Origin of the sequence: Emticicia aquatica, from assembly GCF_923079645.1 — a bacterium.
GTDB lineage: Bacteria > Bacteroidota > Bacteroidia > Cytophagales > Spirosomataceae > Emticicia > Emticicia aquatica.
The window spans coordinates 1-115343 of the sequence record NZ_CAKLPY010000003.1 but is presented as its reverse complement, the minus strand read 5'-3'; the positions used below and the strand labels follow the sequence as shown (position 1 = coordinate 115343).

At 35.0% G+C, this 115343-nt stretch carries 103 protein-coding genes and 1 rRNA gene; 48 read left to right on the top strand and 56 right to left on the bottom strand.

The features are described from left to right. Nucleotides 1-25 precede the first annotated feature (25 nt). Nucleotides 26-2083, bottom strand: coding sequence for a kojibiose hydrolase (locus MJQ71_RS17205; protein WP_238808014.1), 2058 nt, complete (start codon nt 2081-2083; stop codon nt 26-28). Nucleotides 2084-2213: 130 nt separating this feature from the next. On the opposite strand from MJQ71_RS17205, the gene MJQ71_RS17200 reads away from it, so the two are divergent. Continuing rightward, nucleotides 2214-3065, top strand: a complete 852-nt coding sequence (locus MJQ71_RS17200; protein ID WP_238808013.1) for a c-type cytochrome — start codon at nt 2214-2216, stop codon at nt 3063-3065. Here the strand turns inward: MJQ71_RS17200 and MJQ71_RS17195 are convergent, their stop codons facing one another. From MJQ71_RS17195 to MJQ71_RS17175, 5 genes are all read right to left on the bottom strand, one after another. Further along, entirely contained in the window at nt 3066-4613 is a 1548-nt protein-coding gene (locus tag MJQ71_RS17195) for a hypothetical protein (protein WP_238808012.1), read from the bottom strand. It abuts the gene before it with no gap. Between the two features lie 112 nt (nt 4614-4725). Then, the gene (locus MJQ71_RS17190) at nt 4726-5286 is read right to left on the bottom strand and encodes an RNA polymerase sigma factor (protein WP_238808011.1); all 561 of its coding nucleotides are present in this window, start codon (nt 5284-5286) and stop codon (nt 4726-4728) included. Nucleotides 5287-5455: 169 nt separating this feature from the next. Next, complete coding sequence (locus MJQ71_RS17185; RefSeq protein WP_238808010.1) at nt 5456-6181, bottom strand: hypothetical protein; 726 nt, start codon at nt 6179-6181, stop codon at nt 5456-5458. 150 nt (nt 6182-6331) lie between these two features. Further along, entirely contained in the window at nt 6332-7999 is a 1668-nt protein-coding gene (locus MJQ71_RS17180) for a glutamine--tRNA ligase/YqeY domain fusion protein (RefSeq protein WP_238808009.1), read from the bottom strand. A 303-nt stretch (nt 8000-8302) separates the two neighbouring features. Next, nucleotides 8303-9226 (bottom strand): LysR family transcriptional regulator, encoded by a 924-nt coding sequence (locus MJQ71_RS17175; RefSeq protein ID WP_238808008.1) that lies wholly within the window; start codon nt 9224-9226, stop codon nt 8303-8305. Between the two features lie 93 nt (nt 9227-9319). Here MJQ71_RS17175 and MJQ71_RS17170 point away from each other — a divergent pair, with 93 nt between their 5' ends. The 5 genes from MJQ71_RS17170 to MJQ71_RS17150 all read left to right on the top strand — a co-directional run bounded on the left by MJQ71_RS17170 (nt 9320) and on the right by MJQ71_RS17150 (nt 14472). Continuing rightward, nucleotides 9320-10075, top strand: a complete 756-nt coding sequence (locus MJQ71_RS17170) for a carbonic anhydrase family protein (protein ID WP_238808006.1) — start codon at nt 9320-9322, stop codon at nt 10073-10075. Between the two features lie 35 nt (nt 10076-10110). Then, nucleotides 10111-11076: a sodium-dependent bicarbonate transport family permease gene (locus tag MJQ71_RS17165; protein WP_238808004.1), complete on the top strand. Its 966-nt coding sequence runs from the start codon at nt 10111-10113 to the stop codon at nt 11074-11076. A gap of 255 nt (nt 11077-11331) precedes the next feature. Continuing rightward, nucleotides 11332-12186 (top strand): N-acetylglucosamine kinase, encoded by an 855-nt coding sequence (locus tag MJQ71_RS17160; RefSeq protein ID WP_238808003.1) that lies wholly within the window; start codon nt 11332-11334, stop codon nt 12184-12186. Nucleotides 12187-12330: 144 nt separating this feature from the next. Beyond that, nucleotides 12331-13008 (top strand): glycosyltransferase family 2 protein, encoded by a 678-nt coding sequence (locus tag MJQ71_RS17155; RefSeq protein ID WP_238808002.1) that lies wholly within the window; start codon nt 12331-12333, stop codon nt 13006-13008. A gap of 12 nt (nt 13009-13020) precedes the next feature. Beyond that, a complete protein-coding gene (locus MJQ71_RS17150) occupies nt 13021-14472 on the top strand; it encodes a cellulose synthase family protein (protein ID WP_238808001.1) in 1452 nt (483 codons plus the stop codon). 54 nt (nt 14473-14526) lie between these two features. Here the strand turns inward: MJQ71_RS17150 and cysS are convergent, their stop codons facing one another. After that, nucleotides 14527-16014 (bottom strand): cysteine--tRNA ligase, encoded by a 1488-nt coding sequence (gene cysS / locus MJQ71_RS17145; RefSeq protein ID WP_238808000.1) that lies wholly within the window; start codon nt 16012-16014, stop codon nt 14527-14529. A 339-nt stretch (nt 16015-16353) separates the two neighbouring features. Here cysS and eat point away from each other — a divergent pair, with 339 nt between their 5' ends. After that, nucleotides 16354-17670, top strand: a complete 1317-nt coding sequence (eat, locus tag MJQ71_RS17140) for an ethanolamine permease (RefSeq protein WP_238807999.1) — start codon at nt 16354-16356, stop codon at nt 17668-17670. Nucleotides 17671-17696: 26 nt separating this feature from the next. Continuing rightward, nucleotides 17697-18542, top strand: a complete 846-nt coding sequence (locus tag MJQ71_RS17135) for a UbiA family prenyltransferase (protein ID WP_238807998.1) — start codon at nt 17697-17699, stop codon at nt 18540-18542. A gap of 92 nt (nt 18543-18634) precedes the next feature. Here MJQ71_RS17135 and MJQ71_RS17130 read toward each other — a convergent pair whose 3' ends face one another. After that, nucleotides 18635-19147, bottom strand: coding sequence for an RNA polymerase sigma factor (locus MJQ71_RS17130; protein WP_238807997.1), 513 nt, complete (start codon nt 19145-19147; stop codon nt 18635-18637). A gap of 338 nt (nt 19148-19485) precedes the next feature. On the opposite strand from MJQ71_RS17130, the gene MJQ71_RS17125 reads away from it, so the two are divergent. After that, a complete protein-coding gene (locus MJQ71_RS17125; protein WP_238807996.1) occupies nt 19486-20406 on the top strand; it encodes a sugar phosphate isomerase/epimerase family protein in 921 nt (306 codons plus the stop codon). A gap of 77 nt (nt 20407-20483) precedes the next feature. Here MJQ71_RS17125 and MJQ71_RS17120 read toward each other — a convergent pair whose 3' ends face one another. The 5 genes from MJQ71_RS17120 to ald all read right to left on the bottom strand — a co-directional run bounded on the left by MJQ71_RS17120 (nt 20484) and on the right by ald (nt 26587). After that, a complete protein-coding gene (locus MJQ71_RS17120; RefSeq protein ID WP_238807995.1) occupies nt 20484-22814 on the bottom strand; it encodes a penicillin-binding protein 1A in 2331 nt (776 codons plus the stop codon). Between the two features lie 50 nt (nt 22815-22864). Next, a complete protein-coding gene (locus tag MJQ71_RS17115; RefSeq protein WP_238807994.1) occupies nt 22865-23827 on the bottom strand; it encodes a glycosyltransferase family 2 protein in 963 nt (320 codons plus the stop codon). A gap of 140 nt (nt 23828-23967) precedes the next feature. Next, complete coding sequence (locus MJQ71_RS17110; protein WP_238807993.1) at nt 23968-24678, bottom strand: tRNA1(Val) (adenine(37)-N6)-methyltransferase; 711 nt, start codon at nt 24676-24678, stop codon at nt 23968-23970. A gap of 1 nt (nt 24679) precedes the next feature. Further along, the gene (locus MJQ71_RS17105; RefSeq protein ID WP_238807992.1) at nt 24680-25309 is read right to left on the bottom strand and encodes a ribonuclease H1 domain-containing protein; all 630 of its coding nucleotides are present in this window, start codon (nt 25307-25309) and stop codon (nt 24680-24682) included. Nucleotides 25310-25474: 165 nt separating this feature from the next. Beyond that, nucleotides 25475-26587 (bottom strand): alanine dehydrogenase, encoded by a 1113-nt coding sequence (gene ald, locus MJQ71_RS17100; protein WP_238807991.1) that lies wholly within the window; start codon nt 26585-26587, stop codon nt 25475-25477. A 255-nt stretch (nt 26588-26842) separates the two neighbouring features. Here ald and MJQ71_RS17095 point away from each other — a divergent pair, with 255 nt between their 5' ends. Then, nucleotides 26843-27301, top strand: a complete 459-nt coding sequence (locus MJQ71_RS17095; RefSeq protein WP_238807990.1) for an Lrp/AsnC family transcriptional regulator — start codon at nt 26843-26845, stop codon at nt 27299-27301. A 31-nt stretch (nt 27302-27332) separates the two neighbouring features. On the opposite strand, the gene MJQ71_RS17090 is transcribed toward MJQ71_RS17095, so the two are convergent. Beyond that, nucleotides 27333-28016, bottom strand: coding sequence for a response regulator transcription factor (locus MJQ71_RS17090; protein ID WP_238807988.1), 684 nt, complete (start codon nt 28014-28016; stop codon nt 27333-27335). Between the two features lie 26 nt (nt 28017-28042). Next, entirely contained in the window at nt 28043-29299 is a 1257-nt protein-coding gene (locus MJQ71_RS17085) for a sensor histidine kinase (RefSeq protein ID WP_238807986.1), read from the bottom strand. A gap of 209 nt (nt 29300-29508) precedes the next feature. Here MJQ71_RS17085 and MJQ71_RS17080 point away from each other — a divergent pair, with 209 nt between their 5' ends. Next, the gene (locus tag MJQ71_RS17080; RefSeq protein ID WP_238807984.1) at nt 29509-31128 is read left to right on the top strand and encodes a sodium:solute symporter family transporter; all 1620 of its coding nucleotides are present in this window, start codon (nt 29509-29511) and stop codon (nt 31126-31128) included. 139 nt (nt 31129-31267) lie between these two features. Further along, on the top strand, nt 31268-32149 hold the full coding sequence (locus tag MJQ71_RS17075) for a Ppx/GppA phosphatase family protein (protein ID WP_238807982.1): 882 nt from the start codon (nt 31268-31270) through the stop codon (nt 32147-32149). A gap of 67 nt (nt 32150-32216) precedes the next feature. Here MJQ71_RS17075 and MJQ71_RS17070 read toward each other — a convergent pair whose 3' ends face one another. The 5 genes from MJQ71_RS17070 to MJQ71_RS17050 all read right to left on the bottom strand — a co-directional run bounded on the left by MJQ71_RS17070 (nt 32217) and on the right by MJQ71_RS17050 (nt 38637). Then, nucleotides 32217-33179 carry an AAA family ATPase gene (locus MJQ71_RS17070; RefSeq protein WP_238808261.1) on the bottom strand — a complete coding sequence of 321 codons (963 nt, stop codon included), beginning with the start codon at nt 33177-33179 and terminating at the stop codon, nt 32217-32219. A 56-nt stretch (nt 33180-33235) separates the two neighbouring features. Next, entirely contained in the window at nt 33236-34582 is a 1347-nt protein-coding gene (locus MJQ71_RS17065) for a peptidylprolyl isomerase (RefSeq protein ID WP_238807979.1), read from the bottom strand. A gap of 52 nt (nt 34583-34634) precedes the next feature. Next, on the bottom strand, nt 34635-37034 hold the full coding sequence (locus MJQ71_RS17060; protein WP_238807977.1) for a peptidylprolyl isomerase: 2400 nt from the start codon (nt 37032-37034) through the stop codon (nt 34635-34637). Nucleotides 37035-37199: 165 nt separating this feature from the next. Next, nucleotides 37200-37556, bottom strand: coding sequence for an avidin-fold protein (locus MJQ71_RS17055; protein ID WP_238807976.1), 357 nt, complete (start codon nt 37554-37556; stop codon nt 37200-37202). Between the two features lie 40 nt (nt 37557-37596). Then, nucleotides 37597-38637, bottom strand: coding sequence for an agmatine deiminase family protein (locus tag MJQ71_RS17050; protein ID WP_238807975.1), 1041 nt, complete (start codon nt 38635-38637; stop codon nt 37597-37599). A 258-nt stretch (nt 38638-38895) separates the two neighbouring features. Here MJQ71_RS17050 and MJQ71_RS17045 point away from each other — a divergent pair, with 258 nt between their 5' ends. Together MJQ71_RS17045 and MJQ71_RS17040 are read left to right on the top strand one after the other, a co-directional pair. Then, nucleotides 38896-39474 (top strand): RNA polymerase sigma factor, encoded by a 579-nt coding sequence (locus MJQ71_RS17045; RefSeq protein WP_238807974.1) that lies wholly within the window; start codon nt 38896-38898, stop codon nt 39472-39474. Between the two features lie 65 nt (nt 39475-39539). Continuing rightward, nucleotides 39540-40358 carry an anti-sigma factor gene (locus MJQ71_RS17040; RefSeq protein WP_238807973.1) on the top strand — a complete coding sequence of 273 codons (819 nt, stop codon included), beginning with the start codon at nt 39540-39542 and terminating at the stop codon, nt 40356-40358. A 130-nt stretch (nt 40359-40488) separates the two neighbouring features. On the opposite strand, the gene MJQ71_RS17035 is transcribed toward MJQ71_RS17040, so the two are convergent. From MJQ71_RS17035 to MJQ71_RS17005, 7 genes are all read right to left on the bottom strand, one after another. Beyond that, nucleotides 40489-41826 (bottom strand): MFS transporter, encoded by a 1338-nt coding sequence (locus tag MJQ71_RS17035; protein ID WP_238807972.1) that lies wholly within the window; start codon nt 41824-41826, stop codon nt 40489-40491. 64 nt (nt 41827-41890) lie between these two features. Then, nucleotides 41891-42217 (bottom strand): hypothetical protein, encoded by a 327-nt coding sequence (locus MJQ71_RS17030; protein WP_238807971.1) that lies wholly within the window; start codon nt 42215-42217, stop codon nt 41891-41893. Between the two features lie 247 nt (nt 42218-42464). Then, nucleotides 42465-43370: a prohibitin family protein gene (locus tag MJQ71_RS17025; RefSeq protein WP_238807969.1), complete on the bottom strand. Its 906-nt coding sequence runs from the start codon at nt 43368-43370 to the stop codon at nt 42465-42467. A 481-nt stretch (nt 43371-43851) separates the two neighbouring features. Next, on the bottom strand, nt 43852-45888 hold the full coding sequence (locus MJQ71_RS17020) for a ComEA family DNA-binding protein (protein ID WP_238807967.1): 2037 nt from the start codon (nt 45886-45888) through the stop codon (nt 43852-43854). 163 nt (nt 45889-46051) lie between these two features. Beyond that, the gene (locus MJQ71_RS20915) at nt 46052-46834 is read right to left on the bottom strand and encodes a collagen-like domain-containing protein (protein WP_290370188.1); all 783 of its coding nucleotides are present in this window, start codon (nt 46832-46834) and stop codon (nt 46052-46054) included. A gap of 222 nt (nt 46835-47056) precedes the next feature. Further along, entirely contained in the window at nt 47057-47599 is a 543-nt protein-coding gene (locus MJQ71_RS17010; protein ID WP_238807965.1) for a hypothetical protein, read from the bottom strand. Nucleotides 47600-47652: 53 nt separating this feature from the next. Continuing rightward, complete coding sequence (locus MJQ71_RS17005) at nt 47653-49047, bottom strand: BamA/TamA family outer membrane protein (protein ID WP_238807963.1); 1395 nt, start codon at nt 49045-49047, stop codon at nt 47653-47655. Nucleotides 49048-49217: 170 nt separating this feature from the next. On the opposite strand from MJQ71_RS17005, the gene MJQ71_RS17000 reads away from it, so the two are divergent. Both MJQ71_RS17000 and MJQ71_RS16995 read left to right on the top strand, forming a co-directional pair. After that, the gene (locus tag MJQ71_RS17000) at nt 49218-50432 is read left to right on the top strand and encodes an acyl-CoA dehydrogenase family protein (RefSeq protein ID WP_238807962.1); all 1215 of its coding nucleotides are present in this window, start codon (nt 49218-49220) and stop codon (nt 50430-50432) included. An 88-nt stretch (nt 50433-50520) separates the two neighbouring features. Then, on the top strand, nt 50521-51312 hold the full coding sequence (locus tag MJQ71_RS16995; RefSeq protein WP_238807961.1) for an alpha/beta fold hydrolase: 792 nt from the start codon (nt 50521-50523) through the stop codon (nt 51310-51312). 18 nt (nt 51313-51330) lie between these two features. Here MJQ71_RS16995 and MJQ71_RS16990 read toward each other — a convergent pair whose 3' ends face one another. Beyond that, a complete protein-coding gene (locus MJQ71_RS16990) occupies nt 51331-52533 on the bottom strand; it encodes a sensor histidine kinase (protein ID WP_238807960.1) in 1203 nt (400 codons plus the stop codon). A gap of 423 nt (nt 52534-52956) precedes the next feature. Between MJQ71_RS16990 and hemA the strand changes: the two genes are divergently transcribed. Then, complete coding sequence (hemA, locus tag MJQ71_RS16985) at nt 52957-54213, top strand: glutamyl-tRNA reductase (protein ID WP_238807959.1); 1257 nt, start codon at nt 52957-52959, stop codon at nt 54211-54213. A 205-nt stretch (nt 54214-54418) separates the two neighbouring features. Here the strand turns inward: hemA and MJQ71_RS16980 are convergent, their stop codons facing one another. Then, nucleotides 54419-58402, bottom strand: coding sequence for an N-6 DNA methylase (locus MJQ71_RS16980; RefSeq protein WP_238807958.1), 3984 nt, complete (start codon nt 58400-58402; stop codon nt 54419-54421). Between the two features lie 369 nt (nt 58403-58771). Between MJQ71_RS16980 and MJQ71_RS16975 the strand changes: the two genes are divergently transcribed. Next, nucleotides 58772-60217 (top strand): Gfo/Idh/MocA family protein, encoded by a 1446-nt coding sequence (locus MJQ71_RS16975; RefSeq protein ID WP_238807957.1) that lies wholly within the window; start codon nt 58772-58774, stop codon nt 60215-60217. A gap of 111 nt (nt 60218-60328) precedes the next feature. Here MJQ71_RS16975 and murB read toward each other — a convergent pair whose 3' ends face one another. Then, complete coding sequence (murB, locus tag MJQ71_RS16970; protein ID WP_238807956.1) at nt 60329-61345, bottom strand: UDP-N-acetylmuramate dehydrogenase; 1017 nt, start codon at nt 61343-61345, stop codon at nt 60329-60331. Between the two features lie 95 nt (nt 61346-61440). Here murB and MJQ71_RS16965 point away from each other — a divergent pair, with 95 nt between their 5' ends. Both MJQ71_RS16965 and rpoN read left to right on the top strand, forming a co-directional pair. Beyond that, nucleotides 61441-61674 carry a hypothetical protein gene (locus MJQ71_RS16965; protein ID WP_238807955.1) on the top strand — a complete coding sequence of 78 codons (234 nt, stop codon included), beginning with the start codon at nt 61441-61443 and terminating at the stop codon, nt 61672-61674. Nucleotides 61675-62229: 555 nt separating this feature from the next. After that, a complete protein-coding gene (rpoN, locus tag MJQ71_RS16960; RefSeq protein WP_238807954.1) occupies nt 62230-63717 on the top strand; it encodes an RNA polymerase factor sigma-54 in 1488 nt (495 codons plus the stop codon). A 105-nt stretch (nt 63718-63822) separates the two neighbouring features. On the opposite strand, the gene MJQ71_RS16955 is transcribed toward rpoN, so the two are convergent. The 3 genes from MJQ71_RS16955 to MJQ71_RS16945 all read right to left on the bottom strand — a co-directional run bounded on the left by MJQ71_RS16955 (nt 63823) and on the right by MJQ71_RS16945 (nt 65621). Next, nucleotides 63823-63978 carry a DUF4295 domain-containing protein gene (locus MJQ71_RS16955; RefSeq protein ID WP_238807953.1) on the bottom strand — a complete coding sequence of 52 codons (156 nt, stop codon included), beginning with the start codon at nt 63976-63978 and terminating at the stop codon, nt 63823-63825. A 77-nt stretch (nt 63979-64055) separates the two neighbouring features. Beyond that, complete coding sequence (gene rpmG / locus MJQ71_RS16950; protein ID WP_238807950.1) at nt 64056-64238, bottom strand: 50S ribosomal protein L33; 183 nt, start codon at nt 64236-64238, stop codon at nt 64056-64058. A gap of 189 nt (nt 64239-64427) precedes the next feature. Further along, nucleotides 64428-65621 (bottom strand): TlpA family protein disulfide reductase, encoded by a 1194-nt coding sequence (locus MJQ71_RS16945; RefSeq protein ID WP_238807948.1) that lies wholly within the window; start codon nt 65619-65621, stop codon nt 64428-64430. A 258-nt stretch (nt 65622-65879) separates the two neighbouring features. Here MJQ71_RS16945 and MJQ71_RS16940 point away from each other — a divergent pair, with 258 nt between their 5' ends. Then, nucleotides 65880-66878, top strand: a complete 999-nt coding sequence (locus MJQ71_RS16940) for an NADP-dependent oxidoreductase (RefSeq protein ID WP_238807947.1) — start codon at nt 65880-65882, stop codon at nt 66876-66878. A 9-nt stretch (nt 66879-66887) separates the two neighbouring features. After that, entirely contained in the window at nt 66888-67973 is a 1086-nt protein-coding gene (locus MJQ71_RS16935; RefSeq protein WP_238807945.1) for a hypothetical protein, read from the top strand. Here the strand turns inward: MJQ71_RS16935 and hisF are convergent. The 5 genes from hisF to hisH form a co-directional block, all read right to left on the bottom strand. Next, the gene (gene hisF, locus MJQ71_RS16930; RefSeq protein ID WP_238807943.1) at nt 67970-68737 is read right to left on the bottom strand and encodes an imidazole glycerol phosphate synthase subunit HisF; all 768 of its coding nucleotides are present in this window, start codon (nt 68735-68737) and stop codon (nt 67970-67972) included. The two genes, MJQ71_RS16935 and hisF, sit on opposite strands and share 4 nt — an antisense overlap. 42 nt (nt 68738-68779) lie before the next feature. Beyond that, the gene (locus tag MJQ71_RS16925) at nt 68780-69220 is read right to left on the bottom strand and encodes a GNAT family N-acetyltransferase (protein ID WP_238807942.1); all 441 of its coding nucleotides are present in this window, start codon (nt 69218-69220) and stop codon (nt 68780-68782) included. A 24-nt stretch (nt 69221-69244) separates the two neighbouring features. Then, complete coding sequence (locus MJQ71_RS16920) at nt 69245-69661, bottom strand: GxxExxY protein (protein ID WP_238807941.1); 417 nt, start codon at nt 69659-69661, stop codon at nt 69245-69247. An 18-nt stretch (nt 69662-69679) separates the two neighbouring features. Continuing rightward, the gene (hisA, locus tag MJQ71_RS16915; protein WP_238807940.1) at nt 69680-70402 is read right to left on the bottom strand and encodes a 1-(5-phosphoribosyl)-5-[(5-phosphoribosylamino)methylideneamino]imidazole-4-carboxamide isomerase; all 723 of its coding nucleotides are present in this window, start codon (nt 70400-70402) and stop codon (nt 69680-69682) included. Between the two features lie 74 nt (nt 70403-70476). After that, entirely contained in the window at nt 70477-71076 is a 600-nt protein-coding gene (gene hisH, locus MJQ71_RS16910; protein WP_238807939.1) for an imidazole glycerol phosphate synthase subunit HisH, read from the bottom strand. Between the two features lie 213 nt (nt 71077-71289). Here hisH and MJQ71_RS16905 point away from each other — a divergent pair, with 213 nt between their 5' ends. After that, complete coding sequence (locus tag MJQ71_RS16905; RefSeq protein WP_238807938.1) at nt 71290-72651, top strand: deoxyguanosinetriphosphate triphosphohydrolase; 1362 nt, start codon at nt 71290-71292, stop codon at nt 72649-72651. Between the two features lie 9 nt (nt 72652-72660). On the opposite strand, the gene MJQ71_RS16900 is transcribed toward MJQ71_RS16905, so the two are convergent. The 3 genes from MJQ71_RS16900 to MJQ71_RS16890 all read right to left on the bottom strand — a co-directional run bounded on the left by MJQ71_RS16900 (nt 72661) and on the right by MJQ71_RS16890 (nt 74770). Further along, a complete protein-coding gene (locus tag MJQ71_RS16900; RefSeq protein WP_238807937.1) occupies nt 72661-73185 on the bottom strand; it encodes a DinB family protein in 525 nt (174 codons plus the stop codon). 96 nt (nt 73186-73281) lie between these two features. Continuing rightward, nucleotides 73282-74148: an alpha/beta hydrolase family protein gene (locus MJQ71_RS16895; protein WP_238807935.1), complete on the bottom strand. Its 867-nt coding sequence runs from the start codon at nt 74146-74148 to the stop codon at nt 73282-73284. 64 nt (nt 74149-74212) lie between these two features. Continuing rightward, the gene (locus MJQ71_RS16890) at nt 74213-74770 is read right to left on the bottom strand and encodes a TetR/AcrR family transcriptional regulator (RefSeq protein WP_238807933.1); all 558 of its coding nucleotides are present in this window, start codon (nt 74768-74770) and stop codon (nt 74213-74215) included. A gap of 221 nt (nt 74771-74991) precedes the next feature. On the opposite strand from MJQ71_RS16890, the gene MJQ71_RS16885 reads away from it, so the two are divergent. Together MJQ71_RS16885 and MJQ71_RS16880 are read left to right on the top strand one after the other, a co-directional pair. Next, a complete protein-coding gene (locus MJQ71_RS16885) occupies nt 74992-76272 on the top strand; it encodes a metallophosphoesterase (RefSeq protein ID WP_238807931.1) in 1281 nt (426 codons plus the stop codon). Nucleotides 76273-76518: 246 nt separating this feature from the next. Further along, nucleotides 76519-77223 (top strand): hypothetical protein, encoded by a 705-nt coding sequence (locus tag MJQ71_RS16880; protein ID WP_238807930.1) that lies wholly within the window; start codon nt 76519-76521, stop codon nt 77221-77223. A gap of 45 nt (nt 77224-77268) precedes the next feature. Here the strand turns inward: MJQ71_RS16880 and MJQ71_RS16875 are convergent, their stop codons facing one another. Beyond that, on the bottom strand, nt 77269-77721 hold the full coding sequence (locus tag MJQ71_RS16875) for a hypothetical protein (RefSeq protein ID WP_238807929.1): 453 nt from the start codon (nt 77719-77721) through the stop codon (nt 77269-77271). Between the two features lie 180 nt (nt 77722-77901). Here MJQ71_RS16875 and MJQ71_RS16870 point away from each other — a divergent pair, with 180 nt between their 5' ends. Beyond that, a complete protein-coding gene (locus tag MJQ71_RS16870) occupies nt 77902-78315 on the top strand; it encodes a DoxX family membrane protein (RefSeq protein WP_238807928.1) in 414 nt (137 codons plus the stop codon). A gap of 50 nt (nt 78316-78365) precedes the next feature. Here MJQ71_RS16870 and MJQ71_RS16865 read toward each other — a convergent pair whose 3' ends face one another. Together MJQ71_RS16865 and MJQ71_RS16860 are read right to left on the bottom strand one after the other, a co-directional pair. Continuing rightward, complete coding sequence (locus MJQ71_RS16865; protein WP_238807927.1) at nt 78366-80153, bottom strand: acyl-CoA dehydrogenase; 1788 nt, start codon at nt 80151-80153, stop codon at nt 78366-78368. 36 nt (nt 80154-80189) lie between these two features. Next, nucleotides 80190-80837, bottom strand: coding sequence for a phosphatase PAP2 family protein (locus MJQ71_RS16860; RefSeq protein WP_238807926.1), 648 nt, complete (start codon nt 80835-80837; stop codon nt 80190-80192). 63 nt (nt 80838-80900) lie between these two features. Between MJQ71_RS16860 and MJQ71_RS16855 the strand changes: the two genes are divergently transcribed. From MJQ71_RS16855 to accC, 7 genes are all read left to right on the top strand, one after another. Further along, entirely contained in the window at nt 80901-81434 is a 534-nt protein-coding gene (locus MJQ71_RS16855; RefSeq protein WP_238807925.1) for a YceD family protein, read from the top strand. A gap of 99 nt (nt 81435-81533) precedes the next feature. Continuing rightward, on the top strand, nt 81534-81725 hold the full coding sequence (gene rpmF / locus MJQ71_RS16850) for a 50S ribosomal protein L32 (protein WP_238807923.1): 192 nt from the start codon (nt 81534-81536) through the stop codon (nt 81723-81725). A 117-nt stretch (nt 81726-81842) separates the two neighbouring features. Then, nucleotides 81843-82784: a phosphate acyltransferase PlsX gene (plsX, locus tag MJQ71_RS16845; RefSeq protein ID WP_238807922.1), complete on the top strand. Its 942-nt coding sequence runs from the start codon at nt 81843-81845 to the stop codon at nt 82782-82784. Between the two features lie 113 nt (nt 82785-82897). Then, nucleotides 82898-83884, top strand: a complete 987-nt coding sequence (locus MJQ71_RS16840; RefSeq protein ID WP_238807921.1) for a beta-ketoacyl-ACP synthase III — start codon at nt 82898-82900, stop codon at nt 83882-83884. A 41-nt stretch (nt 83885-83925) separates the two neighbouring features. Next, entirely contained in the window at nt 83926-84498 is a 573-nt protein-coding gene (gene efp / locus MJQ71_RS16835; protein WP_238807920.1) for an elongation factor P, read from the top strand. 215 nt (nt 84499-84713) lie between these two features. Continuing rightward, nucleotides 84714-85196 carry an acetyl-CoA carboxylase biotin carboxyl carrier protein gene (gene accB / locus MJQ71_RS16830; RefSeq protein ID WP_238807919.1) on the top strand — a complete coding sequence of 161 codons (483 nt, stop codon included), beginning with the start codon at nt 84714-84716 and terminating at the stop codon, nt 85194-85196. 85 nt (nt 85197-85281) lie between these two features. Beyond that, nucleotides 85282-86625, top strand: a complete 1344-nt coding sequence (gene accC / locus MJQ71_RS16825) for an acetyl-CoA carboxylase biotin carboxylase subunit (protein ID WP_238807918.1) — start codon at nt 85282-85284, stop codon at nt 86623-86625. A gap of 49 nt (nt 86626-86674) precedes the next feature. On the opposite strand, the gene MJQ71_RS16820 is transcribed toward accC, so the two are convergent. After that, nucleotides 86675-87436, bottom strand: a complete 762-nt coding sequence (locus tag MJQ71_RS16820; protein WP_238807916.1) for a sulfite exporter TauE/SafE family protein — start codon at nt 87434-87436, stop codon at nt 86675-86677. A gap of 55 nt (nt 87437-87491) precedes the next feature. After that, on the bottom strand, nt 87492-89591 hold the full coding sequence (locus MJQ71_RS16815) for a molybdopterin oxidoreductase family protein (RefSeq protein ID WP_238807914.1): 2100 nt from the start codon (nt 89589-89591) through the stop codon (nt 87492-87494). A gap of 197 nt (nt 89592-89788) precedes the next feature. Between MJQ71_RS16815 and MJQ71_RS16810 the strand changes: the two genes are divergently transcribed. Beyond that, nucleotides 89789-91333 (top strand): CotH kinase family protein, encoded by a 1545-nt coding sequence (locus tag MJQ71_RS16810; protein ID WP_238807912.1) that lies wholly within the window; start codon nt 89789-89791, stop codon nt 91331-91333. Nucleotides 91334-91404: 71 nt separating this feature from the next. Here the strand turns inward: MJQ71_RS16810 and ftsY are convergent, their stop codons facing one another. From ftsY to MJQ71_RS16795, 3 genes are all read right to left on the bottom strand, one after another. After that, entirely contained in the window at nt 91405-92361 is a 957-nt protein-coding gene (gene ftsY / locus MJQ71_RS16805; protein WP_238807909.1) for a signal recognition particle-docking protein FtsY, read from the bottom strand. Between the two features lie 118 nt (nt 92362-92479). After that, on the bottom strand, nt 92480-92887 hold the full coding sequence (locus MJQ71_RS16800; RefSeq protein WP_238807907.1) for an acyl-CoA thioesterase: 408 nt from the start codon (nt 92885-92887) through the stop codon (nt 92480-92482). Nucleotides 92888-92935: 48 nt separating this feature from the next. Next, nucleotides 92936-94921, bottom strand: a complete 1986-nt coding sequence (locus MJQ71_RS16795; protein WP_238807905.1) for an FG-GAP-like repeat-containing protein — start codon at nt 94919-94921, stop codon at nt 92936-92938. A gap of 186 nt (nt 94922-95107) precedes the next feature. On the opposite strand from MJQ71_RS16795, the gene MJQ71_RS16790 reads away from it, so the two are divergent. From MJQ71_RS16790 to hemC, 5 genes are all read left to right on the top strand, one after another. Continuing rightward, nucleotides 95108-96016 carry an MBL fold metallo-hydrolase gene (locus tag MJQ71_RS16790; RefSeq protein ID WP_238807904.1) on the top strand — a complete coding sequence of 303 codons (909 nt, stop codon included), beginning with the start codon at nt 95108-95110 and terminating at the stop codon, nt 96014-96016. A 120-nt stretch (nt 96017-96136) separates the two neighbouring features. Beyond that, the gene (locus MJQ71_RS16785; RefSeq protein ID WP_238807903.1) at nt 96137-97153 is read left to right on the top strand and encodes a proline iminopeptidase-family hydrolase; all 1017 of its coding nucleotides are present in this window, start codon (nt 96137-96139) and stop codon (nt 97151-97153) included. A gap of 130 nt (nt 97154-97283) precedes the next feature. Continuing rightward, entirely contained in the window at nt 97284-98456 is a 1173-nt protein-coding gene (locus MJQ71_RS16780) for a putative sugar nucleotidyl transferase (RefSeq protein WP_238807902.1), read from the top strand. A gap of 70 nt (nt 98457-98526) precedes the next feature. Then, the gene (gene holB, locus MJQ71_RS16775; protein WP_238807901.1) at nt 98527-99627 is read left to right on the top strand and encodes a DNA polymerase III subunit delta'; all 1101 of its coding nucleotides are present in this window, start codon (nt 98527-98529) and stop codon (nt 99625-99627) included. Nucleotides 99628-99724: 97 nt separating this feature from the next. Next, entirely contained in the window at nt 99725-100657 is a 933-nt protein-coding gene (gene hemC / locus MJQ71_RS16770) for a hydroxymethylbilane synthase (protein ID WP_238807900.1), read from the top strand. A 51-nt stretch (nt 100658-100708) separates the two neighbouring features. Here the strand turns inward: hemC and MJQ71_RS16765 are convergent, their stop codons facing one another. Together MJQ71_RS16765 and MJQ71_RS16760 are read right to left on the bottom strand one after the other, a co-directional pair. Then, nucleotides 100709-101695: a sterol desaturase family protein gene (locus tag MJQ71_RS16765; RefSeq protein ID WP_238807899.1), complete on the bottom strand. Its 987-nt coding sequence runs from the start codon at nt 101693-101695 to the stop codon at nt 100709-100711. A 93-nt stretch (nt 101696-101788) separates the two neighbouring features. Further along, nucleotides 101789-102829 carry a hypothetical protein gene (locus MJQ71_RS16760; RefSeq protein ID WP_238807898.1) on the bottom strand — a complete coding sequence of 347 codons (1041 nt, stop codon included), beginning with the start codon at nt 102827-102829 and terminating at the stop codon, nt 101789-101791. A 140-nt stretch (nt 102830-102969) separates the two neighbouring features. Here MJQ71_RS16760 and MJQ71_RS16755 point away from each other — a divergent pair, with 140 nt between their 5' ends. Continuing rightward, a complete protein-coding gene (locus MJQ71_RS16755) occupies nt 102970-103533 on the top strand; it encodes a DJ-1/PfpI family protein (protein WP_238807897.1) in 564 nt (187 codons plus the stop codon). Between the two features lie 66 nt (nt 103534-103599). On the opposite strand, the gene MJQ71_RS16750 is transcribed toward MJQ71_RS16755, so the two are convergent. Beyond that, entirely contained in the window at nt 103600-105612 is a 2013-nt protein-coding gene (locus MJQ71_RS16750; RefSeq protein WP_238807896.1) for a M13 family metallopeptidase, read from the bottom strand. Nucleotides 105613-105954: 342 nt separating this feature from the next. On the opposite strand from MJQ71_RS16750, the gene MJQ71_RS16745 reads away from it, so the two are divergent. Genes MJQ71_RS16745 through MJQ71_RS16730 form a run of 4 tightly spaced genes read left to right on the top strand, consistent with a single transcriptional unit; the run spans nt 105955 to nt 107408 of the window. Then, nucleotides 105955-106281: an ArsR/SmtB family transcription factor gene (locus MJQ71_RS16745; RefSeq protein ID WP_238807895.1), complete on the top strand. Its 327-nt coding sequence runs from the start codon at nt 105955-105957 to the stop codon at nt 106279-106281. Then, a complete protein-coding gene (locus tag MJQ71_RS16740) occupies nt 106271-106768 on the top strand; it encodes an SRPBCC family protein (protein WP_238807893.1) in 498 nt (165 codons plus the stop codon). Before MJQ71_RS16745 ends, MJQ71_RS16740 begins: the two co-directional genes overlap by 11 nt. After that, nucleotides 106765-106974, top strand: coding sequence for a hypothetical protein (locus MJQ71_RS16735; protein ID WP_238807891.1), 210 nt, complete (start codon nt 106765-106767; stop codon nt 106972-106974). Before MJQ71_RS16740 ends, MJQ71_RS16735 begins: the two co-directional genes overlap by 4 nt. Nucleotides 106975-106976: 2 nt before the next feature. Then, complete coding sequence (locus tag MJQ71_RS16730) at nt 106977-107408, top strand: DUF1801 domain-containing protein (RefSeq protein WP_238807889.1); 432 nt, start codon at nt 106977-106979, stop codon at nt 107406-107408. Nucleotides 107409-107433: 25 nt separating this feature from the next. On the opposite strand, the gene MJQ71_RS16725 is transcribed toward MJQ71_RS16730, so the two are convergent. Both MJQ71_RS16725 and priA read right to left on the bottom strand, forming a co-directional pair. Next, nucleotides 107434-107625, bottom strand: coding sequence for a cold-shock protein (locus MJQ71_RS16725; protein ID WP_238807887.1), 192 nt, complete (start codon nt 107623-107625; stop codon nt 107434-107436). A 222-nt stretch (nt 107626-107847) separates the two neighbouring features. Beyond that, nucleotides 107848-110340, bottom strand: coding sequence for a replication restart helicase PriA (gene priA / locus MJQ71_RS16720; RefSeq protein ID WP_238807885.1), 2493 nt, complete (start codon nt 110338-110340; stop codon nt 107848-107850). A 274-nt stretch (nt 110341-110614) separates the two neighbouring features. Here priA and MJQ71_RS16715 point away from each other — a divergent pair, with 274 nt between their 5' ends. The 4 genes from MJQ71_RS16715 (at nt 110615) to MJQ71_RS16700 (ending at nt 113153) form a co-directional block, all read left to right on the top strand. Continuing rightward, nucleotides 110615-111409 (top strand): (Fe-S)-binding protein, encoded by a 795-nt coding sequence (locus MJQ71_RS16715; protein WP_238807883.1) that lies wholly within the window; start codon nt 110615-110617, stop codon nt 111407-111409. 128 nt (nt 111410-111537) lie between these two features. Next, nucleotides 111538-112038 carry a hypothetical protein gene (locus tag MJQ71_RS16710; RefSeq protein WP_238807881.1) on the top strand — a complete coding sequence of 167 codons (501 nt, stop codon included), beginning with the start codon at nt 111538-111540 and terminating at the stop codon, nt 112036-112038. Nucleotides 112039-112093: 55 nt separating this feature from the next. After that, nucleotides 112094-112585 carry a free L-methionine (R)-S-oxide reductase MsrC gene (gene msrC / locus MJQ71_RS16705; protein WP_238807879.1) on the top strand — a complete coding sequence of 164 codons (492 nt, stop codon included), beginning with the start codon at nt 112094-112096 and terminating at the stop codon, nt 112583-112585. A 1-nt stretch (nt 112586) separates the two neighbouring features. Beyond that, nucleotides 112587-113153 carry a precorrin-2 dehydrogenase/sirohydrochlorin ferrochelatase family protein gene (locus tag MJQ71_RS16700; protein ID WP_238807877.1) on the top strand — a complete coding sequence of 189 codons (567 nt, stop codon included), beginning with the start codon at nt 112587-112589 and terminating at the stop codon, nt 113151-113153. Here the strand turns inward: MJQ71_RS16700 and MJQ71_RS16695 are convergent. Together MJQ71_RS16695 and rrf are read right to left on the bottom strand one after the other, a co-directional pair. Then, the gene (locus MJQ71_RS16695; protein ID WP_238807874.1) at nt 113134-114906 is read right to left on the bottom strand and encodes an ABC transporter ATP-binding protein; all 1773 of its coding nucleotides are present in this window, start codon (nt 114904-114906) and stop codon (nt 113134-113136) included. The two genes, MJQ71_RS16700 and MJQ71_RS16695, sit on opposite strands and share 20 nt — an antisense overlap. A 151-nt stretch (nt 114907-115057) precedes the next feature. After that, nucleotides 115058-115169 (bottom strand): 5S ribosomal RNA (rrf, locus tag MJQ71_RS16690). Between the last annotated feature and the right edge of the window lie 174 nt (nt 115170-115343).

Here is a 115343-nt window from a genome sequence, read left to right as displayed (position 1 = left end):
GATGAAGGTTTCTCATTAAAGTAAATTATTTAACCGAAAAAGTCTTTTTTTCAACCCCAACACCTTTAAGCGTCAAAGACTTCCATTGTTTAGGTAGTTTTGTTTTGAGTTGAATAATTCCTGTTTCAGTAATATCTAGGCCGCCCCAGCCATTAATAAGTGTTTGTAAATATCCACCTGCTCCAGTTACAAAATAAGGATTTGTTCCACCTGCAGTTTCAGCTAAAACTCCAAATGGAGGTGCTTCGTTTGGTTTGTAGCTATCCATATATTGTTTATACGCGGTTTCAGTTTCACCTAACCGAATATTTAAAATTGCAAAAACACCATGTGCCATCGCTGGACTTTGCCCTTTTCTACCAGGCTGATTATCTGCAAGTGCTTTCCAGTAGTAGTCTAAATCTTTCTTAATTGTCGGTATATCAGTAATTTGTTTCATCGGATAAGCCAATAAATTCACATCACCTTGCTTGATTAATTCACCATTATAGGTTGCGTGTTCACGGGTTGTTCCGTCGGGAAACTTCAAAATCACGAGGCCATCTTGTACTTCTTTCCACTTTGGATTTTCTGGCAAACCCAATTCTTTAGCCGCTTGATTGGCATATCCTAAAACCTCTTTTGCCATTCCATTAGTATAAGCGTTATCGTCCACATTTTCGGCCCATTCATCAGCACAAACAACATTAATAATATGGTATTTTCCATCCGTTCCTTTCTCTACACGGCTTGTCCAAAAGTCTGCTACTTCTTTCAACATGGGATATGCACGCTCTTTTAGCCAATTTTTATCTTTCGTTACTTGATAATATTTCCAGAAAGCAAAACCTACATCGCCTGTTATATGATGTTGAAATGGTCCTGTCAATGCCCAAACTGGCGTAGATTCCTGACCCGAATCATCCGATTCCCACGGAAACATAACCCCTTGATAACCATGCGATTTTGCATTGTATTTTGCAGCCTCCATTCTTTCAAAACGGTACTCAAGCAATGACTTTGCTAATTCAGGCTTCATTACCAATAGTGGAGGAAACATCCAAATCTCAGTATCCCAAAAAACGTGACCATTATAACCCAAACCAGATAAACCCATCGGAGAAAGACTATAAGCTTGTCCTTCTCGACAAAACGAATAAAGATTATATAATGAAAAACGGGCAGCACGTTGAGCTTCCTCATCTCCTTCAATCACAATATCAGACTCCCAAAGTTCTGCCCAAGCTTCCTTGTGTTTTTTCAGTAAACGTTCACGTTTTTCGAGTGCTGCAAAAATCGTCAAACGTTCAGCTTCGTTGTGTGGGTCTGTTACGTGAGCAGTAGAAATAACCGAACCAACCACCGAAAACTTATAGGTATCGCCTGCTTTAAGTTTTTTAGTAAACTTCATTCGGTGCATTCCATTATCCCATTCTTCATGAATCAATTGTGGTTCTTTTCCTCGTTCTTCTTCAAACAAAAATGAGTTTGATGCTGCAATAGTATGTTTTCCTGTTGGTGTTTTTGCAACCGAAGTCATCAAAGGTATCAATGAATGTGGGCGGTCAATTGTATGAAAAAAATTCTTCACATCTCGCAACATATCGGGCGTTTGCATGATGCTAATCGGCGTAAATTCAATATCTTGTTTCGCAGTGATTTCCATTTCAATCATAGCCGAATGCGGTAAATGCCTTAGAGCCAATACATTAGACCTGATTGACGCTTTATTATCCAAATCAAAAGTGGTACTAAAAATAGCATTTTGCATATCAATCGTTTGAACAAAATTGCTAATATTTTTGCGGTTAATCATCTGATTATCAATAATTAACTCCATATTCGCAAATTCAAAAACTTTCATAATATTAGCCACTCGCCCACGACCATACGTATCAAATGTTCCATTCAAAACAATTTCTTTTACTTTCAGAGGGTCGGCTGATGACGTAATGCCAACCATGCCGTTTGCTACCGTTACACCATAATAATTATTGGGGTCAAAGTTTTTAGCAGAGATTTGCCATTGAGCAAATACTGGATTGAATACATTAAGGCAAAGTAATAGCAAGCAGACTTGCTGCCACAAGTTAGTTTTTTTCATAGGTTAATTTTTATTTAATATTGACATAAATATAGTGTAATTTTTGAGAAAAATTGAGAAATACCTCTTTCAACAAAGTTTTATAATTAATTTTATTGTGAAATCTTAAATATTTAAAGCATTTAATTTGATGAAAAATATAATATTATTTAGTTTATTATCAACTATTTACATTTCTTGTAATTCACCAAAAGCCTCTAATAACAATGATTCTTTACAAGTAGCCAAATTGGCAATTGAAGAAACACAAAAAAATGACTCACTCGATCTCGATATTGATTTATTAGCATTGAAAGCTAAAGGATTGCTGAAAAATACACAGTTAATTACTGTAAAAAATGACCCTGTTTACCACAAAACCAAAAAGTTTAATGCGATTCCTTTAAAAGATATTTTAGAAAAATACACTTTCATTGAAAAGTTCAATCCAGCCGATATTAAGGTTGTTTTTGAATGCGAAGATGGATATAAACCCGAAATGCCTTTAGAAAAATTACTTTCTACCAAAGTTTTTTTGGCGATAAATGATGCAAATGCTCCTAAAGGTCTTGATTGGGAACAGATTTTTAAAGATGGTCACGAAATGAAAGCTGCTCCGTTTTATGTGGTTTATACTGACGTTTCGTCCGAAAATATTGATTATAAATGGCCTTACAACTTAGTAAAAATACATTTTGCTCCATTACATGAAAATGATGCAGCTCTAAAACCTAAAGAAGAATCAGCATTGGCTGGCTATGATTTATTTAAAAATCGCTGTCAAACGTGTCATTCTATTAATAAAATTGGAGGGAAAATGGGTCCAGAATTAAACTTTCCAAAAAGTGTTACTGAATACTGGAAAGTTGATGATTTAAAAGCCTTTATTCAAAATCCTGCGAGTTATCGAAATGATGTAAAAATGCCAACTTTAGGAATAAAAGCCAATGAAGCAGAAGAAATCGTGAAATATTTAAGGTATATGAGTGGCAATAAACTTTAATCAAAATCGATAATTTACGCCATAATTAACACCAAACAGACGAAGTTTCATTTGTAAATCACTAGAATTAATACCCGAAGATAGCGATTGTTGGAACGAACTTCCAAGTATTGCTTGCCAATGTTTACTGATTAAATAATTTGCTCTAATGCCTCCTAAACCACTGAAATTGAGTGGTTTATATACATTATTAGCACTATTTATGATACTTTTTTCTTGTACAAAACTATTATCATTTGCGATGGTATTCTGTAAAAATAAATCAGTTGAAACGCCAGCTAATAAATTTATTCCCAATTTTTTGGTTAAACTTATCTCATAACCTATTTGGAGTGGAATCATCAAATACTCATACCTATTGTTGAATTGAGACGCATCAGCAACAACCGTATTTATTGGACTATTAGCAACTTTTAAACCAGTATTTCCTGCATTTTGTAGCAAATAATCTCCTAAAAATGTATTTATATAGCCATTTTGTTGAAAAGCGTATGTATTACTTTGCAAGGTTGAATTACCACGCAAATATTTGATGCCACTTTCTACATGTAATTTCTTTGAAATTTTATAACCAAAAGCAAATCCAGAATTTATGCCAATACCTGACTTGATTGCATTTTTAGGCTGAGAAATATTTACACTGCCAGAAGGTTTACTATCAGGACTGATATTTCCTGTATTACCCGATGGTATATTTGATGCTTGAGCATAAGCACGGGCCTCATTTAAGGCGATTGTATTTAGTCCATTCAACTTCATGTTCGGGTCAAATGGAGAAACGCCAGACTGAATTCCTAACCAAAATTTTGAGTCATCCTTCGTCACAACTGGAGCTTCATTGATTTTCGGTTCAAAAGCTAATTTATTTCGGTACAACGTATAGTGGCTTCCTAAATATTGATAAACTTTAGGTTGTAAAATTTTCAAATCAACTACCAATTCATTTTTTTGTTGGCCGCTTAGGGTTGCATTTTTAGATATGTCAACACCTTGATTATCCGTTGAAAATGTCTTATCAGATGCTGTTCTATTAAATGCTCCTGCCAAGTTATTATTTGACAAGACTGGAATTCTTTCCTGATTTTGAATATCAAATAGCGTATTAGTTATCTTATTTTTACTCAGATAAGTTGCTTTTTTAGGTGAAGTTCCTTCTTTTATTTCACTTCGTGCAGGGTTGGTAGCAAACAATGGATTCTCGACATCAATATTATTTGCAGATTTATTTTGAGTGGTTTGTACTTCTAAACTACCTACTTTAGATTGATTTTTGTTAGTTTCTAAATTGCTTGTTTGTTCAACTAGAGTACTATTTTTTTCTAAAAACCCTTTATTGAATAAGAATAATCCACCTAAAACTAAAATCAATGCTGCCGCCACACCAGCAACCATTCCAGTTGGGCGAATAAAAAATAAAAAAGGACGACGTTTCTTTTCTTCTAATTCACGCTCAATCCTATCCCACATATCGCTAGGTGGTGGCATTGCGTTATTCTCAAACGCCTTTTTCCATTCTTCCTCAAAATTATTTAACCTTTGTGACTCCATTCTGTGTCGTGATTAAAGCAAATGCTATGACTCTCTCTGTAAAATATGAGAAGTTTTTATTCAAATCACTTTTGTTTATTATTTTTAATATCAAACAATAAATTGCTAATATTTAGTCTTTATTTAGTTGAGCTTTAGGCATAATGCCCATTGCTTTAAGCTTTTGCTGTAATAAGACTCTTGCCCTTGAATATTGTGATTTTGACGTTCCTTCCGAAACTCCTAACAAAGCCGCTATTTCATTATGTTGATACCCTTCAATTGCATACAAATTAAAAACCATTCGGCATCCTTCTGGTAAACTCTGTACTATTTCCATTAATTGCTCAAACTGAAACCCAGAAAGTGTAAATTCTTCTTGCTCAACATCATCGGTAACTAACTCACTATCAGTATGTTGCATGTAATTTGGTTGACTTTGTAATTGCTTTAATGCTGTGTTTACAACTACTTTTCTGAGCCAAGCTTCTAAAGGACAGTCAAATCGAAAATTTGGTAATTTTTGGTAAATTTTTATAAATGAATCCTGTAAAACATCTTCCGCATCACTTCTATTTTTCATATAACGCATAGCAGTAACAAACAACTTACTCGCAAAACGCTCATAGAGTTGTCGTTGGGCAAATCGTTCTTGGCGAATACAAGCCTGTATTAATTCTTGTTCGCTATACATGAAAAGGTAATTTTTTTTCCAACCGTATGGATTTTTAAGGGTTGATATAAGTAAGACCCCTAAAGTTTTGAATTGGTTGGAATGGGTTCGTAAAATTATTAATATTGATAAATTTAGCTAAAAAAAAACCTCTCAAACCACTGAGAGGCAAAAATCTTCATTAAATTTTTTATCGATTAAGAAAATCAGGGGCGATTTTATCATTAAAAACTACTACTGTTGTTACTTTAAGATTACGTTTATCAACGCTACTCAAATAAGTTGATTCAGATGGAAACTTTATGCCAAATGCCGAATCAATGTATTTTGTATAATCTTCGGTTATTACTTCGTTAGTACTAAGTGTCAATTTTTTTCTTGCCAACAAGCCCGTTGTTTCATCAAAATAGAGATTGTATTTTACTCCTTTTCCACTCAATTCAACTTGTATAACTTTATTGCCATTTAGTATTTCGCTACCAACCAATGTTGCGATATAACCTTTGCTTTGATAATCAAGAAACGGCAAAATGTTTTCTTTCAACTCTCTACGCATATTTTCTTGTTCTTTTGCACTTAGGTCATTTGTTTCATATTGTGTTGCTTTATCGCTACTTCCAAGAGGTACTTTTCTCCAGCCTTCTGCTCCTTTTACGCCATAAATAAATGTACGTTTCAAAATTGTTTTGGCTTTATAAAGAGCCGCTTCGCTGAATGAACCTTTCAATTCGATGTCATAATCTGCGGCTGTATTACCACGATACGCCTGCTTTATAGAATAAGTGGAAACGCTATCCCAAAGTTTTTTTCCTCCAGTTGCTGCAATATGTTTATTAAAAACAGCATCGGCAGTCTGTGCAAATAGACCAATGCTTATGAAGAAAAACGTAAAAAACTTTACTATTGTATTTTTCATAAAAGCTCTGTTATTGTTGTGTCTAATAACGTTTTTTTTTGTTGAATGGTATATTTCTAAGTAAATTTTTGTTCTAAAAACCAAGTAGTGTAGAACAAAAAAGTCCACAAAATTTGATTAAATATTTGAGGACTTTTTTTATTCATTAACTTATTTTACTGCTTCTTTGGCCCAAGTATCTTTCAGACCAACGGTACGATTAAACACCAATTTTTCAGGGGTTGTATCACGGTCTAAGCAAAAATACCCTTTTCTTAAAAACTGATAATGCTCTGATAATGAGGCATTTACTAAACTTGGTTCAACAAAAGCCGTAATCGTTTGTAAAGAATCTTGATTTACATAATCTTTAAAATCGCCATCTTCACGGCTTGGGTCTTCAACTTTGAAAAGTCGGTCATACAATCTTACTTCGGCTTTAACTGCATGAGCAGTTGAAACCCAATGGATTGTTCCTTTTACAGCAATACCCGAAGTATCATTTCCACTACGTGAATTTTCGATGTATGAACAACGCAATTCCACTATTTCTCCATTTTCATCCTTAATCACTTCATCACACTTAATAATATATGCGTGTTTCAAACGAACCATTAATCCAGGAGCCAAACGGAAATATTTTTTAGTCGGATTTTCCATGAAATCATCCTTTTCAATCAAGATTTCACGGCTAAATGGCATTGAACGAGAACCACTTTCGTGGTCTTCTGGGTTATTTTCAGCAGTTAATTCTTCGACTTTACCTTCTGGGTAGTTCGTTATCACTACTTTAAGTGGGTCAAGAACTGCCATTACACGAGTAGCAATTTTATTGAGATGTTCACGCACACAAAACTCTAATAAACTTACATCAATCAAATTATCACGTTTTGCAACCCCAATTCTCTCACAAAATTCACGAATCGCTTCTGGTGTATAACCTCTTCTTCTCATACCCGAAATTGTCGGCATACGAGGATCATCCCAACCAGAAACATAGTTTTCATTTACCAATTGTAGAAGTTTTCTCTTACTTGTAATCGCATAAGAAAGACTCAAACGAGCAAATTCATATTGTTTTGAAGGAAAGATCTCTAAATTTTCAATACACCAATCGTATAATTCACGATGAGGCACAAACTCCAATGTACAAATTGAATGCGTAATGTTTTCGATAGAATCTGACTGTCCATGAGCAAAATCATACATCGGGTAAATACACCATTTATCACCAGTTCGATGATGTGTAGCAAATTTTATGCGATAAATAATTGGGTCACGCATCAACATATTAGAAGATGCCATGTTGATTTTAGCTCTCAAAACATGCGTTCCTTCAGGGAATTCCCCGTTTTTCATTCGCTCAAACAAATCGAGATTTTCCTCAATCGTTCGTTCTCTATATGGGCTATTGATTCCAGGGACGGTTGGTGTACCCTTCATTACAGCCATTTCTTCAGAAGTGCTATCATCAACGTAAGCTAAGTTTTTGTTAATGAGTTTTTTTGCAAATTCAAAAAGATGGTCAAAATAGTCAGAAGCGTAAAGTTCTTCAGCCCAATCAAAACCTAACCATTTTACATCGGCTTTAATTGATTCGACATATTCGGTTTCTTCGGTCGCAGGATTTGTATCATCAAAACGAAGATTTGTTTTTCCACCGTATTTCTGGGCAGCACCAAAGTTCAAACAGATAGATTTGGCGTGACCAATATGCAAATAGCCATTAGGTTCAGGAGGGAAACGGGTCAAAACTCGACCATCATTTTTTCCTGCTGCAATGTCATCTTCAATAATTTGTTCAATAAAATTCAGTGCTTTTTCTGTCGCTTCTGCCATGATTCCGTTAGTGGTAATGTTGCTTTTGTGCGAATTTAACTATTTTTTAAGTTTAAAGTTTTGAAGTTTTAATTTAACGCAATAATTTATTGAATTAGTTAAATAAATCATTGAAATTATTATGTTTTTAAGTTAGTTTAAAAGATTGTAAGAGTGATAAAAGCTAAAAGTGATTCATTAAGAAAAAAACTTGTCAGTATAAGCGTAAAAGCACATTTCACTAAATTTTTGGTGGACATCTACATTAATATGAAAATCATATATCTTTAGTTAACCAAAATTATGCCTCACAAAAGTTTATTATTAATATTCTTCATTCCAGCTAAATTTTTCTTTAACAATAGCGTCTTTCTCTTTTTTTAAGTAATCCAAAAAAGAAATACAAACTGGTGAGTGGTTCTTCTCTTTTAGCCAAATTAAACTCCAAATTGTTTTAATTGGTAATCCTTTAACAGGTATTATTTGTAATTCATCATTATATAATTCGCTTTTTATTCCAATCAATGGCATAATTGAATAACCTAATCCTGCCAAAACAGCCTGCTTGACAGCTTCGTTGGATGTTAGCTCCATCTTGTTTAAAACAGAAATACTATTTTGTTCAATGAAGTTTTCCATCGTCTGCCTCGTTCCAGAACCTTTTTCTCTGAATATTAAAGGTAATTCTTTGAATACATCTGTAGTAGTAGCCCTTTTTTTATATTTTTTGTTGGAATTCCCAACCAAGTATAACTTATTTTGAAGTAGGTCAAGTTTCTCGACATTTAGTTTGTTTGGCAAAATAGACACAAGAGCAAAGTCAACCTCATTTTTTTCTAAACTTTCTACAACTTTACTTTTATTCGTAACATCCATTAATAATTCTACGCCTGGGTGCTGCTTCATGAAATCGGAAAGGAAAAATGGCATAACATATTTTCCTGTCGATACCACTGAAATCTTTAGTCTGCCTGTTAACTGCCCTTTATAAGCCAATGTTTTGTAATTGATAGCATATACTTGATTGATAATATTTTCAGCAGCCTCTGCAATTTCTCTACCAAAATCTGTGATAAAAATCTTTCTACCCACAACCTCTGTCAATGGTATTTCAAATTGGTCTTGAAAGTTTTTGAGTTGAATAGAAACGGCTGGTTGGGTTAGATGCAATTCTTCCGAAGCCTTGGTTACACTTTGCGTTTTTACCACTTTCAAGAATATCTGAAGTTGATTTAAGGTATAATTCATAAATAATATTTATATAATTCATTACAAATATAAATAAAAATTTATGAATTGAAATTATCAATTTTGCAGCGTTTAATTAAAAAAACTAAAGAAATGATAAAAAAACTATTCAATATTGCTGTCTTAATTATAGCTATTCAATTATTATGGGGTTGTAATTCGGGGGCTAAAAACAGAGATGCAGATGAGACCATTAAATCTTCAAAAGCTACTTACGAAAATAGGCACGTGACCACAAAAGCCGAACAAGACTTATTGAATCCCGAACAAGTGTTGCAGGAGTTCAAAGATGGAAACGAGCGTTTTAAGAATGGTAATATGACACAACGAGAACATTCGGAAGCGATAAGAAAAGCTGCAACTGGCGGGCAGTTTCCAAAAGCAATGGTTTTAAGCTGTTTAGACAGTCGAGTCCCAGTAGAAGATGTTTTTGACCAAGGTATAGGCGACGTTTTTGTAGGCAGGGTGGCGGGAAACTTTGTTAACACCGACCTTTTGGGCAGTATGGAGTTTGCTTGTAAAGTGGCTGGAGCAAAACTTATTTTAGTAATGGGACATCAACACTGCGGTGCTGTAAAAGGAGCAATCGATGATGTGCATCTTGGAAATATCACGTCAATGCTAGCAAACATAAAACCCGCTGTTGCAATGAGTCAAAATTTTGAAGGCGAAAAATCCTCCAATAATGAAGCCTATGTAAAATTAGTTGCACAAAATAATGTGAGAAATACCATTGCTCAAATAAGAGCAAAGAGTAATATATTAAGGACGATGGAAAGTAAGCAACAAATAAAAATAGTAGGAGCCTTCTACACCTTACGAACGGGAGAATTACAATTTATTGACTAAATAATTTTAACAATAACAATTAAAACCAAAGTATTATGAATTTTAATCTACTTATTGAAAATCTAACGAATCCTGCACTTCTATTCTTCGTACTTGGCATTATTGCGGTATATTTAAAAAGTGATTTGGAAATACCGTCCAATACATCAAAGTTCATTTCTCTTTACTTACTATTTTCCATAGGTTTTAAAGGTGGGCAAGAATTATCACACGAACAATTTACAAGCGAAATCGGGTGGTCAATGTTATTTGGAATTAGTATTTCTATGCTAATTCCGCTTTATACTTTCTTTATTCTGAAAAGAAAATTAAGTGTTTATGATGCAGGTGCCATAGCCGCTGCTTATGGTTCAGTAAGTGCTGTAACTTTTGTAACGGCTGTTTCTTATCTTGAATCTCGGCAACTTAGCCTTCATGGCCACATGGTTGCAATAATGGCTCTGATGGAATCTCCCGCAATCATTATCGGGCTGGTATTAATCTCAATTTTTAATAAAGGAGAAAAAGCCACCAAAATTGATATAGTATCCGTAATAAAACACTCTTTAACCAATGGAAGTGTTTTATTAATTTTGGGAAGTCTGATAATAGGATTTATGGCTGATGCCAAACAGGCGGAGGGAATCAAACCATTTACAAACGATTTGTTTAAAGGTTTTCTTGCTATTTTTCTTTTGGACATGGGTATTACAAGCGGTCAAAAACTCAAAGCATTCTTTTCATTCGGTTTATTCCCATTTGCGTTTGCTATAATTATTCCAATACTAAATGGGTGCCTATTCTCACTATTAAGTTCATTTATTACTTCTGACATCACCAATAGGTTCGTATTTGCGGTGTTAGCTGCAAGTGCTTCTTATATAGCTGTACCTGCTGCCATGAAAATAACAGTACCCAAAGCCAATCCAGGGCTTTATTTACCGATGGCACTTGCAGTAACTTTTCCAATAAACATAACAGTCGGTATGCCACTATATTTTCTAATTGTACAACATTCTTGAGAATTACAGGACTATTTTTATTAAAATTAGTCCCCCCCTATTTGCTGAAACAATTTGGAGTTTCTTAATTTATAAAGTTTTATTCAAACTTCAAAAAAATAATTGACCACCACAATTGATAATATGTATTTTGCTAAAGTGTGGCTTTTATACTAAATTTGACATAGAAATTTTTCATTTGTACCAATTTCAACATTTGTACTTCGATTTCTCCACCAAAGCAAAACTACAAAAACGAAGTAAATAGAACCTCGCATGATTCTTATCGCAGATAGTGGCTCGACCAAAACAGATTGGCGGATTTTAGACCAAAATGAAGTAGTTGCACAAACACAAACCGTAGGCTTTAATCCTTATTATCAAGATGCTGATTCGATTGCTAATGAGTTAAAAGCTAATCTTTTACCCATTTGTAAAGGCGAAATAAAACAGGTTTATTACTACGGGACGGGCGTTACTAACGACGAAAAAGCGGCCATTATAAAAGAAGCAATTTTAAAAACTTTTCCTACTTGTCAGCAAATCGACCCACTAAGTGATGTGGTTGGAGCAGCTCGGGCTGCTTGTGGCCGCACCGCAGGAATTGCTTGTATTTTAGGAACAGGTTCTAATTCTATTTATTTTGATGGTGAAAAAACAGGTTTTCAAGTACCACCTTTAGGTTTTTGGCTAGGTGATGAAGGCAGTGGTGGACACTTAGGTAAATCCCTACTGTTGAGTTATTTACACAAAGAAATGCCATTTGAAATTAGACAAAAATTTGAACAAAAATACGGAATATTGGATAGATTGACGGTTTTAGAAAATGCTTATCACAAACCTTTTCCTAATCGTTATTTTGCTACTTTTTCAAGGTTTTTGTTTGATAATCTTGAAAATTATTTTTGTGAAAAATTAGCAGAAAATTGCTTCTTGCAGTTTTTTGAAAAATATATTCTCAAATATCCAATGTGCTATGAAATAAGTTGCAGTTTTGTTGGTTCAATAGCATTTTATTATACCGATTTAATAAGAAAAGTAGCTGATAGTCAAGGAATTAGTGTTAATAAAATCTTAGAATCCCCTATTGCTGGATTGGTTGAATTTCATTCTTTACCAAAAAAAATATAAATACAATTTCAAATAAAAGAAGACTTTTAATAAAAGAATCAACCGAATTATTTACATAAAACTGCATTTTAAAACACTTTTAGTCGGCTTGCTTACCTTTATTTATCTATAAATAACCTAAATTGCGGTCGAAAATTAAGTTTAATGAAAATATTGGTCATCATTCCTGCTTTTAACGAAGCAAAATCAATTGATAAAGTCATTCGAGAAATCCCAAAAGACCTTGTAAATGAGGTTGTTGTGGTCAATAATAATTCGAGCGATGAAACGTCTAAAGTTGCTCGGCAATCTGGAGCAACAGTTTTGGACGAACTTCGACAAGGCTATGGTTTTGCGTGTTTGAAAGGTATTGAATACGCTAAGAAACAAAAACCAGATATTATTGTTTTTTTAGATGCCGATTACTCTGATTTCCCAGAAGAAATGCGGTTGCTTGTCAAGCCAATTATTGACCAAAACTATGACATGGTTATCGGCTCAAGAGCTTTGGGAGAGCGTCAAGCTGGTTCAATGACAATTCCGCAGATTTTTGGTAATTGGCTGGCTACAAATCTTTTACATTTATTTTATGGTGTTCATTATTCAGATTTAGGACCTTTTCGAGCAATAAAATTTGAGCAATTAATAGCCTTAAATATGCAAGATACAACTTATGGTTGGACAGTAGAAATGCAGTTAAAAGCGGCTAAAATGAAAATGAAAACTACTGAAATTGCAGTAAATTACCGACGTAGAGTTGGAAAATCTAAAATTTCAGGAACTGTTAAAGGTACAGTTTTGGCGGGATATAAAATTATCACGACTATTTTTAAATATTTGTAAAATCAATCAGTGATGGAGCTTTTTATTCTTCTTGTTTATGCCATTCCTTTGGTTTTCATATTTTCATATAGTTTAGTGCAGTTGAGCTTAATTATTAATTATTTGAGTCGAAAAAAGTTGATTAGTAAACACTTATCGACTAGCGACAATCTACCTTTTGTTACTATTCAACTTCCTGTTTATAATGAGCTTTATGTAGTTGAGCGATTAATTGATGCAATAGCTGCATTTGACTATCCAAAAAATCGTTTTGAAATACAAATTTTAGATGATTCAACTGATGAAACAGTAGATATTATTGCTCAAAAAACAAAAGAAATTCAAGCAAAAAATATTGATATTCACCACATTAGAAGAGAAAATAGACAAGGATTCAAGGCTGGAGCATTGGCTTATGGTCTAGCATTCTGCAAAGGTGAATTTATTGCAATTTTTGATGCCGATTTTGTTCCTCCTAAAGATTTTTTACAGAAAACAATACCTTATTTTAGCGAAAAAAATGTGGGTGTTGTTCAAACTCGCTGGCAGCATCTCAACGAGAATTACTCTCTTCTCACACACTTACAAGCATTCGGTTTGGATGCTCATTTTACGATTGAGCAAGGTGGAAGAAATGCTAAAAATCACTTTATCAATTTCAATGGAACAGCAGGAATTTGGAGAAAAAAGACCATTGAAAATGCAGGTGGTTGGGAAGCAGATACCTTAACAGAGGATTTAGATTTGAGTTACCGAGCTCAAATGCTAGGTTGGAAATTTGTCTATTTGGAAAATGTTGGTTGCCCTGCTGAACTTCCTGTTACGATAAGTGCCATAAAATCTCAACAATACCGCTGGACAAAAGGAGCAGCCGAATGTGTTGCAAAAAACTTGCGTAAATTATTGACCAACAGCCATTTAAGTATTTCCACAAAGCTACACGGATTTTATCATTTGATGAATAGTGCCGTTTTTGTAGCCGTTTTCTTCTTGTCAATTCTGAGTTTACCAGTAATGTTGGTTGCATCAAATTCCGAAATTTATGATAAATTTTTTCGATTTACAGCTTTATTTCAAGTTAGTTGGGTGATTTTGGGTTGTTTTTATTGGATTTCTTTTCAAAAAACTGGACTCGGTTTTCTGAAATTTGTGAAGCGTTTTGTGCTATTTTTATTATTTATGATGGGACTTTCTTTTCATAATAGCGTTGCTGTTTTAGAAGGTTGGTTGGGACGAAAAACGCCATTTGTTCGTACACCAAAATTCAATATCAATAAACAATCTGATTCTTGGCAAAACAATAAATATTTAGTAAAAACAATTGCAAAAAGTACATGGATTGAGCTTTTGTTGTTTTTCTATTTCGTTACTGCCTTATTTATCGAAATTTATTTGAAAAATTATGGCTTAGTTCCATTTCATCTAATGTTGATTTTGGGCTACGGAAGCATTTTATTTTATACATTTAAGCAAATGAAAAGCTAAAAAAATCCGTGTAAAGTTCAAAACTTCACACGGATACGTAAAAGCGTTGGTCGATTACTCTTCCCAAGCCCAATCAATGCGGTGTTTCATATCTTTAATGGTCATCCCATTTGCTTTGAAGTATGTTCTGATTTCATCCACTTTATCATATTGTTGATTGGCTTTATACTCTCGATAAAGATTTAGCATTCCGTTCAAAACTGCATCCGAATTTTCTGATTTTTCCTCTTTTAGACCTAAAATATCTTCAATAAAAAGAACAAATTTCTCTTTTAATTGATTGAAAGTTTCCTCACCAATTGCAGCAGGTTGCAATTGATTCATGTAAATCATATTGATATATTTCAAAAGATTGAAAAGTTGAGCAATCGCAACCGCTGTGTTCAAATCATCATTAATGGCGTCATAAAAAGCCGTTATTGATTTTTCAATATCAAGTTTTTTCTTTTCATCAATCGTTATTTCTACTGGTTCAAAATTAAGCGTTTTTGCAATTCTTAAACCATTTGTTAAACGTCTGAAACCTTTTTGAGCAGCTTTTAGAGCATCATTTGAAAAATCAAGTGTACTTCTATATTGCGATTGTAGCATGAAAAAACGTACAGTCATTGGACTATAAGCTTGCTCCAATAATGGATGACTTCCTGCAAAAAGTTCTGCTGGCAGAAATGAATTTCCCAATGATTTAGACATTTTTTGTCCATTCACAGTTAGCATATTGGAGTGCATCCAATATTTTACTGGTTCTTTCCCAGTTATGCCTACGCCTTGAGCAATCTCACATTCGTGGTGCGGAAATTTCAAATCCATGCCACCACCATGAATATCAAACGTTGCTCCGAGATATTTTGTACTCATACAAGTACATTCCAAATGCCACCCTGGAAAACCCATTCCCCACGGACTTTTCCATTGCATAATATGTTCGGGGCTAGCTTTTTTCCAAATGGCAAAATCTAAAGGATTATGTTTTTCGGCTTGTCCATCAAGTTCACGGGTTTCATTCAATAAATCGTCCAATATTCGCCCTGAAAGTTTACCATATTCATGTCCACCTTCATTGTATTTATTAATATCAAAATAAACTGAGCCATTCGACTCATAAGCTAAACCTTTATCAATCAATGTTTTAACGGCTTCAATTTGTTCAATCAAATGTCCCGTAGCTGTTGGTTCGATGCTCGGTGGAAGGAAGTTGAATTGTTCTAAAACCGTGTGAAAATCGTTCGTATATCTTTGTACAATCTCCATCGGTTCTAGTTTTTCGAGCTTCGCCATTTTACCGATTTTATCTTCTCCTTCATCGCCATCACCAACCAAATGACCAACATCAGTAATATTTCTTACGTAACGAACTTTATAGCCAATGTGCGTTAGATAACGATAAAGTACATCGAAAGTCATAAAAGTACGGACATTGCCCAAGTGAACATTGTTATAAACAGTTGGCCCACATACGTACATTCCTACATGATTTGGCGTAATAGATTGAAATTCTTCTTTTTGACGAGAAAGTGTATTATAAATTTTCAAATTTTGCATAAAACTGATTATGAATGATTGATTATTCGAGCAAATAATAAGTTCTCAGACTTTATTATCAACCCTAACAAAACTTTATGTTCTTAGAAATAAAAAGAAAAGACTAATTTTTGAATGATTAGCAGCAACAACAACATCGAAAAGCAGACGTATAAGACATTACTTGGGAGTTTTTTTACAAAATTACGCAACGTTATTGAAAACCTACTAATCAAAACGCATTTATTATGCCAAAAAATTGGCTGGTTTGATAGATTTTAAGATTGACTAGACTTATACTTGACTTTTTGAGATTAAACACCTTACTTTAAAGATATTCTCAACAACCCTAAACAAAAAATGTCAAATCATAACGAGCAAAAACTTCAAAAAAGCCTTACGCCAACCCTGCTTTGGGGATTAGGTGTTGGTTATGTGATTTCGGGAATGTATTTCGGTTGGAATCTCGGACTTGAAAAAGGAGGAACACTCGGCATGGCTATTGCCACATTTTTTGTCATTATTCTTTATATAACTTTTGCTTTGAGTTATGCCGAACTCGCCTGTGCTATTCCAAAAGCAGGCGGAGCATTCGATTATGCTAATCGTGCATTGGGTAAAAAATGGGGATTTTTAGCTGGAATGGCCCAAAATATTGAATTTCTATTTGCTCCGCCCGCGATTGCTGTCGGAATTGGAGCTTATTTTAACGCCGTTTTTCCTCAAATTCCAATCCTTTCTGTTGCCATAAGTGCCTATTTGATTTTTACCCTACTCAATATTCTTGGCACAAAACTAGCGTCAACTTTTGAGTTAATTATTACCATTTTTGCGGTTTTGGGTTTAGTGATTTTTTGGTACATCACATTTCCAAAATTTGAAATTAAAAACCTTGTAATCAACAATTTACCAAATGATTTTAGTGGAGCTTTTGCAGCTTTACCATTTGCAATTTGGTTCTTTTTAGGAATTGAAGGCTTGGCAAATGTAGCTGAAGAATCAAATAATCCACAAAAAGATATTACTTGGGGATTTGGCTCTGCAATGGCAACTTTGGTTGTGCTGTGTGTGCTTACTTTTATTGCAGCCGTTGGAGTAAATGGCTGGGAATCAATTGTTTACAAAACCGACGGAAGTGTATCAGACTCACCTTTACCAATGGCGATGAGTAAAATTATGAGCGATAAAAGTGGTATTTATCAAATAATTGTGGCCATCGGTACTTGCGGATTAATTGCTTCGTTTCATGGGTTAGTTTTGGCGGCTGGACGAGCAACTTTTGAATTTGGAAGAGTAGGAAATGCTCCTGCATTAATGGGAAAAGTTCATCCAAAATTTAAAACGCCAGCCAATGCTTTGTTAATCAACATGGCTTTTGGTATCATTGCTTTACTTACCAATTCAACGGCTGATATAATTATCCTTTCTGCTTTTGGAGCTTTGACAATGTATATTTTTTCAATGGTTTCATTACTTGTTTTACGTCAAAAAGAGCCCAATCTGAAACGCCCTTTTCGAGTACCATTTTACCCGATTTCACCAATTATTGCATTACTTATTGCATCTATTGCATTAATTGCCATGATAATTTATAACTTTAATTTATCTTTAATATTCTTCGGTATTTTGGTTGGAAGCTATATTCTTGCCCAATTTCTTAAATCAGATTTGAAATAATTAGCCAACATTATACAATTAAACAGATGACTGCTAAAGATATTTTATTACATTTTAGATTACCTTTTTCGTTTTTTTTAATGCCTGTTTATTGGTTTGCTATTAGTCAAACTCCTAATTTAGACCACCCAAAAGCTATTTGGATTTTTATCATTCTTCATGTTTTTATTTATCCTGCCAGCAATGCCTATAATAGCTATTTCGACAAAGATGAAGGAAGTATTGGTGGACTAGAAAACCCACCCGCTGTTGATAAAAAACTATTTTGGGCCTCATGGATTGTTGATTTTCTTGCAATACTTATCAGTTTTTTTGTAATTGACCCTCTTTTTGCTGGAATGATTCTGATTTACGGTTTAGTGTCAAAAGCATATAGCAATGATAAGATTCGTCTAAAAAAATACCCAATCCTTAGTTGGTTTATTGTTGGACTTTTTCAAGGAGCTTTTACTTATTTTACAGTAATTTTAGCTTTTACCAAGAATATCCAAAACCTACAAGAACAATTATTGCCAGCCATTATAAGTACAATAATGCTTTGGGCTGTTTATCCAATGTCACAGATTTATCAGCACGAAGAAGACGCCAAACGAGGCGATACAACATTGAGTATTTTGTTAGGAATTAAAGGCACATTTGTATTCACAGCTATTGTTTTTTCAATTGCTTTTGCTGCATTTTTCATTTATTTCACACAAAACAATTTTATCGTTTTATTGATTTTCAATTTTCCGACACTTGTCTTTTTTGGTTGGTGGTTTTTGAAAGTTTGGAAAGATAAAAGTCAAGCGAATTTCAAAAACACAATGTGGCTTAATTTATTGGCATCGATTTGTCTAAATGGCTTTTATGTTTGGTTATGCGTAAAATAAAAAAGGTTATCCGCAATGCTGATAACCTTTTTGAACCTTCCTCTTTTTTAACCAAAAACTACAATTACGGCTGTCTAACCGTCAATAATATTTTAATAAGAATAAGCATACATATAGAGCTTATCTTTCAATTCTTTACGTGCAATATGGATTCTGTTTTTCACGGTACCAATTGGAATACTTAATTTTTGAGCAATCTCGTGGTATTTAAACCCTTTAAAGTGCATCAAAAAAGGCATTTTATAAGCTTCGTCTAAAGTTTCAACAGCATTATTAATATCTTCCATTGCAAACTCTGAGTAAGCGTTATTATCAATACTACTTTCCATGTTATTGATATAATGCAAATTATCGGTCGTATCAATGAAAGTATTTTTTCTCACCATTCGTTGATAGTTCGTGATGAACGTATTCTTCATAATGGTGTAAAGCCATGCTTTCAAATTTGTTCCATCAGAATATTTATCTCGATTCAAAAATGCTTTCATCAGCGTATCTTGTAATAAATCATTCGCATCTTCGTGGTCTTTTGTTAACCTCATTGCAAATGGTTTTAATGATTTTGATGTTTTTGATATTGCGGAGTTAAATTCGACGGAAGTCATAGTTCTGTTTGTTTTTGTTGAAGCAAAGTTAAACAAACTTAAACAAAAAAAGCAAGTCTTTTAAGATTTTATTTTTATAAACTTTACAAATTCTAAATTTTACCATTAAAATGATACTTAATTTTGTATTAATTGCCTAGAAACAGATGTATTTTGGATATTTCATACTACCTAACCAAAAATATATTGTTTAATAAAAACTAGACAACAATAAACAAACTCGTACATCAGGATAAATTTGTTTTAGTTTATATATACGCAGCATAAACAAAATAAGATTTCGTAAAGAATAATTTTGTTTATATTTTTACCAGACAAACTTCTATTCAACAATAATTATGTTAAAACTCGGATTTGTAAGTGCTATTTTAGCCGATTTTGGCTTTGAGCATGTCGTAAATTTTGCTTCTACTCATGGTTTCTCTTGCCTCGAAATGATGTGTTGGCCTACTGAGGGCGGAGATAATCGTCGTTATGCAGGCGTTACACACATCAATGTTGATCAACTTGATGCAGGGCAAATCAAATACATTAAATCATATTTGCACGAAAAAAATATCAGTATTTCGGGTTTAGGTTATTATCCAAATCCTTTAGATGCTGACAAGAAAAAAGCGGAATTTTATATTGAGCATATTAAAAAAGTTATTCGTGCTTGCAACACTTTACACGTACCAGTGATGAATACTTTTATTGGTCGTGACCCAAAAAAGAATATTCAAGAAAACCTTAAAACTTTTAAAAAAGTCTGGAAACCAATTATCGAAACGGCAGAGCAAGAAGGCATCAAAATTGGCATAGAAAATTGCCCGATGTTTTTTACAAACGACGAATGGCCAGGGGGAAAAAACCTAGCAATTAGTCCAGCCGTTTGGGACAGAATGTTTGAAACTTTTAAAACGCCATTATTTGGTTTGAATTATGACCCTTCGCACATGATTTTTCAGATGATGGATGAAATAAAACCAATTTATCAATACAAAGACCGTTTGCACCATATTCATTTGAAAGATGTAAAAGTTTATCATGACAAGTTAGATAGGGTTGGTATTTTGGCTAATCCGCTCGAATACCATTCGCCAAAACTTCCTGGTTTAGGAGATGTCCGTTGGGGAAAATTCTTTGCGGCTCTTACGGATGTTCGTTACCGTGGGCCAGTGGTTATTGAAGTGGAAGACAAAGCTTATGAAGGAAGCCCTGATGATATTACAAAAGCGATTTTGCAGAGTAGAAATTATATTCGTCAATACTTACCTTGATAAATATCGCTGAAGAATTCAACAAAAAAAACTCCAGATTTTGGAGTTTTTTTTGTTGAATCTACGCTTTAATAAATTTATAATTGGTCATCTTCAACAGGCTTTGCCGTTGGGGGTGTATATTTTTGCGTTGAATCAATATATGCACCTTCTCCAGCCGTAAAAACACAATCACCCGAAACGGATACTGTTGATGGTTTCAAGAATGAACCTTTTTTATATTCTAAAGTTTTATCAGCATAAACTTTCTGAAAAAAACCACCCCAAGTTGGCATTGAAAGTCTTGCTCCTTGTCCTAAATTAATATCTCTAAAGTGAATCGTTGGGTCATCACCACCTGTCCAACCGCCTGCAACAAGCGTTGGCGAAATTCCCATAAACCAACCATCCGAGAAGTTTGAAGTAGTACCTGTTTTAGCAGCAATTTCGTTGCCATCTAAAACGCCATATCGACCAAGTCCTGCCGCTGTACCGCCAGGTTGGGTTGCTCCACGCATTAGGTGAATCATTTTATAGGCCGTTTCCTGGCTAATAACCTCTTTACTATCCGAATAATATTCCTTGATGATTTCTCCATTTTTATCTTCAATTCGGGTTACAAAAATTGGCTCGGTATATTTCCCTTGATTAGCAAAAACACAATAACCAGACATTAATTCATATAAAGAGACATCACCGATTCCTAAACATATAGCAGGAACTTCGGGCAAATCACTTTTTATACCTAATTTATGGGCGTATTTGATAACATTACTAGCTTTAAACTGATTAATTAAATACGCACTCACTGTATTGATTGATTGTCCTAAAGCTTGACGAAGTGTAAGCGAACGATAAGAATAAACACCGTCAGAGTTTTTGGGAGTCCAACTTCCTCCTGGAATTGGAATCGTAATAGGCTGGTCAATTACTTGTTCACAAGTTGAAAATCCATTATCAATTGCTGTTACGTAAACAAAAGGTTTGAACGTTGACCCAGGTTGACGTTTCCCTTGAAAAACGTGGTCATATTTGAAGTATTTATAATTTATTCCCCCAACCCAAGCTTTGATTTGTCCATTTCTTGGATCCATTGCCATGAAACTTGAATGCAAGAAATACTTATAATGACGAATCGAATCCATTGATGAAAGAACCGTATCACGCTCACCTTGCCACGTGAAAACTCGCATTTTAGTAGGCTTATTCATTTCACGCCAAATCTTATCAACATCACCGTCATAGGCTTCTTTTAATTCTCGATATCGTCCTGAAGTTTTAGCAATATTTTCGATGAAATTTGGAATTTCTACATACTTACCTTCTTTAGATTTTGACTCCAAAACCCATGGACGCCCCTTCCCTTTCCAGTGAGCATAAAATTTCTTTTGTTGGTCTTTCATATTCTCAACTAAAGCTTCTTCGGCGTAGGCTTGCATGTGAGAATCAATCGTGGTATAAACCTTAAATCCTTTTGTATAAATATCATTGGCATCATAGCCTTCTTTCACAATTTCTGCCTTGAGCCAATCTTTCAAGAATTGACGAAAATAAGGTGCAGGCCCAGAATTATGGCTTTCGGGTGAATAATTTAAGACGACTGGCTTTTCTTTGAGCATTTCGCCTTGTTCGAGCGAGATTTTATTATACTTTACCATTTGGTCAAATACAATATTTCGACGAGTTTTGGCAGCAACCGGATGTAATTTTGGGTTAAATCTTGATGGGTTTTGAATCATTCCAACCAAAATTGCCGCTTCTTCTGGATTGAGTTCACTCGGACTTTTCTTGAAATAGGTTTTTGCTGCCGATTTAATACCAAAAGCTCCACTACTAAACTCAATCGTATTTAGGTATTTTTCCATAATTTCTTGCTTCGTATAACGACGCTCAAGTTTTATGGCCGTAATCCATTCTTTTGTTTTGATGAGCAATTGCCTAACACCTGGCACGTAATATAATGGACCTTTATAGAAATCATCTTCACGTAGTTTGAAAAGGTTTTTGGCCAACTGCTGCGAAATTGTACTTCCTCCCCCTTTGCGTTGACCTGTAAAAACACCCATTATCACCCGCAAAGTACTGCGTGCATCAATACCCGAATGTACCGTAAAACGCACATCTTCAGTAGCAATTAATGCATTAACGATATTGGGAGAAAGCTCATTAAAATCAATCGGGCTTCGATTTTCGTAGGCAAACTTTCCTATCACTTTACCATCTGATGAAATTACTTCTGACGCAATTTCGCTATTAGGATTATCTATATCATCCGAACTTGGCATTTTACCAAATAACCAAAAGAAGTTGAATGTTACAGCAATCAAATAAATTATAAAAGCAATAGTTCCGTATTTGGTAAATTTCCAGATTTTTCCAATTATATTTTGGTATTTTCCGGTAGCTAATTCGGGAAGGGATAATTTCATTTTTATCAGGTCAATGAGTGTTTTATTTTATTTCAACCAAAAATCGTGGGTTATCCTAGTTCTTCTTCTATCAAATATTCGTCTTTCTTAAAGTTTTGTTTAACGAAAAGTTCACCAATGAATCCTGCCAAAAATAGCTGTGAACCAATGATAATAGCAACAATTGCCAAAAAGAAAGACGGATTATCTGTTACATTACGATAACGAAGTCCTTGACTAATATTGTATAATTTTTCAAAAAGTAGGTAAATTGCCAACACGCTACCAACCATAAATGACAACACGCCCATTGTACCAAAAAAATGCATCGGGCGACGGCCAAATTTATTAACAAAAGCAACCGTTAGCAAATCAAGAAAACCAAAAATGAAGCGTTCAAGACCAAATTTTGTAGTGCCGTATTTGCGAGCTTGGTGTTGAACAACTTTTTCGCCAATCTTTTTGAAACCATTCCACTTAGCAATAATAGGAATATTACGGTGCATTTCGCCATAAATCGTAATACTTTTCACGACTCTTGATCTATAAGCTTTCAACCCACAATTAAAATCATGTAATTGAACGCCCGAAACCCAACGAGAAATACCATTAAATAGCTTCGTAGGAAGTGTTTTACTTATTGGGTCGTAGCGTTTCTTTTTCCAACCCGAAACCAAATCATACTCATCTTCAGTAATCATCCGATAAAGTTCTGGGATTTCGTCAGGACTATCTTGCAAATCCGCATCCATCGTAATCACAACATTACCTTTAGTATGCACAAAAGCCGTTTGTAAAGCGGCCGTTTTACCATAATTTCGAATAAACTTAAACCCTTTAACTGCCTGATTATTAGCCGATAATTTACGAATAACTTCCCAAGAATCGTCAGTACTGCCATCATCTACAAACAAAACTTCATAAGAAAATTGGTGGGTTGTCATTACCCTGACTATCCAATCATGTAGTTCGGGCAGCGATTCGGCTTCGTTGTAAAGAGGCACAACGATTGATATTTGAAGTGGTTGGTTCATCGGAAAGCGGTTTCAGATTTTAAGCATTTGCTTATTGCTGAATTAAATTTTTATGTTAAATTCCCTATTAAATATCGGGATTATTTCAATTTTAATTATTTATTTGACCAATCAGAAAGTCAATTATATCGTTTATCTATTTAAAAAATCAAATAATAATCTTTCATTAATGTTCGGAAAGCTTCTGAATAAATTACGCTTCTTTCTTCATGAATTTCTAATGTATTTTCTTCATAATTGTTTGCTGGTTTATCAAGAAAAGTAGCAATTACTCTAAAAATAGGTTTTGATTCATCATGCCGAATTAGTATTTTTTTTGACAAATATAATCCTTTTTTTTGTGCAATTTGAATCAATTTTTCAATCTCAAAAGGAGGAAGTAATACCACAAATTTTCCGTTAGATTTTAATAATCTCACTACAGAATCTATTAACTCTTCAAAACTTAGTTCAACGGCATGTAAAGCTTTGTTGGTTTGATTATCTATTGATTTTAGAGATTTTTGATAAAAAGGAGGATTTGAAATAATCAAATCATAGCCTTGGGTAGCAACAAATGATTGAATTCGCTGGTGATGAACTACAATTTTATCGCTAAATTTACTTACCGATACATTCTCAAAAGCTTGACTATAAGCATCTTCGTCAATTTCAACGGCATCAATTTTAGCAAAAGACCTCTGAGCAAGCATTAATGACAAAAGCCCCGTTCCAGTACCAATATCCAAAATATTTTTTACATTTTCCACATCGGTCGATGCTCCTAAAATACACGCATCTGTGCAGACTTTCATGGCACAGCGGTCTTGGTTAATTGTGAAATGTTTGAATGTAAATGAATTTTTCGGCATACTATTTTCTTCCAAAATCAGCAGGATTTTCGCCCCAATAATCAGTTTCCCACTTGAGTACTTTATTTGGATAGTTATTATCTTGCAGCCATTTTACGGCACGTTCCAATAAATCAAAAACTTCGGCATTGCCTGTTCCTTCTTCCAATTTTGTATTTGCTTTCTTATTTTTCACCCAACTGATGGCGGTTCGAGAATCAGAGTAAATGGGCAATGAAGAATTTTGTTTTTTGAGGTGAGCCAACGCATGAACAATCGCCAAAAACTCGCCAATATTATTAGTTGCTTGCGGAAATGGGCCTTTATGAAACAAACGTTCTTTGGTTTTGAGGTAAAACCCTTGATATTCCATGTCTTTTTTTACCGAATTCCAAGCTGCATCAACTACAACAGATTCCAAATTTGGCGGAGGGAAAGCCGATTTCGGTAATTTAGTTTGTTTTTGTTCGGCTTTCTGAACGTGCTTCCAATAGTTTTCTTCTAAAGCTTTTTCTGCTTCATTTTTCGATTCAAAAGCTTTATATTTTGCACCTTGAACTCCTTCAACTTGCTTTTTACAGTCATCCCATGAGTCATAAACTCCTTTCTTTCGACCTTCCCAAACTGTATAAAATTTTTGTTTTTTTGCCATTTTGCAAAATTGCAGAAAATTGTGGTTTTTAGAAGTATTTATCGAAAAAAAACGTTAATTTTTATCTAATCATATATTCGTTTTTCAAAATTCTCTTAAACAAAAAAGCCCTTTCTCAATTAAGAGAAAAGGCGATTATTTATAAAAGGGGATTTGAACTAATTTTTATAAAATGTCATCTACTTCACTCAACTCCAAGCCCCACGCATCTGCCACTCCTTTGTAAACTATCTTTCCGTTGGCTACATTGAGTCCTTTTTTCAATTCCTCATTTTCGCTACAAGCCTTTTTCCATCCTTTATTTGCTAATTGAACTGCATAAGGTAAAGTTGCATTTGTCAATGCAAGTGTTGATGTATAAGGCACTGCACCAGGCATATTTGCGACACAATAATGAACAATATCATCAATAATAAATGTTGGATTTTCATGCGTAGTTGGTGTACAAGTCTCTATACAACCGCCTTGGTCAACAGCTACGTCAACAACAACCGTTCCTGCACGCATCAATTTCAACATATCACGCGTGATGAGATGCGGAGCTTTCGCACCTGGAATAAGAACCGCTCCAACAACCAAATCAGCTTCAGCAATGGCTTCACAGATGTTATAATGGTTTGACATAATTGTTGTTACGTTTGGTGGCATGATGTCCGACAAATAACGTAAACGTGGCAAGCTTACATCCATAATTACAACTCTTGCTCCTAAGCCTGCGGCCATTTTTGCCGCTTGTGTACCTACTATTCCTCCACCTAAAACCAATACTTTGGCTGGTGGAACTCCTGGCACACCACCCAACAAAATACCTTTTCCACCTGATGGTTTTTCTAAATATTTGGCTCCTTCTTGAATCGCCATACGGCCTGCAACTTCTGACATTGGTACTAACAATGGCAAACTACGGTCTGTTTTTTCTACTGTTTCGTAAGCTAAACAAACCGCTCCACGCTCAATCATGGCATGAGTTAATGGTTCAGAAGATGCAAAGTGAAAATACGTAAATAATAATTGGTCTTTTTTGATGAGCGGATACTCAGATGCAATTGGTTCTTTTACCTTGATAATCATTTCAGCAATTGCGTAAACTTCTTCAATTGTTGGCAAAGTTTCTGCACCTGCTTTCACATACTCATCATCACTAAAACCACTACTTTCTCCGGCACTAGCTTGCACATACACTTTGTGTCCATGCTTTTTCAATTCGGCCACACCCGCAGGGGTGAGAGCAACACGATTTTCGTTGTTTTTGATTTCTTTTGGTACTCCGATTATCATAATACTTTTGTTATATTGATGAAGTGTAACTGCTCGCTGCTACGATTTTCTGTAGCAGCGATTTAATTTTATATGAAGTGTAATTGCTCCACAAAATTAGTACATAAAGAAAATATTATTGTTATATTTGAAAAAATAAGAAACTATTCATTTAAAATTAAATTTTTAGGGAAAATATTTCTAAAAATGCAACATTTCTCAATTCTGAAAAGAAAAAAATTCTGATAAAATAACATTCAACTTATTTGTTTCACCATGAACCTTGACGACACTGACAAAAAAATATTGCGTTTATTACAAGAAGATGCCCATTTGACGCTGAAAGATATTGCTAAACAAATAAATCTTTCACTTACGCCTGTGCATGACCGAGTTAAGCGATTACAACAGGAAGGAATTATTGAAAAATACGTAACAATTTTGAATAAAAAGAAATTAGGCAAAAATCTAACCGTTTATTGTCAAGTTACGCTAATCAAGCAAACGCATGACACTTCTGAAGGTTTCAATCAATCCATACAGAATTTGCCCGAAGTGGTAGAATGTAACTTTGTTTCGGGAAGTTTTGATTATATGCTCAAAATTGTTGTGCCAGATATGGAAAGTTATCACCAATTTCACCAACAAAAGCTTTCTGTTTTATCGGGGGTTTCATTGATACACAGTTTTTTTGTGATGTCAGAAGTAAAAAGCACAACCGTCTTGCCAATTTAGGGATAAAGACTTTCTATAAATTTTTGCAATTTTAACAAGCAAATCTAAAACCGATTCCGTGTACATTTTCGATTTTTATGGAAGAGTCTTCGGCAAGCATTTTACGAAGACGAGTAACAAAAACATCCAAGCTTCGACCTAAAAAATAATCGTCACGCCCCCAAATGGCCGTTAAGATTTCGTCACGTTTAATTACTTGATTTTTTCGTTCGCACAAATATTTCAAAACTTCAGCTTCACGGTGAGTTAGTTGTTCAAGTTTTGTTGAAGATTTTAGTGTAAGTTGCTGATAATCAAACTCATAAAACCCAATTTCCCAGTTCCCAAGCCCTTCGGTATGCATTTTATTAATGTCTTTTCTTTTCAGAAAAATCTTAATTCTTAGGCTTAATTCTTCAATACTGAAGGGTTTTGTTACGTAGTCATCGCCACCAATTTTCAGACCTGTAATACGGTCTTCTTGCATTGTTTTGGCAGTTAAAAAAATGATTGGTACTTGCAGATTTTGTTTTCGTATTTTTTCTGCCAATGAAAACCCATCAAGTTCGGGCAGCATCACGTCCAATAAACAAAGGTCATATTTTTCTTTACTAAAACTTTTCCAAGCTTCCTTTCCATCTTGAAAATGTACAATTTCATACCCTTCTAATTCGAGATTATCTTTTGTTACAAACCCTAAATTTGGGTCATCTTCAACGTAAAGGATTTTAGACATTTTAAATGGCGAATAGATGAATATTGTTAGTTTTCTTGTTTCATTATTACTTTAAAAGTACTTCCTTGCCCAACTTCACTCTCCACAATTATTTGCCATTTATGGGCTTTAACAATTTGATTAACATAACTTAAACCCAAACCGAAACCTTTCACATTATGCAAATTGCCTGTTGGAACTCGATAAAACTTTTTAAATATTTTATCAATACTTTCTTTCGGAATCCCGATGCCTTTATCGCTTACCGAGAAAACAATCGCATCCTCAATATTTTCGGTTTTTATAGTAATACAAGGCGGTTTTGACGAATATTTTATAGCATTTTCAAGCAAATTTCTAATCAAACTTACCAATTGGGTTCTATCAGCATAAACGCTTGGTTTAGTGGCTTTTAGTTCGAGTTTCAAACAATCTTCAAGTTCTGCTTGCACACCTTCCGTAACCTCATTTATCAAACTATGCAATTCTTGCAATTGTATCTCTAATTGCATTTTACCACGCTCAAGCCTTGCGGTATTCAATACGGTTTCGACTTGTATTTTGAGACGATTATTTTCTTGGCGAATAATCTGAACGTATTTTTTCAAACGCTCAGGTTGTTCCATTATTTTATCCTGACTCAAAACATCCGTCGCAATACGTATTGTTGAAATTGGCGTCTGAAACTCGTGCGTCATGTTATTAACAAAGTCACGTTGTACTTCACTGAGGCGTTTTTGGCGTAAAATAACAAACATTGCATAGCCAAAAAACACAGTTACGATTAATGTTATGAGTGAAGAAATCAACCAAATATCCAATTTACTCGCTAAAAAGCTAGTTTTACTTGGAAACCTTACACCAAAGTAATTGATATATTTATCTGTTTTGGGTAAAGACTTGGCAATACTTTTATTTTCTTCAAAATTAGCTGTGATATAAGCACCATAAATTATTTTTTCGGTATCACAGTCGTAAATTCCATATTCAAAATCAGTATTTAGGTTTTGTTTTCTAAATTCTTCTTTCAAATAATGTTCCAAAACATCCGCTTCTAATGGAACTCTAAGATTTACTACGTAATAATCTGAAGAAAGTTGACTAACAGGATTATCAAAATTGGAGAGTTTATATAACGCAGAAATACGATTCGCTACATTACGCAACGAAATCATAACAGTTTGTCGAAATTGTTGTTCTTTTAGGTCAAAAGCACGTTTTACCCAGTAGGCCTGCACAGCTATAATTCCCGAAATCGAAAGCGTACCGAGTAAAATCAGAAGCCTGATAGTATTTCTATTCAAAACGGGACAGTTTTTTTGTAAAACTAAACAAAACTTACTTTATTTCAAAAAATTAAGATTTGTTTGTATTTTACGTTCATTAATAAATTTTGACAATTCAATTGTTTCTTCTAAAAGCAATGATTTTTCTTTGAAAAAGCAAATTTTCTACCTTAATTTGCCTTACTATTAAAATGTTATTTTGACACTTATAATCAACCCTAAGCAATATGCAAAAACTACAAACAATTGACTATTTAGTTTTTCTATTCTATTTCATTATCGTAGCTGGTTATGGCTATTGGATTTACAACAAAAAGAAATCTGCACAAGCTTCTACTAAAGACTTCTTTTTAGCCGAAGGGTCACTTACTTGGTGGGCAATTGGTGCATCTTTAATTGCTTCTAATATTTCGGCGGAGCAAATGATTGGTATGTCGGGCAATGGTTTTTCGATGGGATTGGGAATTTCGACATACGAATGGATGGCAGCCGCAACCCTAATTATCGTTGCCGTTTTTTTCATGCCAATTTACTTGAAAAACAATATTTCAACAATGCCTCAGTTTTTGAGTCAACGTTATAATAAAACGGTGAGCTTAATCATGGCAATTTTTTGGTTATTGCTTTACATCATGGTAAATCTAACTTCAATCTTATATTTGGGAGCTTTGGCGGTTTCGGGTATTTCGGGCTTAGATTTTTACACATGTATGATATTTTTGGCAATTTTTGCTATTATCATTACAATCGGTGGTATGAAAGTAATTGGATATACTGACGTAATACAGGTGTTTTTCTTAGTAATTGGTGGTTTGGCTGCTACTTATTTAGCGGTGACTCTTGTTTCATCAAAATACGAGTTGACTGGCCTTGTTAATGGTTTCAAAATGATGACACAAAATCATGACGACCATTTCCACATGATTTATCCAAAAGGTAACCCAAATTATATGTCACTACCAGGTTTAACTGTACTTTTCGGTGGGATGTGGATTGTAAATCTAAATTATTGGGGTTGTAATCAATATATTACGCAACGTGCATTAGGTGCAAATCTTGATACGGCTCGTAACGGTTTATTGTTTGCAGCATTCCTTAAATTATTGATGCCTGTTATTGTTACTTTGCCTGGTATTGCGGCTTATGCTCTTTACCAAAAAGGGTTGTTTCACGAAGAAATGCTTGGTGTTGATGGCACTTTTAACCAAGATAGAGCTTATCCTGTATTGTTGAACTTATTGCCAATGGGGTTGAAAGGTCTTTCATTTGCGGCACTGACGGCCGCGGTAGTTGCATCTTTGGCAGGTAAAGCCAATAGTATTTCTACTATTTTTACTTTGGATGTTTTCAAGCCTTATTTTGCAAAAGATATGACCGAAAAAAACCTTGTATTGGTAGGACGTTTGGTGATTGTAATTGCCATGATATTGGCTATCGTGATTTCTCCATTTATGGGAATTGAGAAAAAAGGTGGTTTCCAATTTATCCAAGAAATGACAGGATTGCTTTCACCAGGTATTTTTGCTGCCTTTATTATGGGCTTTTTCTGGAAAAAAACTAATTCGGCGGGAGCATTTTTTGCAATTGTTGGTGGATTCTTAATCGCACTTTCTATGCACAATAACTGGCTTCCAGGTGCCGATTGGAGTACAGTTCCATTCTTAGACCGTATGGGTTGGGTATTTGTAATATGCGTAGCCGTAATGTTTGTTTTAAGTTTGGTATTGACCGACGAGAAAAAAGGCCTTGAAATTGATGCTGCTATGTTTAAAACATCAAAAGGTTTTGCGATTGGAGCAGGAATTGTTTTCATTATAATCATTTCGCTTTATTCGTACTTCTGGTAATTATATTCTTTAGAAAATAAAAAGGTGCTGTGATAAATCGCAGCACCTTTTTTATTTTCCCAAACAATTAAAACGAAATGCTTACTTTTGCAAAAGTATATCTTTAACCAAAGAATGACTCTCAAAAAAGTTAGTTTTTATGAAAATTGCCGCCATTGATATTGGCTCAAATGCCGCTCGAATGCAGATTTCATCGGTATTGACCAACAAAAATAAGATTAGCTTCAAAAAAGTCGAATATGTGCGTTTTGCCCTTCGTTTGGGAATGGATGTATTTAACAAAGGAAGTATTTCGTACGAAAGCGAAGCTCGAATAAAAAAATTATTACAAGCCTATCAACTTTTAATGGAACTCCACGAAGTAGATGCCTATATGATTTGTGCTACAAGTGCCATGCGTGAAGCCGAAAATGGCATTAATATAGTAGAGCGAATTAAAAGTGAATTAGGCATGGAAATACATTTGATTGAAGGTGAACAAGAAGCAGAGCTAATCAATAATGTAATTGTATTAGTACTTGAAGACCAACAGACTTATCTACATATTGATGTTGGCGGCGGAAGTACGGAACTTAATATCTATAAAGGTCGGGAGAAAATAGCTGCAAAATCATTTAAAATTGGCTCTGTACGTTTGCTCGAACACAAAGAAGCTCCTGACGTTTGGAAAAAAATGCAATCTTGGGTAAAAACCAATGTTCCCAGCCATGAAAATGTTATTGCAGTTGGAACAGGTGGTAATATCTCGAAGCTTTTTAATATGATTGAAAACAAAAAAGAGAGTAAAGCTTCGTTGAAAGACCTCGAAAAAATGCGAAATTACATTGAAAAATTTAGTTTAGAAGAACGTATGAATCGACTTCAACTGAATGCTGACCGTGCTGATGTAATTGTACCTGCTTCTGATATTTATATCTCTGCCATGAAATGGGCGGGAGCAACAGAAATTATGGTTCCTGACTTGGGTCTGAAAGATGGAATATTGATGTTAGTTTACGAAACTTTGATGAATGAAGAGTAACTATTTATTCATCAATAAAAAAGCTCAATGATTGATTCATTGAGCTTTTTTATTTGATAATTCATTTTTACAACATCTTCTTAATAATTTCTTCTACAGAAACATTCTCAGCCTCAGCTTTGAAATTCCTTACCAAACGATGGCGTAAAACCGAAACAGCTACAGCTTTTACATCTTCAATATCTGGCGAGTATTTACCACTGATAAGAGCGTTACATTTTGCTCCTAAAATTAGATTTTGAGACGCTCTTGGGCCAGCTCCCCATTCAAGATATTTGTTGGTTTCGGTAGAAGCCATCTCTGAATTTGGACGAGTTTTATGAACCAAACTTACTGCATATTCTACCACATTGTCTGGCACAGGTACTCGACGCACTAAATGTTGAAAATATAAAATTTCTTCACCCGAAAGAACTTTATTAACTGTCGTTTTACGGTCTGAAGTTGTATTTTTTACAATATCTAATTCTTGTTTATAAGAAGGATAATCGAGCGTTACCATAAACATAAAACGGTCGAGTTGAGCTTCTGGCAATGGATATGTTCCTTCTTGTTCGATTGGATTTTGAGTTGCCAACACGAAAAATGGACGGCCAATACTATGTTTTTTCCCCCCAACAGTCACTGCAAATTCTTGCATGGCTTCAAGTAATGCCGATTGTGTTTTTGGTGGAGTACGGTTAATTTCATCAGCCAAAACGATATTAGCAAATACAGGTCCTTTGATAAATCTGAAATTACGTTCATTATCGAGGGTTTCAGAGCCTAAAATATCAGAAGGCATCAAATCTGGTGTAAACTGGATACGATTAAAGTCCAAGTCCAAGGCCGATGCCATCGTTTGAATTAATAACGTTTTCGCTAAACCTGGCACGCCGACCAAAAGGCAGTGGCCTTGACAAAAAATAGCGGTCAATAACAAGCGAACCGTCTCGTCTTGGCCAACAATTACTTGTCCGATTTCATTTTGTAATTGGTGAAATGCCACTTTTAAGGCATCGGCAGCTTCTACGTCCGAGGTAAATTTAATTTTGCTCATCTATCAATTGGTGAATTTATAACACCCAATATTTTAATAAAATCAATTTAATATTCAACTCCTCCACTTATTCGGTCTTTACCGAAAATATTACACGATTCAAACTCTGGGTCTATTTTTATATAAACATCTGCTGTTGCCTTTTTGAACCACTTTTCAATTTCTACATTCCTCTTTTCCATCGTTGCAAACTCCTTGAGTTTCTCAAAATCATCTTGTAAACTGGCTTTATGCGGAGCGTGTTTTGCTTTGTAATAAATTATTCTTACTCCTGTTTTACCATCTTCACTTCTAAAAGGCAGGGGTGCAGTAATCGTGCCAACTTTCATAGAATCAATCGTAAAGTAAAGCGTCGGTTCCATGGTTTCATCTAACGGCATTCGGTTAGAGCCAGTCTGAGGGTCAATCAAGATTCCGCCTCCGTCTTGTGTTCCTTTGTCATCCGAAAAATCTTTTGCAGCCTTCTCAAATTTAATACTATCTTTCACTATTTCAGTACGAATACTATCTAAAAATTTTGACGCATCTTTTACATCTAATCGGTTATAATCAGGACGTAGCAAAATATGACGTGCATGAAACTCCTGCCCACGAATTTCGAGCGTTTGGATTAGGTGTAAACCAAAATCTGACTCTACAACATCCGACATTTCGTTTGGTTTTAATTTCATGGCCGATGCTTCAAATTGTGGTACCATTTGCCCACGCTTTGACCAACTTAAATCACCACCATATTGTCTTGAACCTGGGTCTTCTGAATATTCTTTGGCTAAATCCTCAAACTTCTCACCTGCTAAAATACGACGTTTATAGTCCAACAGTCTTTCTGATAATTCTTCCTTTTGAGCTTTTGTAACTTTCGCAAAACGCACAATGTGTGCCAACTCTACTTCAGTCGGTATTTCAGGAATACTATCTTTCGGAATACGGCTGAAAAACTTTCTAACTTCGTTTGGCGTAATTTTAAGATTTTCAGTAATTTTTGCTTGCATTTTTTGAGCAGTCAATTGCTCTCTTACTTGTGAACGAACTTCACTTTTCAATGTTTCCAATGACTTCCCAAATTGCTCTACGATATTTTTTTCGTTACCGTAAAGTTGAATCATTTGCTGCATTCGAGCTGTCAATTGGTCATCTACTTGCTTATCTTCAACTAATACTGAGTCAATTTCGGCTTTTGCTACCAACAATTTATTGACCACCATGCTCTCCAATGCTTGACATTTGGTAACGGGTTGTTGCTGTTGAGCTCCACGAATATAGAGCTGCTCAACTTCTGAACGTAAAATGATATAATTATCAACTTTTGCTACGATACGGTCAATGTTGACTGGTTTTTCTTGCGATAATGCCAACATTGGAAGGCAAATCAATAGGAATAATTTCTTTAACATTTTATTTATTTGATACTTGTTTCTTTTTAAACTTTGTACAATTTGTACGTCACTACCTTTTGAGATTGATTACCTTTTGAATTTCCTCATCATTCAATTTGACTGGATATTTATTCACTAAATCTTCCTTAAATTGTTTTTCAAGGTATTTTTGATAATCTGATAAAACTTGTCCACGACATTCACGCAAGGTTTTATAACGAGCTGGTTCTACTTGCTCTATTATTACATCCGCAAATTGGCCATCTTTCACGATAGATTGAGTGCCCACTTCCCATTTAGCAATATCAACCATTTTGTTTTCTCCACGCTTGAAGTAGCCATCTTCAATATTTATACTATTTGGGTCTTTTGCGTTGAAGGCTTTTTCGACATCTTTTTTAAAATTACTATAAAACATAAAGGTTACTCGCTGATTTTTTGTCCAATCAAATTTATCAGCAACTTTAGTTTTCATATAATCATTTTCAATAATTCGGTCGATTGTTAACCCATTTGCCACTAAAAAAGCTTTCGTTTTCTCAATGCGTTCGGCCGAAATGTTATCTCCTTCATGCTGGTCGGCGTGTCCGCCAATTTCTACAACATACCCTTTATTTTTACGCATAATTTCGAGAATATACACCAAATTCTTTTTATGCTCAGGCGTAAGATCACTTAAAGACTTACCAAAATACAGCGGCGAACGATACATTCGCTTGAGGTTATAAGGTTTACCTTTCTCAAAAACTTCTTTTACTAAATAAACTGTCTTCGCATTTTTTGATGCGATTACGGTTGCCATTACCCGTTCGGGCATTAAATATTTGTCTTTATGTTTTTCGTAGAAAACTCTTTGTCCAGTTGTATCTGCAGTTGATTTTTCATATACCAAATCATTAAGTAATTCCATTTTTAGCAAACTAGTTGCATATTCGTTCATCAATAACTTAAACGCTGGATTTATTTCTTCCAAATTTTCTTCGGCGTATGTCTTTACAGTAGTTTCTACAAACTTTTTATAGAAACTTCTCATCAACATTGTTGGCGTAAAGCCCGAAGGAATTCTGTCAATAGCTTGACGCTCAACTGCATAATCGTAGAATGCCTTCGTTTTGTATTGATTTTTCCCGATACTAAAAATGGTTTTATTAATCAATTCATCATTCAAGGCGTAATCCCATTTTTTAATCAAAATATTTGTATCGGCAGCCGCAAATGCCATTTTCACAACTGCTTCATCTTCAATAAATTGCATTTGTTTTTTCAATTTATTGAGTGAATTTTCTTTCACAATATCTCCTCTCGAATCCGTTACTATTTTATCTTTCAACTTAATAGATGCTTCTTCAAAAGACTCCAACGGTATTTTTTTAGATAACTTTATGATATGCCAACCAATAGCCGTACGAACTGGTTTTGAAACTTCTCCTTCTTTCAATGCGAAAGCGGCTTCTTCAAAAGCAACTTCTTCCCTTCCACCGATACCAAAAACAGGTAAATAGCCACCAAAATTTTTATACTTTGTGTCGTCAGAGTATTTTTGACACATTTCCTCAAATAAGCCGCCTTGACTGATTACATTATATATTGAATCAATTTTGGTTTTAGCATTAAGTTTTTCTGCGTCCGAAGCATTGGGCGGAATCGACTTTAAAATATGTTGTACCAAAACATTCCCGCTAAATGGGCGACGACCAATTACCTTGACAATATGATAGCCACCTTTTGTCCGAACTGGCATTGAGATTTCTCCAACAGGAGTTGTGTATGCTGCTTTTTCAAGCGGATAAAGAAAACGCATAGCTCTAAACCAGCCTAAGTCTCCGCCAATATTGTTTGTCTTTTTATCTTGTGAAAACTGATGTGCCAAAGCTGCAAAATCTTCGCCAGCTAAAGCTTTATTTCGAATATCGAGTAATTTTTGGTAAACGGCAAGTGTATCAGTTGGGTCGGCAAATTCTGAAAGTTGAAACATGATGTGGGCCACTTTCACTTCTTCTTTCATCCAAGAATATGTTTCTTTCAATAAAAACTTAATCGTTGTACTATCAGTAAGATATGATTCGGCTAAAATACTTCGATATGATTCAATTTCATCCTTAAAATCTTGTGATGCATCATATCCTCTTTTTTTCGCATCCGCTACAATCCTTTGGTCGTTGATAATTTGTTCTAAAAAAATAGTCGGTGAAACTGAATCTTCAACCATACTACTTTCAAAAGCAATCTTTAAATCGGCCGTTTTTAGCTCATTTGTTCCAACAATAATGGCAACGGGTTCGGGTTTGATTTCTACAACTGGTTGGTTATTTATAACTGAAGGCGACGAAGGAGGTAATGCAAAAATATCATTATCGGGCTTTCCCCCAACATTTTGAGTCGTTGTTTGAATGATAGGTTTTTTGGTAACCTGACAAGCAAATTGGGCAAAGAGTAATGATATGTATATATATTTATTGTATTTCTTCATAAATGGCATTGAACAATCATCCTCAATAAACAACTGTAAACGTTAAAATTTATTGTGATGAATATTGATTTTGTTGAGTAAGAAATACCTCTAAATGATGGGGTTGGGACATCAAAGGTATTCAGAAAGTCAAAATTAAGCGAAATTTCTGCTTTTTACGAAATTTCACTTAATAATTTCTTCAATTATTGATTCTCCTGATGAAAAATCGCCACTTGTCCATTGCCATTTTTCGTACAATCGAACTCGTCCGTCGGCTAATATTTCAGGTCTTGAAACACAAATACCTGTCATCAATTCACCTGATTTATTAATATGTTCATAACGCATATCTAACACACTGTTTTCAAGTACTTTCGCAATCAAAAAACCTTTGATAATTGCCCCTCCACTATATTCTGCCCAAACTATATTATCTTTTTGTTGATAATAAAATAATGTTTCTTCGCTCACTTCTCCATTAATGGTATTAGTGATTGATTGAAAAGTTTTTTGATGATAGTTGATCAAAATATTAGACATTCAGCTAGTTTTGGACGTTTTTGCTTTTAAATATCTTTTATTAAACAATTGGTTCTTGCTGCGAAAGACAATGAAAACTACCTAAACCCCAGATAATTTCGGTTGCATCAATGCCAACTATTTTATGTTTAGGGAAACAGTCTTGAATAATTTCTAACGCAATTTTATCTTTTTCACAGCCATAAATTGGTACGATAATAGAGCCATTCGTTATCAAAAAATTAGCATACGAAGCAGGTAACCTCACGCCGCTATCGTACACTGCATCTGGCATTGGTAATTCGATGATATTCAAAGGTTTACCATTTAGCAAACGCATGGCTTTGAGGTCTTCAAGATTTTGTTTGAGTGGAAGAAAATTTTCATCATTTTCGTCATTTTCAACAACCGTCAAAACCGTATCTTCATTCACAAATCGAGTTGTATCATCAATGTGTCCGTCGGTATCATCGCCAACAATTCCTTCTGTAACCCATAAAACCTGCTCTACTCCATAATAATTACAAAGAAATTCTTCGATTTGAGCTTGGCTAAGATGTGGATTGCGATTAGGATTTAATAAACATGATTTACTAGTTAAAACAGTACCTTTTCCATTAAACTCAACCGAACCGCCTTCCATAATAATTCCAGGAACGACATACGGTAAGTTTAAATATTTAGCAATTCTGACAGGAATTTGGTCATCGTCATCATAAGGTGGATATTTTCCTCCCCAAGCGTTGTAACCCCATTCCACAATCATTCGTTGTTTTGTTTCAGGATTTATCAAAAACGCTGGCCCGTGGTCTCTACACCACGAATCATTGTTTGGGTGAATCGGTACTTCAACTTGGTTTTTATCAATTCCATATTTTTCAATCAAAGTCAAAATTAATGCTTGATGTGTTTCGTCTTTGGCATTAATACACACTTTTTCACTTTCAGAAATTGCCTTCACAAAAGCCATATATGAAGGATAAATTCTTTCTAAACGCTCGCCATAATCCCAAGAATCTGAACTTTGCGGAAAACTTAGCCAAGTGGCTCGATGTGTGTGCCATTCGGCAGGAAAGAAAAAACCTTGTTGTTTGGGAGTCATATTTATCAATTTTCAGTATTTTAGCTTGAAAAGTTACAAAGTTAAGCCTAAAATCCTAAAATTTCATGTCAACCAAATCCAATCTTTTTGATATATCGTAAATGATGGCAGAAGTCAAGAGAAAAAATTTGGTATTTCTTGATTCAAAATTTAACCGTTAAATCTTTCAAGCCGTCAAAACTTTTTTTCAGGAAAGAAGTTATAAAACTAACATCTTTGGAAAAAAATTACTTACTTAGCTTGAAATAATAAAATCGTTTGGCACGTCGCATTAGCATAGCAGAAGAAGATTTGGTGTCTTTACTGAAAGGTAAAGACCAAAAGGGCTTTAATATCCTGTATAATAATTATTCAGGAGCGTTATTTGGTGTAATCAATAAAATTGTACAATCAAATGATGATGCCAATGATTTACTTCAAGATACTTTTTTAAAGATTTGGCGAAACATTGACAATTATGACCCTTCAAAAGGCAGCATTTTTACGTGGATGATGAATATTTCTCGAAATTTGGCAATCGATAAAGTGCGTTCGGCTGATTTTCGTGATTCATCACAAAATATTTCAATGGAAGAAAATGTCGTTTATCAAGTAGATAACGAATATCAGATTGTACAAGATATTGATAGTATTGGCCTGAAAAAAGTGGTTGATAATCTGAAACCCGAATATAAACAACTTATTGAGCTTGTTTATTATAAAGGTTACACGCAAGCCGAAGTTTCTGAAGAATTTGGCATTCCACTCGGAACAGTTAAAACCAGAATTAAGGCAGCTGTCGGAAGCCTACGGGCAATGCTCAGTGGTTTATGGTTACTCATAAATCTTCTATTCTAAAGTATTTTAATTAAAAAATTGTAAGTGAATTCCTGAGTGAAAAGTATCGCTCATAAAATAAATCAATGAATATTCAAGAATACATAGCGTCTGGGATATTGGAAAGCTACGTGCTTGGCTTGGCTAACGAAAAAGAAACTGCCGAAGTTGAGCAAATGGCCGAACAATGGCCCGAAATTAAGGCAGAGATTCGGCAAATCGAAAACGCCTTGGAAAGCTATGCTTTTGCCAATGCCCAAACACCTCCTGCTCATTTACAAAATCAGATTTGGGAAAAAATTTCGGCAGAGTCGAACGAAGCAACGACAAAAGTAATAGATTTTGATAATGGAAATGTAGTTGATTTGACCGAACAACAGATTTCTAGAACAAATGGTTTTTTCGGTGCTTATCTTAAAATTGCGGCTTCGGTTGCTTTACTGACAAGCGTTTTGGCAAATATTTATTTAGGAACCCGATGGAAAGAAAGCAAAGAAAGCCTTTCATTGGCAATCAACGAAAACATTAAGCTACAAAAAGCATCAAAAACGGAGGAAGGAATGATGATGCCCAGCGAAGTTAATATGTTGCTGAGTCCAGAAACAAAAATGAGTAAATTGGTCGGTCAAAAAGGTTCTGAAAATTCAACTGTAATTCTTGCTTGGGACACCAAAACAAATAAAGTTTACTTGGTAAGACCTAATTTGCCTGTCCCACCCGATGGAATGCAATATCAACTTTGGGCAATTGTCAATGACAAACCAATGGATGCTGGTGTTTTTGATATTAAAAATGATACACAAGAACTCAAGAAAGTACCAACACCAAAAGCATTTGCAGTAACACTCGAAAAGAAAGGCGGAAGCCCAGTTCCAACATCAGCCATCAAAGTAATGGGTATTTGATTTTACCTAAATCAAAAATATATTTTCTAAACCTAAAAATCCCTAAATTCAACTAAAGAATTTAGGGATTTTTTAGATTCTACAAAACCAATAAGTAATAAGTTAAGATATTTCGGCACTTGCATTTTCATTAATGCCCTCCTCCACCCATCGGCATATTTATGTCTTCACTTGGCTTCTTCGCCTTTATGAGCATTGTTGCCGCGGCTGCAATTAGCAATAATATTCCAGCAAAAGTAATTGCTTTTCCTGGGTCATTATTCAAGAAGTTTTTCAAAATATAACCAAACGAAAGCGTTTGAATCAACATCGGAATTACAATCATCATATTGATGATTCCCATATAAACGCCATAACGTTCTTTCGGAATTTCACTCACCACAATCAAATACGGAATACCCATCATACTCGCCCAACCAATACCAAAACCTGTAATTGCAGGAAACAATAAGTATTTGTTTTCTATCATCGGAAAAACCAAAAAACCTATTCCTGCCAAAACCAAACAAAATGTATGCACCAATTTTGGCGAATATTTCTTGGCAAAATAAACCAAACTAAATGCAACCAAAAACATCACGATATTGTACCAACCATTTACCAAGCCTGTCCAGCTTACGGCTTCATTATACAAAGGATTGTCTTGATAGGTAGTCGTTTTCCATACCGATTGAGCAATACTTTTCGATGAATTTTGCCAATAGCAAAACAGAGCATACCATTGAAATAAATAAACCAATGCCAGTTGCCACATTACTTTTGGCATATCTTTGATGGCTTTAGCGATATCAATAAAAGGGCTGAAAACATTAAGCGGCGTAGTTTTCATTTCTTCAAGTTCCTCCTCGCTTGGTGGAATCTCAGCCGTAGTTCTCATACTCCACCAAACCGAACCAATTGAGCAAATTGAACCAAGAAAAAACGACGCATAAACCCAAGTTGGTAATGAACCTGTTGTTCCAAGAAAAATTAATGGGAAAATAAATATGGAGAGATTCACTAAAGTCTGACCTAACCCTGTAAAAAAGCTCTGAGCCTGAAATCCAGTTGGCTGTTGGGAAGCATCTAATTTATCAGCAATAAAAGCACGATAAGGCTCCATTGCAGTATTATTTCCTACGTCCAAAATCCATAGAAGTCCAGCCGCCATCCAAAGAGAACTACTAAAAGGATAGAACAATAGTGCCAAACTGCACATCAAAGCTCCAATAAAAAAATATGGTTTCCGACGGCCAAACCTTGGCGACCATGTTTTATCGGACATTGCCCCGATAATAGGTTGAATCAATAGGCCCGTCATTGGGCCAGCTAAATTTAATAAGGGAATTTCGTCGGGACTCGCTCCCAAGAAATCATAAATAGGATTCACAGCACTTTGTTGAAGACCAAAACTATATTGTATGCCGAAAAAACCGACATTCATATTAATAATTTGAGCAAAACTAAGTTTAGGTTTTGAGAAATTCATCGACTGTATAAGGTTAAAGTAGTAATTGCACAAAGGAAAGAAAAAATTTGATTTTTTTAAAAAATTATTTCTTTTTCATGCTCGGAAATTCATCAATGCCAAGCGTTGTCAACAATGGGTTTAAAGTTTTTGTTGTAATGCAAACTTGAAAAAACTTGACTTTCATTGCATCAAAATCACACACAAATTTATTTTTGACTTTTAATGTGCGATAAACTGCCGTATAATTTACTTTTTTTTGTTCCCAACCATTCAAAGCCAAATTAGTTTGTACACATTCGATGGCTCTTTTTAAGTTTGAAAAATAAACAACAAATGATTCCCGCTTGCGGACTTCACTCAATGAGCCAATGTAATTGATACTTACTTCATAAATGATTGATTGACGCATAAAAGTACTTAATAATAGATTTGGAGAAAATGTTTTTTAATTTGATTAGAAAGCTAGATTTTGAATAGAAAAGCTTGATTTTTAGCTCAGACACAAAAATAAATTATTTTTTGAAAAATAGTTCAATAATTTTTCAAGCATAAAACTTTTTATAAACCTTCGGCGTTTTACTATCATACCGCAAATAAAAAAGCTTCGCAGTCCTGAATTGCGAAGCTTTTTTTGTTTTAAAATTTTAGTTTGAAACCTACTTATCGTTCAAAATCATTGGAGTATTTCCTTTTCCTCCCATAATTATCACTTTCGTATTTGGTGACGTTGCAATTTCTTTCTGAGCCTTTATCATTTCATATTGTAATTGTTTGTCGGTCAAAGTTGTCGTAATAATTCTTTGATAATCCGAAATACCTTGAGCTTCTACTCTTTTACGCTCAGCTTCTTGTTTCTCTTTTTGAAGAACAAACTGCATTTTTTGGGCTTCTTGTTCAGCATTAATTTTTGATTCAATGGTTTTCTTGACAGATTCTGGCAAATTAATATTTCTTACCAATAATTGTTCAAGAACTAAGCCTCTTGTTTTGAAATCGGCTTCGATTGCTTTAAAAATACGGCCTTGAAACTCGTCTCTTTTGGTCGAATACAAAGCAACAGCTTCATAATAAGCAGAAATATCACGGATACGAGTTCGTGTAATTGGTCGAACAATCACATCTTCATAATCAACACCAATTTTTTTCAAAATTGTTGGAGCTTGGTCAGGCTGAACTCTGTAAAGAACCGTTAGGTCAATCACAACTTCCAAACCATCAGAAGACAAAACTCTGATGGCATCATCTCCTGCTTGTTTCCCTTCATCATGCACGCCCGACATCGTATAATTTTGCGTACGCGTATCAAACTCAGCCACCTCTACTAATGGGTTAATAAAATTTAAACCACTCGAAAGCGTTCCTTCTTGTACATTTCCAAAAAGCGACTGAACGCCAACTCTACCAGCATCAATTTGTTTTATGGTCGAAGAAGCCAACCCCAAAACAATAATAATAACTCCGATAACTTTTAACGGACGAGAAAAACGAGAAAATTGCAACGAAGGTGTGTTGATAGCAAATCCTACTATCAAAAGTATCACTCCAATGGTCAAGAAAAACATATTTTTATTACGGTTTAGATATAAAATTGCTTTTAGTTCTTAAATTCAAAAGCGAGGCAAACGTAATCTAAAGAAGGATTTATTATTCAACATTTACATGAATGGTAATTATTTTATTTCTTGAATAATAAATTTAATGATGAATATAACACCTTCAAATGAAGCAAAGATAGCAGATTTGTTTTTTTGATTTGATTAATTGATTTGTAAAACCTACCAATTAAATAATGGTTTCACAAAAGAAGGATTTATTGTCTGAAAATAGATATCCACAATAAAATTGGATAACCCTTATTTTATCAACATTTGTTACCGTTTGATAATTTAAGAATGTTATTAAAAAAAGTGTATCAAGTTTGGTACGCTTTTTACAATACAATAATCAGTATAATTTTTTTCATTTTGAAAATATTTACGAGCTTTCTTTATTTTCCATGAGCTGCAAGTACCTAACTGCCAACTTTAGACAGTTAGGTCTTTTTTAAAATCTATATCGAATTTGAATTTTAAAATCAGTTTTGTGCGAAGCATTTATTTGGTCATTGCCACTTCCTATAGTTGAAGCATTTTGAAGCTCAGTTCGTGCCAATCGTAACCATAAATCTATATGCCGATTGTAGGAATAACGAACTACTAAATACGTTCTGAATCCTTTTCCATAGTAGGCTGGTAATGTAACTGCATACAATACATCATTTTCGTAAGCATAAATTCTCGAATCATAATTATCGGTGTTAAAATAAGCAATTCGGCTCTTGACTTGAGCTTTTTTTATAGAACCTTCTAGGTCTTGCATAAACACATAACCTATTGATTTATAAGCATTTACGTATTGAAAAGTGTTCATCTGAACCCTTGTTTGGGTTTTAAAAAATTGATTCGAAGCGAATTCAAAATTCACTAAAACACTCTGACGAATAGTTTCTACAACTAAATCCGTAACACTCTCATTATTGGGGAGATTCTTCGCTTTATGCTCGCTGTGGTATTGGGCAAAAAATAATATTTTTTTATTGGGTTGATAAGTCATTCTCAGCAAATAATCGTAGCCAATTGAAGGTGCATCAACTAAATATTTCAACCATGGAAACTTAAAACGGTCGTAAAAAGCACTAAATGTAAGTGCTTTTTTAGGAGTATATTTTAAACCCCAGTAAATACCTCTTTCATTGATATTTCTGCTATTTTCCCCTAAAGCATTTCCATAAAAACTATGAAAATTCTTATCATAACTTCTCACATTTATAGCCCATTCAACTTGTCGGCTGAGAGCTGTTACAAAGCCAGCAAGACCTCCAATTCCACCACTACTTGAACGGGCTACTTCACCAAAAAAATTAAAATTTTGCCAACTGCACGTAAAATTAGTGCCAATAAGTAGATTTTTTTTTCCTGAAAACTCAAATTGATTGTATAAGACAGTATTACGCTGCAACGCCACATCAAGATTTGTATTAAGCATTGTTGCTCCAATTTGGCCATTTTTAAATTGGAAAGTAGCATTTACACCTATATTCTGTTCTAAAATCTGGTTTTTTCGAGCCAATTCATTTGCTGTTCTGTGATAGCCACCCGTCAAAATTGAGCTAAAAAAATCTTCTCGTTCACCATCCACTTCATTGATATTTGCGTCTTGTTTTTTATGAGAAAAAAAAATTGTTAAATCAATTTTGCCTAGCTGATAAGTAGCCGCACCACCTCTAAAAAAACCTCCTTCGAGCAAAGAACTATACGGCTTAACACCTATATTGCTTCGGCGAGTAGTAGCAATGGCTTCGCTACTTTTACCTAACGAAAAGCCTGTTGAGGTAATTAACCCTTGCCCAAATTGTACTTGATAATCACCAAAAACCAAGTTTTTTAGATTTCCTTTATTTCTTAATTGTAGATGAAAAGAATAATAATCTGTAAGGTTTTTCTCGCCAGCGTCTTTCTCGACAGTAAAACCAATTTGAAAATCTCGTGGATGACTAAACCGATAGCGTGCATAAAGATGTTGGGGCGAACCTACATATTTGCCTTCAGTAAAACCTTTGGATTTCTCTAAAACTTGCTCATTACGTAAGACTAAATAATGGTCGGTAACATTTGACAGACGATTTTTCAAATCATTGAATGAGAACTTATACTTAATATCAACAAAAGGTAAAACTTTGGAAATAGTTTCTAAATCAAAATTCGGAACGGCTTGAAGTTCATAAATGCTCAAAAAATTTCCATTTTGATTCCGATGTTCAATTAGGCTTTTGATTTGAAGTGAAGTTAGAATATAAATTGCCGATAAATCTTCGCTCGAAGCGGTGTTTAAATCAATCGGATTTTGATATAGCTGATAAAGTGATTCATAGAGGTCTTCATAGTTGATATTTTCTTGTTGTACAGGAAAAACTCGTTGGATGAATTCGTCTAAATTGATTTCAGTTTTAGGTCGGGTTTGTGCTAAAATAACGTTTGAACGAAATAGAAGAAATAGCAACAATACACCTTTTAAAAAGGGTTTTTGGCGTGGATTTTTCAAAGTTTTAGTTGTGTCGGATAAATAATAATTCAGGCAAATAACAAGTTCAAAACTACTTATTATTTTTTTGCATTCCAAAAACTATCATTTCACCTTTTGTAATCAACAGACATAAAAAAAGACACTATAAAGTGTCTTTTTTACTGAATAATATCGCAAATCATTATTTTGGAATCCCAAATGCTTTAGCCACTTCGTTGAAATTGGTATAATCTAAATTAGCTCTTGTCAGAATTCCACCAGGAATTATCACATATCTAAATTGTAAACCTGTGGCGGGTTTCCCTTGAATGTCTAATAATTCGACAAATGTTATATTCACTTTGCCTAAAGCTGCCGAAACATTATAATTGGTTAGTCCTGAGCTTGTTTCTAACATTAACGGCAGTAAATAAGCAGGCCCACTTGCAACTTGTCTTGTATAAGCCAGAACTACACCTTTATCTATTATTTCTTGTGTAATTTTTGTTTCTATTACACTATATAAATAATTTTTTTCTGTTAATTTTTGCCAATCAACAAAAGCGGGAGTAAACCAATCCGAATAAACCACACTTAGTGAACCTGTTCCTGCTGGGCCTGCGGGACCTTGAGGGCCAGTTGCTCCAGTTGCTCCTGTATCTCCTTTAGGGCCTGCCGCTCCTGCTGGGCCTTGAGGTCCAGTAGCACCTGTTGCACCTGTATCTCCTTTGGGGCCTGTCGCTCCTGCTGGACCTTGAGGACCTGTTGCTCCAGTTGGGCCTGCTGGACCTTGTAAACCTGTCGCTCCAGTTGCACCAGCAGCACCTGTTTCACCAGTCGCTCCTGTTGCACCAGTATCTCCTTTAGGCCCTTGTAATCCTTGGTCACCTTTAGCTCCTTGTGGACCTTCTGGACCTTCACAACTACATAATATCAAATGACCCATCAGTAATATACCGAGGGTTAGTTTTATTTTGGTCTTCATAACTTGGATTAGGAAATATTAAATATTACAGCGGTGTTTTATGGTATTTCAAAACCAATGCTAAAGTACAATCAAATTCCCAAAAATTTTCATTATTGTTTTTCAATTAGTTTAAAAAAAACTTGAACTCCTAATTTCCAAGTATTTAAAACAAAAAAGCTCATAAACCATTGGCTTGGTTTATGAGCTTTTTGTTGAATATTTTTATCAAATAAAGCGTTATTATATTGCTTCTGAATTCTTGATGAATTTAATTTCTAATCCTCTATCGAGTTTATTTTTTACAACTTTAATCGTTACTCTTCCGTTGGGTTTAATTTGCCAAGTAGAATTTGTCGTGTCCAAAGGATTTCCAAAACGAGTCGTAAATTGTTTAGCTATTTCGTTCTTTAAACTATCATTAGACACATCGGAATTCATGTAAATATCCAACTCAATTCCAGAAACACGGTTTTGCTTGTCTTTTTCATAAAGAATATCAACAGTTTCAAAACTATCGGTATCAAAAGTATAACCGATATGGGTTTCTTCTTCTTCGAAAAGTTCGGCTTTTTCTTTACTTTTCACATCTGAAATAGCATCGCCGAATTGGACGCCTCTAACGAGGCCTCCACCCGTACCCATAATGTTACGTAGCAGCTTTTGAACGCCACGTGGGGCAGCGGTAGGGGTTGTAGGTGGGCTTAAAACTTCCACTTTTTGTGTATCTTTTGGGTTACTGCACGAGAATAACAACAAACTTAGAACAAAAAAATAAATTTTCATACACTTTTAAAGAAATATATTGAGTAAAAACACGTAAAGTAAGTACCAAAAAATTAAAACTCACGTGATAAGTTGAAAAATAAACGTTTCTCACCTGAACCATTCAACGAATAGTTTAATCGACCAACTACATTGTACCAAGTGACCACATCTAAGCCAATCCCACCACCAACTAACCATTTATTCGCAAGTTTGGTATTGTTTAACGCTGGAAAATTATTTTTCACATACCCAACGTCAAGAAAAGTGTTGACGTAAGCTGCTACGGGTAGTACATTAAATTGCTTTATTTTTAAAAACTTACTTAAATCAAAAATATGGTCTAAAGCTCGGTATTTCAAGTTGGTTTTTATTAATCCATAGCTTTGCCCATCAATTACATAAAGTTCATAACCACGCACTAAATCGTTTCGATAACCCAACCCTTGTGTTTGTAAAAAAGGTTGTTTCTGCGGAAAAGATACCTTTCCTCTTAGACTATAATTACCGTAAAAGTTTCCAGAAAGAGGCAAATATTGACTAAATGATGCACTCAAGTTTAATTGATTGATGTCATTTCGAGCAGTTAAGCCATATTTTGTTGCCTGAAAACCAACTCTATAACCTTTCAATGCATATTGTCGGTTATCTCTTCTATCATAAATATAACTATAATTAAGCAAAAAATACTTCTGCTGAGTTCTACCGTTCAAAAAATAATTTGGATTCAGCAAAGCAACTGTATCTCCAATTTGGGTTTGATTGTAACTTATTTCAAGCGATTGATTTTGAAAAAAACCAGTTCGTCGTGAAAGTACTAGATATAAATTTAGGCGTTCTCGCTGACGTTTTTCGCTTTCAACAAACTGAAATTTATCTTGCCAAGTTCGATAAACCATCGTTTTATTAATGCCATAAAACGCCCCCATTAGTAATGTTGTTTTCAAGCTTTTGTCTAAATAAGGTGTACTGTAAGCAATTTCAAAATTAGGTATAAAACCAACTTCTGCCCTAATTTTCAATTGGTCATTGTTACCAGTCAGATTGGCATGTTTGCCAAAAACACCATAAATCGTTCTTCTCAAATCATGGTTTCGTTCGTACCACCACTCATTTATATTTCTATCTGCTAAATAAAACACAGGCAAAAAAACAAAAAACAAACGTTCCTTGACTTCTACCAAAACATCAACTTGTTGATTATCAAGTTCTTGTGAAGTAACTTTTACGGTAATAAATAAATTAGTATTGAAAATTTTCTTTCGGTCAGCTTCCAAAAGCTTAGCAAGTTGTTCTTTTTGCAAAGTGTCGTTTACTTTTACAAACATTTCACGAAAAATGATCTTTTCTTTTGTCCGAATATTTCCAACTACTTTAACCTGACGAATCATAACGACCTCATCCGCAAAGCACTCAAAATAAGCAATTTGTAAAAACAAAAAAACAAAAAAAATTAAGCGTTGAATCATCAATAATAGGATAGTAATTTAAATATTTTAACGAAAAAACGAATTGATAAACGTGATGGAAACACCAAATTTAAACTATTTTTCAAGAAAAAACCTAAAATATTGTGCTATCACGATTGTAAAACTAACTTTATGAAATATTTATGGAATCAACAATTAAAACCAATAAAATGGAAAGCCTATTTATAACTGAAAAAATCAAAGACTTACTACCTAAAATTAAGTCTTTTGTGGAAAATGAATTATATCCACTCGAAACAACTGATAATTTACTGCATAATTTTTCGTTTGTTGAGCCAATTTTAAAAGAAAAAAGAGCTTTAGTAAAACAAGCTGGACTATGGGGTTTGCATTTACCTATTGAAGATGGCGGACTTGGTCTAACTCTTTGTGAATTTGGGCAAATCAGTGAAGTTTTGGCAAGTTCTCCTTTTGGTCATTACGTTTTTAACACACAAGCCCCTGACATCGGAAATACTGAATTAATGCATAAATATGCTCCAAAGCACCTAAAGGACCAATATTTGAAGCCATTAATGGATGGCGAAATTAGGAGTTGCTTCTCTATGACCGAGCCAGAATTTGCAGGCTCAAATCCGACCAGAATGGGTACAACTGCCGTAAAAGATGGAGACGATTATATTATTAATGGCCATAAATGGTTTACATCATCGGCTGATGGAGCTGCTTTTGCAGTGGTGATGGCAGTTACAAATCCTGATGCAGCACCACACAAACGTGCGAGTCAAATCATTGTTCCACTTGATACTCCAGGCTATAAATTTATTCGCAATATACCAATCATGGGGCATACAGGCGATAGTTGGGCAAGCCACGCTGAGGTTATATATGAAAACGTCAGAGTGCCACAAGGGAATCTCATTGGGATGGAAGGTTCGGGTTTTTTATTAGCACAAGAACGCCTCGGCCCAGGCCGAATTCACCATTGTATGCGTTTTATTGGTATTGCTGAACGTAGTTTTGATTTGATGTGCCGCTACGCCGTTGCGAGAGAAATGGAAGAAGGTGTTGTGCTTGGTGAAAAACAATTTATTCAAGGATTTATTGCTGAAAGTAGAGCCGAAATAGATGCCGCAAGACTTTTGGTTCTTAGAACTGCCAAAAATATCGATGAAAAAGGTGCAGCAGCCGTACGTGACGAAATTTCAATGATTAAATTTTTTACGGCAAATATGATGCTTCGAGTAATTGACCGAGCTATTCAAACACATGGAGCATTGGGCATGACAAATGATATTTTGCTTTCGTATTGGTATGCTCACGAACGTGCCGCTCGTATTTATGATGGTGCTGACGAAGTTCACAAAACGGCTTTGGCTCGTGGCATTTTGAAAGGCTACGGCTTGGATACACGTAAAAAATAAAAATTTTTAATACATCACTAGCTCAGATTTGTACTAAAAACGGTGCAAATCTGAGTTCTTCCAATCAATTTTTTTAAATATATCAACCATGAAAACCTTCATTTATCTGTTTTTTTGCTCATTTGTAGCATTTTCTCAACCAGATAGAGAGCCTTTATTTACCTCTTTTGATGGAACAAAAATTCATTATGATGTAAAAGGCGAAGGTTTTCCAGTAGTTTTGGTGCATGGTTTTATGAGTAATAGTAATTCATTGAAACGTGGGGCATTAATTCCTGAATTAGTCAAAGAAGGCTTTAAGGTTATCACGCTTGATTTACGTGGAAATGGGCTTTCGGATAAACCTCATTCGCTCACAGCTTACGAAAATAATGCTGAAATAAAAGATGTAATGGCTCTGATGAAACATTTGGGTTTCAAAAAATATGATGTAGTAGGCTATTCAAGAGGTGCTATATTGACTGCTCGGCAATTGATTTTAGACAAACATATTCACAAAGCAGTTGTGGGTGGCGTTGGGGCTGATTTTACCAATCCGAATTGGGAAAGACGCAAAATGTTTGCTGAAGCTTTTTCAGGAAAAGCACATCTTTATCCCGAAACAAAAGGGGCAATTGAAAGTGCCAAAAGAAATGGCGTTGATACTTTAGTCATGGGATTTTTGCAAAAAGTACAACCTGCCACTACTCCTACTCAACTTTCTAAAGTCAAAAAACAGGTGTTAGTGATTGCTGGCGACCAAGATTTAGACAATGGCAATCCTGCTGATTTAGCAAAAATATTACCTCAATCAACACTAAAAACTGTTCCTGGAAATCATGGAAATACATCACAATCGGAGGCCTTTGCAAAAGAAGTAGCCATTTTTTTAAAGAAATAGTATAGATTTATCGATATTCTATACTGTTTCCAATACAATCCTAAATGTTGTTCCTTTATCAATTTGGGTTTCTTTCACGAAAAGTTTTCCATCATGATAGTTTTCAATAATACGCTTTGCGAGAGTCAGGCCAAGTCCCCAACCACGTTTTTTAGTGCTAAAACCTGGCCTAAAAATCCGTCGAACATTTCCTTTTGAAATACCTTTTCCTGTATCACGAATATCAATTGCTATCGTATTTTTCCCTATTGGTGTCAATTTCACAAACAATTCACCAATGCCTCCCATTGCATCAACGGCATTTTTACATAAGTTTTCAATCACCCATTCAACCAAATGTTTATTGAGTTTAACTTTCACATTATCAGGCAATTGGCTATCAAAATGCACTTTTACTTTGGTCGAAATACGGCGTTCTAAATAATGTAATGTTTGCTCAATTAATTCCGAAATAGGTTCTTCACTCATGTGTGGAATCGAACCAATATTTGAAAAACGAGTCGTAATTGTCTCCAATCGTTTTACATCTTTTTCCATTTCATCGCCAATACTTGCATCAAAATCAGGGTTTGAACGCAATACTTCTACCCAAGCCATTAATGCCGAAATCGGTGTGCCAAGTTGATGAGCCGTTTCTTTGGCCAAACCCACCCAAACTCTATTTTGTTCTGCTTTTCGAGACGAGCTATAAGCGATAAATGCCAATGAACCAAAAATTAAAAATGTTCCTAAAAGAATATATGGAAAATAACGTAATTGTTTGGCCACCAAGGAGTTACTGTAATATAAAGAAACTTTATCTTTCCCAATCGAAAACTCAAACGGCGGATGTTCATCAGCCATTTCGGCAATTTTAGAATACAAAATCATTTCTTTTTCTTTCACCGTCCAGTTGTGCGTTGTATCTGCAAATTCAACAATATTGATATTATTAATTGGCACTCCATTATGCACTAAAATAGCAGGAATTGTTTCATTTGCTTCCAAAACTTCTTGAACAAAAGTATAATCACAGCTACTTTCTACACTTTTTTCAACAAAAAACTTAACACCAGCGGCATAAAGCAAAGCATATTTTTTCTCACGTTCCTCTACTTGATTTCCCAATTGATTGAAATAGTACAAAACTCCAATCCCAATAGTGAGCAAAACAGCAATTGCAACAAACCGCCAACCAGTGATTTGCTCATAAATATTCACAAAAACCTCTCTTCTTGCCATAATAATTAAAATTTTATTCGACTATTCAAGTCTCAATAATACTCAGTTCTTTGTTTAGAATTGTTCCAAATTATTGAATTTTACTTTTTACCTATCATTCTACCAAACTATTTGCGTTGAAAAATCGTAAATAATTAAAGAAACTATTTATTGAACAACCGACAGATAGTTATGCTAGATTTTTAGTTTTAGTATAATTTAGTTGAAACAAGGCGAAATGCTTTAGAACAAAAGAAACATTTGAAAACTAACATTGATAACGAATATTATTCTGAAAAGTACTTGTTAAGTTTTGTATTTTTTTTAGAAAATGATAAAATATAGCTTTAATTAATTTAGAATAATTCTAAATTAATTAAACTGACTAAAATCATATCAATCATAAGTAATCTGACTGTAAATTTGCATACTATTTAAGAAAAAATGCACGGACTATTTAAAGCAATAACAATTTCGCATAAAAAAGCCTCACTTCCAGTCAGAGGCCAAATTGCACTTAACGAAGAAGAAGCTAAAGCATTAATGCTAAAGATTCGTGAAACTTACGATGTTTCGGAAGTGCTTGTGCTTTCTACTTGCAACCGTACTGAAATATATTACTGCTCTGAAAGTGACTTAGGCGAAAATATTATTCGCTTAATTGCCAGCCAAAAGATACTTAATTCGAGTGAAATTTTTCCATTTTTCGATATAATTTCTAATCACAACGAGGCAGTAAAATATTTGTTTGAAGTTGCAATGGGTTTACACTCACAAGTTGTGGGCGACTTACAAATTCCGAATCAAGTAAAACATGCTTATCAATGGGCAGCCGATGTACAGATGGCAGGACCATTTTTACACCGATTACTGCACACGATTTTCTTCACCAATAAAAAAATTGTTCAAGAAACATCATTTCGTGACGGTGCAGCTTCAACGTCTTACGCAACCGTTGAAGTGATGGAAACGTTTTTGCCATTGTTGCATAATCCGAAAATTTTGGTTGTTGGTTTGGGCGAAATTGGCGAAGATGTTTGTCGAACTTTGGCTGATAAAGGTTATAAAAATATTACGATTACGAATCGTACATTAGAAAAAGCCGAAAAGCTCGCAAACGAATTAAATTTTGAAGTTGCTGATTATGAGTCAGTTAATCAAAATATTCTTGATGCTGAGATTGTTATTTCGTCTGTACGTTGTGAAGAACCTATCATCACGAAAGCTACTTTAGAAAATAAAACACTTGCTATCAAATATTTAATAGACCTTTCTGTACCGAATAGCATTGCGGCAAACATTGAAGAGTTAGCGGGTGTTGTTGCTTATAATCTTGACGAAATTCAACTCCGTGCGAATGAGGCACTTCAACGCCGTATGGAAGCGATCCCACAGGTTTTAGACATCATTGATGATGCTATTGGTGAATTTAATAATTGGTCGCAAGAAATGATTGTTTCACCAACCATTCAGAAATTGAAAGGAGCTTTGGAACAAATCAGAAAAGAAGAAATGGCTCGTTTTGTGAAAGAATTATCGACTGAAGAAGCCGAAAAAATGGATAAAATCACAGCAAGCATGATGCAAAAAATCATTAAATTGCCTGTAATTCAACTAAAAGCAGCCTGTAAACGTGGCGAGGCTGAAACGCTGATTGATGTGCTAAACGACTTATTTAATTTAGAAAAACAAACGGTATAAAACTGTTTTACAAAATATTTAAAGGCGTAATTTTCTGAGAAAATTACGCCTTTTTTGTGGAAAAAATTTAAAAAGCAAAAATATATCCAGTAGGGATTTTATATAGGCGGCCGACGTTCGATAGTTAAATAGTAAACACCAAAAAACATCATGCCGTAGATATGATGTTCTACCGATATTTCATCTCTACGAGATGGTTTAGAGGTTATAAATACTTTCTTAAAACTACTTCTTTCTGCTCTTGAATCGTGCCTAGAAACTGCTCTATGTCTTCTTTTTGAGATTCAAGAGTCGTGATTTGTTGTATTATTTTGTTCTGAGCTTCTATTGAAATTAAAGGAATTGTAAAATTGTCAATATCATCTTTGTTGATACTTGGATATGATGCTTTCTGCATCTTATCTTCCATCTGCTTCATTAAATCTTTAGAATACATGAAAAAATAGAACAGCAATAGTGTTTTATAATCATCTTCTTCCTTACTTTTGATAATAGCGAATCCAGTTGAAAAAACAACATCTTTGGGAACTTTGGAAATAAAAGCGAATCCCTTTAAATAAGGTCTTACTGTTGAAAGTATTATGCTATTATCTTCTGCAATTCTTTTAGCTCTTGACGGTGCATTTTTACCATTAATTTTTTGCTCAAAATTTATTTTATTAGTTCCTTTACTAACGCTATCAATATCTACATAAGTAAATAGCTCATTTTTATATAATTTTTCTGGATTTATAACTTTTTGATTAATGCCAAAATAAGAAATAATTTTTACAAACTTAAAAGTGTTATTTTCAAAAAGTTGATTGACTATATCTGCAATATTTATCTGTATTTCCTCCAGTTTATCTCTACTTTCATTCTCCTTTGCTTCAATATCTAAAATTTCACTAACTATTTGTTCTTGAATAGGTTTTGGTGGGAGTGGGATTTTATTCTGTAAGTAACTCGCATTATCAAGATTCAGTAATCTAATACCCGATTGTAATGATTTAGTTCCTCCTTTTCTATAAAAATTGTGCAAATAAAACCATAAATAAACAGGATTTACAATAGATTTATTTGCTCTAAGTCTTGATGTAAAATTACTATACGAATATATTGCGTTATCCCTTTTATCAAAAAATGCAACCCTACCAATAGGTTGTGATGGACTTCCGCCTGATTTTTCGACAATAATATCGCCATATTCAAGCGTTCTCGTTTGTAGTTGTTTTGTTTCTACACTTATTTCTGCAATATCTGTGGAATCAAGTTTGCCAGTCATAGTAATAAAGTTAGTATTTCTAATTACTTTTACTAACTGCATAGGTTCTTTTTCACCTTTCCATAGCCCACTCTGAAAATTAGCAATCTTTCCCAATCTCACCAACTCCCATTTACTTTCAATTTCTATTAGGGCTTTTTTTTTAAACGAAATATTAATTTCTTTTTCAAATCCAACCCTATCAAATTTCATCATTTCGTAGAGTTTTTGTATTTGAATATTCTCGCTTATGCTTTCATCTATTTTTTGGGCTTTGCCCAAAAAAGCATCGTAAACGTAACTACTTGCTTTTGTTTTATCAAAACGGTTGGTTTCGTGGTAAAGTTTTGTCGTGAAATTTCCTTGTGCGTCGCTAAACATTTTGATACCCTCGTGTCCTCTACGATTAGAAAATTCGTAGCCTAAAAATGCTTTTTCTTGGTCGTTATTGCCTGTTGGGTTTGTCTTTATCAGAACAACTTCTTGCGGATAAGCAAGCATGAAATAAAGCATCTTTTCTTGTTCGATGGCAAATATTTTTTCATAAAATAGTCGAATTAAGTCTTTTTCAGCTTTGGCAAGTGCAGTTTCTGTTTCTATAATCTTTTCAATTACTTTTTCATCCTGCTTTTTGAGTTTTAGAGAAGGTATTTCAAATTTTAGTTTTTCAATTTTAGCTTTGAGATTTTGTGTTTCTGCTAAACTATTATAATACTTCTCATAATCTTGATATGATTCTTTTTCTTTGAAGTTTTGATTAGTGTTTTGCTTGATAAAACTCACATAATCAGTTAATTCTAATTGATAAACGTGTTGAATATATTTACTGAAAGCGTTAGCTATATTATTACATATTGTATCGTTTCCATCTTTAAAAAACTGCTGAATTGTATCTTGAATATTCTTAAAATCAGAATCTTTTCTTCGCCTTAAAAAAAGTGTAATGGTATTTGTTCCAGTTGCCATAAAAGTAGAAGAACCAAATTCTACTATGGCTATGATTTTGAAATATTTAAGAATAATTTCACGTGCCAATGTATAAACTCCTGCATTGTTCAAAATACTACTTGGTAGAATTATACCAACTATACCATTTTCTTTGACTATTTGCTTGGTTCGCTCCATAAAAAGGCATTCAATTTCCTTGCTTTGTTCAGTAAAAGCATCGTGCAAATCGAATGATTCTTCTTTTCTTGCAAGCGTTTTGATAAAAGCTGAAACTGAATAAGGAGGATTTGCTACTAAAACATCAAAATTAGGATTGTTTTTTGCATTCTTTTTGAGATGCAAAAGTGGGGCCTCTTGATAGGCTTCGCTATCAAAAGCATCTAAGCCATCGGCATGAATAATGTTCGCAATTCCATCACCATTTAAGAAACAACTTACTTTTGCAATTTTAGATAGCCGATAATCTTTTTCAATGCCATATATAAAACGGTCAGCCCATTTATAGGCATTGTTTTCTGTTTTCCAAGATTCTAAATTACTTTTAATACTTTGGGTACAGTTTTTTGTGTCAATTTGTTGAATAATATGCTGTATTTCGTCCATTGCTTCAGTCAGAAAATGACCACTTCCAGCAGCATAATCAATTACAGTTGGTAAAAACTCTGCTTTTCTATCTTTGATTTTCTGCTCTATTATTTCTTGCAAAGGCAAACTACTAACTATAAACTTTGCAACTGGTACAGGTGTAAAAAATTGCCCAGCTTCTTGTTTTAGCGTGTTTGAAAGCAACAATTCAAAGAAATTGCTTAAAAACTGTTGTTTATGAGAATATCGAAGTTGAAAGTTTTGCAATAAAATAACTGTTTCTCGAACTACTTTGGCGTTATCTCGAAATGAATTTTCATCGAAAACCTCTTTGAACGCAAATTCATTGTTCTTATGTAAACGTAATTCAGTAATACGTTTACGTAAGTTATCCTGAATGGTTGGGCTTAGGGTGCGAAGTTCTTCATCTAACTCATCGTCCGAAAAATCAGTTACAGTTTTGTGCAAATACTCAAACATCCCTTTCTTATAAAGGTCATTGAGTCGTTTTTGAAGTTCAATATCAGTATCACCGTCTCGCCACTGAAAACATAGTTCTTCTTCATCGGGTCGGTCTTCATCTACAATTTTTGCCAAAATCAAGTTAAACATCTTGTTAAAGGCATTTGGTTTATCAGAGACTACATTATGGCGTAAAATCTCGGCAAACTGATTGTAAATATATCCACTATCTCCCTGCTGTAATTCAACTAAATTTTTTCGTTTAAGTGGTTTTAAAACTACATTATAAGGAGTAGAATCTTCATCAAAAATTCCATCATATTTAAAACTTTGTCCTACAATTTGCTCATTTCCATCTTTCCAAAGTTTATAAATGTCTGCTTTGTTTTTACCTTTAAAATCAGCTTGTGCTTCTATGATACGATTTGCATAGCGTTGTTTATTATCTTGAAATGTTGAAGAATACAAACATAAAAGTCTTGTTTCTGGTTCTTGAACATAGTAAGACAACAACTGCCCTCCACTTGATTGCGTTTTTTCAAATTCGTGTTCAAATTCCTTACCCCAAGTTTTACACTCAATTATCAAAAAGGCTTTTTCCGAGTTTTCATTTTCACTTTTAGGGTAATTTACAAAAATATCTGCTTTGCCTTTATCTCGATGCCCTAAACCCCATTTCTTTTCAAGTGTGATATTTTCGGGTTTATAACCTTTTTCTAAAAGTCTATTTACACACTCTAAAACGACAAAATTTTCACTTGCTTGAAAATTACTTGTTGTTTTATCGCCCAAAATCATAGGTTTAGGGTAATCAATTTCTTCTTTTTCAAAATCAACAGAAATTGTGTATTGAAAATCTTTGTAGCTTTTTGAGTAGATAGTTTTCGCTTCATTTTTTGAAATAAAGCCAATGAATTCAAGAAGTTGTTGAAAGTAAGGTTGCTTAGTCATACGGTCAGGGGGCAAATAAAAAAACGTGGGAACGTTGCTATTACTTGCCTCTGAGGGAGTCGAAGCCCTGCGAACAAAGTAAAACAACGCCCACGTTTGACCGTAGGCGTTTACTGCTTTACTCCCTATTCGCTAATAATTTTCGACTTTTCAGAGACAGGATTTTTAAGCTAAACGCAAAAATTTATATGTCGTTTTTTAGTTTTTTTCTATAAAATGAATGTTGGTTTAAATGCAAATATAGGTCAAAAAATGCAGAATAAATAGTTTGGCAAAAACGAGTAGCTTTTGAATAAACAAATAAATTACGTTTCTTTTTTCCTCCCCAAAAAATTTCTACATTTCGTAAAAATTCAACCTTCTATCAGCATGAACAACTCTCACGACAAAAAACAACAAAACTCACGCCGTAATTTCCTCAAAACCAGCACTTTGGCCTCCGCAGGTTTTATGATTGTCCCTCGCCACGTATTGGGCAAAGGCTTCGTAGCACCGAGCGATAAACTCAATATTGCGGCCGTTGGCTGTGGTGGTAAAGCCGATTTTAATATCCCACAAGCCTATAACAATGGCTCTGACAATATCGTAGCTCTTTGCGATGTTGATGATAGACAGTCTGCAAAGTTTAGAGCAAAATTTCCGAATGCACCATATTTCAAAGACTACCGAAAAATGTTGGAGTCGGAAGGAAAAAATATTGATGCCGTAATCGTAACTACACCCGACCACATGCACTACCCTATTGCCATGTCGGCGATTCAGTTAAACAAACACGTTTATGTTGAAAAACCACTCACACATGATATTTGGGAAGCCCGACAACTGACCGAAGGAGCAACAAAATATAAAGTTGTAACCCAAATGGGTAATCAAGGAAGTAGCGGAAAAGGAACAAGAATAACCGAGGCAATCGTACAAAGTGGCATGATTGGCGAAGTTCATACAGTTGAAGTTTGGACTAATCGTCCTGTTTGGCCACAAGGAGTAAAATCACCTAAAGACAAAGGCGAAAAACAAGTCATTCCGAATGAAGTTGATTGGAATTTATGGCTCGGAACAGCCCCAATGCGTGATTATCACGAAGCGTATATGCCATTCCGCTGGCGTGGTTATTGGGATTTCGGCACAGGTGCTTTGGGTGACATGGGTTGTCATTTTATGGATGTCCCGTTTCGTGCTTTAAATTTGGGCTATCCAACATCGGTTGAGTGTTCGGTTGGACAAGTTTACGCCGATTTCTTTAAAGAAGCTTTTTTTGATGATGTTTGCCCACCATCGGCCTCTATTCACCTCAAATTTCCGAATCCTTCAAGTAAAAACCATAAAGAATTGAGCCTTTCTTGGTACGACGGCGGTATTCGACCAAAACTACCAGAAGGTTGCGATTACGAAAAAGTTTTTGCAAATATTGATGGTGGAATCATGTTTATCGGCACAAAAGGCGTTTTAGCCTGCGAACTTTTCGGCAGTAATCCAAAATTATTTATCAACGGAAAGCAGGAAAATGTAAAATTCCCAGAGCCAAAAAGGCCATTCGTTGATGGAGATATCAATGGTCACCAACAGCAATGGGTTAAAGCTTGCAAAGCAGGTTTTGGAGCATATACAAGTTCTTCTTTTGACCAATCTGGGCCTTTAACAGAAACCGTTTTGATGGGAAATTTGGCGGTTCGTTCGTTTTTACTTCGTGATGCAAAAGATAAATTTATTGGAAGAAAAAAACTTTTGTGGGACGGAGCGAACATGAAAATCACAAACTTCGACGAAGCCAATGCTTTCGTAAAACGAACATATCGTGCTGGTGGTTGGATTTGATTTTTTAATTAAAGGAGAATTAACCTAGGTCAATTCTCCTTTAATTCTTATAAACTTTCGTATATTTTGCTACATTAAGCACATTTTTCAAGATAATTTCACAACAACACCTTAAACGAAATTAACTTCTGCCGAAAGACGAATACCAAATTTTTCATCAATCGAAGCTTGTATTTTCTTCGATAAATCTTTTATTTCGTCACCTTTTCCTCCACCATAATTGACCAAGACCAAGGCCTGTTTGGCATGAACACCTACATTTCCGAAACGTTGACCTTTCCAACCAGCTTGCTCAATTAGCCAACCTGCTGGTACTTTTATTGTGTTTTCGTTGACAGGATAAGACGGAATCGAAGGAAATTGAGCTTTTAAAGCCTCAAACTGTTCTTTTGAGATTTCTGGATTTTTGAAAAAACTACCTGCATTTCCAATTTCAGCAGGATTGGGAAGCTTACTTTGACGAATATGAATAACGGCATCGCTAATTGCTTTTATCGTTAGGTCGTTCACTTGCATTTCACTCAACGTATCTTTTATTGCACCATATTCTATATGAAAACTTGGTTTTTTATTTAGTTTAAAAGTTACGTTCAAAATAATAAACTTTCCTTTAGCTTCGTGTTTGAAAATACTTTCCCGATAACCGAAATTGCACGTTTGTTTATCGAATATTTTAGTTTGGCCAGTAGCTATTTCAAGGGCTTCCAATTCTTCAAAGACTTCTTTAATTTCAATGCCATAAGCACCTATATTTTGCATAGGAGCAGCTCCGACGGTGCCAGGAATCAATGAAAGATTTTCCATTCCAGCATAATTTTGGTTAACGCAGTGCATCACCAAATCATGCCAAACAACTCCTGCACCCGATTTTATCCAAATATTTTCGTCGTTTTCTTTCACAACTTCAAATCCTTTGATAGCCATTTTTATGACCAATCCATCAAAATCTTTGGTTAATAAAAGATTACTTCCTCCGCCTAAAACCAATCGCTCAACCGACTGATAATCAGTGTCTTGTAAAATTCCTTGTAATTCTTCAATACTTGATATTTCAGCAAAAAACTTCGCTTTTGCTTCGATCCCAAAAGTATTAAAAGGTTTTAACTGTACATTTTTTTGAACTATCATCAGGCAATAAGAAAGAAATAGGTTTATTAGAAAAACTCGTCAAAGTTAGCGATTTTTGCAAAACGATGGAGATATAAAATCAAAACAATCAACTAATGTTGACCATAAAAGTTAACATTGAAAATGAAATGTTCTTTTTGAGTACATGCATTGTTATTACTGAAGCTGGCCAATTTCAAAAACTTTCAACCAAATTACCAATGATTGTCTTTGATGATAAGTCTGCATTAAAAGCTAAAACCAGCTATCTTTATAAGATAAGTACTAAAATTGATTCTCAAACTCACAAAAGTTGTAAAAATCCTATCACAGAATTAAAAAATTATTAATTTAATTTAATTTAAAAATACTTTCTGACATTATATTTTTTCTCAAAAATGTACTATATTTGCAAACCCTATTCAACCTAACTCTTTTTTCGCTTCGGCGAGTATTCAACCCAACCTATTTACAAATACTATTATTTAGTTCAATAAAGGGTTTTTAACCCCCAAAAGTAGCAGACATAAATCGGCTACTTTTTTTATTGATTAAATCGTAATTTTTTACTTCTTTTCATCCTAAAAATCATTTAAAAAATCACATTTTTGGTTATCTAAAAAATGGAAAAACTACATCCAAGAATGTTCCATTTTTTCTCTATTTTCTAAAAAAAAATTTTGTTTATCAAATATTTTTTTCGAGCCTCAAAAATAACATAAACTCCTTATAACAAACACATTACGTTGTTTTTACTAAATATTGAACATTTATTTTTATAAAAAATTTGGCGGTTAGCGAAAAAATATTTTTCTTTATTTAATAATTTTTTTTCGATTGGCACGAAAAATGTGGAGGGGGTCTATATATGTCCCTGGTATGAATGAAAAAACTCTACTTACACAATGCAAAAACTTAGTCTAAATCAATCCTTACAGCAACGACTGTCCCCTCAACAGATTCAGTTTATAAAACTGTTGCAGATTCCATCTGCTGAGCTTGAGCAACGCATTGAAGAGGAACTCGAAATAAATCCAGCTTTGGAGGAAGGCATGGATATGGATGAACGAGTGAAAGATGAGTATGATGATGACTATGATGGCGATAGTGACCATGATGACTACAATGAGTACAGTGAGTATGAAACTTATGAAGGGCTTGACGTAAAACAATACCTCAACCAAGACGACTACGCTGGTTATAAAATGCAAGGAGATGGTTGGGGAGACGACGACCGTGATGCCATGCCCGTTATTGCGACGAGTACTTTGGCTGAATCATTGGTGCAACAATTGGGTTTCCTTCGCCTTGATTATCGTCAAGAGGCAATCGGAATGCAGTTGATTGGTAGCATTGAAGAAGATGGCTATATCCGTCGTCCACTACGCTCTATTTGTAATGATTTAGCATTTACACAAAATATTTATACCAACGAAGAAGAAGTCGTCGGTTTACTCAAAAAAGTACAGACTTTCGAACCAGCCGGTATTGGTGCAAGAGATTTACGTGAATGTTTATTGCTACAATTAGACCGTAAAGACCAAGACGATTTAGCGGTTGAAACAGCTATCAAGATAATTGATTGTTTCTTTGACGAGTTTACAAAAAAACACTATGAAAAAATTCAACGTCGCTTAGACATTGATGATGATGGCATCAAAAGTGCTATCAAAGTAATAACTCGACTTAATCCGAAACCAGGTAATATCGGCAGCGGTGATAGCACTGCGGCATATCTAATGGCCGATTTTATCGTAACCAACAATAACGGGAAGCTGGATGTTATTCTGAATTCTAAAAATGCTCCCGAACTTCGAGTTAGTCGCTCTTTTGCCGAAATGCTCGATACTTACGATAAAACTGACAAAAATGGCTCGGCTCAACACAAAAGCATCAAAGAAACAGTAACCTTTGTCAAACAAAAACTGGATGCTGCCAAATGGTTTATCGATGCAATCAAACAACGCCAACAGACACTTTTGAAGACCATGAAGTCAATCGTTGAGTTTCAGCATGAGTTTTTCTTGGATGGAGATGAATCAAAACTGCGACCAATGATTTTGAAAGATATTGCCAATCGAATTGAAATGGATATTTCAACCGTTTCTCGTGTTGCAAACAGTAAATCAGTACAAGCTGATTTTGGCATTTATCCATTAAAATATTTCTTTTCTGAAGGAATTGCTACTGATTCGGGCGAAGATGCTTCTAGTCGTGAAGTAAAAAATATCTTGAAAGAGTTGATTGAAAATGAGCCTAAAAACTCACCACTTTCTGACGATAAACTCGAAAAAATGCTCAACAAACGTGGATACAATATTGCAAGACGTACGGTTGCGAAATACCGTGAGCAACTCAATATTCCTGTGGCTCGTTTGCGTAAGCAACTTTAATTATAAGAAAACACTGATAATCGTTTATTTTTCTATAAACATTTTACATAAAAAAACCTTCTTGATTTCTCAAGAAGGTTTTTTTATAATTTCTTTTCGGTGAAATTATGCTTTCAAAGCATTTTGCAATTCTTCCATAGGAACCATTTCTTCCTTGAAAGAGTATGCACCCGTCTTAGGTGATTTCACGGCTTTAATAACCTTTGCGAAACTCTTACCTGCGGTTTTATCACGAAGCGTAGCGACTACTTTCTTTGCCATTGTTTAATTAGATTTTAGATATGAGATATGAGACATGAGACAAAATATGATTTTATCTTGAACCCATTTCTTCAAAATTATTTAATTTCTTTGTGAAGTGTATGAATTTTCAAAAATGGATTGTATTTTTTCAATTCCATACGACCTGTTGTGTTTTTACGATTTTTAGTCGTTACGTAACGAGACATACCTGCTACGCCGCTTGTTTTTTGTACAGTACATTCTAATATAACTTGTACACGATTGCCTTTCTTAGCCATTGTTTTATTTATTTAATTATTAGCTTTTATTGATTCGCAATCAAATCAAGCCAAAAGTGGTATTTTTAAATTAAAAATCAATTCAAAACGCAAGGACTTTTCAGCTCAATGCTTGGAAGTCTTACATTTGGGGTTGCAAAGATACAAAATTGTGATTTGTTTTTCAAAAATCTTTTAAAAGTTTTTTGATTAATTATTAGATTTATCTTCATAAAGCACTAAACAGGCCGTTTCGGTGATTTTTGACTCTAATTTAAATCCCATTTTTTGAAGAATCTCAGATACTTTTGTTACTTCTTTCGGAAATTCCTTCACTCGCAAGACACTCGTATCGCTCATTCCGCTTTCATTAATGACTGGCATATCAACCACTTTGGTATCCCAAAGTAATTTCAAAAAATCTTTTAATGGCATATCCATTCCTGTTTCTGAATTACTTTCTTGGGGTTCATTATTGGTCATCAAGGCATAAACCTTTCTTGTACGGGTTTCATTTTTTGCTTTTACCGAAAAAATTTCCTCCAAATGTTTCATTCCGATTTCGCCCAATCGGTGTTTCATCGGCTCAGGAATTTTTAGGGTCATACTATATTGCTGCTTTTCGTTCAACAAATACTTGGTTTGCTCCGACACTTCCAAACAAGCCTTGTCATTAGGATTAGGTCGAGTTGTTTGGTAAAGCACCTGATACATCATTGGTACAGTACAATTGATAAATTCGTATTCAAAATCAGATTTTTTATTGATTTGAGATTGAACCCCTTCTTTAGCGGCCGAAACAGCAATTTTATAAAAGCTTTTATCTTCCACTTCTACAATCGTCATGGCAGTAGCACTTTCGTGTTTAGGAGCAAATTCGGCTTTTGTTTTTACTGCCAAAATTGCCCCACTTCTGGCCAAGTAAATCACTTCTTCGGTCACTTCTTCAGGAGATGTAATGGCTTTGATATAGCCTTGCGGGTCAATGATAATTGTATGTGGAATGAGCTGATGATAAAATAGTTGATTGATTGATTTATCAGCATCAATAGCGATTGGCATTGATGTTGGCCTTTTTTTCAAAAAATTAACTACTTTCCAACGTTCTTCGTCGGTAATATTTATTACTTCTAAATCTTTAGGAAACTTTGTTTTTAAAGCGGCTAAATGGTCCATTGCAGGAAAACAAGGGCCACAATAAGTTGCCCAAAATTCTAAAATCACCACTTTTCCACGGTAATCACTGATATTTTTTTTGATAGAGCCTTCTTTTGTCAAAATATTAATATTGAAATCTGGCACTATTGACCCAATTTGAATTGATTCGGAAACCGCTCCTTCTTGAGCGAAAGTCCGTCCAAAACACAAATAAATAATACTTAAAATAGTAAATGTTTTTTTCATTTTTTGTTTTTTGTCCCAATTTGAGAATCATGCAAATTTAACCAATTATTTGGTGGTTCATTAAGTATTTATAAACAAACCTTCTCTTTTAGACGATTTTTTCTAGAAAAACTGATGTTGCTTTTTTCAATGAAATACCCAACCACAATAATCATGAAAATACTTATCATATTTTTTATGAATGATATTTTTATGCACGCATACTATTTTTTACAAAATTTGATTTAATTTCGCCATTATCTATCAACAAAAACCAAGATGAAAAATACACAAGTAAACCTTATTGCTCGTCCAGTAGGAATGCCAATAGCTGAATGTTGGCAAATTGAAGAAACAGAAACACCCGAACTAGCCGAAAATCAAGTTCTCATTCAAACGCAATATTTATCAATAGACCCTGCCATGCGAGGTTGGATGAATGAAGGAAAATCATACATTCGCCCCGTAAGAATCGGTGAAGTAATGCGTGCTTTGGGTGCGGGGGTTATTGTAGCATCAAAACACCCTGATTTTAAAGCTGGAGATTTTGTTACCGCAGGAACTGGCGTTCAAGAATTTGCCGTTTTGGATGGAAAAGAGGCTGTAAAAGTTGACCCGAATTTTGTTCCTTTACCTGCTTATTTAGGTACATTGGGAATGTCTGGCTTGACAGCCTATTTCGGAATTTTGGATACAGGTCAACCAAAAGAAGGCGAAACCGTAGTAGTTTCGGGAGCGGCTGGGGCTGTAGGAAGTGTGGTTGGACAAATTGCTAAAATAAAAGGTTGCCGAGTAGTTGGTATTGCAGGCGGAGCTGATAAATGTAAATATGTGGTTGACGAATTAGGTTTCGATGCCTGCGTAGATTATAAAGATGGTGATTTGCGAAAACAATTAAAAGACACTTGTCCAGCAGGTATTGATGTTTATTTTGATAATGTTGGCGGTGAAATTTTGGATACAGTTTTGGGCTTAATCAATTTGCGGGCAAGAATTGTGATTTGTGGAGCAATTTCGCAATACAATGCCACCGAAAAACCAGCAGGTCCGAGCAATTATTTATCTCTTTTGGTCAATCGTGCAAGAATGGAAGGCATTGTGGTTTTCGATAACGTAGCAAATTACGGCAAGGCGGTTAAAGAAATGGCAGGTTGGATTGCCCAAGGCAAACTTAATTCAAAAGTTTATATCGCTGAAGGTGGCGTAAGAGCTTTCCCTGATACACTTATGAAACTTTTTAATGGTGAAAATACAGGAAAACTAGTCTTGAAAGTGTAGTTTTACTTCATGGCAAATGATACTCAAAATTCTATTGATATTTTAATCGAACGCATCGCCTCGTACCAATCACGGGGCGATAAATTTTTCCCCAAAGGCATTTTCCCTTCGTATCGACAAAATAAATATTTGTTCTACAAACGTCCTGATACGAATATTTTTTATACTGCAACGATTGTTTTTATTCTGAACCAAATCAAAGGTAAAGTTTCTGAGAAATCCAAGATAATAATTCAAGAAATCACCGAAAAAGCAATCAATAATTATCCAAATTTTCAGAACAAAGATGGTTTGAAAACCTATAATTTTTGGCCAACAAATCCTTCAAATCATTTTTCTAATGGGCTTATATTCAAGCATTTCAAGCATTTCAAAATCCCTGATGATATTGATGACACTGCTTTAGTTTATCTTACTTTACCGCATTCAAAAGAATACACTTTATGGTTGAAAGAAAAGCTAAAACAACACGCCAATCTTTCTACAAGAAAGGTTGTTAACACATTTCAACATTACAAAAACCTTAAAGTTTATTCGACTTGGTTTGGTAAAAATATGCCCATCGAGTTTGATGTTTGTGCTTTGTGCAACCTAATGTATTTATTTCAAAAATATAAGTTGCCCTACAATGATTATGATGAAGCAGTTTTTACGTTTTTACAGGAAATTATTTTACGAGAAGAATATGTAAGCGATGCCTTTAAAGTTGCTCATAATTATGCCACAACACCTCTAATTATTTATCATTATGCCCGAATTTTAGGCGATTTTGAGCTTCAATCTTTAGAAATTTGTCGAGAAAAATTGATTCAAAAAACGAAACAATTATTAGAAAATGAGCCAACTGAAATGAATAAACTAATTTTAGAAACAGCTTTATTGAAATTAGACAAAACCCATAAGCCAACCTTAAACGCTAAAATTTCTGCTTCAAAGCCTACAAATTTTACCTATTTTATTGCAGGACTTTTGAGTTCTTACGAAAATCAGGTTTTACAATTTTTCGCTCCCATGAAAATCACTCAAATGGCTTGGAAATGTGACGCTCACGATTTGACTTTAATACTCGAAAACATGGTTTTAAAATCAACCTAAATTCGCATTGGAATCTGTTTGTTTTTTAAGTAATTTTTTAATTCAGGAATACCAATTTCTTTGAAGTGAAAAATACTTGCTGCCAAACCAGCATCTGCTTTTCCAGTTGTAAAAACATCATAAAAATGTTCCATCGTTCCAGCACCACCCGAAGCAATAATCGGAATGTTAGAATTATCCGAAATCTCGGCTGTCAATTCAATCGCAAACCCTGCTTTTGTTCCATCAGTATCCATCGAAGTGAGCAAAATTTCACCCGCTCCTCGGTCTTCCACTTCCTTTGCCCACTGAATAGTTTTGAGTTCCGTTGGCTTTCTTCCACCATGCGTATGAACAATGTGCTGAAAACTATTTTCGTTAGCAATATATCTTGTATCTATCGCCACAACGATACATTGTGAACCAAACTCAAGAGCTAACTCATTGATTAACTGAGGATTACGCACCGCAGACGAATTGATAGAAACTTTATCAGCACCAGCATTTAAAAGCTTTGATACATCGGCTACCGAACCGATTCCTCCACCCACACAAAACGGAATATTGATGGTATGAGCAACTCTACGGACTAAATCAAGTAACGTTTTGCGTTCTTCGACTGTGGCAGTAATATCCAAAAACACTAATTCATCAGCACCCTGACGAGCATATTCTGCACCAAGTTCTACGGGGTCACCCGCATCACGAAGATTGACGAAATTAGTACCTTTTACGGTGCGACCGTCTTTTATATCTAAACAAGGAATGATTCTTTTTGTAAGCATTTTTCTTTATCAATTATCTATAAACAGTTATCAAGATAGCTGCTACTCATTGTAAATATTAGGTCGAGCAATTTGCATCATGGTTTCGGGTTTGTCTAATGGCGTAAATCCGAACTGTGCATAAAGTCCGTGGGCATCACGAGTGGCTAGCATCCAACGGCGAAGCCCTTGTAAATCAGGCTGCTGTGTGATACATTCCATTAACCATTTTGATATACCTTTTCCTCTTTCACTTTCCAAAACAAACACATCAGCCAAATAGGCGAAAGTTGCACAATCTGAGATTATTCGGGCGTATCCTATTTGTATTTCATGTTTATAAATGCCAAAAGTCATCGAATTTTCAGCAGCACGCCTCACAATTTCCATAGGGATATTGGGCGACCAATAACTTGTTGACAAAAAACCATGAATTACATCAAATTGCAATTTGGTTTTATCGGTGCTGATACTGTATTCCTCTTTTTGGTATTCGTAAATCATAATATAGAACGCTGATTTTTATGATTATGATGATTTTTTAAGATTTGGTTTGTGGTTATTTGAGAATACCTTCCTTTTAAACTGTGGCTCTTTTCCAAAATTTATCAAAAGCCCTACTTCAATGTCGGTTGCTCTTAAATAATTAGTCAATTGGGCTTCATGTTCTGTACTTAATGCTTCAGCCGCTTTTAACTCAAGTATGATTTTACCTTCTACAATAATATCTGCGTAATAATAACCTACTTTTTCTGTTTCATAAAACACATCAATTGGATATTGCTGTGAGCATAGTAAGCCAATTTTCCTCAATTCTATTAAAAAAGCATTTTCATAAACTTTCTCTAAAAAACCATACCCTAATACATTATAAACTTTATAAAAAGCCTTAATTATTTGACCAGTCAGTTCGGAATGTTTGAAGTTAATTTCAGAATCTTTCATCAAAATTTATCATAAAAATCATAAAAATCTGCGTTCTATCTCCTTCAAAGTTACTCGTTCTTCATAAATGGCTTTACCCACAATTACGCCAAAAATATTGAGTTCAGCCAAATCTTCTAAATCCTGCATTGAACTTACTCCCCCACTCGCAATAACTTGCAAATCAGGAAATTGTGCTTGCATTTTTTTATACAAATCTACCGAAGCACCTTGTAAAAGTCCATCTTTTGCTACATCTGTACTAATCGTATATTTAACGCCTTTCTGAATCCATTCGCCCACAAAATCATATACCCAAACACCCGAATCTTCTTCCCAACCACTCACAGCTATTTTTTCGTTACGTGCATCTGCTCCTAAAATAATAGCTTCACTACCAAATCTTTTCAACCAATCTTCAAACAATTCAGGATTTTTAACAGCAATACTTCCTCCCGTTATTTGTTTTGCTCCGCAGTCAAATGCCAAACGAATATCGTCATCCGACTGAACTCCTCCACCAAAATCAATATGTAAATTAGTTTTTGAAGCAATCGTTTCTAAAACTTTTGCATTGGTAATTTTTTTATTTTTTGCTCCGTCTAAATCAACCAAATGTAGGCGTTTTATACCCGCATCTTCAAACATTTTGGCTACTTCGAGCGGATTCTCGTTGTACGTTTTTTTCTGAGAATAATCACCTTGTGTAAGTCGTACACATTTACCGTCGATGATGTCAATTGCTGGAATGATTTGAAACATAACCAAGCCCAAAATGGGTATTTATTAAATATGAAAAACTAAAAGTAAGCCTAAAAACCAGAAAAACGATTGCCTTAAATCTCCAAGAAATTCTTAAAAATCTGTTCGCCTACATCGCCACTAATTTCGGAGTGAAACTGTGCCGCAAAGAAATTATCTCGCTGCAACATTGCCGAATACTCAAGAATATAATCAGTTTTTGCCACTGTATAGTCGCAAAGTGGTGCATAGTAGCCATGGTTATAATAAACGTATTCACTCGCTCGTAAACCCTTACAAAGCGGATTCGTCCACTCGCTTTCGGGAGAGACGATATTATTCCAACCCGTTTGCGGCACTTTGAAACCTTTTACTCTCGGAAATTTCAAAATCGGAATATCAAAAACCCCTAAACATTCAGTATTATTTTCTTCTGATGATTCACAAAGCAATTGCATACCTACACAAGTTCCCAAAAATGGCTGTTTCAACTTCGGAATGATTTTATCCAAACCACTTTCTCGCAAACTTTTCATCGCGGTTGAGGCTTCTCCCACCCCTGGAAAAATAATTCGCTCGGCCGAACGAATTACTTCGGCATCGTCTGAGAGTTCGTAACTCGCTCCGATGCGTTCGAGGGCGTACATGACCGACTGCACGTTCCCTGCGTTATATTTAATAATAACTACTTTCAATTTTTAATTGATTAAATGAGTGATTATACTTATTTAACAAGATTCTACAAATCTAAACTTATGCTTAAACAAATTGCGTGTTTTATTGAAAAAGTAATACAATATCTTTTTTTAATAATAAATTTTGAAAGCTATTTAAAAATATTCACTCAATCTAACCTTCCTACATTTATTCATTGTCTATCTTGCGACCAAATTTCACGACTCTCAAAAATGAATTGGCAAACGCTTTTTTCTAATAAACGACTCGGTGCCGAACTCCGAAACGCCCAAGAACATTTTCGCACTGATTATATGCGAGACTATGACCGATTGATTTTTTCGTCGCAATTTCGTCGTTTACAAAACAAAACACAGGTTTTTCCGCTTCCAGGTGCAGTTTTTGTACATAATAGACTTACACATAGTTTGGAAGTAGCATCAGTTGGACGTTCATTGGGAAAAGCTATTGGTGAAAAAATCGTTGAAAAACACCACGAAGAACTCAATCAAGAAGCCATTGAATTTTATAAATTTGAACTTTCGGCCGTTATAATGACCGCTTGCATTGCTCATGACATCGGAAATCCACCTTTTGGGCATTCGGGAGAAGAAGCTATCAGAACTTATTTTAAGGAATTAGATGGTGAAAAACTAGCTTTTTTAACGGAAAATTTAACTGAAAACCAATTCAATGATTTTAAATATTTTGAAGGAAATGCCAATGCTTTCCGAATTTTGACAACTATTTTTAATCAAAGTAACCTCAATCTAACTTATACTACATTAGCTTCTATCATCAAATATCCCGCTGATTCTACTAACGGTTTTAAGAAAAAAAGTTTTATTTCGGCAAAAAAATCTGGATTCTTCGATGCTGAAATTGGTTTCTTTAAAAGAATTGCTACCGAATTGAATATCAATGCTTTAAATGAAGAAAAAACTATTTTTGCTCGCCACCCATTTGTATTTTTGGTAGAAGCGGCCGACGATATTTGTTACCGAATCATCGACCTTGAAGATGCACATCGACTCAATATTATTTCGATTCAAGAAGCTCGAAATTTACTCGAACCTTTCTTTGAAAACCGAGCAGGAAAACCAACTATTACCGAAAAAGTTGATAATATCGAAGATGATAAACAAAAACTCGCATTTCTAAGGGCAATGCTTATCAATCAATTGGTTAGTAAATGTACCGATGTTTTCTTTCAATACGAATCGCAACTCCTCGACGGAACGCTCAATAAACCTTTAATCGACCTTTTGGATGAAAAAACTACTTCTTTGATAGCTAAAATTGACGAAATTTCGGTCAAAAAAATCTACAATGATAAATCGGTTATAGAAATTGAAATTGCGGGTTATCACGTTATTGGTGGTTTATTGAAAGAATTCATTTCGGCAGTTTTACAACCCAATTCATCTAAATCTAAGAAATTATTGCAATTGATTCCGAGCCAATATCCTATCAAAAAAGATGAAAATGTTTACCAAAATATTCAATCCGTGGTAGATTTTATTTCTGGAATGACCGATTTATTCGCTATTGACCTTTATCGAAAAATCACTGGAATTCAAATTCCTCACTTATAAAGCGGTTTTCTAAACTGCGTTATAACGTAAAATTGCTTTTCGATGATGCAAAATATGGTAGTGCATAAAGTAGTAAAACTCTCTGATAGTCAATATTTTAAGCACAGGATGTTTGATACAATATTCATCTAATTCAGTTTCCGACCAATCATTCAAAAAATCGGCAAGTATTTGATGATGTTTTAAGAAACTATTCATTAAAACTGTTTTTGAAGGATTTTCGAGCTTTTGCGGCACAAAACCACCACGTGCCGTAACACCCGTTGCAAGAACATTCAAATATCGCTCCACTACGCCATCATAGGAAAGTGTTGGTCGGTCGATTTTACCAAATTGCTGCTCCAAAAATATTTTTGGTAATGCCATTCCTTGATTCAATCCTTTAACCGATTGTGTCAAGTGCAAAATATTTTCTGCAACTGACCATTTTTCACCAATTGGTGAAAAAAACTTACTTTCTTCGATGCTTTCAACATCACTTGCTATAGTTTTAAAACTACTTTCTAGAGCTTCCTTTAATACTTGCTTTGTCATTTTTATATAAGATTAATACGATAGAATCTCTTTGGGGAATTATTTTCAAAAATCATGAAGACGCACAAATCGTGCGTCTTCTGACTAAATTACCTGTTAACGCACTATAAAATCATCTAATTTATGTAGGATTTTCACCCAAATTGTGTCTTTAAATTGTCTTTTAAAAAAGCCAAAATGCTCAATTTTTTTTGCACCAAAATCCGCTGGAACAAGTTTTTCAGAAGTCAAACCTTGATTTGTGTTGAAATTTTGTAGCAAAAGTGGCACATTTTTTTCATTGGCAATCGGGTCATCAGAAGCCCAAAAGTGTGCAATCGGAAAATTCAATTCGTGGTAATGTCCTTTGGGAACAGTTTTTTCAAAAAACTGCTCATCCCAAAAATAATTTGGCACACTACACCAAGCGGCCCAATCTCGTACAATATTTCGGGGTAAATCTTCCATGATTCCGAACTTTTTAGCAGCCACATACCCTTTCAGATAAATACTAATTGGTGTAAAAATCTTGAAGAAGAACAAGGTTTGTAAACGATACATAAAAAACATATTTTTCCAGTAGCCCGAACCCGAACCAACTGCTACTAAACCCTTGATTTTATGATAGTTAGGCATCAAACCAAAATTCATTCCTCCAACACTATGCCCTACCATTAATTTGGGTAAATCAGGGTATTTTTTATCCAAAAAATCTAGTACAGCAGGCATATCTTTCGTGCCATACTCGATATAATTATAGGTACAGTCTTTCATCGAAGCAGGTGCAGATTCACAAGTTCCTCGATAATCATACGTGCAAACAACATAATCATTGTCAACCAAAAAAGTGGCAAAAGGTGTGTAAAATTCTTTTTTTGCTCCCGTCCCGATATTTAACTGAACAACCGCCTTTGGTTTTTCGGGTTCAAATAATATAGCTGCTAACTCCACTCCATCTTCGCACTTAATTTTAAGCTTATTCATTATTATACCAAACGTTTGTTTAAAAAATTTACAAACTAAATACTATCCAGATAATCATACTTGTTTAATTCAACTTTACCATTGTGCGAGCAAAGGCATCAAAAAGAAACTGTTGCTCGTTGTATAATTTTGAAAACATGGCTGCACCTTCAAACTCCATAATGGTTTGTTGAGCCAATCGAAAAGACAATTCTGGGCTTTTGCGAATAACAAAAATGGTTTGCAATGCGGTCGTCCAATCGTCCATAATTGCTCGCAAAACTACTTGAAATTCGGGTACGACACCAACCGTTTCGAGCGTAGTATTACCAATTAAACAACCACCTTCTTTTTCTAAAAGTAGCTTTCCCATCTTTTTTAGCAGTTTTTCCATGCGTATTTCGGGCGTTAGACTTTCATCATTTGCTATTGGAAAAACCCTTTCTACTAAATACTTATGGATAGAAAGGAGCAAATCTTTCATCAACATTTCTTTACTTGGAAAATGATAATAAAGACTCCCTTTAAGCAATCCACACGCTTCAGCTAGGTCTTGCATAGAAGTATTGTGATAGCCCTTTACTCGAAAGACATCCGATGCTTTTAATAAAATTTCTTCTTTGGTTATTTTTTGAACAGGCATTGTAAATTTGTAATTCTGATTCAAATATAAAAACGATTTTTTATTTACCAAACGATTGGTAGAATAAAAAGTGTTTTTATATTTCTGCCGATAAAAAACGAAATCATCCTTTTGTCAAATAACTATACGTAAAATTATAAGGCACATCAAAATTTTGAAACCTTCTTTGGCATATTTCCGTTGTGTTTTCATTCAGTTTTCTCTTTAAAAAGCTATTTATTATGAATCGAATGGTTGGATTTGCCCTAATGGCAGTCTTTTTTGTATTAATTGATTTCTATGTTTGGCAGGCAATAAAAATTGTAATGCGGTCGGCCAGCGTTTCTACACAACGTATCATCGGCTTCGGATTTTGGGGCTTCACCGTTTTTTCTGTCTTATCCGTCGTTGCTATTTTTACTTATATGCCTGTTTCAGCTCCAGTAAAAGCCAGTTTTCGTACTTTTTTGATGGCGGGGATTTTCATTATCTACATTTCAAAAATTTTCTCGGTGCTAATTATGCTAATTGATGACCTAATTAGGTTTGGGAAATGGATTGTAAACTATTTTCAAGGAGACAGCGGCATTGCACAGGTTTCTACTGAAAATGTAAATACAGTGAAGGAAGGAATCAGTCGCTCGGAGTTTTTGGCTAAAACTGCTTTGGCCGTTGGTGGTTTACACGCAGGTGGAATGGCTTGGGGAATTTTGTCAGGAGCTCACGATTACCGTGTGAGAAACGTAACTCTTCGCCTGAAAAATTTGCCAAAACAATTTGATGGAATGAAAATAGCTCAACTTTCGGATATACATTCGGGGAGTTTTTTCAATAAAACGGCTGTAAAAGGCGGAGTTGAAATGCTGATGAAAGAAAAACCCGATATGTTCTTTTTTACGGGTGATTTGGTCAATAATATTGCTCCCGAAGTGAAAGATTACATTGATATTTTCTCGAAAATAAAAGCTCCATTAGGTACTTTTTCCACTTTAGGAAACCACGATTACGGCGATTATACGCAATGGGAATCGCCACAAAAGAAAGTACAAAACCTCCAAGATTTGATGAATGCCCACAAAACTATGGGTTGGGATTTATTGATGGATGAACATCGAGCAGTGAAAGTTGACGGTGAAAGTATCGGTATTTTAGGTATTCAAAACTGGGGAGCGGGTGGCTTTTCTAAACATGGAATTTTAGAAAAAGCTCATCAAAATACGCAAGATTTACCAGTAAAATTATTGCTTTCGCACGACCCAAGCCACTGGAGAGCTCAAGTTGTGTCTCCAAAATATAAAGATATTGACGTAGCCTTTGCAGGACATACGCACGGAATGCAATATGGTGTTGAGTTGGGTAATTTTAAGTGGTCTCCTGTGCAATTGCGTTACAAAGAATGGGCTGGACTTTACGAAGAAGGCGACCAAAAACTGTACGTTAATCGTGGCTTTGGTTATATTGGTTATCCAGGCCGTTTAGGTATTTTACCAGAGATTACGATTTTTGAACTAAAAGTTGGTTAACATAAAATATTTTACAACATAAAACTTTGATAATCAATAGCTTAAAACAAAGCGTTGTTGATTATCAAAGTTTTTTTATTTTTTTAAGCAACCATTTTCATCCTTTCTTGCATCTTCATTACGAAAAGCAAATTTTCAAAAACTTCTGCAGCAGTTTTTCAAATATAGCCAGATAGAACAAAGTCATTTTACGAAAAGACTTTTCTGTCCAAATAAATATTTCAATCACATTAAAAATTTTAAATTATGAAAACGCTTGTAAAAACAATCGCTGCTTTAGCTATGGCTATTACTGTAAATTTTGTTGCTGTGGCACAAGATGATGAAGATTCGAGGGACTACACACACGAATCGCATATTTCTGGAAGAAAACATAATATTTTTTCTCGAAAAGATTTTGGCTTGTACTTAGGTTTAAACAACTACGAAAGCAAAACTCTTCCTGAACTTGACAATATTCGCTCAAGATATGTGGCGTTAAATTGGAGAAAAAATCACCGATTAATTACTGGAAATAATGTTGATGTGGCTTTCGGAACTGGCTTTGAGTTTGCGTGGAACAACTATATGATGAAAGACAATATTCGTTTAGTTAATGGCACAAGCGGAGCAGAATTTGTTGATGTAAAAGAAAACTTAGAAAAATCTAAATTAGTTGTTTCAAATTTCAACATTCCACTGATGCTACAATTTGGTTTTAAGGAAAGTCATTGGAAATTAGGTTTGGGAGCATTCGGCGGGGCAAGAATTGGTAGTTATGTAAAAACTAAAGGTGAAAATGGCAAACAACATTATGCTAGTGCTTACAATTTAAACAAATTTCACTACGGATTAGCAGCAGAATTAGGCAGAAATAGCTTTGCATTCTTTGCTCGCTACGAAATCACACCGATGTTTAAAGACAACAATCCAATCAATGGCAATGCTATTACTTTTGGCATTCGTTTATAAAACAATTTTTAGAGACGTTGCGTGGCAGCGTCTCTAAAGTAATCGTTAAATATTTTCAAAAACAAATGGTTGAATATCGGGTTCAACAAAAGTAAGTCTAGCTTCTCGAGAAAATAGTTTTTCACGAGCATAAAAAAGAGACGCTGCGTTTCGGTCGCAATATTTACTTTTCAAGAAAGCATTACAAATGCGTTCAAAATCTTGATTATCAACCGATTGGCTCTTCCAAAACTCCTTTGAAAGCCATATCCAAAACACTGTAATGGTTTCATGATAACCACTCGAATCGGTGTTTTGTCCACCAGTTGCTTCATTATACGTCTTAATATTTTCTCTCATTTTGGTGAGAGCCTCATCAAAATCAAAATTAGCAACGTGCCATAGTCCAGCCACCAAATGAGCTTCATGCGTCCATTCGTTTGATGGAAGCGTTTTTTGTCGAAAACCTTCAATAATATGATTAAATTCGGTTTGTGAGGAAGGAACGAAATATTCCATAATCAAAATTTTCTTTGGTTTATTGAACGAAATAAAGAAAATCAAAGAAATAAACAAAATTATATTTTACACAAAACAGAAAATTGTTTAATTAATCGTTTTTCGTTTATTCGCACATAATAAATATTCAGATATTTGTTTACTGTTTTATATCTTTGTCGAAAACAAAACCTTAAAACTATGCACATTTTTGACCATACTTTATTGAAAATTCTTGAAGTACTGATTTCGCTTTTTGCTGGCGTACTTTTCTTACAATCGGGCTTCGACAAAGTCTTTGATTTTAAAGGCAACAAAGATTATATTCAAAGCGTTTTTGCAAAAACATTTCTCAATAATGTTTCTGGAATTTTATTTATACTCATCACTATTCTTGAAATTTTAGCAGGTATTTTTGCTTTTTTTGGAGGGATTTTCTATTTTATTGAAGGACAAGCCGATTTTGCCATTTTGGGCTTAGAACTTTCATTAGTTTCAATTCTTTGTCTTTTTACAGGTCAACGGATTGCCAAGGATTACGGCGGAGCAGCTTCGTTGGTAGGCTATTTTCTATTACTAGCTTTCGGACTTTATTTGTTTGCTTTGGTTGGATAATTTACAAGCCCTTGTAAGATTTTTTGAAATCTTACAAGGGCTTTATTGAATCAAAACCATCCACTTTGCATCTCAATCGTAACGTTATCGGTACTTTGTAAGCGTTTTACTAGAGAATCAACTTTCACTAATTCATATTCATAATAATACCTCAGTGTCATCAATTTTCCTTGATAAAAATCTCGGTCAGCTTCGTGAGCGGTAGCTAAATTTTGTTGGGCAATTAAAGCCTGATTCAACCATTGCCATGCAATAGTGATGATGCCAAACATTTCTAAATAAAGAGTAGCATCAGCCAAATATTTTTCTATTTCTCCCTTTCCTGCCAAGCCTAATAAATGTCCAGTCGCTTGTTGGGCTTTTCCTAAATATTTTTGTAATTTTTCGCTAAACAACTGAATTTCAGTCACTTGAGAAGCTTCCTTAATTGTTTTAGAAACCTCTTCAAAATAAATTTGTGCAGCTTTTCCGTTATGAATCGTGATTTTTCTTCCCAATAAATCTAATCCATGAATACCCGTTGTACCTTCATGAATTGGGTGTATTCTAGCCTCTCGGTAATATTGTTCAACAGGAAAATCGGTTGTATAACCTGCTCCACCCAAAATCTGTACCGCCGCACTCGTTGAAAGACAACACATTTCGGAAGGAAACGATTTGGCAATTGGCGTCAATAAATCAAGTAATAAACTGGCTCTTTCTTTGGCTTCTCCTGTTTCTATATGAATCAAATCTGATAATTTGCTACAAAATAAAAGTAAGGAAAGTGATCCTTCAACGACCGACTTCTGGAACAATAGCATCCGCTTCACATCGGCGTGATTAATGATACTTGTTTGCGGTTTGCTTGGGTCTTTTTCAGCTATTTTTCTACCTTGTGGACGCTCTTTTGCATAAGCCAACGAAGCATAATAAGCGGCTGTGCCGATAGCGGTTGCATTCAAGCCAACACTTACACGAGCTTCGTTCATCAACTGAAACATATAACTCAAACCTTTGTGTGGTTCACCAACCAAATAGCCAATTGCACCATCGTTTGAGCCAATGCTAAGATGGGCAATTGGTGCTCCTTTATAGCCCATTTTATGAAATATTCCCGCAGTAAGTACATCATTATCAATTAGTTGCGAGCCTTCAATTCGTTTTTGAGGAACAACAAAAAGAGAAATTCCTTTTGCACCAATTGGCCCACCTTTTATCTTGGCAAGCATCAGATGTATCACGTTTTCACAAGCATCGTGGTCACCCGCAGAAATATAAATTTTTTGTCCTTTTATCTTAAAAACACCTTCTTTTTCAGTTGGTTCTGCTGAGGTCGAAATATCAGAAAGTGAACTTCCTGCATCGGGTTCGGTCAATGCCATCGTGCCTTGCCATTTTCCCGAATACATATTAGGTGTGAAAGTATCAATCAATTCCTGCGAACCAAAAGTCCGAATCAAATTGGCAGAACCTCCACTCATAAATGAAAAAATACTTGCCGAATAATTGGACGCTTGAAAGATAAACCCTGCAGCATTTAATATCGTAACTGGCAATTGTTGTCCACCTTCATCGTACCGAAAAGCGGCATTTACCCAACCATCTTCCCCCATTTTTTTAATAATAGGTTTCATTCCATCGTGGATTCTGATTTTACCATCAATCAATTGTGGCTCATTTCTATCCATTTCGATTAGGAGTGGGTGCATCATTTTTACTGCGATACTTTCGGCAGCATCAAGCACCATATCGAATGATTCTCGGTTATGGTCTTGAAAATATTCATACTTTGTAAGTGATTCACTATCAAGTACTTCAAAAAGCTGAAATTGTAAATCTCGTTTTGAAAAAAACATAATTTTATAGGTTAATTTGGTTTTGTTGACAGAAAACTAGGACATTTCTGATGTTTTGCGGGAATGTTTTTTCTGATAAAAAAATAGAATAATCAGCACAATACTTACTCCCAAAATACTTCCTACAAAAACATCTCTAGGAAAATGTTGAAAAAGATACATTCGTGAATAAGCCACAAGTATGGCCAAAAACAAGTAAAAAACTGACAAACGAGGTTGTTTTAATACAAAAAGAGTAAAACAAGCAAATGCAAAGGCCGTCATTGTGTGCCCTGAAGGAAAACTTTGCCAATGGTTCATTGTGATGCCTTCAACCAAATGAATTGGTTGCCCAGAATTTTGATAAACTTCCATTGGGCGTGGATAGTTGAAAATGTTTTTCAAAGAAATAGAAAGCAAAACCTTTCCTAACCAACTAATTATCAGTAATTTTATCTCTTCAAAATTCTTAATTTCTTGATTAAAATTCTTAAAAGCGAAAATAATTAGCAATGCCAACCAAATATAATCTTCTCCAAGAGCGGTTATGTATTTAAAAAAGGTGTCAAAAAAAACATTGTTGTGTTTATTTATCCAAAACATTAGTTGCGTTGGTGTATAAAAAAGCTGCAATAATGCACCAAAAATGACCCAAAGCAGGAAAATAATAAAAAATGAGCGATTATTAATAAGTATTTTAAGCATTTTCTCTAAGAAACTTTCGTAATTCCAAAATTAGCCGTAAATTTGCAACCTTTCTGTGAAAACGTGAGCAAGATACTATCAAAATATGACATTAACATTCACGGACTCGAAGAAAAGCGTTATACGTATAATTTCGAGGGAGGGAATGAGTTTTTTGGAGCTTTTGAACAAAGTTTGATAACAAACGGTCAATTTGAAGCCATTGTTAAACTTAACAAAAACTCATCAATGATTCAATTAGATTTCGAGATTAAAGGAACAGTAGAGTTAACCTGTGACCGAAGCCTTGAACTATTTGACGAACCTATTGATGTGTCAGAACGATATATTTATAAGTTTGGTGACCGATACGAAGAAATTTCTGACGAAATTGAAATGATTCCACAAGGTACAGCAACGGTAAATATTGCTCAACACATTTATGACTTCATCTGTGTTTCGTTACCCATGAAGAAGCTTCATCCTAGGTTTAGAGATGAGGAAATTGACGAGGAAGGTTTGTTACTTTATTCAACCGATAAAGAAACAGTTGAAGAAAAAGAGCAAGAAATCGACCCAAGATGGGCTGCTCTAAATAAATTAAGAATGAATAATTGAGAACGGTTCGCCGTAACGATTGACCATGCTTTAGTGCATCAAAATCATCTCTATTTTAATTATATATAAATTGTTACATAGTTAATTGTTAATAGCAAAATGGCACATCCTAAAAGAAGACATTCGACAACAAGAAGAGATAAGCGTAGAACGCACGATTCTTTAACAACGAAAGCATTATCAGTAGATGCAACAACTGGCGAGATTCACGTTCGTCACCGTGCACACGTATTTGAAGGCAATTTGTTTTACAAAGGCAAATTGGTTGCTGAAGGCTACCAAAAGGTTTAATGCTTGTCGCTGGATACTGGTTACTTTAATTTTAATTAGTTGGTTTAATCGCCAATTAATAAGCACCAGTAGCTGTTACCCAAAAACAAATACTTACTAACCAAAGAGATTGCCTTTATGAAAATTGCCGTAGATGTTATGGGGGGTGATTTTGCTCCCAAAGCCATCGTCGAAGGTGCTGTCATGGCCGCTAATCAATTACCAGAAAATGTTAAGCTGGTTTTGATTGGTAAACAAAGTATAATGCTTGATATTTTGCGAACGCTAAAGTATCCTGCTCATGCTATTGAAATGGTTAATGCAGACGATGTCATCGAAATGGGTGAACATCCTACAAGAGCTTTTTCTCAAAAACCCAATTCCAGCATTGGAGTTGGGTTTAAACTTTTAAAAGAGAAGCAAGTTGATGCTTTTTGTAGTGCTGGAAATACTGGTGCTATGATGGTAGGTTCACTTTTTACAGTAAAAACCGTTGGAAATATCCAACGCCCTCCAATTGCGGGATTCCTTCCCCTAAAAAATGGCGGTTACAGCCTAATGCTTGACATTGGTGCAAATGCCGACTGCAAACCAGAAGTACTAGCCGAATTTGCCGAACTTGGTTCACTATATTCTAAATTCTCATTCGGAATAGAAAACCCTAAAGTTGCTTTGCTAAATATTGGTGAAGAAGAACAAAAAGGTTCTACGGTTGTACAAGCGGCTCATCAATTACTTAAAATCAACAAAAAAATAAATTTCATCGGAAACGTTGAAGGAAGAGATTTGTTTGATGGAAAAGCTGATGTAATCGTAACTGAAGGCTTTACAGGAAATGTGATTTTCAAAATGGGAGAATCATTCTATGATTATGCCGTCACTAAAGGCATAAACGACCCATTGATTGACCGCATGAATTATGAAGTAAGTGGAGGAAGTCCAATCATCGGTATTAGAGGAAATGTAATTGTAGCTCATGGAATTTCTTCGCCTGAGGCTATAAAAAACATGATTTTCTTGGCACAACGCCAAGTTGAATCGAAAGTAACTGAACAAATAATTGAGTCATATCAAGACTAAGTTTGGGATTTTAATGCGTTTTGAAATAATAATTATAGCGTAGAAAAATATTGCTTGTCATAAGGTCAGTCCTTTGGTACAGACCTTATTTATCTTTCTTAACAAAAATATAAATGAAATTAAAAGCAGCTATCACTGGTATTCATGGCTATGTGCCAGAAGAGATTTTGACCAACGAAGACTTAGCAAAATTGGTAGATACGAACGATGAGTGGATTGTCACTCGTACAGGTATTAAAGAACGCCACATTCTGCGAGGCGAAGGTTTGGCTACTTCCCACATGGCAGCAGAAGCAGTGAAGGGCTTGTTAGAAAAAACAGGAACAGACCCGAAAGACATTGAGTTAGTGATTTGTGCAACGGTTACGCCTGATTATATGTTTCCTTCAACTGCCAATTTGGTTTGTACACAATGTGGCATACCAACAATTGGTAGTTTTGATATTTTAGCTGCTTGTTCTGGTTTCTTATATGCATTATCGGTAGGGTCTCAGTTTATTGAGTCAGGAAGATACAAAAAAGTAATTGTTATCGGTGCTGACAAAATGTCGGCTATCGTTGATTATACTGACCGCACCACTTGTGTACTTTTTGGTGATGGAGCAGGAGCTGTATTGCTTGAACCAACAACCGAAGACAACGGTTTAATGGATTTCATCCTCCGCTCTGATGGTACTGGTGAAAACCATTTAATTATGAAAGGTGGTGGAAGCCGCTTCCCAGCAAGCCACGAAACTGTTGATAATAGATGGCACAATATTCATCAAGAAGGGCCGTCTGTATTCAAATTTGCCGTTACTAATATGGCAGATGTTTCGGCAGAAATCATGGAAAAAAACAACTTGACTGGTGATGATGTCGCATGGTTAGTACCACATCAGGCCAATAAAAGAATCATTGATGCAACAGCTCGCCGAATGGGTATTGGTGATGACAAAGTAATGCTTAATATTCAACGTTACGGAAATACCACTGCTGCAACAATCCCTTTGTGCTTGTTTGATTATGAAAAACAACTAAAAAAAGGAGATAATCTTGTATTGGCAGCATTTGGTGGCGGCTTTACTTGGGGTGCAGCTTACGTAAAATGGGCGTACTAATTAAATAAGTGTACGAATAAATTAATAAGATATATTTAGTAATGGCAACAACCGCAGATTTTAGAAATGGTCTTTGTTTAGAATGGAATAACGACCTTTATACAATTACAGAATTTCAACACGTAAAGCCAGGAAAAGGGCCTGCGTTCGTAAGAACAAAATTAAAAAATATCCGTACAGGAAGAGTTATTGATAATACTTTTAACTCAGGAGTTACGGTTACAACAGCTCGTATCGAAAAAAGAGATTATCAGTTTCTTTATAAAGATGAATCTGGTTATAATTTCATGGAAAATGAAACATATGAACAGTTTAATCTTGATGAAAAATTAGTTCCACAAGCTGATTTGATGAAAGACGGACAAAATGTTTCGGTATTGGTACATGCAGAAACCGAAACTATTTTGAGTGTTGAATTGCCACAATACGTTGAGTTACGTGTCACTTACACTGAGCCAGGTTTAAAAGGCGATACAAGTAATAACCCAATGAAACCAGCTACTGTTGAAACTGGTGCAACAATTAAAGTACCGCTTTTTATCGAAAATGATGAATTGATTAAGGTAAACACGCTTACTTACGAATACGATGCGAGAGTAAAAGAAGGCAAATAAATAACAGATTTTGCCGTTGCTTTTTTAACTCGTTTTAAAATAGACATTTCAAAGACGATATCTTTTCAGGGTTTGAAAAAGCAGTATATTAGAAGCAGGAATATATCAATTCCAGAATCAATTTTTTGCTTTTTTAATTTCTTTGTAGGTATCGTCTTTCCTTTTTACATTTGTAAGACAAATACTTAAATAACCACGAATAATCTCTACCCTTCATGGAAACAAAAGACATTCAAAAGTTAATAGATTTTATATCTCAATCAGGCTTAGACGAAGTGAATATCGAAACTTCGGAGTTGAAACTAGCTATCAAGCGTTATTCTAACGCTGCCCCAGTAGCCATTCAAGCACAGCCAACTTATGTTGCTCCTGCTCCTGTTGCTACAACTGCACCAGCTCCAGCTCCGCAAGTGGCTTCTACTCCAGTTGCTGCCGCTCCTGTTGCAGAAGCAAGCAATTTGATAACAATCAAATCACCAATGATTGGGACATTCTATCGTTCGGCAGGCCCTGACAAGCCTAATTTTGTAGATATTGGTGATGATGTTTCAACAGGAAAAGTGGTTTGTATCATTGAAGCTATGAAACTTTTCAACGAAATTGAATCAGAGATTTCTGGTAAAATCGTTAAAGTTTTGGTTGAAAATGCAACTCCAGTTGAGTTTGACCAACCTTTATTCTTGGTTGAACCTAATTAATTTGAAAACAACTCAATTTGAAGATTTTTCCAAAACGAATTTTTTTCAGAATTTCAAATTTTAACAATTTCCAAATTCGAAAATCGTGTTTAAAAAAATATTAATAGCTAATCGTGGAGAAATTGCTCTACGTATTATCAGAACTTGCCGAGAAATGGGCATCAAAACAGTGGCGGTTTACTCTACGGCCGACCGTGAAAGTCTGCACGTAAGATTTGCCGATGAAGCTGTTTGTATTGGGCCCGCTGCCAGTCGCCAATCTTATTTGAGTATCCCGAATATTATCTCGGCTGCTGAAATTACAAACGCTGACGCCATTCACCCTGGATATGGTTTCTTGTCAGAAAATGCCGAGTTTTCAAGAATTTGTGCAGAATATGGCATTAAATTTATCGGTGCAACAGCCGACCAAATCAACTCAATGGGTGATAAAGCTACCGCCAAAGCAACCATGAGAAACTCAGGTGTACCTGTTATTCCTGGTTCGGATGGCTTACTCGAATCAGTCGAAGAAGGAATCAGACTTTCTAACGAAATGGGTTATCCTGTTATCGTAAAGGCAACTGCTGGTGGTGGTGGTCGTGGGATGAGAATCATTAATAAACCTGAAGAGTTTCAAAAAGCTTGGGACGATGCCAAAATGGAATCGGGTGCAGCATTTGGAAATGATGGCTTATATTTAGAGAAATTTATTGAAGAACCTCGCCACATTGAAATTCAGATTGTAGGCGACCAAAATGGTCGAGTTTGTCACCTTTCAGAACGTGATTGCTCGATTCAACGCCGTCATCAAAAATTAGTTGAAGAAACTCCTTCACCAGTGGTTACACAAGAACTTCGTGAAAAAATGGGTGAAGCAGCCATCAAGGGTGCAGCAGCTATTGGTTACGAAGGTGCAGGAACAATTGAGTTTTTGGTTGACAAACATGGTAAATTCTATTTCATGGAAATGAATACGCGTATTCAGGTTGAACACCCGATTACGGAAGAAGTTACTGATTTTGACTTGATTAAAGAACAAATAAAAGTAGCGGCAGGCGTGCCAATTTCGGGTACTAATTATTTCCCGAAATTATTTGCAATGGAATGCCGTATCAATGCAGAAGACCCTCGCAATGGCTTCCGTCCATCACCAGGAAAAATAACAAATCTTCATTTCCCAGGTGGACATGGTATTAGAATTGATAGCCACGTTTATGCAGGATATACGATTCCATCAAATTATGACTCGATGATTGCAAAACTTATCGTTACAGGTCAATCTAGAGAAGATGTTTTGACTCGTATGAAGAGAGCTTTACAAGAATTTGTCATTGAAGGTGTAAAAACGACGATTCCATTCCATATAAAATTAATGGACGACGAGACATTCAAATCAGGAAAATTCACAACAAAATTCTTGGAAGATTTTGATTTTAGTGATTTGTAAGAAATAACTAGATATTTTCTAAAAAGCTCCAAATTGGAGCTTTTTAGTTTTAATACATCATCCAAATATCATAACCAAACCTTAAAATCAAACCAAAGACTACTACTAAAAACAAGATTCTGATAAAACCGTTTCCTCTTAAAAGTGCCATTCGGCTTCCTGTATATGAGCCAAGCATATTGCAAACCATCATCGGCAAGGCTATTTCATAAACGATATATCCATTTTTTACAAAAAATATAAGCGAACAAACATCCGCCACCACATTTACTACTTTTGAGATAGCCGATGCTGTCAGGAAATTGTATCCAATAATACTTACAAATCCAAAAACAAGTAAACTTCCCGTTCCTGGCCCAACAAAACCGTTATAAAATCCTGTTGTCATACCAATCAACAAACCGTAGAAAGGAATTTTATTTAACTCAAAACGGTGTTTTTCTTCATGCCCCAAATCTTTTTTGCGATAGGTATAAATTGCAATCAAAGTCATCAAAACCAAAATTGTTGGTTTTAAGATTCTTTCGCTCATTAAACTCGAAATCAACGCACCTGAGTATGACATTATACCCGCTCCAATGCCAGCAAAAAGTATTGTTTTTAGTGGAATTTTTACTTTTCTGGAATATTGATAACCCGCAACGCCTGTTCCCATAAATGAAGCAAAGCGATTTGTTCCGATAATTTGCGGAACGGAATAATGAGGAAATAAAATAAATAAAGCAGGAGCTTGTACCAAACCGCCACCTCCAACAATTGAATCTATGAAACCAGCCAAAAATGCTGCAAGACAAGCAAAAATATATAGCACGTTAATAATATTACAGGATTTAAAAAGTCTTTGTTCTTTTAAATGAATATAAAACTTAAATTTTTTCAATTTTTACAGCCACATTATTAAATGCGACATTGCCTGTGAGTTCATCCAAAACTAGCTCGTCGGTCAAGTCATTAATACTTACGCCTGCGTGTTTGCTTGCAATATCTAGTTGTACACCTTTTCGAGCATGGCCATAGCCATGTGGCATACTCACAACCCCTTGCATCATTTGGTTGGTAATTTCAATTGGAAGTTCAACGCTACCAACTCTTGATGTTACCTTCACAACAGCATTGTTTTCAAGATTAAGTTTTTGAGCATCATCCGAATGAATCATCAAGGTGCAGCGATTTCGCCCTTTCACTAATCTTTCCGAATTATGCATCCACGAATTATTATCTCGCAAATGCCTTCTGCCGATTAATAAATAATCAAACCCGTTCATTAAAGTATTATCATTCAATGATTTACGTAGTCTTTCAATATCTTTTACTAATATTTCTGGAGCAAGATTAATTCTTTTTTCAGGTGTTAAAAGTCGGTTTGGCAAACATGGTTTCAAAGCTCCTAAATCAATTCCGTGTGGATTTTCTTTGAGTTTTTGGAGCGAAAGTCCGTAAGGCCCAAATTGTAAACCTAAATCAAGTTTAACTTCGGGAGCTTCCGATATGAACCCTATATTGCTCGAATTTGGTTGGCTCATCCGATAAGCTAATTCTTGATAAATTTCCCAATCATATTTTGCTCCTTCTGTTTTTGAGAAAAGTGCTTCCGAAAATTTTGCAGTATTTCTAACTGCCAGCATGTGAAATGTCATATCATAATGTGGCACTTCCAAACCAGTGGCAGGTGGTAATATAATATCAGCGTGTTGCGTACTTTCATTGATATAAATATCAATCGCAACCATGTATTCAAGTGTGTCAAAAGCCTTGTCTAACTGCCTGCCATTAGGCGTTGAAAGAATCGGATTCCCACAACTTGTTATCAAACATTTTATTTGGTTCTCTCCTTCGGTCAAAATTTCTTCAGCAAGTGTTGCCACTGGTAATTCGCCTAAAAATTCAGGCAAACCACGTACCCTACTTTGCCAACGATTGAAACGGTTATCGGTTTTTGCTCTCGCCAAAAAATCAACAGCGGGAGCGGTAAACATAGCTCCACCAGTTCGGTCAAGATTACCCGTCAGCACATTAATTGCGTTGATGAGCCATTGGGCAATGCTACCAAAAGTTTGCACCGAAACCCCTACCCTTCCATAACAAACGGCTGTTTTTGAATTAACAAAATCGTGTGTTAATTGACGAATATCTTTAGCCGAAATACCCGTTTGTAACTCCACTTTTTCAGGCGAAAAATCAGCAGATATTTCTTTCAATAACGTTATTCCGTGTGAAAAATCCTTTAATTTACCTAGACTTACTAAGTTTTCGGCAAATATTATTTGAATTATTGCCAAAAGTAAAAACGAATCAGTGCCAGGACGAATGAAAAAATGTTGGTCGGCTTTGGCAGCAGTTTCAGTCAAGCGTGGGTCAATTACAACTACTTTTCCTCCACGTTTTTGAATAGCTTTTAGCCGATTGGCTACATCAGGAACAGACATAATACTACCATTTGAGGCAATCGGATTTCCTCCGATGATTAGCATAAAGTCAGTAAAATCAATATCAGGAATGGGCATCAACATCGGATGTCCAAACATTTGCCAAGCTGCAAAATGGTGTGGTAATTGGTCTGCTGATGTTGCCGAAAATAGGCTTTTAGTTTGTAATGATTTGGCAAAAAGTGGTGAATTCATGGTAGTCCCTAAATTATGAATCGAAGGATTTCCTTGATACATTGCCACAGCATTTTTGCCATATTTTGCTTGGATTTCTTTAATTTTATCAACAACTTCTCCGAATGCTTGTTCCCAAGAAATTTGCTGCCAGCCATTATCGGTACGTTTTACTGGAAATTTCAGTCGATTTGGGTCTTCATAAATATCTTTTAACGCAACCGCTTTAGGGCAAATATGTCCTCTACTAAATGGGTCATTTTTATCTCCTTCTATTTTGGTGACACTTCCATTTTCAACTTTTATTTCGAGTCCACACATGGCTTCGCAAAGATTACATGTACGGAAATGCGTTAAATTTTTCATGTTAGGTTTTTAATCTTGAATCGTTTTAATTTGCTGAATAGATATTGAAGCAAGTTAGTAGTTTTTAAATCAAGTTTAAAACGATTTGTTAGCATACTAGTCAAAATTATACGAAATAAAACTTCTGCTTTGAATTAGCGAATGATTTTGAGCATTAATAATTTTCTTCAAAGAGTATTTAAAAAATATAAAACCAAATGAAAAAGCTTAGGTTTAAAACAACTTTTCAGTTTCTGATTGTTGTTTTGGCGTTAAATAGTTGTTCAAAACCTTCTGAAAAAGCCATTATCCCTATTGATAAAAGCTTCACTTATTTTGGATTTAAAATGTCTCAAAACCTTGCTTTAGCACAAGATATTACTTGTGAAATAAAAGGTGACACTATTTATGCAAGTACTTTTTCGGGAACAAATTTGACTAATTTAGCTCCTTCTTTTTCATTTGAGGATTTAGAAATAAGCGTTGCTGGAAAAACTCAAATTAGTGGAAATAGTCCTCAAAACTTTAATTCTATTGTTACTTATAGCATTAAATCTGGCGATGGAAAAACCAAACAGTATGCCGTAAAGTTTACAGACACAAATCTGCCTGCATTATATATTTCTACCAATAATAGAGAAATCCAAAGTAAAACGACCTATATTTCTGGAACTCTCAAAATCAAAAAAAATATTACAGGCGATGCATTATTTGATGGTGAAATTGAGATTCGTGGTCGAGGAAATTCTACTTGGGGTTTGCCTAAAAAGCCTTATAAAATTAGGCTAAACAAGAAAGCCGCTTTATTAGGAATGAATGAAAGCAAACAATGGGTTTTATTAGCAAATTATGCCGATAAAAGTTTGATTCGTAATGAAATTGGCTTTGAATTAAGTCGCCGATTAGGTTTATCGTTTACGCCCGCAGGTAAATTTGTGGATGTAATTTTAAATGGCTTATATATAGGAAATTATGAGTTGGTTGAACAAATTGATGTTGGACAAAAGAAAGTCAATATAGCCGAACAAAATACAAATACAAGTAATATTTCGGGTGGTTATTTGGTTGAACTCGACGGTTTTGCCAATACTGAACCAGTCAATTTTGTAACTCCACGAAACATGAGCGTTACAGTACATTATCCTGAAAGTGATAAGATAAGTTTGGCACAAAAAAAGTATATCAAAGATTATTTTGACACGCTTGAAAACGCTCTTTTCCTCAATAATTCTACTGATTCTACAATTGACTATAAAAACTACTTTGATATTGATTCTTACGTCAATTACTATTTGGTCAATGAAATCATCGGTAACCCAGATACTTTTTGGAGTACTTATTTGTATAAAAACCAAGATAGTGATGTTATTTTTACAGGCCCTGTTTGGGATTTTGACATTGCCGCCAACAATGATATTCGACTTGGCGATGTTACCAAAAAGCTCATGCTTGATGCTGCACATGAGCCAAAATTATGGATAAATATGCTGATGAAAGATAAAGTTTTTCGGAATAAAGTTAGAAAACGTTGGAATGAAATATATAACAAACTTGAAATGGCACCTTTTATTGATGATTTAGCTAATAAACTCAGTATTTCGCAAAAGAAGAATTTCACAAAATGGCCAATTTTAACCGAAAAAATATACCTCAATTTCCAAGTAGCGGGTTCTTATGAAGGAGAAATAAATTATCTTAAAAACTACTTAAACAATCGAATTATTTGGCTTAATTCACAATTCAATAACAGCAGATTTGATTAAACGATATTCCATTAAAACAAAAAAGCAGCGATTTGAAATCCGCTGCTTTTTTTAATATTTTGCTAAAAAAATTACTTTTTGAATAAAGAATCTACAAATTCCATTTTGTTGAAAACCTGCAAATCATCCATTTTTTCGCCAACACCAATATATTTTACTGGAATTTTAAATTCATCAGAAATGCCAATAACAACCCCACCTTTAGCCGTTCCATCAAGTTTTGTAATGGCTAACGAGTTTATTTCGGTCACTTTCGTAAACTCTCTCGCCTGAATTACAGCATTTTGTCCAGTACTGCCATCCAAAACCAACATTACTTCGTGTGGAGCTTCGGGCAAAAATTTCTGAACCACACGCTTGATTTTGCCTAATTCATTCATCAAATTGACTTTGGTATGTAAACGTCCAGCCGTATCAATGATAATAATATCTGCTTCTAGTTCCATCCCTTTTTTTACAGCATCAAAAGCCACCGACGAAGGGTCTGTGTTCATTCCATGATCAACCACCGTTACGCCTACTCGTTGCCCCCAAAGTTTGAGTTGGTCAACCGCCGCAGCTCTGAAAGTATCGGCCGCACCAAGCACAACCTTTTTACCTCTTTTATGAAACTGATAAGCCAATTTTCCAATTGTAGTTGTTTTTCCAACCCCATTTACACCCACAACCAACAAAACATAAGGTTTGGGTAAATGGTCAGTTTCATAACTATTTTCAACATCTTGAGAATTATTTTCGGCTAATAAAGCGGCTGCTTCTTCTCGCAAAATGCGGTCTAATTCTTCAACGCTTGTATATTTATCCCGTTCAACTCTCGCTTCAATTCTACGAATAATTTTTACGGTAGTTTCAACGCCAACATCCGAGCTAATCAAAATTTCCTCTAATTCATCTAAAACCTCTTCATCAACTTTCGATTTTCCGACAATTACCCGTGAGATTTTATCAAAAATACTGGTTTTTGTTTTTTCTAAGCCTTTGTCAAGCGTCTCTTTTTTTTCTTTGCTAAAAAAGTCAAAAAGTCCCATTATATATTTCCATTTAATTCTGTGGATGATAGAATATTTCTTTCATCTATTTTACCATTCATTATTGGCAAAAATAGGGCTATTTTATCAGAATATTGGCTATTTCTTGAAGAATCTTTTATTTAGACTTTTCTTCCGACTCCGAAAAGAATAGACTTACGGTTTCTTCGGTAAGTCGTTTAGGGCGAAAAGTTTGGGAGTCGAGCGAAATCCAGTGCGTAAGTGAGCGGGCCAAAACTTCTACACCACGCATTATTTCACAATGTCTAACACTTTTTACTCCTACAAAACTATCAACCCAAGTTTTTACGACCAATTCATCACCCAAAAAAGCGGGTTTTAAATAATCTATTTCATGGCGTCGTGCCACCCAAATTATCTGAGAAGCTACTTCTTGCGGCACTGTTTTCCAATGTCCAATTGCGGCATCTTGCACATAACGCAAATAAACTATATTATTAACGTGATTTAATTCGTCAATATCTTCGGCAATAACTTTAATCGGCAAATAGAAAACGTAAGCCATTTTTTGATGATTATATTAAAAAAATGTTGTTATAGGTCCGAGAAAATCTCACTTCAAACTTCGCAAATATCGCAAAGAAATGGGCAAATGCTGCTTCACTTCGGCATTTTCATCTTCGATATAATAAAATTTCACACCTGTTTGAATCGCAGCACGTAAGATTTTCTGAAAATTTAACTGCCCCGTTCCAACCGCAACATCTGATGTCAACGGTGTTCCACCTGAAAGCTCTCCCGTTTCTTGTCCGTTTTTCATATCTTTAATGTGCAAGGCCATGAAACGACCTTTGTGTTTTTTTAGCAACAAAGCGGGGTCTTGCCCTGCATGAAAAGCCCAATAAACATCACATTCATAACTCACATTTTCGGCATTGGTTTTTTGAACCATATAATCAAAAAGTGTTCCTTCATCGCTCGGTTTAAACTCGTAACCATGACAATGATAGAAAAAGCGAATGCCTTCCTTGGCCAATATTTCACCTGCTTTATTGAAAATTTTGATGGCTTTATCAGCATCTTCACGCTCAAATTTATTACCCAAGTGCGGAATCCACGACGTACCTGCATATTTTACACCCAAAGCTTTGCAAGTCGCAACAACTTTATCGAGGCTATCACGAAAAAGGTTAAAATCTAATAAAGTACTGTACGGTTTTAGTCCTGCTTTATCTAATTCGGTTTTAAAATCCTCGGTTTTCATGCCATAAGTTCCCGCAACTTCCACTTCGGTAATCCCCAAGTTTTTTACGTATAAAAGTGTTGCTGGCACATCAATTTTCAAGAAATCTCGTAAGCTATATAGCTCTAATCCAATGCGGTCATTTAAGATTTTATTGATAATTGGCTGGCGTTGATTTGTGCTATTTTGTAACCAAATTTCGAGATGTGGAGCGTGCCAAGTGTATGACTTTGAAATAATATCCAAATCGCCATCTCCATCAATATCTGCCACTCGACCTTCATGAAAATCAACACCTTTTTGAAATATCGTTTTCGTAAAACCACCTTTACCATCACCATATAAAATAAAAGCTTCGGCATTTGGATTCTCGTCGGTGATTGATTTTTCATCCCAACGAATCATTTCGGCACAAAAAACATCTAAATTGCCATCATCATTTATATCTGCGGTTTCGAGTGTATGAGCGTGAATTAGTTCTCGACCAATTAAATCTCTTCCCTTCCAATTAGTCGAAATTTCAGCATTTCCAGAGCATTCGTATAACATTAATTTGCCGTTATTATCGCCTGATGAAAAAAGTAATTGCATTTTTTTTCCTGCTCTAAACTTTGCTGCTTCAACTCTTCCAGCGGTTGCACCAACTTGAATTGCTTTAAATTTTCCATCAGCATATTTAAACCAATAATTACCTGCAACCAAATCTTTATAGCCGTCGCCATCAACATCTGCCGCAACACACCCTTCTATATTTTTGTTTTTTTCGTCGGTCAAAAAAACTGGTTCAAAAATCCATTTATCAGTTCGTGGAAAAGTTGGAATAGTGGCTATAAAAAGCGTTTTTGCTCCTTGATTCCAAAAAGCTAATTGTGCTTTTCCGATTTGTTTGAAATCCGCAAAAACTAAATCGTGGTGTTGCGTTTGACCTTCATTTTTGATTTCGTTTCGCTTCCAAGGTACATTCGGATTATAATACGGGGCAGGATTTTCCCACCACCAAATTTTATTACTTCGGTAATCCCCACCGAAAACCAAATCTTTATCGCCGTCATTATCTATATCATAAGCTGTTCCGCCAGCTTCTATTGATAAAAGCTCTTTTTCAACTGCAAATTCACGCCAACCAATCGCTCGGTCAAATTTAAAATAAATAATCGCTGGCGTTTCTCCTCGACCAGCCATCACAAATTCATCAATCCCATCATTGTCAATATCAACCACCAAAGAAGCTGTTTGTTGCGTAGTTTTCCAAGTTAGCGGAATTGTACCATCTTCGCTTGAAATCCGTTCCCATTTTTGGGCTTTTGTAGTGAAAAAAACAAAAGAAATAACGGTAAAAATGACACTTTTCTTCATTTTGTAGGAAAAAGGATTTTAGTAAAAGGATATTTACAAATATAGAAGAAAAACGAATGGTAAAAGATGGTTTTATCAATTAAACCCCAAAGCAGTTATTCTAATTACACAGTTTTGACTTTGGACTATTTGTAATTATGTTTGAAGAAAAATCTTACAATCAATCATTTGATTTTAAACTCAACTATGAAAAAAACACTCTTTTTTGCGTTTTTGCTTGCTTATAGCTATTCTTTTGCTCAAAATCCTTACGTCATGGTTTTGGGAGTTGCCCAAGATGGCGGATTTCCGCAAGCAAATTGTCAAAAAGAATGTTGTAAAGCAGTTTTTGAAGGAAAAACAGCCAAACAATTTGTGTCGTGTATTGCTGTTATTGACCCAATTTCTAAAGAAAAATGGATTTTTGACGCAACGCCCGATTTCACACAACAACTTCATTTACTCAATCAAAAACCTTATGAAAATAGCAAAATTGGCATATTTCTGACTCATGCACACATTGGACATTATACGGGTTTAATGTATTTGGGAAGAGAAGCCATCGGAGCAAACAAAATTAAGGTTTTTACAATGCCTAAAATGAAAAGTTTTCTTGAAAAAAATGGCCCTTGGAGTCAATTAGTAGCTTTACAAAACATTGATTTACAAGCAATAAAAGAAGATTCGACAATAATTTTGAATGAACGAATAAGCGTTCAAGCTTTCAGAGTACCGCATCGAGACGAATTTTCGGAAACGGTTGGTTATAAAATAATTTCGCCAAATAAAAGCCTAATTTTTATTCCCGATATTGACAAATGGCAAAAATGGAATCGTAGTTTAGAAGAAATGATAAAATCGACCGATTATGCGTTTTTAGATGGTACTTTTTATGCTGATGGTGAAATAAATCGTCCGATGAGCGAAGTTCCACACCCTTTTGTAAACGAAACCATTAATTTATTGAAAAATATACCCCAAAACCAGAAAGCCAAAGTTCATTTTATACATTTTAATCACACAAATCCTGTGATGAACCCGCAATCAATCGAGCAAAAAGAAGTAAAGAAAAAAGGCTTTAAAATAGCATTTCAAGGACAAAAAGTTAGCTTGTAAATCGCCATGTTCAATAAAAATTCATAGCTAAAGGTTTCAATCAAAAAAGCAATGTTTTAAATAAAACAATTTATATCTTTGTTAGTTATAACTGCTTTTAAAACATTCTATTCAGTACCCATGAAAAACCTTTACCTTGTATCTTTATTTTGCTCGTTTCTGCTGTTGAGTTGTAATAATAAAACAATTCAAGATAATGCTCAATCAAACACCGATGTTTCAGAAGAAATCCAGTCTGGTGGTGTAAAAATGGTTGAAATTGAAACTCCTGTTGGAAAATTTAAAGTTTGGACAAAAAAGTTTGGAGATAATCCTCGCATCAAAGTTTTATTGCTCCACGGTGGCCCAGCCATGACCCATGAATACATGGAATGTTTTGAAAGTTTTTTCCCAAAAGAAGGCTTTGAAATGTATGAATATGACCAACTTGGTTCTTATTATTCTGACCAACCAAATAACGATTCTCTTTGGACAACACCACGTTTTGTGGAAGAAGTAGAGCAAGTTCGTAAAGCTTTGAATCTTGATAAAGATAATTTTTATCTTTTAGGAAATTCTTGGGGTGGAATTTTAGCCATTGAATATGCCCTAAAATACCAAGACAACCTTAAAGGTCTGATAATCAGCAATATGATGCCAAGTATTCCTGATTATGAAAAATATAACGGTGTTTTGAGAAGTCAAATGAGAAAATCACTGGTTGATTCACTCGATGCTTTTGAAAAAAGGGGGGCATTTAAAGATTCTGTTTATGTCAGTTTGGTTACAAAAGAATATTATAATCAACATATTTGTCGACTACCAGAGTGGCCAGAACCTGTAAATCGTTCTTTCAAGCACGTTAACGAACACATATATGTATTGATGCAAGGGCCAAGTGAGTTTAAAGTAGGTGGTCGTTTATTGACTTGGGACAGAAAAGCTAGTCTAAAAAATATCAAAGTTCCGACGCTTGCTATTGGGGCAAAATACGACACTATGGACCCAAAAGCGATGGAAGAAATCAGTAAACTGGTGCAAAAAGGGCGTTATTTATACTGTCCTGATGGTAGTCATTTATCTTTTTGGGATGACCAAAAAACGTATTTTCCCAACGTTATTCAGTTTATTAAAGATGTTGATGAAAATAAATTTTAACTAAAATATTTCACATGGAATAGCACTTAAACACTGATTTAGAGCTATTCCATGAATCAAAGACTTTTCTCAGCTACTTACCAAGTATTTTTTCGTAAATTTGCCTTCTGAAACAACCAAAGGAAATTCGATGAATTACATACTTTTTGATGATTCTCAAATCAGAAACCAATTAAAACCTTTCACTTTCATTCGTCCCGTAGCCGATATTCGTTGTGGAACGCTCACCATCCGCGAAAAATGGGAATATCAATTTTCTAGCAAAATTTCTTGTTTAACCGAAAATTATCTTGCCGAAAAAAATACATTTGATGACTCAGTAAAAATATACATCAACGGAGCAGTTTGCCCAAACAAAACAATTATCGAAGCAATTCTCCAACTCAATGAAGACGAATCTTTGGTTGCAGGAAATGATACTTTAGCAATCAAAACATCAAAAACGCTTTCATTTCCGATTGATTATGATGCGTTTAATCAACAGCATTTCATAGGAGAAATAACCATTATCAAGCAATTACCTGATATTTTCTTAAAAAATGGAGAGCAAATAAAAGCAGATTTTCAAGTCATTACTAAAGACAGAAAATCGCAAGAAATTAATGACCCATTTACCCGTATTTACGCTCCCGAAAATATATTTGTTGAAGAAGGTGCGAGTATCAAAGCAGTTATTTTTAATGCTGAGAATGGACCCATTTACATAGGAAAAAATGCCGTTATTCAAGAAGGTTCACTAGTAATCGGCCCATTTTCTGCTGGCGAAGGATGTATTGTGGCTTGGGGAAGCAAAATGCGACCTAATACTACACTTGGCCCATTTTGTCGGGCTGGCGGTGAAGTTGGAAGTTCTGTGTTTTTTGGTTATTCCAACAAAGCTCACGATGGTTTTTTGGGTGGCTCAGTTATTGGAGAATGGTGTAATTTAGGAGCAAATTGTAATAATTCTAACCTCAAAAACGATTACACTGAAGTAAAGCTATATAATTATGCGACCAATCAACTCGAAAAAACAGGCGAACTTTTTTGCGGTCTTTTCATGGGCGATTACACCAAAGCAGGCATTAGTACAATGTTTAATACAGGCACAGTTGTAGGTGTAAGTGCCAATGTTTACGGAGCAGGTTTTCAGGATAAACATATTCCGTCTTTTACTTGGGGCGGAGCTGACACCGAGTATGTAAATTATCGTTTCGATAAAGCGATACAAGTAATAAATGCCACCATGCAACGCCGAGATAAGCAATTGACCGAAGCTGAAATTGCAGTTTTGAAACATGTGCATGACTTAAAACAACAATAAGTACCTAAATTCTAAGGTTTTCGGTAAATAAATATCTTTACCTCTGATTTGATAAAGTTCAACAGCACTTATGCTTTTTCGAGAAATTACGGGTCTTACCGACGTTAAACAATCGCTAATACAAGCAGTTATTGGCAATCATGTTGCTCACGCTCAGCTTTTTCATGGAGCGGAAGGAAGTGCCAATTTGGCATTGGCGTTGGCGTATGCTACCTATATTAATTGCGAAAATAAGCAACCTGATGATGCTTGTGGAAAATGTCCAAATTGTGCAAAAATGAGTAAATTGGCTCATCCAGATGTAAATTATATTTTCCCAACGGCTGGTGGAAAGTCTGTACTTTCTGAAAACTTTATGACTCAATGGCGGGCATTTGTCAAAGAAACACCTTTTGGAAATTTATCCGATTGGCTCGAACGAATCAACATCAAACAAGGCAATATTCCTGCAGAAGAATCACGACAATTGATTCAAAAATTATCATTAAAATCTTATGAAGGTGGCTATAAAATTGTCATTATTTGGCAAGCTGAAACACTCAATATTACTGCAGGAAATGCTCTTTTGAAAATTTTAGAAGAACCACCCGAACAAACACTTTTTTTATTAGTAGCCAATAGTGCCGAAAAATTGCTAACAACCATTATTTCTCGCACACAAAGAATTGCTATTAGAAATTTTACGGATGAAGAAATAATTTCATATCTCACTCAAAATCAATCTATTACACTCGAAAGAGCCAAACAAGTTGCTTATCTTTCGGAAGGAAATCTAAATTATGCTTTAGCAATTGCCAATAAAACCGAAGACGACCAACATACTTGGTTTGCCTCTTGGATGCGAATGTGCTACGCCTTAAATATTCTGAAATTAGTACCAATGGCCGACGAATTTGATGCCAAAGGCAAAGAATACCAAAAGGCGATGTTGGAGTATGGTTTAAATATTTTTAGAGAAATTTTTCTTTATCGCAATGGCGGTGAAAACTTAATTCGGCTCGAAGGCGACGAATTAATATTTGTTCAAAAGTTTTCTAATGTATTGAATATAAACAACTTAGAACAAATAACAACTATTTTGAGTGAATCACATTATCATATCGAACGCAACGGACGTGGTAAAATTATCTTCTTAGATATTTCACTAGCTATTGCTCGTTTGATGCGATAAAAATTGAAGCAAAATTCAACATTAATTTTATAAAAACTTTACTAACCAAATGTAATTTTCGTAAGTAAACTCAAAAATAGCATTCATCATTATACACATGAAAATAAAAATTGGTACTCGTGGAAGCAAGTTAGCACTTTGGCAAGCATATTATGTTGAAGAAAAACTAAAAGCTCAAAACATTGATACAGAGATAATTATCATCGAAACGAAAGGCGATAAAATCCTCGACCGAGCATTATCAAAAATTGGTAGTAAAGGTGTTTTTACAGAGGAATTGGAAGACCAACTGCGTTCGGGCGAAATTGATATTGCAGTACATTCTGCCAAAGATTTACAATCTGAGTTGGCTGACGATTTAGAAATTGTTGCTTTTACCGAACGTGAAAAAATTGCTGATGTTTTAGTGAGTTTCAACACAAAACTTTCGCTTGAGACTGATGAGCCTTTCGTGGTTGGTACATCTTCTACGCGTCGTGTAGCGATGCTTCGCCATTATTTCCCACACATCAAAATTGTTGATATGCGTGGAAATTTGCAAACCCGCCTCCGTAAACTTGAAGATGGGCAATGCGACGCTCTTTTATTGGCTTACGCTGGTGTGCATCGCATGGGCTACCACGATTTAATTGCTCAAGAACTTTCTTCAACGAAGTTTGCACCTCCAGTTGGACAAGGCTGTGTTGCGATTGAAGCAGCAAAAAATCTTTCTGAGGAAAAAAGAATAGCCATACGGCAATTAATTAATGACGAAGTTACCGAAAAATGTTTAATCGCCGAGCGTGCCTATTTACGTAAACTTCAAGGTGGTTGTTCTATTCCGTCATTTGGTTGGTGTATTGCCGAAGAAAAAGAAGGCAGTTTATCACTAAATATGACCGCAGGAATTATTAGTTTAGATGGACAAACAATTGTGCGTAAACATAGTTCAGCATCAGCCAAGAATGCTCAACTATTAGGCGAAACCCTCGCTCAAGAAGTTCTGGAAAATGGCGGAGCTGCAATCTTAGCAGAAATCAAGAATGCCTAAAATGACAAAGATTCTTCTTTTATTAGGGAAGAATCTTTGTCAATTTCATTTTTATTTATTGCTCCTCAAATATTCGTTTCTCACAACCGAAGCCGTTTTGTGGTCGCCCGAATGATGCCAACCAGGTGGCATAAAAATGTACAAAACTTTATCTTTCAAAGTAGGAGCCGCCCAAATATCTTTAAATAAAGCGATAAACTCACCAAAATAAACATCCCAAATATTACCCGAATCCATTGTTCTGGTTATGCCATATTCGATTTTTACTTCATCTTTTTCGAGTTGATAAGTACCGAAAACTTTATCCCAAATATTTAATAGATTACAAAAATTGGTATCCATATACAATGGATTTTTGGCATGATGCACTCGATGATGCGAAGGTGTAAGAATGAGATGGTTCAAAAAGCCCATTTTCCCGTTTTTCATTAAATTCTCACCTACATGAATAAACATTCCGTAAGTGCCATCAATAAACATAATGAAAAATAAAAGTGCTGGATGAATACCAAAAATGATGCAAATTGAACCTCTAATTATATCTGCATAAGGGCCTTCAAGGAAAAAATGTGCGTGAGAAACCGATAAATTCATATTTTCGGGGGTGTGATGTGTAGCGTGCAAACACCAAAATAAACGTACTTTATGCCCCAAAAAATGATATACAAAATGCGAAAACTCCCAAACGATATAGCCATAAATAAGCCAATACCAAGTAAATGTAGTCTGAAAAGGTGCGTATTTTTGCAAATTAGCTATCAGAAATGAAATAGCTCCGATTGAAATAAAACGGCCAATAAAACGATTTAGGATATAAATCAAAAAAGTGATTTTATACACTTTTGCATGCGGATTTTTGAGAATTAGTCCATTTATAAGCTCAAGTACAAGCAAAATTGGTAAGATTGGCCCAATACCTGTAATAATGCCATCAAAAGTTAGAAATGCACTAAAATCACCTGATTTCAAGATTTCTAAAGTACCACGTAAACCCAAAAAGCCAATAAGCTCCTGATACAAAAACTCAATAATTTCCATCTGTTTATTTTTTATTTTGTTAAGGTTGAATTTACTTCAATTTCCAAAATATTTTGATAAAACAGATGAATTTGGGTTAATTTTTACAAAAAACTATTTTTTAGAAGCATTTTTAGTCTCTAGTATTGTTTTCATTATCATTCGCCCTTTCTCAAAATTCTTTCTATTGAGAGCATCGTGTTGCTCTTTTGTTATTTTTAATCCTTTTCTTGCCAAGAATTTTACAACCGCTGAACGATTTCTTTCAATATTTTTTGCAATTTCTGACAAAGAAATATTACCATGATTAGCAGTGATATATTTTTCTTCACTTGCTGTAAATTCGCTTCTATTCCAACGATTTCTGATAGCCGTGATTTCTGCGGGTGTTTTCAAGAAACCATGTTTTTCACACAGGTATTTTATCTGCTTCCAACTAACTTTATTGTCTAAAGCATTGCTCATTTCTCTTGCGGTCATTGTCCGATAATTGACTTTAATGAAATCAATCGTTTGAGGAGGTATTTCCTGCTCTTTGGTTACTCTAAGTGCTGTTAATTTTAATCTTCGTAGCGAAATTCTAACAACATCTCGGCTACAATGTAGTTTTTCTGAAAGTTCGTTTACCGTATATTTTTTATGATTTTTTGCAATGAAACTCTCCCTTTCTAATATGGCGTCAGGAAGAGCTCTTGATACTTTTAAAGGTGTTAGATTCAGTTTTTTGAGGTGATACCTAACCACAGTAATAGAAACATTTAACTCTTTTGCCATCTTAATGGCACTACTTTTCTGATAATTTTCTCGAATAAAATCTATTTTACTCAATACTTTTTCGCTTTTTCTACTTTTTTTCTTCTCTTTCGACGACGCTGTGCTATCGAGTTTTCTTGAAATTACTTCAACTGGCACGATTGGTTCAACTAATTCTTTGACTTCTTGGAGCTCAAGTGTTGAAATTAATTTTTCTTTTTTTATGAATTTCTCAACAGCAGCAACTGGCTTTCCTACTTTAAATGCTAATAGTTGGATGTTAAACAGATTAATATTATTTCTAATAAAATTTTTATCAGAAGCATTTAATTCATTTGGGCCTGCTTTTTTAAATTTCTTACCCACAAAATTTTTTTTACCGATGGGTGCTATTTTTCTCATTTTTAAAAATTAAATCTTACACCCAAATATAGCGAATTTTGAGCAGATTGTGTGGAGAAGTTTGCACATCGTAGAAGTATTTCGAACCACCTTTGCCAAGAATTTCTATATTTGTTTTTTATTCAACCTTATTTTATACAATGTCAAAGAAAGAGAAAATATTGATTATCACTGGTGATGCTGGTGAAGGTTACGAATGTTTGTATGGCAAACATCGCTTTGAAGAAGCTGGATATGAGGCAATTATTGCTGCACCAAGCGTAAAAAGACTCAATTTGGTTATTCATGATTTTGAACCTGGTTGGGATACTTATATCGAAAAACCAGGGTATATTGTTGAGTCAAATATTGCTTTTGCTGATGTAAAAACCGAAGATTACATTGCCGTTTTGATTTTGGGCGGAAGAGCTCCCGAATTTTTACGCCACAACGAAAAAGCCATAGAAATCGTCAGAGAATTTGACAAGACCGATAAATTTATTTTCTCTATTTGTCATGGCATACAAATTCTGACAGCCGCAGGTTTGGTTAAAAATAAAACTGTTACTTGCTATGAAAATGTAAGATTTGAGGTAGAAGCCTGTGGAGGTAATTTTGTAGGTAAAAATGAAGCTGTGAGAGATGGAAAATATGTTTCTGGACAAACATGGCAATCTCACCCCGATTTTTATAGAATGGTTTTTGAGTGTTTGAATGAGAAATAAATAAAAAATACCTCTGTCAAAAATATTTCTTGGCAGAGGTATTTTTATCTTCACAATAACAAATTTTTACCAAACCGTTATGCGTTCGCTTTCAGGTTTGTACATTTTATCGCCTGGTTTTATATCAAATGCCTTATAGAAAGGTGTAAAATTCATTAACGGGCCATTGACACGCCATTTTGCTGGCGAGTGCGGGTTGGTGTTTACATACGTACGCATAAAAGCATCTTTTGTTTTTACTCGCCATATTCTGGCAATTGAAATGAAGAAACGCTGTTCGGGCGTAAAACCATCAATTTTTTCATTACTCTTTGCTTGTTGTGTGAGCTTGAAAGCATCGAAAGCAATGGCAATTCCAGCAATATCGGCAGTATTTTCACCAACTGTCAAAGCACCTTTTACGTGCATCGAATCAAGCACTGTAAATTTATTATATTGCTCAATCACGAGTTGAGTTTTAGCTTTGAATTTTTTGAAATCATCTGCCTTCCACCAATTTTTTACATTACCATACTTATCATATAAAGCTCCTTGGTCATCAAATGAGTGTGTAATTTCGTGGCCAATTACCATTCCAATTCCACCATAATTAAGGGCATCATCGGCATTCACATCAAAATACGGAGGCTGAAGAATACCCGCTGGAAAAACAATTTCATTCAATGGCGGATTGTTGTAAGCCGTAACCGTAGGCGGAGTTGTACCCCATTCTGTACGGTCAACAGGTTGCTCTATTTTTGAAAGTGCATAAACAAAATCATTTTTGCTGGTAGCCAATCTATTTTCAAAATAGGTGCCACGATTGATTACTACTTTCGAGTAATCTCTCCATTTGTCAGGATAACCTATTTTCTCGGTGAATGCGTACAATTTTTCTTTGGCTTTCGTTTTAGTCGAATCGCTCATCCATTCAAGATTATTGATTCGGTTTTCAAAGGCAGTTTTCAAATTTTTCACTAACTCTTTCATCCGTCGTTTGGCCTCTTCAGGGAAATATTTTTTAACATAGAGTTGAGCTAGTCCATGTCCGAGCGATTTATCTACTGCATCTGTAATATCTTCTCCTCTTGGTTTTTGGGTAGCTTGTCCAGTCAACACTTTAGAATATTCAAAAGATGCTTTTGTGAATGGTTTGCTCAAAAAATCTGCGTAAGAAACGAGTGTTTTAGCTCTTAGATAGGCTTTCCAGTCTGCAATTGATACCGAGGTCAACAATGAATCTAAGCGGTTATAATAAGCAGGTTGTTGCATATTTAGTGAGTCAACTTTTACGCCTAATGCTGCGAAAAAAACTTGCCAGCCTATGTTTGGTTGCTTTTGAGCAATGGCCGTAACTGCGAGTTTATTGTAATTGGCTTGTACGTTTCTGCGTTCGATATTTGTTTTATGTGACTTCGCCAATTCTTTTTCGATAGTGTAAGCAGCCGAAGCCATTTGAGTTGCTGTGGCAGCGTCAATACCCGTAAGTTTAAACAATGTGCTGAGGTAATTTTGATAAGCTTTCTGAATAAAAAGCGTCGAAGAGTCGGTTCTGAAATAGTAATCTCTTTCGGGTAAACCGATTCCTGTCTGCCCTAAATTGACTATATTAATAGCACTATTTTTAATATCTGGTCCCACACGAAAACCAATGATTGAAAAATTATTAACTTTTTGCTGGTCAGCTACATATTTCATGATAGCAGCCACATTTTTAATACCATCAATTTGTTTGAGCAAAGGTTTTACAGGCTCGTAACCTCTCTTATTGATGGTGATTGTATCCATACCCGAAGCATAGAAATCTCCTACTTTCTGCTCGATACTTCCAAACGGGTTTTTGGCAGCCGAAACACTATCTAAGATGCCTTGTAAACGGATGCGTTGCGGGAAATTCATGAACGAATATGCTCCAACACCCGATTGCGTCGAAGGAATTTCAACTGAATTATACCATTTTCCGTTGACGTACATAAAGAAATCATCACCAGGCTTTAAAGAAGAATCAATACCAGTGACACTTACTTTTTGAGCGAAGCTTGTACTGATACAGGTTAATAAAAACCAGAGAATTAATAAGAGAGGGTAGTGTTTTTTCATGATTGTTGATAGTTTGTCTTGACGACGAAAGGTAATACTATAAGACCAAAAAATCTAAAACCAATAAAGGTATTTTCGATGTTTATCGACCTGTTGTGAGAAATTATCGACTTTATTGGTGAATTTTGTTTACTTCGTTCGACTAAATGTTTTACTTTTAGTCATTCTATATTCGTTTTTAAAAACGGTTAATGCCAAGACTTATTTCTTATTCAGCTTAACGAGATTATATCTTATCTTCCTTCAATTTCTGCAATCAGAAAAAAAATTAAAAATAAAAATTGCGAAACCAAAAAGTTGCACATATATTTGCAACCGATTAGTTTCACAAACAAAAAACAAATGAGACGAGATATTTTTCAAGCAATTGCAGACCCAACCAGACGAGGTATTATTGCCTTGATTGCATTACAATCAATGACACCCAACGCCATTGCCGAAAACTTCAACACGACACGCCAAGCAGTGTCAAAACATTTACGTATTCTCACAGAGTGTGAACTTGTAAAACAAGAACAGCATGGCCGAGAAATTTATTACTCGCTCGAAATCGAAAAAATGAAAGAAATTGATAAATGGCTGGAGCAATACCGCAAGATTTGGGAAACTCGATTCAATCAACTCGATAATTTATTAGCAACAATTAAATCACAAAAAAATGAAAAATGACTTATTTTTTGACTTTACCGTTGACAAAGAAGCTAAAACGGTATTCATCACAAGAGAATTTGTTGCCGAACTATCATTAGTTTGGGATGCTTTTACGACACAAGAATTACTCGACCAATGGGTAGCACCCAAACCGTTTATATCAAAAACAAAATATATGAATTTTGAAGTTGGTGGCAAAAGATTTTATGCAATGATAAGTCCAGAAGGGCATGCACGATGGGCGATTCAAAAATACACATCAATTACTCCGAAGACCAATTTTAAAATGTTTAATGTTTTTGCTGACGAAAATGAAAATCCTGACTTATACGGCTCTGAATGGGACTATAATTTCAGCGAACAAAACGGCATTACCAAAGTTAGCATTACAGTTTTTAATGAATCGTTTGAGCGTATGGAAAGCATACTCGAAGGCTTCCGACTTGGCTTTACTGCATCTTTACAAAACTTAGAAAGTCTATTAGCAGCTTTATCGGCACAATGATTTTTGTTTTCAAAACATCAGTAAAAACTAAGAAACAGATAAAAGCATTTAAGCCTCAAATCGACAACATTTTGTTAAAAGGAAAATGGAATTTTGACCTTGATGATTGCGACAAAATCTTGCGAATTGAGAGTGAAGAGAATGTCGTTCGTGAAATTCAAAAATTGCTAAATATCCATCATTTTTACTGTGAAGAATTAGATTGACCATGGAAATTCAAGAACAAATCAAAGCTTATATTAATAGCCAATCTGAGCCAAAGCAACATGAAATGCTGGCATTGCACCAGCTTATACTACAAGCGTTACCTGTGTGTAAACTTTGGTTTTTTGATGGTAAAAACAGCGAAAATAAGACTGTGTCCAACCCAACAATTGGATACGGAGTCCATACAATCAAGTATACAAATGGGAAAATAAATGAGTGGTTTAAGATTGGAATGAGTGCCAATACAACTGGCATTTCTGTCTATATTCTTGGTATTGAAGATAAGAAGTATTTAGCCCAAACTTATGGACAAAGGCTCGGAAAGGCAAGTATTAGTGGGTATTGTATAAAGTTCAAAACTATAAATGACATAAATATTGAGGTACTTGCAGAGGCAATAAGCACGGAAGCTAACCAAACCGCAAAGCCTTGATAGCAATGCGGTTTGGCTGAGAAATTTAGGCTTGCCTTACATTTACGGCATTTGGCCCTTTTCTGCCTTGTGCAACTTCATATTCTACCTCATCATTGTCACGGATATCCTCTTTTAAGCCTGTCACATGTACAAAAATTTCTTCTCCATTTTCATCTGAGATGATAAATCCGAAACCTTTCGATTCATTGTAAAACTTTACTTTTCCTTTTGCCATTATAAAAATTATTAAAATTAAAAATTAAGCCAATTTACTAGAAATTATTGTATTTACAATAACTGTGAGAAATTGCAATGTTTTGCTAAATGTTTCATATTTAGTTTGTTTACAATCATTTCCTTCAAAGACCTTGTTGTGCGATGGTATAAACTTCGTAAAAGTGACTTTATTCTTACACAATTCGGCTGAATGTTCCGAACTCAATTAGTGTTCATTGGTTTAAACCGCATCCACATCAACCACCACAAAAACTCCTCTGAACTCGCGTTGAGTCATTACGGCGTCGATTTGTTCTTGCAAGAAAATCTTGGCGGCTTTTATGTTGAGTTTGTCTTTTTCGAGTTTTAGCAAAATATCAAACAAAAATTTGTTTCTTACTCGTTCAACCATACCTTTTTCGGGGCCAAGCACACGAGCTTTACCGAGTTTTTCTAGTAATTTATCGGCCAACCAATGAGCAGCTTTTTCGGCTTTGTCTTGTTCTTCATGCTTTACGGTTATCGAAATCACACGAGTAAAAGGTGGATAAAAATACCCTTCCCGCTCCTTAATTTCTTCATTATAATAACCCATATAATCATTACTAACTACTTTATGCAGCAAACTCTGGTTAGTATTATTGGTCTGTATCAACACCAAACCTTTTTTCTCACGTCTGCCTGCTCGCCCGCTTACTTGTGTAAGCATCTGAAAAGCCCGTTCAGCCGCCCGAAAATCAGGAAAGTGAATCATGCGGTCAGCATCAAAAATTCCAACCAAACTCACTCGGTCGAAATCAAGCCCTTTGCTAATCATCTGCGTTCCGACCAAAATATCGGTATTTCCTTGCTCAAACTCCCCAAGAATGGTCTGATACGCATTTTTTGTGCGAGTTGTGTCCAAATCCATGCGTTGTACTCGTGCCGTAGGATACATAATTCGCAAATCATCTTCTAGTTTTTCAGTACCAAAACCCACCGTTTTTATTTTTCCCGAACCGCACGCAGGGCAAGCTCTCGGAATTTCTTCTTTATGACCACAATAGTGGCAACGCAATTCTTTTGAGTCAAGATGATAAGTCAAGCTCACTGCACATTGCTCACATTCACCAATCCAATTACATTCTTGACAATTCAAATACGGCGAATATCCACGACGGTTTTGAAAAATAATTGTTTGTTCACCATTTTCTAAATTATGTTCGATATGCTGGCACAAAGTTCCTGAAAAATCGTTTTTCATAGTTTTTGATTTGCGTTCTGCCTTCAAATCAATCAGATGAATATCTGGCAATTGAGCATTGCCGTAACGTTGGTTAAGTGATACCAAACCATATTTTCCAGTGCTGGCTTGATAATAACTTTCAAGCGATGGCGTAGCCGACCCCAACAATATTTTTGCTCCTTGTTTTAGTCCCAACATAATTCCAACATCACGGGCGTGGTAGCGGGGAGCGGGGTCATATTGCTTGTAAGAACCTTCGTGTTCTTCATCAATAATTACTAAACCCAAATTATCCATTGGCAAAAAAACCGCCGAACGCACACCAACCACAAATTGGTATCGCCCTTCCAAAACTCCACGCCAAACTTCTACTCGTTCATTATCCGAAAATTTAGAATGATAAACGCCCATTTTATCTCCAAAAACTCGCTTCATCCGTACCACAATTTGGGTTGTGAGTGCAATTTCTGGCAATAAAAACAAGACCTGTGAGCCTCCTTCCAACACTTTTTGAATCAAATCAATGTAAATTTCTGTTTTTCCACTTCCTGTAATTCCGTGCAATAAAACCACGTCTTTTTCACCAAAATGTGTCAAGATTTCGTCGCTTGCTTGTTGCTGTGCTTCGGTTAATTCAATTTTTACTGGTTCTGGTGGCAAATCATCACTAAAGCGAGAAACAATTACTTCAAATTGTTCTAAAACACCTCTTTCAATTAAAGTATTTAAAGCAGAATCTGACGTTTCTCCTTTCGTAAAAAGTGCTTTATCGACCCCAAGCTGATTTCGCTCTGATAATTGGTGCATCGGAATTTGCCTTAAATATTCCAAAACAACCATTTGTTGTTTCGCTGATTTTGCCAAAGAATCAATCAAATTGGCCACTTCTTCCGTTCCTTCATAAACCCTTTTTAGGCGAACTTTCTTAGCAATTTTAGGCTTATACTTTTCCTTCACTTCTTCATACATAATAATTGCGTGCTTGCCAATCAACGATTTTATCATGGCGTTGATATTGGTTTCACCTACAAATTTTATGGCATCGTCATACGTCAAAGAAGCATGATTTTTCAGAATATCAAGAAACCCTATTTCTTGTTCATCCAATAATTCGGCATGGTCAAAATCTGGATTAATTTGAATCCTCGATTGGCTTGTCACTTTCAAGCCCGACGGCACAGCGACGTTCATCACTTCGCCAACACAACACATATAATAATCTGCAATCCAATCGAATAACCAAAGTTGTTGTTGTGTGATAAGTGGCTCATTATCAAGTAATTCAAGAATATATTTTGCTTGATATTTTTCTGGAGGTGTTTGATGAATCCGACCAACAACCGCCGTAACAACCCGATTTTTACCAAATTGTACGATGACCCTCGCTCCTATTTTTATTTCATCCACAAAATTTCTTGGCACACGATATGTAAACATTCGTGGAATCGGAACAGGCAAAATCACATCAGCAAAAAAAGTAGTTTCTACAGAAAAAAGGCTTTCAGACATTTGATTCAATTACGAATGATGAATGTAGTACAAGAAATTAGTATTTTATCTCAAAACTGCATTCAAAACCCTTCTTCTAAAAAATAAGAAGGATTTAGGGTGAGGTTAAACCATTTTATTAGCTCAAAGGTACTAAATTCAATCTTTGCTTAGAATAAAGCCCTTCATAAATATCATAACACCAACGGAGCATAAATAATTTTCATGCTCTCACTTGTAAATATTATGCAAGCATACTATTTTTGCTAAGAATCGTATTCAATCTATTAACACTATGGCAGAAATTATCGAATATAAAGTGCCTACAATGGCAGAAATGGCAGCAAACGGTCAAGAACCCGAAGTACTTTTTTGGGTAGGTTGTGCTGGTTCTTTTGATGACCGATACAAAAAAGTGACGATTTCATTTGTGAAAATTTTGAATAAAATTGGAGTAAAATTCGCTGTTCTCGGCACAGAAGAAGCTTGCACTGGAGACCCAGCTCGTCGAGCTGGAAACGAATTTACTTTCCAAATGCTTGCTCAACAAAACATTCAAGTACTGAACGGTTATGGTATTAAAAAAATCGTAACGGCTTGTCCGCATTGCTTTAATACGCTTAAAAACGAATATCCTGAATTGGGTGGAAACTACGAAGTAATTCATCATTCCACTTATTTGCAGCAATTAATCAATGATGGTCGAGTGAAAATTGAAGGTGGCGGCTCGTTTAAGGGACAAAAAATCACCTATCATGATTCATGTTATTTGGGTCGTGCCAATGATATTTATGAAGCTCCACGCCAATTACTTGAAAATTTAGATGCCGAATTAGTAGAAATGAAACGTTGTAAAACCAACGGACTTTGCTGCGGTGCAGGCGGTGGACAGATGTTTAAAGAACCCGAAAAAGGAACAAAAGACGTCAATGTTGAACGCATTGAAGATGCTTTGGCCACTGGTGCGAATACGATTGCGGTTGCGTGTCCATTCTGTATGGTAATGATGTCCGATGGTGTAAAAAACAAAGAGCGTGAATATAATGTAAAAGTTTATGATTTAGCTGAGTTGTTGGAGCAAGCGATGTAAAACTGAGTTTAAAACTTATCCTGCAAAATTTTAATTGCCATTATCTGAGACTATTTTCAAAGAAATATTGTTTATAAATTATATATGCCGCAATTTTGATTGTGGCATATTTTTTTAAAGATAATAGTATGTATATAGATTTCGACAAAATTCCGCAAAATGCCCGTGTATGGGTATATCAAGTCAATCGCCAATTGACTGATAATGAAGCAAATACGATTGAATCTTATTTAAAACCAGCTGTCAATCAATGGGCTGCACACGGAGCTTCATTATTGGCTTCTGCAAAAGTTTTATACAATCGCTTCGTCATTATTGCTCTCGACCAAAGTTTTAACGAAGCTAGTGGCTGTTCAATTGATGCTTCTAGTCGTTGGTTTAAAGAATTAGGTGAACAACTAAATATTGATTTTTTCGACCGTTCTCAAGCCTACTTTGATAACGATGAAATTAAAACTTTTTCGGTCTTTCAATCTAAAAAAACCATTGAAAGCGGTCTTATTTCTCCCGATACAATTATTTTTAACAACATTACAATAGCAACTTTGGGAGATTTGGCCAATAAATGGCAAATAAAAGCCATTGATGCTCCAACTTTGAAAAGGTTTTTTGCTAAAAACTTAGCTTAACCTTTCCAAAATTCGATTTTATGCAGTAACCATTCGTCATTCGAAAATATATTTTATGGCTGAAACATTATATATTCCGGAAAATGCCTCCAGAAAGGAAATTTATGATAGTATTATTCCCCAAATAGAGGCACTTTTAAATGGTGAAACTGACCAAATAGCCAATTTGTCAAACTTCGCAGCGGCTTTGAAAGAAGCTTTCAATTTCTTTTGGGTAGGATTTTATATCAAACGTGGAAATCAACTAGTTTTAGGGCCTTTTCAAGGGCCAATTGCGTGTTCTCGCATCAATTTTGATAAAGGTGTTTGCGGATACTGTTATCGCACAAAACAAACCGTAATTGTTCCAAATGTAGATGAGTTTCCTGGGCATATTGCGTGTAGTTCGGCTTCAAAATCTGAAATTGTTTTACCTATTTTTGATAAAAATGCTGAAGTCATGATGGTTTTAGATGTTGACAGTGATAAATTAGATGATTTTTCTGAAGTAGATAAAAACGGATTAGAGCAATTAGTGATAATTTTAGAAAAAACTTTTTCGGCTTAAAATGAACACATTATTTCCGATATTTTTAAAACTTGAAGAACTTCACACACTTGTAGTTGGTGGTGGAAATGTAGGTTTAGAAAAACTCGAAGCTATTTTCAGGAATTCACCCAAAGCAAAAGTAACGCTTGTTTCTCCCGAAATTCGTGAAGAAATTAAAGCTTTGGTTGCTCACTATAATCTGAATTTGATTCAAGAAAAATATCATATTTCGCACCTTGAAGGAATAGATTTAGTTACGGCTGGCACTGACAGCAAAGAAGTAAATCGTCAAGTAAGAGATGACTGTAAAACTAAGAAAATATTAGTAAATATTGCTGATACACCAGATTTGTGTGATTTTTATTTGAGCTCGGTAGTTGTAAAAGATGATTTAAAAATCGCTATTTCTACGAATGGGAAATCACCAACTTTTGCGAAACGTTTTCGAGAAATTTTAGAGGAAATCATTCCCGAAAGCCTGCAAGAAACATTAAATAACTTGCAGGCTATCAGAAATAAATTAAAAGGTGATTTTCAAAGTAAAGTTCAAAAACTAAACGAAATTACTAAGGTAATGCAGGAATAAGTTTATTCTTACGCTCACCTATTTGTTGTCTCCACATGGCGTAATACAACCCTTTTTCCACCAAAAGTTCTTCATGTCTGCCTACTTCGATGATTTTTCCTTGTTCCAAAACAAAGATTCTGTCGGCGTGCATTACTGTACTTAGTCGATGAGCAATCATCACTGTAATATAGTCACCTTCGGCGGTAACATCTTTCACAGTGTTCGTGATTTCTTCTTCGGTCAATGAATCTAATGCAGAAGTAGCTTCATCAAAAACAAAAATCTTTGGGTTTCTAAGCAAAGCTCTTGCGATTGATAAACGTTGTTTTTCACCTCCCGAAATCTTAATTCCGCCTTCACCAATCACTGTATCAATGCCATTTTCAGCTCTTATTAAAAGATTTTGACATGATGCTTTTTGCAAAGCATCCATTATTTCAGCATCGCTTGCACTAGGTTGTGCAAAAAGTAAATTTTCTTTGATTGTTCCCGAAAAAAGCTGTGTATCTTGCGTCACGAAACCGATTTGCGAACGCAACTCTTCAATATTAATTTCATTTGAAGGTAAATTATTATAAAAAACTTTCCCTTCTGATGGATTATAAAGTCCGACTAAAAGCTTAACTAACGTTGTTTTTCCAGAACCAGAAGGGCCAACAAACGCTACTGTTTCCCCTTTTTTTACCTCAAAACTTACATCATCTAATGCTTTTCCTTGAGCAGTCAGATGACTAAAACTAACTGATTCAAATTTCAAATTTTCAACTGCCCCTAATTTTGAAGGATATTCTGGTGTAACTTCAATAGGATTATTAAGTAACTTCTGAAAATTATTCAATGAAGCTTCTGCCTCTCGATAAGCAATAATCACATTTCCCATTTCTTGCATTGGACCAAACACAAAAAATGAACAAAATTGTAATGTAAGCAGTTGACCAACAGTCATTTGGTCTTTAAAAATCAATAATAATAAAAGAAAAAGAATAGCTTGGCGGAGAAAATTCACGAAAGTACCTTGAATAAAACCAATACTACGAATGCTACGTACCTTTTTAAGCTCCAACTGTAAGATTTTCATCGTATTCAGATTCAAACGCTTAATTTCTTGGTCAGTCAATCCAAGACTTTTAATTAACTCAATATTTCGGAGCGACTCTGTAGTTGTACCCGCCAACGCCGTTGTTTCCTTCGTAATAACTCGCTGAATCTCTTTAATTTTTCTACTCAAAACCCTTGTTAAAGCAGCTAAAGCACCTGCTCCACCTAAATATACAAAAAACAACCATGGGCTAATGCCAAAATGGAAGATATAAACATTTAATACAATTATGCCAATCAAAGATGTAAAGCCTACATTCACGAAAAGCATGATAAATTTCTCTGTATCTGTACGCACTTTTTGTAAAACAGAAAGTGTTTCACCGCTTCGTTGGTCTTCAAATTGTTGGTAAGGGAGTTTGAGCGTATGCTTCAAGCCATCAGTAAAAATGGAAGCACCAAATTTTTGAATTACCATGTTCATTACATAATCTTGTAAGGTTTTGGCAATTCTACTCACCATTGCAACACCCACAACCGCAGCAAGCATTAGTAGTACTCCTTTGGTATAATCTGCCTGTGTGAAAGTTTTTGCCTTACCAGCGTACTCATCTACTATTTTTCCGAAAATGAGTGGGTCTAATAACGAAAAAGTTTGATTAATGGCAGCTAAAACCAAAGCCAACACTACTTGCCAACGATAACGTCCTAAGTATTGTAATAGTAATTTCATTTATAATGTAGTTAATTTTTATCAGAATCTAGGCTATCCTTTGAATCTTAACAAAGTGTTCAATCAAATAATTCCTTTCTAAAAGTCGATTATCAATTTTGCAATAAATGCAAAAAGAGTAACCCTTTAGAGGTTACTCTTTTAAATAAAATTCTGGCATCTACCTACTCTCCCGAGTTTGAACTCAGTACCATCGGCGGTGCGGGGCTTAACTGCTCTGTTCGAGATGGGAAGAGGTGAACACCCGCCCTATAAACACCATGAAGAACTGCCTACTATTTAAAATAAGTAGGACTTAATATCTTATGTACAGGACATTTGACTTATGTAACAGAGAAATAAAAATATAATAAAAATATAGGAGTCCTCGATTCATTAGTATTGCTCGGCTTAGTGTTACCACTTCTACACCTACAACCTATCAACGTAATAGTCTA

Bases quoted from the DNA above. Each gene is read 5' to 3' on its own strand.
- MJQ71_RS17205 (WP_238808014.1), bottom strand. From the start codon at position 2,083: ATGAAAAAAACTAACTTGTGGCAGCAAGTCTGCTTGCTATTACTTTGC.
- MJQ71_RS17200 (WP_238808013.1), top strand. From the start codon at position 2,214: ATGAAAAATATAATATTATTTAGTTTATTATCAACTATTTACATTTCT.
- MJQ71_RS17195 (WP_238808012.1), bottom strand. From the start codon at position 4,613: ATGGAGTCACAAAGGTTAAATAATTTTGAGGAAGAATGGAAAAAGGCG.
- MJQ71_RS17190 (WP_238808011.1), bottom strand. From the start codon at position 5,286: ATGTATAGCGAACAAGAATTAATACAGGCTTGTATTCGCCAAGAACGA.
- MJQ71_RS17185 (WP_238808010.1), bottom strand. From the start codon at position 6,181: ATGAAAAATACAATAGTAAAGTTTTTTACGTTTTTCTTCATAAGCATT.
- MJQ71_RS17180 (WP_238808009.1), bottom strand. From the start codon at position 7,999: ATGGCAGAAGCGACAGAAAAAGCACTGAATTTTATTGAACAAATTATT.
- MJQ71_RS17175 (WP_238808008.1), bottom strand. From the start codon at position 9,226: ATGAATTATACCTTAAATCAACTTCAGATATTCTTGAAAGTGGTAAAA.
- MJQ71_RS17170 (WP_238808006.1), top strand. From the start codon at position 9,320: ATGATAAAAAAACTATTCAATATTGCTGTCTTAATTATAGCTATTCAA.
- MJQ71_RS17165 (WP_238808004.1), top strand. From the start codon at position 10,111: ATGAATTTTAATCTACTTATTGAAAATCTAACGAATCCTGCACTTCTA.
- MJQ71_RS17160 (WP_238808003.1), top strand. From the start codon at position 11,332: ATGATTCTTATCGCAGATAGTGGCTCGACCAAAACAGATTGGCGGATT.
- MJQ71_RS17155 (WP_238808002.1), top strand. From the start codon at position 12,331: ATGAAAATATTGGTCATCATTCCTGCTTTTAACGAAGCAAAATCAATT.
- MJQ71_RS17150 (WP_238808001.1), top strand. From the start codon at position 13,021: ATGGAGCTTTTTATTCTTCTTGTTTATGCCATTCCTTTGGTTTTCATA.
- cysS (WP_238808000.1), bottom strand. From the start codon at position 16,014: ATGCAAAATTTGAAAATTTATAATACACTTTCTCGTCAAAAAGAAGAA.
- eat (WP_238807999.1), top strand. From the start codon at position 16,354: ATGTCAAATCATAACGAGCAAAAACTTCAAAAAAGCCTTACGCCAACC.
- MJQ71_RS17135 (WP_238807998.1), top strand. From the start codon at position 17,697: ATGACTGCTAAAGATATTTTATTACATTTTAGATTACCTTTTTCGTTT.
- MJQ71_RS17130 (WP_238807997.1), bottom strand. From the start codon at position 19,147: ATGACTTCCGTCGAATTTAACTCCGCAATATCAAAAACATCAAAATCA.
- MJQ71_RS17125 (WP_238807996.1), top strand. From the start codon at position 19,486: ATGTTAAAACTCGGATTTGTAAGTGCTATTTTAGCCGATTTTGGCTTT.
- MJQ71_RS17120 (WP_238807995.1), bottom strand. From the start codon at position 22,814: ATGAAATTATCCCTTCCCGAATTAGCTACCGGAAAATACCAAAATATA.
- MJQ71_RS17115 (WP_238807994.1), bottom strand. From the start codon at position 23,827: ATGAACCAACCACTTCAAATATCAATCGTTGTGCCTCTTTACAACGAA.
- MJQ71_RS17110 (WP_238807993.1), bottom strand. From the start codon at position 24,678: ATGCCGAAAAATTCATTTACATTCAAACATTTCACAATTAACCAAGAC.
- MJQ71_RS17105 (WP_238807992.1), bottom strand. From the start codon at position 25,309: ATGGCAAAAAAACAAAAATTTTATACAGTTTGGGAAGGTCGAAAGAAA.
- ald (WP_238807991.1), bottom strand. From the start codon at position 26,587: ATGATAATCGGAGTACCAAAAGAAATCAAAAACAACGAAAATCGTGTT.
- MJQ71_RS17095 (WP_238807990.1), top strand. From the start codon at position 26,843: ATGAACCTTGACGACACTGACAAAAAAATATTGCGTTTATTACAAGAA.
- MJQ71_RS17090 (WP_238807988.1), bottom strand. From the start codon at position 28,016: ATGTCTAAAATCCTTTACGTTGAAGATGACCCAAATTTAGGGTTTGTA.
- MJQ71_RS17080 (WP_238807984.1), top strand. From the start codon at position 29,509: ATGCAAAAACTACAAACAATTGACTATTTAGTTTTTCTATTCTATTTC.
- MJQ71_RS17075 (WP_238807982.1), top strand. From the start codon at position 31,268: ATGAAAATTGCCGCCATTGATATTGGCTCAAATGCCGCTCGAATGCAG.
- MJQ71_RS17065 (WP_238807979.1), bottom strand. From the start codon at position 34,582: ATGTTAAAGAAATTATTCCTATTGATTTGCCTTCCAATGTTGGCATTA.
- MJQ71_RS17060 (WP_238807977.1), bottom strand. From the start codon at position 37,034: ATGAAGAAATACAATAAATATATATACATATCATTACTCTTTGCCCAA.
- MJQ71_RS17055 (WP_238807976.1), bottom strand. From the start codon at position 37,556: ATGTCTAATATTTTGATCAACTATCATCAAAAAACTTTTCAATCAATC.
- MJQ71_RS17050 (WP_238807975.1), bottom strand. From the start codon at position 38,637: ATGACTCCCAAACAACAAGGTTTTTTCTTTCCTGCCGAATGGCACACA.
- MJQ71_RS17040 (WP_238807973.1), top strand. From the start codon at position 39,540: ATGAATATTCAAGAATACATAGCGTCTGGGATATTGGAAAGCTACGTG.
- MJQ71_RS17035 (WP_238807972.1), bottom strand. From the start codon at position 41,826: ATGAATTTCTCAAAACCTAAACTTAGTTTTGCTCAAATTATTAATATG.
- MJQ71_RS17030 (WP_238807971.1), bottom strand. From the start codon at position 42,217: ATGCGTCAATCAATCATTTATGAAGTAAGTATCAATTACATTGGCTCA.
- MJQ71_RS17025 (WP_238807969.1), bottom strand. From the start codon at position 43,370: ATGTTTTTCTTGACCATTGGAGTGATACTTTTGATAGTAGGATTTGCT.
- MJQ71_RS20915 (WP_290370188.1), bottom strand. From the start codon at position 46,834: ATGAAGACCAAAATAAAACTAACCCTCGGTATATTACTGATGGGTCAT.
- MJQ71_RS17010 (WP_238807965.1), bottom strand. From the start codon at position 47,599: ATGAAAATTTATTTTTTTGTTCTAAGTTTGTTGTTATTCTCGTGCAGT.
- MJQ71_RS17005 (WP_238807963.1), bottom strand. From the start codon at position 49,047: ATGATTCAACGCTTAATTTTTTTTGTTTTTTTGTTTTTACAAATTGCT.
- MJQ71_RS17000 (WP_238807962.1), top strand. From the start codon at position 49,218: ATGGAAAGCCTATTTATAACTGAAAAAATCAAAGACTTACTACCTAAA.
- MJQ71_RS16995 (WP_238807961.1), top strand. From the start codon at position 50,521: ATGAAAACCTTCATTTATCTGTTTTTTTGCTCATTTGTAGCATTTTCT.
- MJQ71_RS16990 (WP_238807960.1), bottom strand. From the start codon at position 52,533: ATGGCAAGAAGAGAGGTTTTTGTGAATATTTATGAGCAAATCACTGGT.
- hemA (WP_238807959.1), top strand. From the start codon at position 52,957: ATGCACGGACTATTTAAAGCAATAACAATTTCGCATAAAAAAGCCTCA.
- MJQ71_RS16980 (WP_238807958.1), bottom strand. From the start codon at position 58,402: ATGACTAAGCAACCTTACTTTCAACAACTTCTTGAATTCATTGGCTTT.
- MJQ71_RS16975 (WP_238807957.1), top strand. From the start codon at position 58,772: ATGAACAACTCTCACGACAAAAAACAACAAAACTCACGCCGTAATTTC.
- murB (WP_238807956.1), bottom strand. From the start codon at position 61,345: ATGATAGTTCAAAAAAATGTACAGTTAAAACCTTTTAATACTTTTGGG.
- MJQ71_RS16965 (WP_238807955.1), top strand. From the start codon at position 61,441: ATGTTGACCATAAAAGTTAACATTGAAAATGAAATGTTCTTTTTGAGT.
- rpoN (WP_238807954.1), top strand. From the start codon at position 62,230: ATGCAAAAACTTAGTCTAAATCAATCCTTACAGCAACGACTGTCCCCT.
- MJQ71_RS16955 (WP_238807953.1), bottom strand. From the start codon at position 63,978: ATGGCAAAGAAAGTAGTCGCTACGCTTCGTGATAAAACCGCAGGTAAG.
- rpmG (WP_238807950.1), bottom strand. From the start codon at position 64,238: ATGGCTAAGAAAGGCAATCGTGTACAAGTTATATTAGAATGTACTGTA.
- MJQ71_RS16945 (WP_238807948.1), bottom strand. From the start codon at position 65,621: ATGAAAAAAACATTTACTATTTTAAGTATTATTTATTTGTGTTTTGGA.
- MJQ71_RS16940 (WP_238807947.1), top strand. From the start codon at position 65,880: ATGAAAAATACACAAGTAAACCTTATTGCTCGTCCAGTAGGAATGCCA.
- MJQ71_RS16935 (WP_238807945.1), top strand. From the start codon at position 66,888: ATGGCAAATGATACTCAAAATTCTATTGATATTTTAATCGAACGCATC.
- hisF (WP_238807943.1), bottom strand. From the start codon at position 68,737: ATGCTTACAAAAAGAATCATTCCTTGTTTAGATATAAAAGACGGTCGC.
- MJQ71_RS16925 (WP_238807942.1), bottom strand. From the start codon at position 69,220: ATGATTTACGAATACCAAAAAGAGGAATACAGTATCAGCACCGATAAA.
- MJQ71_RS16920 (WP_238807941.1), bottom strand. From the start codon at position 69,661: ATGAAAGATTCTGAAATTAACTTCAAACATTCCGAACTGACTGGTCAA.
- hisA (WP_238807940.1), bottom strand. From the start codon at position 70,402: ATGTTTCAAATCATTCCAGCAATTGACATCATCGACGGTAAATGTGTA.
- MJQ71_RS16905 (WP_238807938.1), top strand. From the start codon at position 71,290: ATGAATTGGCAAACGCTTTTTTCTAATAAACGACTCGGTGCCGAACTC.
- MJQ71_RS16900 (WP_238807937.1), bottom strand. From the start codon at position 73,185: ATGACAAAGCAAGTATTAAAGGAAGCTCTAGAAAGTAGTTTTAAAACT.
- MJQ71_RS16895 (WP_238807935.1), bottom strand. From the start codon at position 74,148: ATGAATAAGCTTAAAATTAAGTGCGAAGATGGAGTGGAGTTAGCAGCT.
- MJQ71_RS16890 (WP_238807933.1), bottom strand. From the start codon at position 74,770: ATGCCTGTTCAAAAAATAACCAAAGAAGAAATTTTATTAAAAGCATCG.
- MJQ71_RS16885 (WP_238807931.1), top strand. From the start codon at position 74,992: ATGAATCGAATGGTTGGATTTGCCCTAATGGCAGTCTTTTTTGTATTA.
- MJQ71_RS16880 (WP_238807930.1), top strand. From the start codon at position 76,519: ATGAAAACGCTTGTAAAAACAATCGCTGCTTTAGCTATGGCTATTACT.
- MJQ71_RS16875 (WP_238807929.1), bottom strand. From the start codon at position 77,721: ATGGAATATTTCGTTCCTTCCTCACAAACCGAATTTAATCATATTATT.
- MJQ71_RS16870 (WP_238807928.1), top strand. From the start codon at position 77,902: ATGCACATTTTTGACCATACTTTATTGAAAATTCTTGAAGTACTGATT.
- MJQ71_RS16865 (WP_238807927.1), bottom strand. From the start codon at position 80,153: ATGTTTTTTTCAAAACGAGATTTACAATTTCAGCTTTTTGAAGTACTT.
- MJQ71_RS16860 (WP_238807926.1), bottom strand. From the start codon at position 80,837: ATGCTTAAAATACTTATTAATAATCGCTCATTTTTTATTATTTTCCTG.
- rpmF (WP_238807923.1), top strand. From the start codon at position 81,534: ATGGCACATCCTAAAAGAAGACATTCGACAACAAGAAGAGATAAGCGT.
- plsX (WP_238807922.1), top strand. From the start codon at position 81,843: ATGAAAATTGCCGTAGATGTTATGGGGGGTGATTTTGCTCCCAAAGCC.
- MJQ71_RS16840 (WP_238807921.1), top strand. From the start codon at position 82,898: ATGAAATTAAAAGCAGCTATCACTGGTATTCATGGCTATGTGCCAGAA.
- efp (WP_238807920.1), top strand. From the start codon at position 83,926: ATGGCAACAACCGCAGATTTTAGAAATGGTCTTTGTTTAGAATGGAAT.
- accB (WP_238807919.1), top strand. From the start codon at position 84,714: ATGGAAACAAAAGACATTCAAAAGTTAATAGATTTTATATCTCAATCA.
- MJQ71_RS16815 (WP_238807914.1), bottom strand. From the start codon at position 89,591: ATGAAAAATTTAACGCATTTCCGTACATGTAATCTTTGCGAAGCCATG.
- MJQ71_RS16810 (WP_238807912.1), top strand. From the start codon at position 89,789: ATGAAAAAGCTTAGGTTTAAAACAACTTTTCAGTTTCTGATTGTTGTT.
- ftsY (WP_238807909.1), bottom strand. From the start codon at position 92,361: ATGGGACTTTTTGACTTTTTTAGCAAAGAAAAAAAAGAGACGCTTGAC.
- MJQ71_RS16800 (WP_238807907.1), bottom strand. From the start codon at position 92,887: ATGGCTTACGTTTTCTATTTGCCGATTAAAGTTATTGCCGAAGATATT.
- MJQ71_RS16795 (WP_238807905.1), bottom strand. From the start codon at position 94,921: ATGAAGAAAAGTGTCATTTTTACCGTTATTTCTTTTGTTTTTTTCACT.
- MJQ71_RS16790 (WP_238807904.1), top strand. From the start codon at position 95,108: ATGAAAAAAACACTCTTTTTTGCGTTTTTGCTTGCTTATAGCTATTCT.
- MJQ71_RS16785 (WP_238807903.1), top strand. From the start codon at position 96,137: ATGAAAAACCTTTACCTTGTATCTTTATTTTGCTCGTTTCTGCTGTTG.
- MJQ71_RS16780 (WP_238807902.1), top strand. From the start codon at position 97,284: ATGAATTACATACTTTTTGATGATTCTCAAATCAGAAACCAATTAAAA.
- holB (WP_238807901.1), top strand. From the start codon at position 98,527: ATGCTTTTTCGAGAAATTACGGGTCTTACCGACGTTAAACAATCGCTA.
- hemC (WP_238807900.1), top strand. From the start codon at position 99,725: ATGAAAATAAAAATTGGTACTCGTGGAAGCAAGTTAGCACTTTGGCAA.
- MJQ71_RS16765 (WP_238807899.1), bottom strand. From the start codon at position 101,695: ATGGAAATTATTGAGTTTTTGTATCAGGAGCTTATTGGCTTTTTGGGT.
- MJQ71_RS16760 (WP_238807898.1), bottom strand. From the start codon at position 102,829: ATGAGAAAAATAGCACCCATCGGTAAAAAAAATTTTGTGGGTAAGAAA.
- MJQ71_RS16755 (WP_238807897.1), top strand. From the start codon at position 102,970: ATGTCAAAGAAAGAGAAAATATTGATTATCACTGGTGATGCTGGTGAA.
- MJQ71_RS16750 (WP_238807896.1), bottom strand. From the start codon at position 105,612: ATGAAAAAACACTACCCTCTCTTATTAATTCTCTGGTTTTTATTAACC.
- MJQ71_RS16745 (WP_238807895.1), top strand. From the start codon at position 105,955: ATGAGACGAGATATTTTTCAAGCAATTGCAGACCCAACCAGACGAGGT.
- MJQ71_RS16740 (WP_238807893.1), top strand. From the start codon at position 106,271: ATGAAAAATGACTTATTTTTTGACTTTACCGTTGACAAAGAAGCTAAA.
- MJQ71_RS16735 (WP_238807891.1), top strand. From the start codon at position 106,765: ATGATTTTTGTTTTCAAAACATCAGTAAAAACTAAGAAACAGATAAAA.
- MJQ71_RS16730 (WP_238807889.1), top strand. From the start codon at position 106,977: ATGGAAATTCAAGAACAAATCAAAGCTTATATTAATAGCCAATCTGAG.
- MJQ71_RS16725 (WP_238807887.1), bottom strand. From the start codon at position 107,625: ATGGCAAAAGGAAAAGTAAAGTTTTACAATGAATCGAAAGGTTTCGGA.
- priA (WP_238807885.1), bottom strand. From the start codon at position 110,340: ATGTCTGAAAGCCTTTTTTCTGTAGAAACTACTTTTTTTGCTGATGTG.
- MJQ71_RS16715 (WP_238807883.1), top strand. From the start codon at position 110,615: ATGGCAGAAATTATCGAATATAAAGTGCCTACAATGGCAGAAATGGCA.
- MJQ71_RS16710 (WP_238807881.1), top strand. From the start codon at position 111,538: ATGTATATAGATTTCGACAAAATTCCGCAAAATGCCCGTGTATGGGTA.
- msrC (WP_238807879.1), top strand. From the start codon at position 112,094: ATGGCTGAAACATTATATATTCCGGAAAATGCCTCCAGAAAGGAAATT.
- MJQ71_RS16700 (WP_238807877.1), top strand. From the start codon at position 112,587: ATGAACACATTATTTCCGATATTTTTAAAACTTGAAGAACTTCACACA.
- MJQ71_RS16695 (WP_238807874.1), bottom strand. From the start codon at position 114,906: ATGAAATTACTATTACAATACTTAGGACGTTATCGTTGGCAAGTAGTG.